This is a genomic window from Clostridium aminobutyricum, from assembly GCF_017255415.1.
Lineage (GTDB): Bacteria > Bacillota > Clostridia > Peptostreptococcales > Anaerovoracaceae > Aminipila > Aminipila aminobutyrica.
Map to the genome: position 1 here is coordinate 863444 of NZ_JAFJZZ010000001.1, position 115343 is coordinate 978786.

General features: G+C 38.7%; 97 protein-coding genes and 4 pseudogenes (2 of these 101 running past the window's edge). 15 read left to right on the forward strand and 86 right to left on the reverse strand.

Going from position 1 to position 115343, the window contains the following annotated elements; translation table 11 throughout:
• Positions 1-656, reverse strand: partial view of an FtsK/SpoIIIE family DNA translocase gene (locus tag JYB65_RS04225; RefSeq protein ID WP_245156568.1) — the 5' portion only. Its footprint begins 2083 nt before the window's first position; 656 of the gene's 2739 nt are visible here — the first part of the coding sequence; the start codon lies at positions 654-656; its stop codon lies beyond the left edge, outside the window.
• A gap of 297 nt (positions 657-953) precedes the next feature.
• Complete coding sequence (gene asd / locus JYB65_RS04230; RefSeq protein WP_206581356.1) at positions 954-2039, reverse strand: aspartate-semialdehyde dehydrogenase; 1086 nt, start codon at positions 2037-2039, stop codon at positions 954-956.
• Positions 2040-2289: 250 nt separating this feature from the next.
• On the opposite strand from asd, the gene dapA reads away from it, so the two are divergent.
• Positions 2290-3177, forward strand: a complete 888-nt coding sequence (gene dapA / locus JYB65_RS04235) for a 4-hydroxy-tetrahydrodipicolinate synthase (protein WP_206581357.1) — start codon at positions 2290-2292, stop codon at positions 3175-3177.
• Between the two features lie 108 nt (positions 3178-3285).
• Here the strand turns inward: dapA and rpmF are convergent, their stop codons facing one another.
• From rpmF to JYB65_RS04285, 10 genes are all read right to left on the reverse strand, one after another.
• Positions 3286-3468: a 50S ribosomal protein L32 gene (rpmF, locus tag JYB65_RS04240; protein WP_206581358.1), complete on the reverse strand. Its 183-nt coding sequence runs from the start codon at positions 3466-3468 to the stop codon at positions 3286-3288.
• Positions 3469-3653: 185 nt separating this feature from the next.
• On the reverse strand, positions 3654-4856 hold the full coding sequence (locus tag JYB65_RS04245) for an acetate/propionate family kinase (protein ID WP_206581359.1): 1203 nt from the start codon (positions 4854-4856) through the stop codon (positions 3654-3656).
• 391 nt (positions 4857-5247) lie between these two features.
• On the reverse strand, positions 5248-6489 hold the full coding sequence (locus JYB65_RS04250; RefSeq protein ID WP_206581360.1) for a nucleotidyltransferase: 1242 nt from the start codon (positions 6487-6489) through the stop codon (positions 5248-5250).
• A 15-nt stretch (positions 6490-6504) separates the two neighbouring features.
• Complete coding sequence (locus tag JYB65_RS04255) at positions 6505-7362, reverse strand: hypothetical protein (protein WP_206581361.1); 858 nt, start codon at positions 7360-7362, stop codon at positions 6505-6507.
• A gap of 227 nt (positions 7363-7589) precedes the next feature.
• Entirely contained in the window at positions 7590-8120 is a 531-nt protein-coding gene (locus JYB65_RS04260) for an ATP synthase subunit B family protein (RefSeq protein ID WP_206581362.1), read from the reverse strand.
• 31 nt (positions 8121-8151) lie between these two features.
• Positions 8152-8634 (reverse strand): pantetheine-phosphate adenylyltransferase, encoded by a 483-nt coding sequence (gene coaD, locus JYB65_RS04265; protein WP_206581363.1) that lies wholly within the window; start codon positions 8632-8634, stop codon positions 8152-8154.
• 122 nt (positions 8635-8756) lie between these two features.
• The gene (gene rsmD, locus JYB65_RS04270; RefSeq protein WP_206581364.1) at positions 8757-9293 is read right to left on the reverse strand and encodes a 16S rRNA (guanine(966)-N(2))-methyltransferase RsmD; all 537 of its coding nucleotides are present in this window, start codon (positions 9291-9293) and stop codon (positions 8757-8759) included.
• 170 nt (positions 9294-9463) lie between these two features.
• Positions 9464-9664, reverse strand: coding sequence for an alpha/beta-type small acid-soluble spore protein (locus tag JYB65_RS04275; RefSeq protein ID WP_206581365.1), 201 nt, complete (start codon positions 9662-9664; stop codon positions 9464-9466).
• Positions 9665-9761: 97 nt separating this feature from the next.
• On the reverse strand, positions 9762-11807 hold the full coding sequence (gene recG / locus JYB65_RS04280) for an ATP-dependent DNA helicase RecG (protein ID WP_206581366.1): 2046 nt from the start codon (positions 11805-11807) through the stop codon (positions 9762-9764).
• 1 nt (position 11808) lies between these two features.
• Positions 11809-12198 (reverse strand): Asp23/Gls24 family envelope stress response protein, encoded by a 390-nt coding sequence (locus tag JYB65_RS04285; protein ID WP_206581367.1) that lies wholly within the window; start codon positions 12196-12198, stop codon positions 11809-11811.
• Positions 12199-12358: 160 nt separating this feature from the next.
• On the opposite strand from JYB65_RS04285, the gene JYB65_RS04290 reads away from it, so the two are divergent.
• Entirely contained in the window at positions 12359-12556 is a 198-nt protein-coding gene (locus tag JYB65_RS04290) for a hypothetical protein (RefSeq protein ID WP_206581368.1), read from the forward strand.
• Between the two features lie 88 nt (positions 12557-12644).
• Here JYB65_RS04290 and rpmB read toward each other — a convergent pair whose 3' ends face one another.
• The 4 genes from rpmB to JYB65_RS04310 all read right to left on the reverse strand — a co-directional run bounded on the left by rpmB (position 12645) and on the right by JYB65_RS04310 (position 16811).
• Positions 12645-12836 carry a 50S ribosomal protein L28 gene (gene rpmB, locus JYB65_RS04295; RefSeq protein ID WP_206581369.1) on the reverse strand — a complete coding sequence of 64 codons (192 nt, stop codon included), beginning with the start codon at positions 12834-12836 and terminating at the stop codon, positions 12645-12647.
• A 191-nt stretch (positions 12837-13027) separates the two neighbouring features.
• A complete protein-coding gene (gene nrdG, locus JYB65_RS04300) occupies positions 13028-13591 on the reverse strand; it encodes an anaerobic ribonucleoside-triphosphate reductase activating protein (protein WP_206581775.1) in 564 nt (187 codons plus the stop codon).
• Positions 13563-15908 (reverse strand): anaerobic ribonucleoside triphosphate reductase, encoded by a 2346-nt coding sequence (locus JYB65_RS04305; RefSeq protein WP_206581370.1) that lies wholly within the window; start codon positions 15906-15908, stop codon positions 13563-13565. The genes nrdG and JYB65_RS04305 overlap by 29 nt, the downstream gene beginning before the upstream one ends.
• A gap of 366 nt (positions 15909-16274) precedes the next feature.
• Positions 16275-16811 (reverse strand): GNAT family N-acetyltransferase, encoded by a 537-nt coding sequence (locus JYB65_RS04310; protein WP_206581371.1) that lies wholly within the window; start codon positions 16809-16811, stop codon positions 16275-16277.
• Between the two features lie 367 nt (positions 16812-17178).
• Here JYB65_RS04310 and JYB65_RS04315 point away from each other — a divergent pair, with 367 nt between their 5' ends.
• Complete coding sequence (locus JYB65_RS04315; RefSeq protein ID WP_206581372.1) at positions 17179-18591, forward strand: zinc-binding metallopeptidase family protein; 1413 nt, start codon at positions 17179-17181, stop codon at positions 18589-18591.
• Between the two features lie 83 nt (positions 18592-18674).
• On the opposite strand, the gene JYB65_RS04320 is transcribed toward JYB65_RS04315, so the two are convergent.
• The 3 genes from JYB65_RS04320 to JYB65_RS04330 form a co-directional block, all read right to left on the reverse strand.
• Positions 18675-19565, reverse strand: coding sequence for a GGDEF domain-containing protein (locus JYB65_RS04320; protein WP_206581373.1), 891 nt, complete (start codon positions 19563-19565; stop codon positions 18675-18677).
• Between the two features lie 83 nt (positions 19566-19648).
• Positions 19649-20191 carry a nitroreductase family protein gene (locus JYB65_RS04325; RefSeq protein ID WP_206581374.1) on the reverse strand — a complete coding sequence of 181 codons (543 nt, stop codon included), beginning with the start codon at positions 20189-20191 and terminating at the stop codon, positions 19649-19651.
• Between the two features lie 87 nt (positions 20192-20278).
• Positions 20279-22828: an HD domain-containing phosphohydrolase gene (locus JYB65_RS04330; protein ID WP_342366614.1), complete on the reverse strand. Its 2550-nt coding sequence runs from the start codon at positions 22826-22828 to the stop codon at positions 20279-20281.
• 363 nt (positions 22829-23191) lie between these two features.
• Here JYB65_RS04330 and JYB65_RS04335 point away from each other — a divergent pair, with 363 nt between their 5' ends.
• Positions 23192-24391, forward strand: coding sequence for a glycoside hydrolase family 18 protein (locus JYB65_RS04335; protein ID WP_206581375.1), 1200 nt, complete (start codon positions 23192-23194; stop codon positions 24389-24391).
• A 153-nt stretch (positions 24392-24544) separates the two neighbouring features.
• Here the strand turns inward: JYB65_RS04335 and JYB65_RS04340 are convergent, their stop codons facing one another.
• The 6 genes and pseudogenes from JYB65_RS04340 to JYB65_RS04365 all read right to left on the reverse strand — a co-directional run bounded on the left by JYB65_RS04340 (position 24545) and on the right by JYB65_RS04365 (position 31977).
• Positions 24545-25933, reverse strand: a complete 1389-nt coding sequence (locus JYB65_RS04340) for a sensor histidine kinase (protein WP_206581376.1) — start codon at positions 25931-25933, stop codon at positions 24545-24547.
• 25 nt (positions 25934-25958) lie between these two features.
• Entirely contained in the window at positions 25959-26663 is a 705-nt protein-coding gene (locus JYB65_RS04345) for a response regulator transcription factor (protein ID WP_206581377.1), read from the reverse strand.
• Between the two features lie 52 nt (positions 26664-26715).
• Complete coding sequence (locus JYB65_RS04350; protein WP_206581378.1) at positions 26716-28137, reverse strand: urease accessory protein UreH domain-containing protein; 1422 nt, start codon at positions 28135-28137, stop codon at positions 26716-26718.
• A 17-nt stretch (positions 28138-28154) separates the two neighbouring features.
• Positions 28155-30638, reverse strand: a pseudogene (locus JYB65_RS04355) (heavy metal translocating P-type ATPase).
• Between the two features lie 214 nt (positions 30639-30852).
• Complete coding sequence (locus JYB65_RS04360) at positions 30853-31641, reverse strand: alpha/beta hydrolase (protein WP_206581379.1); 789 nt, start codon at positions 31639-31641, stop codon at positions 30853-30855.
• 6 nt (positions 31642-31647) lie between these two features.
• Positions 31648-31977 (reverse strand): TfoX/Sxy family protein, encoded by a 330-nt coding sequence (locus JYB65_RS04365; protein WP_206581380.1) that lies wholly within the window; start codon positions 31975-31977, stop codon positions 31648-31650.
• Between the two features lie 158 nt (positions 31978-32135).
• Here JYB65_RS04365 and JYB65_RS04370 point away from each other — a divergent pair, with 158 nt between their 5' ends.
• Positions 32136-32837: a flavodoxin family protein gene (locus tag JYB65_RS04370; protein ID WP_206581381.1), complete on the forward strand. Its 702-nt coding sequence runs from the start codon at positions 32136-32138 to the stop codon at positions 32835-32837.
• Positions 32838-32957: 120 nt separating this feature from the next.
• Here JYB65_RS04370 and JYB65_RS04375 read toward each other — a convergent pair whose 3' ends face one another.
• Both JYB65_RS04375 and JYB65_RS04380 read right to left on the reverse strand, forming a co-directional pair.
• Positions 32958-34409 (reverse strand): basic amino acid/polyamine antiporter, encoded by a 1452-nt coding sequence (locus JYB65_RS04375; RefSeq protein WP_206581382.1) that lies wholly within the window; start codon positions 34407-34409, stop codon positions 32958-32960.
• A 119-nt stretch (positions 34410-34528) separates the two neighbouring features.
• Complete coding sequence (locus JYB65_RS04380; RefSeq protein WP_206581383.1) at positions 34529-35299, reverse strand: dimethylarginine dimethylaminohydrolase family protein; 771 nt, start codon at positions 35297-35299, stop codon at positions 34529-34531.
• Positions 35300-35473: 174 nt separating this feature from the next.
• Here JYB65_RS04380 and JYB65_RS04385 point away from each other — a divergent pair, with 174 nt between their 5' ends.
• Positions 35474-36124, forward strand: coding sequence for a GntR family transcriptional regulator (locus tag JYB65_RS04385; RefSeq protein WP_206581384.1), 651 nt, complete (start codon positions 35474-35476; stop codon positions 36122-36124).
• Between the two features lie 107 nt (positions 36125-36231).
• Here the strand turns inward: JYB65_RS04385 and JYB65_RS04390 are convergent, their stop codons facing one another.
• From JYB65_RS04390 to JYB65_RS15095, 8 genes are all read right to left on the reverse strand, one after another.
• Positions 36232-37239: an ABC transporter substrate-binding protein gene (locus JYB65_RS04390; RefSeq protein WP_206581385.1), complete on the reverse strand. Its 1008-nt coding sequence runs from the start codon at positions 37237-37239 to the stop codon at positions 36232-36234.
• Between the two features lie 83 nt (positions 37240-37322).
• Positions 37323-38129, reverse strand: coding sequence for an ABC transporter permease (locus JYB65_RS04395; RefSeq protein ID WP_206581386.1), 807 nt, complete (start codon positions 38127-38129; stop codon positions 37323-37325).
• Positions 38122-38916 (reverse strand): ABC transporter ATP-binding protein, encoded by a 795-nt coding sequence (locus tag JYB65_RS04400; RefSeq protein WP_425331119.1) that lies wholly within the window; start codon positions 38914-38916, stop codon positions 38122-38124. The genes JYB65_RS04395 and JYB65_RS04400 overlap by 8 nt, the downstream gene beginning before the upstream one ends.
• A 121-nt stretch (positions 38917-39037) precedes the next feature.
• A complete protein-coding gene (locus JYB65_RS04405) occupies positions 39038-40474 on the reverse strand; it encodes an MFS transporter (protein ID WP_342366615.1) in 1437 nt (478 codons plus the stop codon).
• A gap of 169 nt (positions 40475-40643) precedes the next feature.
• Positions 40644-42653, reverse strand: coding sequence for a bifunctional diguanylate cyclase/phosphodiesterase (locus JYB65_RS04410; RefSeq protein WP_206581387.1), 2010 nt, complete (start codon positions 42651-42653; stop codon positions 40644-40646).
• A 15-nt stretch (positions 42654-42668) separates the two neighbouring features.
• Entirely contained in the window at positions 42669-42878 is a 210-nt protein-coding gene (locus JYB65_RS04415; RefSeq protein WP_206581388.1) for a FeoA family protein, read from the reverse strand.
• A 250-nt stretch (positions 42879-43128) separates the two neighbouring features.
• Positions 43129-45408, reverse strand: a complete 2280-nt coding sequence (locus JYB65_RS04420; RefSeq protein ID WP_206581389.1) for an exosporium glycoprotein BclB-related protein — start codon at positions 45406-45408, stop codon at positions 43129-43131.
• 276 nt (positions 45409-45684) lie between these two features.
• Positions 45685-47253, reverse strand: coding sequence for a BclA C-terminal domain-containing protein (locus JYB65_RS15095; RefSeq protein ID WP_206581390.1), 1569 nt, complete (start codon positions 47251-47253; stop codon positions 45685-45687).
• A gap of 229 nt (positions 47254-47482) precedes the next feature.
• Here JYB65_RS15095 and JYB65_RS04430 point away from each other — a divergent pair, with 229 nt between their 5' ends.
• Positions 47483-48565, forward strand: a complete 1083-nt coding sequence (locus JYB65_RS04430; protein ID WP_206581391.1) for a glycosyltransferase — start codon at positions 47483-47485, stop codon at positions 48563-48565.
• 216 nt (positions 48566-48781) lie between these two features.
• Entirely contained in the window at positions 48782-50053 is a 1272-nt protein-coding gene (gene uraA / locus JYB65_RS04435) for a uracil permease (protein WP_206581392.1), read from the forward strand.
• A gap of 193 nt (positions 50054-50246) precedes the next feature.
• On the opposite strand, the gene JYB65_RS04440 is transcribed toward uraA, so the two are convergent.
• From JYB65_RS04440 to JYB65_RS04540, 21 genes and pseudogenes are all read right to left on the reverse strand, one after another.
• On the reverse strand, positions 50247-50867 hold the full coding sequence (locus tag JYB65_RS04440; RefSeq protein WP_206581393.1) for a class I SAM-dependent methyltransferase: 621 nt from the start codon (positions 50865-50867) through the stop codon (positions 50247-50249).
• A gap of 138 nt (positions 50868-51005) precedes the next feature.
• Positions 51006-51605: a flagellar basal body-associated FliL family protein gene (locus tag JYB65_RS04445; protein ID WP_206581394.1), complete on the reverse strand. Its 600-nt coding sequence runs from the start codon at positions 51603-51605 to the stop codon at positions 51006-51008.
• 66 nt (positions 51606-51671) lie between these two features.
• Complete coding sequence (locus JYB65_RS04450; protein WP_206581395.1) at positions 51672-52448, reverse strand: OmpA/MotB family protein; 777 nt, start codon at positions 52446-52448, stop codon at positions 51672-51674.
• Positions 52449-52460: 12 nt separating this feature from the next.
• Entirely contained in the window at positions 52461-53246 is a 786-nt protein-coding gene (gene motA / locus JYB65_RS04455) for a flagellar motor stator protein MotA (RefSeq protein ID WP_206581396.1), read from the reverse strand.
• Between the two features lie 260 nt (positions 53247-53506).
• Entirely contained in the window at positions 53507-54367 is an 861-nt protein-coding gene (locus JYB65_RS04460) for an NYN domain-containing protein (protein ID WP_206581397.1), read from the reverse strand.
• 539 nt (positions 54368-54906) lie between these two features.
• Positions 54907-55650, reverse strand: a complete 744-nt coding sequence (locus tag JYB65_RS04465; RefSeq protein ID WP_245156571.1) for a hypothetical protein — start codon at positions 55648-55650, stop codon at positions 54907-54909.
• A gap of 150 nt (positions 55651-55800) precedes the next feature.
• Complete coding sequence (locus JYB65_RS04470) at positions 55801-56442, reverse strand: SdpI family protein (protein WP_206581398.1); 642 nt, start codon at positions 56440-56442, stop codon at positions 55801-55803.
• 33 nt (positions 56443-56475) lie between these two features.
• Positions 56476-56736, reverse strand: coding sequence for an autorepressor SdpR family transcription factor (locus JYB65_RS04475; RefSeq protein ID WP_206581399.1), 261 nt, complete (start codon positions 56734-56736; stop codon positions 56476-56478).
• A 317-nt stretch (positions 56737-57053) separates the two neighbouring features.
• Entirely contained in the window at positions 57054-58628 is a 1575-nt protein-coding gene (locus JYB65_RS04480; RefSeq protein WP_206581400.1) for an ABC transporter substrate-binding protein, read from the reverse strand.
• Positions 58609-59421, reverse strand: a complete 813-nt coding sequence (locus tag JYB65_RS04485; RefSeq protein ID WP_206581401.1) for an ABC transporter permease — start codon at positions 59419-59421, stop codon at positions 58609-58611. The genes JYB65_RS04480 and JYB65_RS04485 overlap by 20 nt, the downstream gene beginning before the upstream one ends.
• Complete coding sequence (locus tag JYB65_RS04490; RefSeq protein ID WP_206581402.1) at positions 59418-60209, reverse strand: ABC transporter permease; 792 nt, start codon at positions 60207-60209, stop codon at positions 59418-59420. Before JYB65_RS04490 ends, JYB65_RS04485 begins: the two co-directional genes overlap by 4 nt.
• A gap of 419 nt (positions 60210-60628) precedes the next feature.
• Positions 60629-61717: pseudogene (locus JYB65_RS04495) on the reverse strand (ABC transporter ATP-binding protein); the annotation flags it as partial.
• 214 nt (positions 61718-61931) lie between these two features.
• On the reverse strand, positions 61932-62324 hold the full coding sequence (gene panD / locus JYB65_RS04500; protein WP_206581404.1) for an aspartate 1-decarboxylase: 393 nt from the start codon (positions 62322-62324) through the stop codon (positions 61932-61934).
• A 499-nt stretch (positions 62325-62823) separates the two neighbouring features.
• A complete protein-coding gene (locus JYB65_RS04505; protein ID WP_206581405.1) occupies positions 62824-63375 on the reverse strand; it encodes a 2-oxoacid:acceptor oxidoreductase family protein in 552 nt (183 codons plus the stop codon).
• The gene (locus JYB65_RS04510) at positions 63372-63587 is read right to left on the reverse strand and encodes a 4Fe-4S dicluster domain-containing protein (RefSeq protein WP_206581406.1); all 216 of its coding nucleotides are present in this window, start codon (positions 63585-63587) and stop codon (positions 63372-63374) included. The genes JYB65_RS04505 and JYB65_RS04510 overlap by 4 nt, the downstream gene beginning before the upstream one ends.
• 4 nt (positions 63588-63591) lie before the next feature.
• Complete coding sequence (locus JYB65_RS04515) at positions 63592-64404, reverse strand: thiamine pyrophosphate-dependent enzyme (protein WP_342366616.1); 813 nt, start codon at positions 64402-64404, stop codon at positions 63592-63594.
• Positions 64397-65539 (reverse strand): 2-oxoacid:acceptor oxidoreductase subunit alpha, encoded by a 1143-nt coding sequence (locus JYB65_RS04520; protein WP_206581407.1) that lies wholly within the window; start codon positions 65537-65539, stop codon positions 64397-64399. The genes JYB65_RS04515 and JYB65_RS04520 overlap by 8 nt, the downstream gene beginning before the upstream one ends.
• A 306-nt stretch (positions 65540-65845) precedes the next feature.
• Positions 65846-66508 (reverse strand): FCD domain-containing protein, encoded by a 663-nt coding sequence (locus tag JYB65_RS04525; RefSeq protein ID WP_206581408.1) that lies wholly within the window; start codon positions 66506-66508, stop codon positions 65846-65848.
• An 80-nt stretch (positions 66509-66588) separates the two neighbouring features.
• Positions 66589-67971 (reverse strand): aldehyde dehydrogenase family protein, encoded by a 1383-nt coding sequence (locus JYB65_RS04530; RefSeq protein WP_206581409.1) that lies wholly within the window; start codon positions 67969-67971, stop codon positions 66589-66591.
• Between the two features lie 252 nt (positions 67972-68223).
• Complete coding sequence (locus JYB65_RS04535; protein ID WP_206581410.1) at positions 68224-69234, reverse strand: FkbM family methyltransferase; 1011 nt, start codon at positions 69232-69234, stop codon at positions 68224-68226.
• 82 nt (positions 69235-69316) lie between these two features.
• Complete coding sequence (locus JYB65_RS04540) at positions 69317-70006, reverse strand: heparan-alpha-glucosaminide N-acetyltransferase (RefSeq protein WP_342366617.1); 690 nt, start codon at positions 70004-70006, stop codon at positions 69317-69319.
• 278 nt (positions 70007-70284) lie between these two features.
• Here JYB65_RS04540 and JYB65_RS04545 point away from each other — a divergent pair, with 278 nt between their 5' ends.
• A complete protein-coding gene (locus JYB65_RS04545) occupies positions 70285-70665 on the forward strand; it encodes a hypothetical protein (RefSeq protein ID WP_206581411.1) in 381 nt (126 codons plus the stop codon).
• A 113-nt stretch (positions 70666-70778) separates the two neighbouring features.
• On the opposite strand, the gene JYB65_RS04550 is transcribed toward JYB65_RS04545, so the two are convergent.
• From JYB65_RS04550 to JYB65_RS04580, 7 genes are all read right to left on the reverse strand, one after another.
• The gene (locus JYB65_RS04550; RefSeq protein ID WP_206581412.1) at positions 70779-71318 is read right to left on the reverse strand and encodes a cysteine hydrolase family protein; all 540 of its coding nucleotides are present in this window, start codon (positions 71316-71318) and stop codon (positions 70779-70781) included.
• Between the two features lie 86 nt (positions 71319-71404).
• Entirely contained in the window at positions 71405-71764 is a 360-nt protein-coding gene (locus JYB65_RS04555) for a winged helix-turn-helix transcriptional regulator (RefSeq protein ID WP_206581413.1), read from the reverse strand.
• A gap of 114 nt (positions 71765-71878) precedes the next feature.
• Positions 71879-73543, reverse strand: a complete 1665-nt coding sequence (locus JYB65_RS04560) for a diguanylate cyclase (protein ID WP_206581414.1) — start codon at positions 73541-73543, stop codon at positions 71879-71881.
• Positions 73544-73899: 356 nt separating this feature from the next.
• Positions 73900-74628 (reverse strand): deoxyribose-phosphate aldolase, encoded by a 729-nt coding sequence (gene deoC / locus JYB65_RS04565; protein WP_206581415.1) that lies wholly within the window; start codon positions 74626-74628, stop codon positions 73900-73902.
• A gap of 50 nt (positions 74629-74678) precedes the next feature.
• Positions 74679-75923 (reverse strand): oxidoreductase, encoded by a 1245-nt coding sequence (locus JYB65_RS04570; protein ID WP_206581416.1) that lies wholly within the window; start codon positions 75921-75923, stop codon positions 74679-74681.
• A 37-nt stretch (positions 75924-75960) separates the two neighbouring features.
• The gene (locus tag JYB65_RS04575; RefSeq protein WP_206581417.1) at positions 75961-77025 is read right to left on the reverse strand and encodes a zinc-dependent alcohol dehydrogenase; all 1065 of its coding nucleotides are present in this window, start codon (positions 77023-77025) and stop codon (positions 75961-75963) included.
• A 16-nt stretch (positions 77026-77041) separates the two neighbouring features.
• The gene (locus tag JYB65_RS04580) at positions 77042-78022 is read right to left on the reverse strand and encodes a sugar phosphate isomerase/epimerase family protein (RefSeq protein WP_206581418.1); all 981 of its coding nucleotides are present in this window, start codon (positions 78020-78022) and stop codon (positions 77042-77044) included.
• Between the two features lie 267 nt (positions 78023-78289).
• On the opposite strand from JYB65_RS04580, the gene JYB65_RS04585 reads away from it, so the two are divergent.
• Both JYB65_RS04585 and JYB65_RS04590 read left to right on the forward strand, forming a co-directional pair.
• Positions 78290-79063: a DeoR/GlpR family DNA-binding transcription regulator gene (locus JYB65_RS04585; protein ID WP_206581419.1), complete on the forward strand. Its 774-nt coding sequence runs from the start codon at positions 78290-78292 to the stop codon at positions 79061-79063.
• A gap of 16 nt (positions 79064-79079) precedes the next feature.
• Complete coding sequence (locus JYB65_RS04590) at positions 79080-80600, forward strand: xylulokinase (protein ID WP_206581420.1); 1521 nt, start codon at positions 79080-79082, stop codon at positions 80598-80600.
• Between the two features lie 107 nt (positions 80601-80707).
• On the opposite strand, the gene JYB65_RS04595 is transcribed toward JYB65_RS04590, so the two are convergent.
• Both JYB65_RS04595 and JYB65_RS04600 read right to left on the reverse strand, forming a co-directional pair.
• On the reverse strand, positions 80708-81910 hold the full coding sequence (locus JYB65_RS04595) for a DUF438 domain-containing protein (protein ID WP_206581421.1): 1203 nt from the start codon (positions 81908-81910) through the stop codon (positions 80708-80710).
• Between the two features lie 43 nt (positions 81911-81953).
• Positions 81954-82307 carry a DUF2200 domain-containing protein gene (locus JYB65_RS04600; protein ID WP_206581422.1) on the reverse strand — a complete coding sequence of 118 codons (354 nt, stop codon included), beginning with the start codon at positions 82305-82307 and terminating at the stop codon, positions 81954-81956.
• Positions 82308-82565: 258 nt separating this feature from the next.
• Here JYB65_RS04600 and rsmH point away from each other — a divergent pair, with 258 nt between their 5' ends.
• Positions 82566-83615, forward strand: a complete 1050-nt coding sequence (gene rsmH, locus JYB65_RS04605) for a 16S rRNA (cytosine(1402)-N(4))-methyltransferase RsmH (RefSeq protein WP_206581423.1) — start codon at positions 82566-82568, stop codon at positions 83613-83615.
• Positions 83616-84098: 483 nt separating this feature from the next.
• On the opposite strand, the gene JYB65_RS04610 is transcribed toward rsmH, so the two are convergent.
• From JYB65_RS04610 to JYB65_RS04625, 4 genes are all read right to left on the reverse strand, one after another.
• Complete coding sequence (locus JYB65_RS04610; RefSeq protein ID WP_206581424.1) at positions 84099-86009, reverse strand: serine/threonine-protein kinase; 1911 nt, start codon at positions 86007-86009, stop codon at positions 84099-84101.
• Between the two features lie 140 nt (positions 86010-86149).
• The gene (locus tag JYB65_RS04615) at positions 86150-89023 is read right to left on the reverse strand and encodes a coiled-coil domain-containing protein (protein WP_206581425.1); all 2874 of its coding nucleotides are present in this window, start codon (positions 89021-89023) and stop codon (positions 86150-86152) included.
• Positions 89016-89645 (reverse strand): hypothetical protein, encoded by a 630-nt coding sequence (locus JYB65_RS04620; RefSeq protein ID WP_206581426.1) that lies wholly within the window; start codon positions 89643-89645, stop codon positions 89016-89018. Before JYB65_RS04620 ends, JYB65_RS04615 begins: the two co-directional genes overlap by 8 nt.
• Positions 89626-90978 (reverse strand): hypothetical protein, encoded by a 1353-nt coding sequence (locus JYB65_RS04625; RefSeq protein WP_206581427.1) that lies wholly within the window; start codon positions 90976-90978, stop codon positions 89626-89628. The genes JYB65_RS04620 and JYB65_RS04625 overlap by 20 nt, the downstream gene beginning before the upstream one ends.
• Positions 90979-91868: 890 nt before the next feature.
• Here JYB65_RS04625 and JYB65_RS04630 point away from each other — a divergent pair.
• A pseudogene (locus JYB65_RS04630) lies at positions 91869-92733 on the forward strand (AraC family transcriptional regulator).
• A 188-nt stretch (positions 92734-92921) separates the two neighbouring features.
• Here JYB65_RS04630 and JYB65_RS04635 read toward each other — a convergent pair.
• The 12 genes and pseudogenes from JYB65_RS04635 to JYB65_RS04690 all read right to left on the reverse strand — a co-directional run bounded on the left by JYB65_RS04635 (position 92922) and on the right by JYB65_RS04690 (position 103971).
• The gene (locus JYB65_RS04635) at positions 92922-94274 is read right to left on the reverse strand and encodes a copper amine oxidase N-terminal domain-containing protein (protein ID WP_206581428.1); all 1353 of its coding nucleotides are present in this window, start codon (positions 94272-94274) and stop codon (positions 92922-92924) included.
• A gap of 233 nt (positions 94275-94507) precedes the next feature.
• Positions 94508-95878 carry a stalk domain-containing protein gene (locus JYB65_RS04640; protein WP_206581429.1) on the reverse strand — a complete coding sequence of 457 codons (1371 nt, stop codon included), beginning with the start codon at positions 95876-95878 and terminating at the stop codon, positions 94508-94510.
• Positions 95875-96423, reverse strand: coding sequence for a sigma-70 family RNA polymerase sigma factor (locus JYB65_RS04645; RefSeq protein WP_206581430.1), 549 nt, complete (start codon positions 96421-96423; stop codon positions 95875-95877). Before JYB65_RS04645 ends, JYB65_RS04640 begins: the two co-directional genes overlap by 4 nt.
• Positions 96424-96731: 308 nt before the next feature.
• Complete coding sequence (locus JYB65_RS04650; protein ID WP_206581431.1) at positions 96732-97079, reverse strand: cupin domain-containing protein; 348 nt, start codon at positions 97077-97079, stop codon at positions 96732-96734.
• A gap of 73 nt (positions 97080-97152) precedes the next feature.
• Positions 97153-97572: a YolD-like family protein gene (locus tag JYB65_RS04655; protein ID WP_206581432.1), complete on the reverse strand. Its 420-nt coding sequence runs from the start codon at positions 97570-97572 to the stop codon at positions 97153-97155.
• Positions 97569-99092, reverse strand: a complete 1524-nt coding sequence (locus JYB65_RS04660; protein ID WP_206581433.1) for a Y-family DNA polymerase — start codon at positions 99090-99092, stop codon at positions 97569-97571. The genes JYB65_RS04655 and JYB65_RS04660 overlap by 4 nt, the downstream gene beginning before the upstream one ends.
• 340 nt (positions 99093-99432) lie before the next feature.
• On the reverse strand, positions 99433-100092 hold the full coding sequence (locus JYB65_RS04665; protein ID WP_206581434.1) for a TetR/AcrR family transcriptional regulator: 660 nt from the start codon (positions 100090-100092) through the stop codon (positions 99433-99435).
• Between the two features lie 342 nt (positions 100093-100434).
• Positions 100435-101235, reverse strand: coding sequence for a nitroreductase family protein (locus tag JYB65_RS04670; protein ID WP_206581435.1), 801 nt, complete (start codon positions 101233-101235; stop codon positions 100435-100437).
• Between the two features lie 103 nt (positions 101236-101338).
• Positions 101339-101665, reverse strand: coding sequence for an ArsR/SmtB family transcription factor (locus tag JYB65_RS04675; RefSeq protein ID WP_206581436.1), 327 nt, complete (start codon positions 101663-101665; stop codon positions 101339-101341).
• An 87-nt stretch (positions 101666-101752) separates the two neighbouring features.
• Positions 101753-101962, reverse strand: a pseudogene (locus tag JYB65_RS15270) (AraC family transcriptional regulator N-terminal domain-containing protein); the annotation flags it as partial.
• 48 nt (positions 101963-102010) lie between these two features.
• Positions 102011-102637: a type 1 glutamine amidotransferase family protein gene (locus tag JYB65_RS04685; protein ID WP_206581437.1), complete on the reverse strand. Its 627-nt coding sequence runs from the start codon at positions 102635-102637 to the stop codon at positions 102011-102013.
• 371 nt (positions 102638-103008) lie between these two features.
• Positions 103009-103971, reverse strand: a complete 963-nt coding sequence (locus tag JYB65_RS04690; RefSeq protein WP_206581438.1) for a helix-turn-helix transcriptional regulator — start codon at positions 103969-103971, stop codon at positions 103009-103011.
• A gap of 379 nt (positions 103972-104350) precedes the next feature.
• Here JYB65_RS04690 and JYB65_RS04695 point away from each other — a divergent pair, with 379 nt between their 5' ends.
• The gene (locus tag JYB65_RS04695) at positions 104351-104590 is read left to right on the forward strand and encodes a hypothetical protein (RefSeq protein WP_206581439.1); all 240 of its coding nucleotides are present in this window, start codon (positions 104351-104353) and stop codon (positions 104588-104590) included.
• A 540-nt stretch (positions 104591-105130) separates the two neighbouring features.
• On the opposite strand, the gene JYB65_RS04700 is transcribed toward JYB65_RS04695, so the two are convergent.
• Positions 105131-109711 (reverse strand): DEAD/DEAH box helicase, encoded by a 4581-nt coding sequence (locus JYB65_RS04700; RefSeq protein ID WP_342366618.1) that lies wholly within the window; start codon positions 109709-109711, stop codon positions 105131-105133.
• Between the two features lie 849 nt (positions 109712-110560).
• Positions 110561-111115 (reverse strand): TetR/AcrR family transcriptional regulator, encoded by a 555-nt coding sequence (locus JYB65_RS04705; RefSeq protein ID WP_206581440.1) that lies wholly within the window; start codon positions 111113-111115, stop codon positions 110561-110563.
• A 158-nt stretch (positions 111116-111273) separates the two neighbouring features.
• Between JYB65_RS04705 and JYB65_RS04710 the strand changes: the two genes are divergently transcribed.
• Entirely contained in the window at positions 111274-112206 is a 933-nt protein-coding gene (locus tag JYB65_RS04710) for a ketopantoate reductase family protein (protein WP_206581441.1), read from the forward strand.
• A 303-nt stretch (positions 112207-112509) separates the two neighbouring features.
• On the opposite strand, the gene JYB65_RS04715 is transcribed toward JYB65_RS04710, so the two are convergent.
• From JYB65_RS04715 to tgt, 3 genes are all read right to left on the reverse strand, one after another.
• Positions 112510-113541 (reverse strand): virulence RhuM family protein, encoded by a 1032-nt coding sequence (locus tag JYB65_RS04715; protein ID WP_206581442.1) that lies wholly within the window; start codon positions 113539-113541, stop codon positions 112510-112512.
• 380 nt (positions 113542-113921) lie between these two features.
• Positions 113922-115073 carry a 23S rRNA (uracil(1939)-C(5))-methyltransferase RlmD gene (gene rlmD, locus JYB65_RS04720; protein ID WP_206581443.1) on the reverse strand — a complete coding sequence of 384 codons (1152 nt, stop codon included), beginning with the start codon at positions 115071-115073 and terminating at the stop codon, positions 113922-113924.
• A 17-nt stretch (positions 115074-115090) separates the two neighbouring features.
• Positions 115091-115343, reverse strand: the end of a protein-coding gene (gene tgt / locus JYB65_RS04725) for a tRNA guanosine(34) transglycosylase Tgt (RefSeq protein ID WP_206581444.1). Its footprint extends 869 nt past the window's final position; the window shows 253 of its 1122 coding nt (coding positions 870-1122); its start codon lies off the right edge, out of view — the gene reads right to left on this strand; its stop codon occupies positions 115091-115093.

Sequence of the window (115343 nt, forward strand, 5' to 3'; positions counted from 1 at the left end):
AGCTGTCTCTTGATTTCCTTTTTTAACTTAAAATCTTCAAAGAACTGTGAAATAGGGGTATTTATAATCAGCATCAAACAAATGATGATGACCACTCCCGCGAAAATATATAGTCCTGTCTTGCCGACAGCAACCATAACAAGCAAGCTCAACAACATTCCTACGCATCCGCCGTTGGTAGCCTTTATGCCGGTTTGAAACCAGCCCGCCATGTCAATATAAGCAAATGAAATTTTTTGAACTTCTATGTAGCGCGCACTGAAAATTATAGAGATCATCAAGAATGTTATCAATAATAAAATTGCAGAACGTCCGTTTATATGAGTCGCTTTTTTTAGAAGCAGTAGCAATCCATAGGCTATCAAATAGTACGGTAACACGATTGCTACCTGACCAAAGCATCCCATAAAAAAATTTCTTATCATGATTCCAAGCTCACCTGCCGCTTTGGTTTGCATAGATATGATAAAAAATACACCAATCGCCATGATGATAATGGACCAAATTTCATCTTTTACCCTGCTGCCGGTCACATTTTTCGCTGCCTGTGATGAAGATGAAGTTGTCTTAGAAGTACTTTTTCCTCTGCTTCTAGAAGAGGTTGTCTTATTTTTTGACCCCGGAGGTCTTCCGGGTTTTCTTTTTTCTTCTGCCATAAACCCTTCCCTTTTATACATAATAATTCATTCTATATTATACCATAAGATTGGTCAAAATAACATAAAAAATGTAGCTTCGCCACTCCGCTAGGGAACCCTTTGGTTCCCTTCGGCGCTCACTTTGTTCGCTGAGCACCCTCCTTTATAGGCAAAGGGGCTTCCGCCCCTCTGCACTTCCTTTTATATTGAATAGGAAATTATTATTTCCTATTCAATATAAAACCAGTCACAGGCAGAAAAAAGGTGATCCTGAAAAGAATCACCTTTTTTCGCTATGGGTTTATTTAAAATAGATTATTTAGCCTTTATATATCCTTGAGCGGTCAATGTTTCCGCACAAAGTACCGCACCGCCCGCTGCACCGCGGACTGTATTGTGGGACAAGCCGATAAACTTAAAGTCATAGACATTGTCTTCACGAATACGTCCGATCGTAACGCCCATTCCATTTTCGTAATCAACGTCTGCTTTCACTTGAGGACGATTATCTTCTTCCATATACTTAATAAATTGTCTTGGAGCACTAGGCAAGGTCAATTCTTGCGGTAATCCTTTATAATTGTTTAGTTTTTCAATAAGCTGTTCTTTCGTCGGCTTCTTTCTGAACTTTACAAATGCGGCAGCTGTATGTCCGTTTAACACAGGTACACGCACGCATTGACAGGTGATCACAGGTTCGGCCGCCTTTTCAATAACGCCATCCACGATTTTACCCCATACACGAAGCGGTTCCTGTTCGCTCTTTTCTTCTTCGCCTCCGATATAAGGAATAATATTTTCGATCATTTCAGGCCATTCAGTAAATGTCTTGCCTGCTCCGGAAATTGCCTGATACGTAGTCGCAACGACTTCATACGGTTCAAATTCTTTCCAAGCATTTAAAGCCGGAACATAACTCTGAATCGAGCAATTCGGCTTTACTGCGATAAAGCCTCTAGTTGTGCCTAATCTCTTTTTTTGATGTTCGATCACTTCAAAATGCTCTGGGTTGATTTCAGGAATAACCATTGGAACATCCGGTGTCCATCTATGTGCACTGTTGTTCGATACAACAGGCGTTTCCGTTTGTGCATAAGCTTCTTCAATAGCCTTGATCTCTTCTTTTGTCATATCCACCGCACTGAATACAAAATCAACGGTTGCTGCTACTTTTTCTACTTCATTTACATTCATTACTACTATATTTTTAACTGCATCCGGCATAGGGGTTGTCATCTTCCATCTATTTCCTACAGCTTCCTCATAAGTTTTGCCTGCACTTCGTTCACTTGCTGCAATTGTAACAACGTCATACCATGGATGATGTTCCAATAGAGAAATAAAACGTTGCCCTACCATCCCAGTTCCGCCTAGGATTCCGACTTTCAACTTCTTTTCCATTTCTTTACTCTCCTATTCGCTTTTTATATTATATAAAACATTTTATGAAATGACACTAAATATAGCCTTTAATTTGTTATTTTATCACAATTTTTTGGGCAATTCAATTGTTTTTTTCGACGTTTTTTATAATAATACAATAGTTTTTCCTTATTCCTATAATCCCCTTATAAAAACCTTTTATTCCTTGCTGCATATCATGTAATATCGGGGATTCCAAAATACTACATAATGAAAGGATGATTACTATATGACTTTATTCTCAGGTGCCGGAGTTGCACTGGTTACACCTTTTAAGGATGGACTTGTCGATTATGACCGTTTAGGTGAGCTGATCGATTGGCAGATTGATCAAGGTATTGATGCTATCGTAAGTTGTGGAACTACTGGAGAAGCTTCTACGTTGAAAGATGAGGAGCATATTGAGACAGTCCGGTTTACTGTAGAACGTTCACAAGGCAAGGTTCCGGTCATAGCCGGTGCCGGCAGTAACGATACCGATCACGCGGTCTGGATGTCCAAAGAACTTGAAGCTGCAGGGGCAGACGGTTTGCTTCTTGTTACGCCGTATTATAATAAATGTACGCAAAAAGGGCTCATTCAACACTATATTATGATTGCAGACTCGGTCAATATTCCTTGTATTTTATATTCGGTTGCCGGCAGAACAGGGGTCAATATTACTCCTGCTACCGTAGCAGAGTTATCGAAACATCCAAATATCGTCGGAATCAAAGAAGCCAGCGGAAACATGTCGCAGGTCGTTGAAATTGCTAAATACGTTTCGGATGATTTTGCCCTTTATTCCGGAAATGATGATATCATTGTGCCTTTGCTTTCCGTCGGCAGCGTAGGCGCTATTTCCACCGTAGCCAATATCGCGCCGAAAGATACACATGATATGATTCAATCTTACTTATCCGGAGATGTAAAGAAAGCGATGAAAATGCAGCTTTCTATGAAATCTCTTATTGATGCGATGTTCATCGAAGTCAATCCGATCCCGGTTAAAGCTGCTTTGAATATAATGGGTTTCATTGAACGAGAATACCGATTACCTCTCTGTGAACCCGATAACAAAACGTTGTTTAAAATTTCAAGTGAAATAAAAAATTATGGTTTGTCAAGCATCAAATAATAGATAAAAAGTAGCTTCGCTACTCCGCGATGTTTCCTAATAGATAAAAAAAGAAAAATAACACCGACTGTTACAGCCGGTGTTAATATTTTCTTATCAGTTACTTGCTTATGCTTCAGAAGCAACTACTTCCTGTCCATCGTAGTAATTACAATTCGGGCAAACTCTATGTGGAAGCTTTGGCTCGTGGCACTGAGGACAAATTGAAAGTCCAGGTAATGCCTTCTTCATATTAGGTGATCTTCTCTTGTCTCTTCTAGCTTTAGATGTTTTCCTCTTTGGAACTGCCATTTTCTACACCTCCTTTTGCTCATGTATCTTTTATATCTCATTGAAAAATAATGATAATCCAACGATTTCTATAAAATTCAATAAATTACGAATTCTACTAATTTATCGGTATTTTTTTACAAATTAGATAAACTAATGAAATGCAACTTCTAAATTATATATTCACAAGACAAGTCTGTCAATAATTATTTTATTTTCTTAACAATATTATACGTGTCTCTTGCAATCATTAATTCTTCATTCGTTGGGATAAGAATAATCTTTACTTTTGAATCATCTCTGCTGATGATCGTTTCTTTCCCTCTTACCTTATTCTTAACAAGGTCAAGCTTGATTCCTAAGTTACCAAGATCATTACAGATAATGTCTCTCATTTCGATGTCGTTTTCACCAACACCGGCAGTAAATACGATGGCATCAACACCGTTCATTTCTGCAATATAAGCGCCGATATAGAAACGAACCTTGTGAGCGAACACCTTAAGCGCAAGCTGAGCTCTTTCGTTTCCTTCTTCCGCAGCAGCTTCAATATCTCTAAAGTCACTGGATACGCCGGAAATACCGAGTACACCGGACTTTTTATTTAGGATATCATTTGCAACACCCTGTTCAAGCTTTTCTTTCTCTCTGATGAACGTAACAATCGCCGGGTCGATATCGCCGGAACGAGTACCCATTACAAGTCCTTCAAGCGGAGTGAATCCCATGGATGTATCGATACACTTTCCTCTTTTAATAGCAGATACAGACGCTCCGTTTCCTAAGTGGCAAGTGATAATCTTTAAATCATCAAGAGCAACGTTTAAGATGTCCGCCGTTCTTTCTGCTACATACTTATGGCTTGTTCCGTGGAAACCATATCTTCTGATACCATGCTTCTGATAGTATTCATATGGAATAGCATAAATGTATGATTCAGGAGGCATAGTCTGGTGAAAAGCTGTGTCAAATACCGTAACCATCGGAGTGTTTGGCATTAATGCCTGACAAGCTGCAATACCCAAAAGGTTAGGCGGATTGTGAAGAGGAGCTAATTCGCAGCATTCTTCAAGCCCTCGAAGAACGGCTGGTGTAACCAGTACGGATTTAGAATACTTTTCTCCTGCATGTACCACTCTGTGTCCCACTGCACCGATTTCATCCATTGAAGCCACCACACCGTGATCAGCATCTTGAATAGCTTCCAGCACATGTCCGATTGCATCCTGATGATCTTTCATAGGTACTGTAAGGATAAACTTGTCCATTCCGATTTTTTCGTGCGTAATTACAGATCCGTCCATACCAATTCTTTCAACAAGACCCTTAGCTAATAAAGCTTCAGTAGTCATATCTAGAACCTGATATTTCAATGATGAACTACCACAGTTGATAACTAATACTTTCATTTTTAATCCTCCATTTTGTATATATCATTTTTTGAATATCTCTGTCACTCTTCCAGGGTACCCTTGGTTCCCAGAGACGACCTCTATCCAGCATAATCTGTCTATTTTATAGCTATCATTTTTCAGAAGTTCTCCCTCCTAAAAATGATATCTCTCATGAAATAAAACAGTCAGACCTATAACTGTTCACTATAAAAGCAACACATTACATTATAAAACAATTGCCGGATTTTTCAAGAGATTTCGCCATTTATCGTCATAATTTAATGTGATTATTTGATAGTTTTATTTTATTATGAAGGCAATATCTCTTACGATATTGACGGATTATCAAAAAAGTCCACTGATTAAATGCGACCGAATAGAGCTAAAAAATCCTCAAAGGACTTTTTTATAATTTCCTGTATGGCATCTTTACATAATCCGAATAATCATAAAGGTTTTGATTCAGAAGCAAATTGTATAAATCACTTGCAATAAAATCATAACTTAATAATTTTCGATACTGTTCGATGCCATATACTTGTTTATTGACATTTGTGATGCAAGGTAAACATGCTTTCTCCGATTTCTTCATCTGTTTTAATAGCTCCGTGCCTTTTTTGTTAAATCCTAAGACTCTTGCATACAAATCTAAATTCCGTATGATATCTTGAAAATCTTCTCTGTTTAATCCAATCAGTAAGTGTACCAAAATTCGACTGATACGCGTAGCGGTGTATCGTTTTGAGAGGATTGTTTGCTTGAAGACTTCTAAGTTTTCAGCTGTTCTGACTGCACTTTTTAATTTGTTTTCCAATCCTTCTCGAACCGAGAAAATAGTGCTGAGCTCCGTCTCTGGCATCGTCAGTATTTTGGCAACCATTAATTTATAATAATCTTGTTCTATCCGTTCAAATGAGATTCCCTCATATTGCTTGTGAAATGCTGTATTAAAAATCTCCTGTACTTCTATAGGAAGAAATTCAGTGATAGTCTCTCCCGTTTTTTTATCTTCCAGCATCTTTCGGATAGCAGATGCAGAAGCAATAGTTCCAATCGGAAGGATATCGTGGTATCCGGCTCCTTTTCGTTTTACTGTAACAGGAATTATGTCACTATTTGTCAATTTCAATTGTTTTAAATATTCTATGGCGAGAATATTATTCGGATCACGGAGCAATGCAGCAGCCTCTTGTCCCACACATTCAGAGACCGCCTCCGAACGTGCCTTTGGATAAGAAAAGCCTTTATCTAAATTCTTTTTCAGAGCTTGCTGATAAGCTTGTCCCTCATTGGTCAAAAAATCCGCAACTTTTTTTAAGCTTTCCAGGTCACCGGATTCGCTGCCGAACGAAAGATGCGTCACACATCCGAGCCCGTTCAAAATAGCAACCGCTCCTTTGGCGAAGTATTCTGCATTATTGCATGCAAAAACAAAGGGATTCTCTAGCACTAAATCGATACCGCATTCTACAGCCATCTCCGCTCTTGACCACTTGGACAAGACCGCCAGTTCTCCCCTTTGAGTAAAATTTCCGCTCATTACGGCCACGACAAAATCGGCATTCGTTTGCTCTATCGATTCCTTTAGTTGATAGAGATGCCCGTTATGAAACGGATTATATTCTGCTATTATTCCTAATACTCTCATGAATGTATTTTACCACTAAAAGAGTATTTTTACCAATAAAATTGCTAATCCTGCCGCAATGGCACCATGGCATATTTTTACTAAAAGTAAATACCAGATACTGATCTTGGTTCCGGCAAGCATGCTCATGGATTGCCCTATGATCGATAATCCGCCAAATGAGATCAGCATACTGCAGCCAACTATTTTATAGGATAACGGGATCATCATCGTACTCGTTATGCTGGCACAGCCCAACGTCATTTCCAGAATACCTTTTAGAAGTCCTTCCATGTAGATTGAATGTATCATTTTAAACATCCCCATGTATTCCATGATGTCTGTAATCATCATGAACATGACAATGTAGGCCAGAATAATACCTAATGATTTAAAGGAGGAAACAATCGCTTCCGTAAAAATATCCAAATAGTTGTTTTCTGTTTCATGTCCGCTGCCCCGTTGAGATTTAGCTTGATAGTCCTTAAATGCTTTTATTTTATGTTCCTGGCTATTCCTGTTTGGTTTAAAGTCCCGAAACTTCAGCAAAAATGTAAACAATACACCATTGAGCAAAGCTCCTCCAAAGTGAGAAACAGCTATAATACCGCCTGCCAAATTATTTCCTATCATCGCTGCTCCCACGGCGCCTACGATAAAAGCAGGACCCGAAGTACTGCAAAAACTGATCAACCGGCTGCATTCTTTCTTCGAAATATAGCCACGGCGGCCCATATCTCCGATAACCTTTGCCCCCATCGGATACCCGGATAAAGCACTCATTGCAAAAGCAAAATAACTTGGTTTCAAATACTTGGTAATCCCGATGTAATTCATAAAATTAGCACAGATAAAAAAAGGAAGCATGGCCGGAAGGACATTATTTGCCCACAAGGCGATTCCTTTTTGAGCGGAAAGCAACGAGACCGATGGGAAAAATACCATAAAAAGACACGCAAAGCTAGCTGCAGCAACAGCTAGTATATATCTGTATTTATATTGTAGGGCCCGTAAGCCAAAAAATTTAATATCCATGGTAAATAATATGAATTCACCATGGATAATATACGTTGTTATATCAATCGGTTATCGTTCTTCAGCCATCAGTCAACCGTCATGTTTTAATCTTCTTTGTCCATTTGAGTCTTGTAGGCTAAATCCTTAATTTCACTTCTGTTTGAGGAAAGCGTTGCATTCACGCTTTGGAATGTAGTCTCCAATTTATTAAACATATCCCCAAAATATGTAACATGCATCTCTTCCATCTTATCTTGAAAATTAAAAAGAATACTGTCAATATAATCGAATGTATTTAGCTTGAGCTGTTTCACATTTTCCTCCGCGATGCGCATGATTTCATCTGCTCTCATCTTGGATTTCACTACGATATCATCATTCTCAACCAATACTTCCGCTTGCCTTTTAGCATCTGTAATAATGGTTTCATACTCTTTTTTGGCTTCCTCTAAAATTCTCTGACGCTCATCTTTTATCCATTGAGCCTGTTGGATTTCATCTGGGAGTTCAACTCTAATTTCTTTTACAATCTCTAATATTTCTTCCGCATCCACCATAATCTTACCGGTTAGCGGAAAGCTTGTACTCGTATCAACAATTTCTTCTATCTCATCCAATAATTCCAATACCTTCATTGAATTAACCTCCCTGTGATCTTATTTTAAATTATCTAAATTTCTTTTTCATATAATCCAAAATCTGCGGCGGAACCAGACCCTCAATACTGCCGTTCAACATAAAAACTTCTTTTATCATGCTGGAACTTACAAAAGAAAAATCCGGGCTGGTCATCAGAAAAATGGTTTCTACCTTTTCATCATACAACCTCGCATTCATCTGTGCCATCTGCATTTCACTTTCAAAATCCGTTGTGGCTCTTAACCCTCTTACCACCACATTAAACTGCTTCTCGTTTACATATTCTGCTAACAATCCTGTAAAATCATCCACTTCCACATTTTCTAAATGGGTTGTTGCCTCTTTAATCAATGCCTTCCGCTCTTCCACCGTAAAAAGCGGATTTTTTGAAGGGTTTGCGATAACCCCTACCACCAGTTTATCATAAAGCTTGGAAGCTCTGCTTATCAAATCCAAATGACCATTTGTAATCGGATCGAAAGAGCCTGCATACAGCGCTTTTTGTTTCATCTGTTTGTTTCTCCCGTTTATCTTCTGCTCTTTATTTTATGCTTAAACAAAGCCTTTTCGAGTCAATTTGTCACTAAATATTGTATCATAGATTATATGAACCTTTCAACAAAAACAATATTTTAGCCATATATCGAAACTACAATCTTTCCGTATTTCTTTTCTTTTATTTTTTCGAAATGCCCAATTTGTTCCGGTAAATTTTCCGTTAAACTATGTTCCGCGATGATATAACCGTCTTCTTTTAAAAGATCCAGTTGATCAATTAGTTCAATGCAGCCGATCATCAGACCGTCTTTATAGGGCGGATCTAAAAAAATAATTTGAGCTTTTTCCGAAATCCTTTTTAATATCATTTCATAATCGCCCGCTATGATAACCGACTGGTCCTGAACATTGCACTTCGTAATATTTTCCTTTATTAAGACAAGGCTTTCTCTGGAGCGGTCACCAAAATAGCAGCGTTTTGCTCCCCTGCTAATCGCTTCTATACCAAGGTTCCCTGTACCGGCAAACAAATCGATCACCACCTCATCATAATAGGTATCGGCTATCATACTGAATATGGCTTCTTTCACCTTATCAGATGTCGGCCTTACTTTATCATCCTTCGGTGATATTAATTTTCTTCCTTTTAAATCTCCTGCTATAATACGCAAATAGTTTTCCTCACTTTAAATTTCTTAAATTTTCAACTTCATAGTTTATCAATATTCATTTAAATACGCTGTTTATTGTATCATTTACAAAAAGAAATATCTACTGCGATTCAGTAGATATTTCTCTTTTGTATTAAAATGTTTTCTAGATTTGCTTATAGATAATTAGCTTATCTTCCTGCTAACTGCTGTTCAGCCATATCTACAAGCTTCTTTGTCATATAGCCACCTACATAACCATTCTGTCTTGCTGTAAGGTTTCCCTTATCCATGCTATCATAGTTAGCTAATCCAAGTTCTGAAGCAACTTCTGTCTTCATGTTGTTTAATGCTGGCTTATAACTTTTGTTCATTTTGTCTTGTAATGTCATTGTAAATCACCTCCTGTTTACGTTATTAATTTAACCCAAGGAAATGATTATATTCTATGTAATAATTTCTTGTCATGGCTGGTTTTGGAAAGTCATTTTAAATGCTTAAAATCGATTCTTCCGAAAAAAGCTTTAACGTTTTTTCCCGAAGGCAAGCATGCTCTGACAATGAAATTTGAGGATCCTCTTCTAAAATCGTTTTTGCTTCTTCTCTGGCACGGTGTAATATCTTTGCATGTTTCACTAAATCAGCCAGCTTTAAATCCGGCAAACCATGCTGTTTGGTTCCGAAAAATTCTCCCGGTCCTCTCAATTCTAAATCTTTTTCTGCAATGATAAAACCATCCGAAGTAGAAACCATCGTATGAATTCGTTCTTTTGCAATCGGATTTTTACCGTTTGAAATAAGCAAACAATACGACTGATGTTTGCCTCTGCCTACTCTTCCTCTTAATTGATGCAATTGAGCTAAACCGAACCGTTCGGCATTTTCAATCAGCATAATCGTTGCATTCGGCACATTGATTCCCACCTCAATCACAACGGTAGAAACCAAGATTTTTATTTCATTATTATAAAAACGAGTCATGATCTCATCTTTTTCTGCTTGCTTCATTTCTCCGTGAAGCAAAGATACTTCTATAGTATTAAATTTCTTTTTAAGTTCCTGATACAACTCTTCAGCAGAAATAACATTCTCTAAAGATTCCGATTCACTAATCAACGGAGCAACCACATAAGCCTGCCGACCATTTTCAATTTCATTTCTGATAAATGCGTACGCTTTCTCCCGACCGCTTGATTCAGCAGCTCTAGTAATGATTTGCTGTCTTCCCGGCGGAAGTTCATCAATGACAGAAATGTCTAAATCGCCGTAGAGTATGACGGCTAACGTTCTTGGAATCGGTGTAGCGGTCATAATTAGAATATCCGGTGTCTGTCCCTTTTCGGCTAAAAGATTTCGTTGATTCACACCAAAACGATGTTGTTCATCGGTAATAACCAGACCTAAATTTTTAAATACCACATTCGGCTGGATCAATGCATGGGTTCCTACTAAAATATCAATGGAACCTTCTGCAAGCTTTTCAAGGGTTTGATGTTTTTCTTTCGCACTCATGCTTCCTGATAAAAAGCCAACGGTGATACCATGCTTGTCAAATTCATGCACAAACCCCTCAAAATGCTGCTTAGCAAGCAATTCCGTAGGAGCCATCATTACACCCTGAAAACCGCTTTTTACGGCTTTATACAGCGCAATTTCCGCAATGGCTGTTTTCCCTGAACCTACATCACCTTGCACTAAACGGTTCATTCCTTTTTCCGATTCCATATCCCGCATGATTTCAGCGATAACACGCTGCTGTGCACCGGTTAATGTATACGGCAATTGTTCCATAAAAATTTTTTCTTGTACATTTTTATCAAAACAGATTCCCGCTTGATTAGATAATACTTTGTTTTTGATGGAAAAAAGCCCTATTTGTAAAAATAAGAGCTCATCAAATATCAATCTATATTTTGCTGCCTTTAACGTGTTTTTATCCTGTGGACGATGAATGTGACGAATCGCATATTGAATATCACAGAGGTTATTTTTATCGATAATGGCCTTGGTTAAGGGCTCTTTCAGTTCTTCCAACAAACCAGCGGCTATATGTTGCCATTTTTGCATTTCCGATTGAGAAATCCCAGCTTTTAATGGATAAATAGGAATAATGCCTTGCGTGTTATTCGCTCCGCTTTTCACAAATTCCGGATGAATCATTTTAATTTTACCGAATTCAATGGAGACTCTTCCATAAAAAACATATTCTGCATCCATCTCTAAGCGATTGACAATAAATTTAGGATTGAAGAATACGACCTCCATTCCTCCGGTTTCGTCGGTGACAAGAACTTTTAATGTCTGTTTTCTGCTATAAGGAGAGCCGTTTTTCACTTTTAATACGATTTTCCCTTTTACTAAAGAAACCGAACCATCCAGCAATTCATTTACCTTTTTCAGTTCTCTTCGATCTTGATAATCCCTGGGATATACGTAAAAAAAATCTTCAATCGTTTCAATTCCCATACTTTTTAATACGTCAGCTTTTTTACTTCCTATTCCTTTAATAGAGCTGATCGGATCATTCAGATTCATTTTATCTTTTCACCTCAATATTTCTTTTTGCGATATTCTTGGAAATCATTCCCGTTACAACAACAGAAACACTATTCGGTTTCATCATCGTAAATTCGATTATTTTATTATTAATATCCGTGATTAATTTATTGGTTACCATCTTGATACTTGTACCAAATTTAACTACAATGTAAATTTTAATATCTAAGCCTTGATCTCCCATCGTAATATCCATACTATTTATTTCATCTGTTACACCGATTTTAGCATAAAAAGTTGTGGCTTTATTTTTATAATTTGAAATAAAAACCTTTCCGTTAAATTGTGAAACAACTTCCATGATAATTCTAGCGATAACCGCTTTTTCAATGATAATACTGCCTTTTTCATTTTCTTCTTTATATAGCAAATCAACACCCTCCAGTATAGCGCTTCCAAAATCAGTAAGGTTTATAGGACTATTTATGCCAGCCATTGTTTCGAATCATTCTCATTGGTAGTTTATCACAATATATAAAATTTTGCACCATTTTCTATTGCAGCGCATACTCTATATAGGGTGGGGAATTATGGGGAACAAGCAATACGGCTACTGCAAGCCGAATAGAAAAAGATGCGGTAAGAAAAGCGACATAAAAGGCTTAGCCTTTATTATGATTGTGTTTGGAACGGTTTCTATCTGCGCCTTCTTCTTTCCGGTTCGATTTTGGATTGTACTGCTCAGCTGTCTTCTCGTTTATTGCGGGTATAAGATGCACTCGTCTTAAAAATGAATTATTTTGTTAATATCATCTTTGATATTTTACATAAAAAAGACCTGCTATGACAGCAGGTCTAATTTGTTTGGTTTTGTAATTAGATGGCACGGTTAATTTTGTTTGATCGGATGCATCTTGTACATACGTTAGCTCTTCTAACAGTTCCGTTATCACTGATTCTAACTGTCTGAATATTAGCATTCCATTTTCTTTTTGTATGTCTGTTTGAGTGGGATACATTATTTCCAGAAACCTGACCCTTACCACAAATTTCACACTTTCTTGACATCTGCCGCACCTCCTTTAAATATCTTAAGCTTTTAAGCATTTTTACATTCTTCGATTCGACTCGAACAAACGATATTATATCATAACGAATATCACTTGTACAATACTTTTTTTACAAAATCCTGTAAATTTCATTAAATTATCTGTTTTACCTTTAAATGCAACACGTTGCCTTGAGCGATTATAGATTGATCACGATTGCACTAAAATTATTTTTCCATTCTGTCTAGTAGCTGCCATGTCAATATAACGTTGATTCCTGCTGCCTCTAAAGTTCAACTGTAAATCTCTTTCCGATAAAACAAATCGCCCGTCAATTAAATAATCAATCTTATCCAATAACGATTGAATAGCCGTTCTATCCTGACCCATTTTCGTCAACTCTTCAAGAGTATAACCCGAATATACCACAATATCAAGCTTTCTTTTCTTTATTTCTTCAGCCAGAGCTAAAAAAGCCTCCGGTTGACACATGGGTTCTCCTCCGCTAAAGGTAATTCCTGATAGTAACGGATTTTTATCCATTTCTGTGAGGATTTTTTCAATGGAGCAGTCATACCCGCCATCAAAATCATGTGTATTCGGATTGTGACAACCTTCACAATGGTGAGGACAACCTTGACCGAAAACCACAAACCGTATGCCGGGTCCGTCTACAATAGACTCCCTTACCACTCCGGCAATTCGAATGCTCTCCGGTTTATTCTCTTTCCACTGCTCCGCCTCATCAGATTTGTTCCATTTGTCCTGAGACATCATGTTTCACTCGATCCTTTTCTTCTGATTTTTTAGCGTTATTGAAACGATCTACCGTACCTACCAAATAGCCGGTAATTCTTCTGATTCGTTCAAAACCTTCATCGCTGTCTTCTTCTTTTCTATGGCAAAGCGGGCATTCATTATCGATGATTCCTGTATAACCGCAAACAGGATCTCGATCGACCGGATGATTGATGGAACCGTATCCGATGCCGCTTTCCTTCATACACCGTACCACTTGTTCAAAAGCGTCAAGGTTCTTGCAAGGATCGCCATCCAATTCTACATAAGAAATGTGTCCTGCATTGGTAAGGGAATGGTATGGCGCCTCTAATTTAATCTTATCAAATGCCGAAATAGTATAGTAAACAGGAATATGGAAAGAGTTTGTATAATATTCTCGGTCGGTAACGCCTTCGATAACACCATATCTTGCCCTGTCCATACGAACAAAACGTCCGGATAAGCCTTCTGCCGGGGTGGCTATCAGCGTATAATTAAAGCCTGTTTTTGCTGCCTCATCATCTGCCTTTTTTCTCATATAACCGATGATATCCAGACCTAAATTCTGAGCTTCCTTGGATTCACCATGATGTGAGCCGATTAACGCTTTTAAGCATTCGGCAAGACCGATAAATCCAATGGTTAACGTACCATGTTTTAAAATTTCTCCCACCGAATCATTTGGCTTTAATTTTTCAGAATCCAGCCAGATGCCCTGACCCATTAGAAACGGATAATTCTTTACCTTTTTATCGGCCTGAATCTTATATCGTTCCATCAATTGATCAATGACCAGCTGGAGCTTTCGATCCAAATCTTCAAAGAAAATGTCTAAATTGCCGTTTGCTTTGATGGCTATTCTTGGCAGATTAATAGACGTAAAGCTCAGATTGCCTCTGCCACCGACTACTTCTCTGGTTGGATCGTAAATATTACCGATTACTCTTGTACGGCATCCCATGTAAGCGACTTCTGTATTGACATCTCCCTGTTTGTAATATTTCAAGTTATACGGCGCATCAATAAACGAGAAATTAGGGAATAGTCTCTTTGCGGATACTTTGCAAGCCAGTTTGAACAAATCATAATTCGGCTCACCCGGATTATAGTTGATTCCTTCTTTTACCTTAAAAATGTGAATGGGGAATATCGCCGTTTCACCATTTCCAAGGCCCGCTTCCGTTGCCAATAATATATTTTCGATGACAAGCCTGCCCTCCGGAGAAGTATCCGTACCATAATTAATCGAACTGAACGGTATTTGGGCGCCTGCTCTGGAATGCATCGTATTTAAATTGTGAACAAATGCTTCCATTGCCTGATATGTTGCCCGCCTGATTTCTTTATCCGCATATTTTTTAGCCCTTTGCTGCAGTTTCTGAATGTCTTCCGGATTGATGATCTCTGCGAGGAATTCCGCCTCTTTTTCTTTATACTCACTATCGTCAAGCATATTCGGACAAAGATTAAATTCTTTTTCAATCCCTTTCCCGGTCTCTTTTGCCTTTTCCACTCCATTATCAATATCATAAAGGATATTCATCACTTTGCCTAGATTGGTCCAATACAGGTTTTTATAGGTTTTACGAACTCCATTGGACATGCCATAATCAAAATTCGGAATACTCTGTCCGCCGTGTTGATCATTTTGGTTTGACTGTATGGCAATGCAGGCCAACGCAGCATAACTCTGTATATCATTTGGTTCCCTCAAGAAACCGTGGCCTGTAGAGAATCCTCCTTTAAATAAATTTTCAATGTCAATCTGACAACAAGTTGTCGTCAGGGTTAAAAAGTCTAAATCGTGAATATGGATATCCCCTTCCATATGAGCCTTTGAATGAGCCGGATTCAACACATACATTTCATAGAACTGTTTCGCACCTTCCGAGCCATATTTCAGCATGGTACCCATGGCAGTATCACCGTCAATATTTGCATTTTCACGCTTTATATCATTTTCACTTGCTTCCTTAAAGGTTAAATCTTCATAAATTTTCATTAACCTGGTATTCATCTCTCGAATCCGCGTTCGTTCCGCACGATACAAAATAAATTCTTTAGCGGTACGGGCATGTCCATTTTCTATTAATATCTTTTCAACAGCATCTTGAATTTGTTCCACCGTCGGAGCATCATTGTGTTTTACCTCAATTAAATACAACTCCACCTGCTTTGCCAAATACCGGGCCATTTCATAATCATTTCCGCCAAGCACCTGTGCTGCTTTATAAATAGCATCTGCTATTTTATTTATATCAAAGTCTGCCGTACGGCCATCTCTTTTTTTAATCCATCTAATTTCATCCATACTAATTCCCTCCATTTTTAACCGTGCAAATGAAAAAATGTGCAAACCATTGAAATTGCAGCATTTACAATATTTATTGTTTTTTCACCCTTTATTGTGCTTTTGAATACTATATCTAGTATTTATTCCCAATAAAAATTATACCGTTATATTGATGAAAGTCAATCCTATTTTGATCTATTCGTTCTTTTTTTTATGTTTAAATTTTAATACATAATAGGTGTAACCCGCCGAATTTTACGCCGTGATATAGATTACAGCAGTTGCTAATTCATGTCAATATAAAAGACACAACATGTACCTTGTGTGCCTTAAATATCAAAAATATAAGTTTTCAGCTTAAATGAACCGTTCTGGTTCCATGATTTATCGATCGTGAATCTTCACATAATATTCTGCCCGAAGCAAGGAAAGCAAATGAAGATCATGATACTTCCCATTCTTTTTGCAGGCGTTTCGAGCTAAGCCTTCATGTTTAAATCCCAATTTTTCACATAGACCGGAGGCAACCTTATTTCCTTCAAAATAAGATAACGTGACTCTTTCTGTATGTAAATTCATGAAACAATATTCAAGTATCAATCGCAACGCTTCTTCTCCAAATCCTTTTCTTCGATTTTCACCGTCTGCAATATATATTCTCGTAATATCCAATGAATCATTATCTCGATCCACTTTGCTGATATAGATTCGACCGATGGGTAGTTCATTTTTTTCACAAATGGTAAATTGAAGTTTAGTTTTGTCCAATTCACGCCGCACAAACTCCCGAACCACATCTTCATAACATCTATCTGAATTCATGCTAAAAAATTCTGTCACTTCAGACATGATTTCCCACTCTGCAAATAGGTAACAATCTTCAAATACAGTTTTTCGTATAATGATATTTTTTGATTCCATTGGTTTCCCCCCTTTTGCAACTGATAGCCTCTTACAACCATTTACAGCCTCGTTTCTCATTAATAAAATTATGAAGATTTTCTTAAACCCCTACAATTTTATCGCACATTATGATATTATATTGAGGCATATTATCATTGTATCATAAATATAAATCTTTTAAAATACTAATTGATTGTAATATATTACACCACTTATTGTTTGTAATAATTTAATTATCGTAGACTTAAACGGTACGAACATTTGGTTTACGTTAATACGATGGAAGTCTATCAATCCACGATTGATGATGTTCCAGCCTAAATCCTGTCAGCAGTATGAAACGATCGGACAGGATGTTATCTATATTATCTTACAGGAGAAAAAAATGAAAAAAATAATTGCTTTTAGTTTAACTATTCTATTGATTATGACTTCTTTTACCGGCTGTTTCTTTAAAGATAAACAAAGCGAATTTGAAAAAGTACTTACTGCAGACACAACAGCAATCTACAACCAGCTTCTTCAAAAAGTACCTGATCCTACCGATATAAAGGCAATGAATGCCTATCTGCAGTCTTGGGCAATTGATCATAATATTCCCGTTTCCTACGATGAACATCAAAACATCATTATGTCCAAGAAAGCCACAGAAAGTTATGAAGATGCTGAATCCACAATCCTTCAATGTGCTATCGGGCAAGGAATAGCAGAAGAACAGTATCAAGCGATTGCTTCCGCATTGTATCTCATCGATAAGGTAGAAAAACATGGATTTATTCGTGTACTTTTTACAGCAAATCAAAATAATGATATGAAAGGTGCAGAAGACTTAAGCAAAAACTATTTAAATGCAGATAACCTGATTAATTTAACTCACGCAGGGAAAACCTCATTTACAATAGGAAGCGCGGGTACATCTCAATATGATTTTTCAAAACAATTGAACTGGCAAGCGCCAACCTATCCGCATGCGTATGAAATATCTATCAGAAACTTAAACGGCGGCAGCTCCGGCATACTTTTAGGAAAGCATCCGAATCCGATAAAAATTATCGGTGATTTCCTTGCTTCTTCCAAAAGCAACGGCGTTTTAATAGAATTGGGTGGATTTAATGGAGGCCAATCCGTTGAAGAATATCCGATCGAAGCAACCGCTGTGGTTTTAATCAATGATAGCGATGTAGCCAGATTTCAAAAGTACTTTGATACTGCTGCTTCCAAATTTGCAGATAAATATCAAAACAGCGAAGAAAATTATACATATACATTGACTCCGATTCCTTCCCCACCGATGGTTATTTCAAAGGATGACAGTACAAAAGTATTGAGTTTACTATATACAATGATTAACGGAATCTATTTTAAATCAGACGATGGAGAAGTCATTGCCGCTTCCAATATCGGTACGATTCGTACGACCACCGGTAATCTTGATGTGTCTATTTGTTCAAGGAGTCTAGATCAAAGTATATTGAATGAAATGGCAGCGACCTTTGGGGTCATCTGTGGATTAAATGACGTTAATAACGACGTATTAGATGGTTTCCCGATTTGGAATGTGGAGAAATCCAATCCGCTATTGACCAGATTAACCGATTTATTTGAGAAGGATTATAATAAGAAAATTGAATGTCAAAATACTTTTGAAAGAACAGAATGTGCGATCTTTAAACAAAAAAATGAAAAGCTTAATATTCTTTCTATGAGTATCAATTTTGAAAACGACCTTACCGAAATCGAAGCATTGTATCAATTCCTCGAGAATATCAAGGCAACACAAACCACAAAAGAATCCTAAATGAAAAATAACCGCTAAGAAAAACTCTTAGCGGATTTTTTATAATGTAGGAAATATCGCTTGCGATATGACAGAGGATTTTCTTATTCCTGATCTGCTTCTTTTTTAGAACCTTGCGCTGCGCGCAACCTAAAATACAGTCTGTCAATATAATCATCAGCATCTTCCGTCTGTTCTAATTCAGCAACCCCATAACTAAAGGTCATTTTAAACTCTTTTCCTTTTGCTTCAAACAAATGCTGAGAGATCATTTCATCAAGCTTTATACAAATGGTTTCTATTTCGCTCATAGACATATTTTTAAAGAACAACCCAAATTCATCGGGCCCCAGCCTTCCGGTCCAGCCTCTATACAAACCGGCCACTTGCTTTACTGCTGAAGCAATATAGTATAATACTTGATTTCCTACTCCATGTCCGTACATCATATTGACCTGTGTATAATCGTCTATATCGATCGCAATACCGATCAGCTTATCATCCGTTTTTTCCATTTGTTGAACAAAATTATCAATCTCATTTTTGATATATACCTTGTTATACATACCGGTAAACGCATCATGTATCGATAAGTCATTCAATTGTTGAATCACCTTTTCGACATCTCGTTTTTCCGTATGATAATAACTCGGTATGGATAGGCTGTCCGTAACGTTCTTTATAAGTTCTAAGGAAAACAATTTATTCTCTACGCGAACCGGACGAGATAGAAATAATAGCACTCGATCATTTACATATTCTAATTTCATATATTGGTTTTGATCATTGCAGGTACGTTTTGACGTACAATTTTCACAAGGTACAAACCGGCCGCAAGTAGTATAGCAGTATTTCTCGGTTTTGATTAAATTGTCGTTTGAATCATAGTCAAAGACCTCATGGGTCTGAGGTTCTACCAGTTGATAAGAATCAAACAACTTGTCTGCGGAGCAAAAGGTTTTAAGTAAATCATTCATCTGTTTCATTGCAAACATAATATATGCCTCCTAGAAATCCAACACCATATAAATCAAAACGAACTGCTGTTTTTGAATACTTTGCTGCTGATCTTAACCTTTTATTTAAATGAAACCAAGTCTTCTACCGACTTACGTTTTGGGATATCAGGGATAACGGAAGGATAACCGACAGCAATAATAGCAGCTAACTGTTGTCCTTCCGGAATGAATACCACTTCTTCTACCTTCGATTCATCAAAAACACCTATGATTACTGATCCGATACCTTTTTCATGAGCTGCCAAGCAGAAAGTCTGCGTTGCAATGCCGGCATCGAACATTTCCCATCGATCCTCTTTAGGAGTAGAGAAAGAACCATCTTTTTCATATCCGCAGCGGCCTTTTACCATAGTAACAAGGACTAAAGCAGCTGCATTTTTCATTGTTTTTGTATTATATTCAAAGCCCAAAACACAATCCTGAGCAATTCGTTCAATTTTTTCTTTATCTTCCAGCACGATATAGCGAACAATTTGTGTATTTTTCCAAGATGGAGCATAAGAAGCAACCTCTACAAGTTCTTCCATCACCTCATGAGGAATCTTCTTCTCTTCAAATTTTCTTACACTTCGTCTTTCTTTAATACAGGTTATTGCATCCATAATTTTTACCTCCGTAGGATTCTAATTTCCATTGCTTATTTTAATTATACTCTTTAAAAAACCATCTGACAACATAAACCAAAAAAGTTAAAGTTCGTCTTCAAGAACTTGATCAATAAACACCTCTACCAGTTCAGGATTAAATTGTAATCCTGCATTTGCTCTTAGTTCTTGGATAGCAACTTCTTTAGGTAATGCATTTCGATAGCTCCTTTCACTGATCATGGCGTCGTACGCATCAACAATACTAATGATACAAGATTGAAGCGGAATATCCGTTCCTTGCAGGCCTTTGGGGTATCCCTTTCCATCCCAACGTTCATGATGAGCCAGCACATATTCAGCCATTTCTGCTAAATCGTTCACCGTACTAAGGATTCTGTATCCGATTTCCGGATGTTTTTTAATTTCTTCCCATTCTTCCTCCGTTAGCTTGTGCTTTTTATTTAAAATATTTTCCTCTATTGCAATTTTACCGATATCATGCAGCAGGCCAACCGTTTTCAATTCCTTCACCTTGTCCTCTGGCATGTGAAGCGCATTGCCCATGCTTTCACACAATTCAGAGACTCGGCGTGAATGCTGTTCCTCCCGTTTATTTTTTTCATGAAGAGTACTGATGATGGCCTGAATGGTCTTTCCTCTCATACTCGGACTATCGTATAGCTTTTTTCGATACATATAGTTTTCTGCTTTTTTAAGGATTTCATAAATAGGCTCATCCTTATTTCTTTTTGTTTCAAATCCAAAAGAAATAGAGATATTCACCAATCCCACTTTTTCACCCATAGCAATGGATTTAATCTTCTTTATGATCAATTCCGCTTCAAAAGTGTCTGTATTCGGAGACATGATGACAAATTCATCACCGGATAATCTGCATATAATATCCTGTTCCCTGCAACCCTTTTTCAACACGCTGGTCACTTTCCGCAGCAATTCATCTCCTATCGCATGCCCGAATGAATCATTGACCAGCTTCAACCCATTGATGTCTGCCATTGTAATCGTAAAAGGCAAACTACTTTCCGTATCCAACCGCACAATTTCCTCTTCAAAAAACCTTCTGTTATATAATCCGGTCAATTGGTCATGGATGCTTAAATATTTAAGGTTGTCTTCCAATTGTTTTCGCTCGCTAATATCTCTGCATAAACAATGTGCTACTTCTTTTCCGTCATAGGAAACGTTCGTCATCATCACTTCAACCGGAAAGTGTTCGCCGTCATTTCTTCGGTGCCACCATTCAAATTTATATTTTCCGTAAATATGAGACTTACGATAAATCTCCTCAACAAGTTCTTTCGATAAGGCTCCGTTTGGCTGTTTTTCAGGTGAAAATTCGGTCGGTGATTTACTGATCAGCTCCTCTTTCGTACGATACCCCAATAATTTTATTGCCGCAGAGTTGCAGTCAATCACTTTATCCTCTCTTACCATAAGGATAGCATCCGAAGAATTTTCAAATATATTTTTGAAATTATTCTCACTGATTCTAGTCGCCTTTTCAGCTTGTCTCCTTAGCGTAATATCATTTACGATAATCGCCAGCTGTGATTCTTTTGGACGATAGGCGATGATTTCATAATATACGTCTATCTTCGGTTGATAACGTTCATAATAAGTAGGTTCTCCGGTACTAATAGTATGTTCCAATTTCTCTATATTTTCACTTTCCATGAACGGAAATATTTCACCAAAGGTTTTTCCCAGTATGTCTTCCGTCTTTAATCCGGTTAGCCTTTCATGACTGTCATTTGTCTCCACAAGCAGATACTCTTTTACCTTCTCGCATAGGGGTCCTTCATAGAGGGCTAAGCCTAGTTGCAGCTGTTTAATCAACGTCTTGTACTTCGCTTCGCTTATCTTCAGTTCAATTTGGCTTTTTCTTTCATTTGTAACGTTCCTTGACATGACCAATATTTCTGTTTGATTATAAGCCATCATTCTAAGCTCAAAGTATTGTTCTTCCTCAGACAGAAGCAAGTTACATTCAACTATTTCCATATTTCCATTTTGAAAAACCGATTCTATTTTTTCATAAGCGCTTTTTGAAATGTGACGTGGTATGATATCACTGATTTTTTTACCGATAAAACTTTTTCTTGGCATAAGTAAAAGCGTTTCATCACTTGCTATGCAGTCTACAAAAGTACCTTCTCGATCAATCAAAAATAGCAAATCCGGCATCGCTTGAATAATTGCTCTGTTTTTTGCTTCACTTTCAATTAATTTTATTTCATTTTCAGTAATTTGTTCATATTGTACCCTCAGTTCTTCTTCCGCAGCAGCCAATTGTTCTAAGGAAGCCTGAAGTTCCTCGTTCGCCTGATATAATTCTTCATTACTTCTTTTCAATTCATTTTCAGCAGTTTCTACCTTTTTTAAAAGATTTCGAATTAAACAATAAAGAATCGTTGAAGTGACAATAACGTAAAACCAACCCTTATATGTATTCATTATCAGCATTAAATGCTTATTGGCAGTCATATTGTCTACTAATCGGTCAGAAAAATAAATCCATAAAAATCCGATAACAAGATTGATACCAGCGATTTTAATGCTTTCATATTTTAAAACTTTTATTTTAGAGCCACTCATCATTGTCTGTACATATTTTTCGGTTAATTTAGACATAAAATACCTCCGCTCTACGCATACCACCTCTTTTTTCCAATATATTCAATAAAAGAAAGCCTGTCAACAATAACTTATTATAAAAAAATCTTCTGTATTTTAATTCATATACCCACTTTTTCTATTTAAAAATATCACTATTTCATTGCATTTTTTATTTTTTTCGCCATATCTTATAACCGAAAAGGATAGGATAAAAAACCTCAATACAGTCATTCCTTGATTTTGCTGAGGTCTTATCTTTCCGTACCGTTTTTCCATATATTGCATATCCATAAATTAGTTAATCTATGATATACTGGCATCATCAAAATCGATCAAGAACGGTATTTCTTACAGGTTAAGAGAAAGGCTAATTGGACTATGATAAACAAAGGTTTTATCCCTTCAACAAGTTTTACTTTATTCCTCGTCATTTTATTCTACCTAGGCTGTTCTGCAGATCATTTTGCATTTGCTGCTAAACCGGATAAAACGGTGTCCTCTGCACCGTCCGCAACCCAGCTCCCTACGAAAAAAGTAGTCGGCTACTATACGGCATGGTCCGGTTATAATGGCTATACGGCAGATAAAATTGATGCTGCCAAACTGACTCACATCCACTATGCTTTTGCGAACATTGGTTCGGATTTAAAAATCACCTTAGGGGATCCGGATATTGACCTACATAATTTCAAACAGCTGAACGCGCTAAAGCAAAGAAATCCTCATTTAAAAACACTGATTTCCGTAGGCGGCTGGACTTGGTCAGGAAGATTTTCCGATGTCGCATTAACAGACCAATCTCGTACAGCCTTTGCTGACAGTAGTGTTGACTTCATTGTTCAATACGGTTTTGACGGAGTGGATATCGATTGGGAATACCCGGTCAGCGGAGGATTAAACTCCAATGTAAAACGTGCTGAAGACAAACAAAACTTTACGCTTTTACTTCAAAAAATACGTGAAAAATTAGATGCACGCGGAGCCATCGATCAAAAACATTACTTGCTTACCATCGCAGGAGGAGCAGGCAGCGGGTATACCGGAAACACGGAACTTTCTAAGCTCCAGCAATACATAGACTACGCATCAATCATGACCTATGATCTGCACGGTACATGGGATTCCTATACCGATTTTAACGCTCCGCTATACAATAACATGGATTCCTCCCCTCAATATAAAACAAGCGTGGATTCCAGCGTTAACGCATGGTTAGATGCGTCCTTCCCTGCGGAAAAACTGGTGATGGGTATTCCTTTTTACGGATATATCTATTCTTCGGTTCATGACACAAATAACGGGCTTTATCAACCATTCTCCGGTGCAAATTCACTCAGTTATCACACCATCGTAAACGATTACTTAGATTCACCCGATTATACCCAATGTTATCATGCACAATCCATGGTCCCCTGGCTCTTCAACGGTTCTGTTTTTATAAGCTATGATAATGCACAGTCCATCGGTTTAAAAACAGACTATATTCAATCGAAAGGATTAGGCGGCGCAATGATTTGGGAACTCAGCCAAGACTGTAATCAAGAGCTTTTAAATGCTCTCTATGATCGCTTGAAATAGGAAATAGCTCTTCGAATAATCTTACTACCCTTCAGTTAAGTTTATATTGAGGCCTTTATGGTATTGCTTACTAGCATAAGTACTATTTCCTAACTCATAAAAATAGTCCTTACGTATTGAACGTAAGGACTACTGTTTTATTATTCCATTCACTTATGACGGAAGCGTAACGATAAATTGACTTCCCTTTCCGACTTGACTTTTCACTTCAATATGACCGCCATGTGCGTCAATAATCGCTTTCACAACCGATAGACCGATGCCTGAACCGCCTGAACTGCGGTCACGTGATTTGTCCGTTCGGTACAGATGTTCAAAGATATTTGGCAAATCTTCCTCTTCTATTCCTACACCGGTATCTGATACGATAAATTCCGTCTTATTTGCAAAGGTATTCGCAATAATCTGTATTTTACCGCCATTATCCGTATATTTAATGGCATTGGACAGCAGGTTTATGATTACTTGAATCATTTTATCCCGATCTGCATAAATCTCACATGGATTTGTACTTACTTCTATTCGAATCTGCTGACCTGTTAATTCCTGCTGAAAATTTGAGACTACTTGATGAATCGCCTCTAATAAATCAAATTGTGTCTTTTCCAGCTTTACACTGTCGTTTTCAATCTGAACGATTTTGTCAATGTCCGAAATCATCTTGGTGAGCCTTAAAATCTCTACCCTGCAACTTTCCAATCGTTCCGGTGTAACATCCAATACCCCGTCAATCATCGCCTCTAAATTGGATTGCAGGGCGGCAAGCGGTGTTCTAATTTCGTGTGCATAATCTCTGGCCATCCGTTTTTGCAAATTCTGCTGTCGTTGCAACGTATTCGCCAATCGATTCACACTTTGAATTAATTGATTGGTTTCCTTCGTCTTTGAAACCAAATCTAACCGTTCCGTATAATTCCCCTCTTCAATCTGCCTTGTTTGATCAATTACTTTTTTTATCGGCTTGGATATCCGATTCGCCATATAAAATCCCAACAAGGCTGCAATAATCAGAGACAATGCGCCTACGCCAATCAATACCTGATTTAAAACTCCTATAAACTCGATGTCCTCATCATTATAGAAATAGGGTCCGTAATAGCCTAACGTAACGGTTGCCACCTTGCTGCCGTTTTTTGTCACATCATAATCTTTCTCCACATATTGTCCGTTAAAATGAGGATAGACCTTAACCATATTGGAACGCATACTGTCCAACATGTTATCACACACCTGACTGTCAAGCGTACTCATACAAAAAAGTTGATTGTTCTTCCAATCATCAACCATCAAAATCAGCCCCTGAGATAAAGCCGTATTCCCGATGTTTTCCAGCATATCCATATTGGGAAATTCACCATTCTCGCCGAATTGCTCTGACACCAGGTGAACGATATTTTGATTTTTCTTTTCCTGATTATGAATCACATAGCATTGAAACTTCTTTTCCAACAAGTGATTGGAGACTACCAAAAGAGACCCTACTAAAAATAAGGAAAGCAGCACATAGGAAATGGTTAATTTAACTTTTAAGCTGACATTCATCGTGAACCTCTTTCTATTGGACCGATTACAGGTTTTCCCCAAATTTATATCCGATTCCGCGAATCGTCAAAATATATTTCGGTTCTGTGGTATCATCCTCAATTTTACTTCTTAAATTTTTGACGTGAGAGTCAATGGTGCGTTCGAAACCATCGTAATCTGATCCTAAAGCAATTTCAATCAGTTCTTCTCTGGTAAATGTTTTCTTCGGATATTTCAGCAGGGCACATAGCAATTTAAATTCGATTTTGGTCAGACTGACCTCTTTACCCGCTTTTTTTACGGTATAAGCATTTAAGTCGATTTCCAAGTCGTTATTGTTCCAACTCATGACATGAAACAGCGGAGAGACACCTTCATCTGCCCGCCGGAGTAAACTATTGATACGAGCCATTAATTCTCTCGGACTAAACGGCTTTGTCACATAATCATCCGCTCCGATATTCAATCCCGTTATCTTCTCCTCTTCACTGACCTTAGCTGTCAGCATGATAATCGGTACTCTGGAATTTTTTCGGATATGCCTGCACACGTCCTCTCCTGACACTTTCGGCAGCATCAAATCCAGAACCACCAGATCCGGGCTGACATTTTGAAATAAGGTCAGCGCTTTTTCTCCATCATACGCCACAAAGGACTCATACCCGCTCTTCTCCAGATAAGCGGCTACCGCTTCCACTATTTTAGGTTCATCATCCACAACCAATATTTTTTTCTTTCCTTCGCTCATGCCATCCTCTCCTCTATAAACAATATAACATAAAATGATCTTTATTTATAGGTTATGGGCTACAACAGCTACCGGCATTATTTGTTATACCGGCGGAATCTTCTGCAACCTTATTTGCGTCAATATTCCGGATATCATCAACCACCGTAATACTGCTTCGAATCATCCCCATCCAGCAGCTATATCCAAAGGTACCGGTTTTCGTCGGCGTAAAAGTAATCACGTTTTCACCCACCTCTAACTGTTTCTGAATATTATACTCCGGAATCGTCATCGTACGATTACAGCCATTTAAATCCTCTGCCTCTGCATAGATGGTCCACTTTACCGGGACTCCTTCTTGTACTGCGATCGGCGAGTATCTTCCCCCGTCTAACGAGGTCGTTATTTCCTGCTCTTCACCGACAATCGTGCTTACATTTACACCGGCATTATTTGTGCTGGCAGCAAAAGAAGGAAACGTCACTCCGGTGAATGCCATCCCTCGGCTTAACATGGCAAATCCCAATGCAATAACGAGAATGGCACTGCATTTCATCAGATTCTTTGTAAATTTAGAGCTCAGCATGGAACCCAGTGCTCCGAAAACGAAGAGCAGCGGAACCGTTCCTAAACTAAATAGAAACATGGACGTGGCTCCAGCTATAAAGCTGCCTGTGCCCAGTGCATATAACTGCATGGCTTGAAGAGGTCCGCAAGGCATCAAACCGTTTAGCAATCCCACCACGAACGGCCCTTTATTCGTCTTTGCGCTATATATTTTGTTTGCAAAGACTTTAGGCATATGTGGATTTAATTTTCTCAGTGCAGGAAATATGTTGAGCATGTTCAGTCCCATAATGACCATAAAAGTACCGGCCACGATGGTAATAAACGCACTGCCCATATTGGACAGGGTGAAAACAGAACCCAGTGCACCCACAAGTCCACCTATGATGGTGTACGACACGACCCTTCCTGTATTGTATAATAAACTCGGTAATACTTTTGCAAAATTACTGTTATCGGCTTGATCAAATTGATGGGATACACATACAGAAAGGTTAATACCGCCGCACATAGCCACGCAATGAATCGAAGATAACAGACCTACAACGAAGAGGATACCATACCCCATATTTTGGCTAACTTCGGGTATAAAATTAAATCCTATTGTATTCTTTATAATCAGATAAATACCAAAGATAATGATCCCCATCACAATCAGCTGGTTATCGGAACCCGCTTCGGTGTTACGGGATACTTGATTGGCTGACCGCTTCACATCATAACCCAGCTTCTCAATGATTTTAATGATATTTTCCAGTTGAATTTTCTGCGGATTATAGATCACAATAACCGTTTCCCTTGCGTAACTTGCTTCAACCCCCTGAATACCTTCCATTTTTATTAATTTATTTTCAATTTTACTTTCACAAGCCGTGCAAGTCAATCCATCTACTTTCAATATTCTCTTTATCAAATTTTTACTCATTGCTATAAGTCCCCTTTTTATTGATAGGGTTTAAAACCTTTCAATCGAAGTGCATTTGTCAGGACGGATACGGAACTCAATGACATAGCCGCCGCTGCAAAGATCGGATTTAATGTCGGTCCTCCGAATACATACAAAAGTCCTGCGGCCACCGGAATCCCAAGTACATTGTAACCGAATGCCCAAAATAAGTTTTGTTTAATATTTCTAATTGTACTTTTGCTTAGCTGAATGGCGGTCGGGACGTCCATTAAATCACTTTTCATGAGCACTATATCTGCTGATTCCATGGCTACGTCTGTTCCTGAACCGATTGCTATCCCGATATCCGCTTGTGCTAATGCCGGCGCATCGTTGATGCCGTCCCCTACCATGGATACAATTTTGCCTTCTTCCTGCAATTTTTTTACTTCATTTGATTTATCCTGCGGCAGCACTTCCGCTAATACCCGATCAATCCCTACCTGTTTGGCAATGGTCTCTGCCGTTCTTCTGTTATCCCCTGTAATCATGGCTACTTCAATGCCCATCTCATGAAGCTTTTGAATAGCCTTGGCACTGCTTTCCTTTACCACATCAGCAACTGCAATTATTCCTGCAAACTCATTATCTACGGCAATATACATAGGCGTTTTCCCCTCTGATGCCAGTCGGTCGGATTCCTCCCCTGATTGGCTTAAGGAAATCCCTCTATCCAACATCAACTTATCATTCCCTAAAAGCACTTTCATTCCATCCAAAAAAACTTCAATGCCATATCCCGGTATCGCTTCAAAGCGGTCTAGGGTAAGAAAGTCAAGATTTTCTTTTTCTGCACCGCGGACGATTGCCTCACCCAACGGGTGCTCCGATCCTTTTTCTGCGGATGCAGCAATTTGCAGCAATCTTTGCTTTCTTATTTCACCTGCCGTTACTATATCTGTTACTTCCGGCTTTCCTTCTGTTATCGTTCCTGTTTTATCAAACACAATCGTATTGATTTTATGAGTAGCCTCAAGCGCTTCTCCGCCTTTGATTAAGATTCCATACTCTGCCCCTTTTCCTGTCGCAACCATGATAGCGGTAGGGGTAGCGAGGCCGAGAGCACACGGACAAGCGATAACCAAAACGGAAATAAATATCGTTAAAGCAAATACGGGCGTTTGCCCGCTGATCAGCCAGGCGACGGATGTAACGGCCGCGATGGCAAATACAATAGGAACAAAATATCCCGAAACAATGTCAGCCATTTTTGCAATAGGAGCTTTCGAACCTTGTGCCTCTTCTACCAATTTTATAATTTGTGCTAACGCCGTATCGCTTCCGACTTTTGTCGCTTTAAATTGAATAGAGCCGTTGATATTCAAGCTGGCGGCAAAAACCGGATCCCCTCCTTTTTTCTCTATCGGTATGCTCTCACCGGTCAGCATGGATTCATCGATGGAGGTGTGACCTTGTATGACAATTCCGTCTACAGGAATTTTTTCACCGGGTTTGACCAGGATAATATCATCTGCTTGAACTTCCTCTATAGGAAGAACGACTTCTTTTCCATCCTGTATTACCAGCGCCGTTTTGGGAGCGAGCCCCATCAGCTTTTTGATAGCTTCCGAGGTTTTCCCTTTCGAAACCGCTTCAAGAGATTTGCCTAACAATATTAACGTGATAATGACTCCTGCCGTTTCGAAATATAAGTCTTCCATATACGCCATGTCACCGATCGAAATCCGATAGGTCGAATACAAGCTATATGAAACCGCTGCCGTTGTACCCATCGCAATTAAAGAATCCATATTAGGGCTTCTGCTTAAGATAGCCTTAAAGCCAACGGAATAGAACTTATTTCCGGCAATTAATATAGGCAGTAATAATACAATCTGTGTGATGGCAAAATTGAACGTATAATGCATCGGTTCTAAAAACGCAGGCATCGGAAATCCTAACATGGCACCCATGGCTAAATAAAGCAGCGGGATACAACACGCTGCTGAAATAACAAACTTTGTCCATAACGTTTTTATTTCCTTTTCTTTCCGAACTTTATCCTCATCGACGGCCGCTATTTTTTTGGGTTCAAAGGCTTCATACCCTGCCTTTGTGATAGCATTTTTAATATCTGCTAAGGTAACCTTTTGTGGATCATAATGAGCAACGAGCTTTTCCGATGCAAAATTTACAGAAGCCACAGAAACTCCGTCCAATTTGGAAACAACTTTTTCGATTCGATTCGCACAGGCTGCACACGTCATACCCACAATTTGAAGATTTTCTTTCTGCATATTGCTCTCTCCTTCTTTAGACATTTTATCAGTGTTTTACACGACATCATAACCCGCATCTTCAATAGCCGCTGTTAAACTTTTCTCTGTTACTACATCTTCATCATATTGAACAATGACCATTTTTTCATTTAAAAGGACTTCGGTGCCGGATACCCCTTCCAACTCATTCAGTGCATTTTTGACTGCTTTTTCACAATGACTGCAAGACATTCCATTTACATTTAATTTTGTTGTTACGATTGACATAATACATCTCTCCTTTTTGTTCTCTGTGCATATTCTTTTTATACACACTCTATAAAAATACTGTTCATTTATATTTTGTATCCTATCAATCTATTGTGGAGTTTTTGTGGAGATTTTGAAAAGGAGAGCGCTATCCATCCGTAGAGTCATAAAAAAACTCTTGGTGGAATGCTCCTATAACAACCAAGAGTTTTTTTACTATTTTTATTTATTCTTCAGCTTCAAATTTTTCAATGACTCTTCGGAGTGCTTCGTTAAAAAACGGAAAATCATGTTTTCCTTGCCATTCTTCATAAGTAATATTAAAATTCATCTGTTTCATTTCTTCGCTGAACCGCAAATTGTCTTTATGAAAATAGTCCTCTGTTCCGCAGGCAGTATAGATCATCGGTTGTACCCCATGATCTTGAATGCCTTTCGCCAGCTCTAAGATATCATCCTTCGGGTTCCATTCCAACTCCATGCCAAACGCCAGAAGGAAATCTTCAATAGTCTTTTCGCCGTACATTTCTACAAACCAAGGTTCGCTGCCGTTTTTCTTGTGCTCGTCTATGTCTTCTTTTATAAATAAGCATGCGGAAGAAAAAGCTCCGCATAATCCATACTGCTCCGGTTTGGCTAGCGCACATTTCAACGCACCGTAACCCCCCATGGAACCGCCAATCACAGCCGTATGTTCACGCTTGGCCGAAATATTGAACACACTTTTACAAATAGCAGGCAATTCTTCTGTTACGTAGGTAAAATATTTAAATCCATATTTCATATCCGCATAAAAACTTCTTCCCACCTCCGGCAATATATAAATGGTTTTGCCATGAGAAGCATAAAATGGAAGCATCGTATAATCCGACCAAGTTCCATTGTTTCCGCATATCCCATGCAGTAAATAGGCCACCTTATAGCCGCCTTCCGGTTTGAATTCATTCGGCGTCACGATGGTTATGCCTGTATCCATTTCCAGTGTTTTGGAAAACACATTCCCTCTTACTATCATTTTTCCCTACTCCTTATTTGCTTTCTTTTTCTTCGGTTTAGGAATCGGTATCACCGGTTCCAGTAAATCAATAATTTGCCTGCTGAAATCCGCATTATCAATATCTAAGATATAATGTTCTTTCGCCCCCTCATAGGGGTATCCCTTGTCTGCATCTTGCATTTCATCCGCAATGCATTCCAGCTGCTTTACATAAACAATATTATCGCACACTAACAAAATTGGCTTATCATTGACATAAACCATATATTCTCCAAACATCTTTCTGTATCGTACCGCGCCCACCCCTCGGATTTGTTCGCAAACATATTCCATAAAATCTACACTTGTAGCCATAAGGATCCCCTTTCTGTCCGAATTCACCAGACTGTCTTATTTTAACATATTTTGGCTTAAACGTTAAATTATTTAATGAAGGGATTTTGTGATATACTGTTTACAAAATAAAAATGAAGAATAATAAATGATGGAAATAAGGAAGGATTCATATTTATATGAAAATATGTGTTATTCATGGGAGTAATAGAAAAGGGAATACGGATAAAAGTATAGATATTATCAAGCAAACATTAAATCAATTAGATGAAATTATATATACTGATATTTATTTGCCAAGAGATTTGCCATCCTTTTGTGAGGGTTGCTTTGCCTGTCTTCGGACCGGAGAATATGCCGGCCAACATTGTCCGCACAAACAGTATACTCACCCTATCTTAAAATCATTTCTGGAGTCGGACGGAATTATTTTCGCCTCTCCCTCTTATGCTCTTGCAGAATCTGCTCAAGTAAAAGCTTTATTGGACCACTTCGCCTGCACTTATATAAACCATCGGCCTAATGAAGAAATGTTTGATAAAATAGGCTTTGCTGTATCCACTGCAGCCGGTGCCGGTACCGGAAACGTGATTCGTGTTATCAGCCGGAATATGCTATTTTGGGGAATAAAGAGAACCGTAAAATGCAGAGCAAATATGTGGGCCATGAACTGGGATGAGATGGGAGAGAAAAGGCGGTTAACTATTGAAAAACGCCTTAGGAAAAAAGCAGCGAAATTTTTTCATTTAACGAAAAACAGACATACAATAAGGGCTAGTTGTTTAAGTAAAATATTACATTTGATGTTTGCAAGATTAATAAAAAGCTATGCCGACTCTGAGCCCGATAAGATTTATTGGAAATCCAAAGGATGGATTTAAAGTTGCTTAAAGAAAGGTAACAGGACTCCTATTTCGTTTCAGTACAGGACATAAAAAGCAAACAAAAAAGGCGATTCACTAAGTGAATCGCCTTTTTTGTTAAACACCACGAAATAAAAGTTAAAACGGTTTAATGGTACCGTTTGCAAGCATTATAATTGAAAGTATAAAAGCGGCTATCATTACCACAAAAGTAATTTTATCGATTGCTTTCGGAAGAAACGCATTCCCCTGCTCTTTTCTGGTATACATATAAAGCAGCGTGCCTGGTCCATACAGCAATGCAGAGATTAAGATATAAGTAACACCGCTGGCGTAGAGCAGCCATGCGCCATAAACGGAACCGATTATAGCGAATATCCATGACGTTAATTTTTCACCGCCGCCAGACTTTCCAAGTCCTTCACCCCTTATTGTTACCTGCAAGAAGAACAGCGCGGAGAATATGTAAGGGAACATAATCGCACTGGTTGACAACGTGTAACAAACTTGATAGGAAGACTCATTAAAAAATACGATGATTAAAAATATCTGCACAATAATTGTGGTAATAAGCACCGATACATACGGTGAATTGTTTTTGTTTAGTTTTGTAAATAATTGAGGGAAGCATTTTTGTGTCGCAGGTCCATAAGCACTGTCAATGCTAAGGATGGAATAGGTAAACATTGCACCGCCCAGTGATATGATTACTGCAATATTTACAAAGGCTGCACCCCAAGGTCCAACAACCGCTTCCAGTACTCCTGCCATTGGAGGATTTCCAAGAGCAGCTAATTCCTCATGGGAGAGTACGCCCATGCTCAACACCGATATAACAACATACAATACCAATAAAGATAAAAAGGATATCGCCGTTGCACGGCCTGCAATCGCGGTGGTTTTCGCTCTTCCTGAAAGAACGACAGCACCTTCAATACCGATAAATACCCATACGGTAACATAAACGGTTGATTTTACTTGTTCAAGAAGACTCATTCCACTATCAGCGCCTCTAAAGTTTTCCATAAAAATCGCCGGATCAAAAGCTCTTGCTAAAACAATAGCAACAACCATAACAATGATCGGAAGTATTTTTGCACAAACAACGGCAACATTGATCGATACGGCTTGATTGACACCTCTTAAAATCAATAAGGTGATTGCCCATATCAGTATAGAGCCGCAAGTTATTGATAACAAACTGCTCCCTGAGCCCAAAGCCGGAACGAAATAGCTTAATGCAGAGAAAAATAAAGTTACAAAAGAAATTTGCGCTAAAATAGCACTTAACCAATATCCCCACGCCGCATTAAACCCTATATATTCGCCGAATCCACTTTTGGCATAACTATAGATACCGCTTGTCAATTCAGGTTTTAGATAACTCAGTTTAAAGAAGCACATACAAAGGCCAAACATTCCTATACCGCTGATAAGCCATCCTATTAATACAGCCAAGGTATGGGCCCCTCCGGCAGCAAAATCACCGGATAAACTGAATACTCCGCTTGCTAAGGTCGTACCTATAGCAAACATGGTTAATTTTATAGTCCCAAGATTTCTAGTCTGATCTAAAGAATTATTATCCATAGAATAATTCCCCCTTCTTGAATATAGATAAACTTATAGGAAATGTTTCCCAGATTCCCCTATAGTTTACCATACAAACTATACTACTTATAGACTTATTTTATTGCCGCAAATAAAAATTAGAATCTTAGAGACAAGCAGCTCAGTCCACCGTCAAGTTTTCTGTATTCTGAAGTATCTACCAGAATAATTTCATAACCGGCATCTTTCACAGCTTTCTCAACAGCAGGATATCCTTCAGGTACAATCACCTTTCCGTTCATCCAAATACAGTTCGCTGCATAGGCTTCTTCTTCCGGAATAATAAGTTTGTTATACTTTGCAAATTCCGGCTTATCAATAAATTCACCAGAAACAAGCATGTTGTTATTCTCAATGTAGTTAACGCCTGTTTTTAAATGAAGAACCTTTTCTAAAGGTACTTCGGAACCGGTTAAGCCATGCTTTTCTAAGATTGCAATGAACTGCTTGATTCCCTCTTCATTTGTTCTTGCGGAACGCCCAACGTAGAAATGGTCACCCACCATCATAACATCTCCGCCTTCTAAAGTTCCCGGCGTTTGTATATATTCAATCTGATCATCATTAAAGAACTTTTTGATAGCAGGTAAAATTTCAGCTTTTTCACCATTTCTCGACGCTGCACCCGGATTGGTTATAATAGCGCACTTGCTTGTAATAACCGCAGGATCTTCTACAAAACAAGAATCCGGATATTCATCCAGCGCATCCAATACAAGAACTTCAACACCACACTGTTTTAGTGCTTCGATATATGTATCATGCTGTTTTAATGCTAATTCATAATTGGGTTTACCTAACTCAGGAGCAGATGTGATACCCTCTACCATTGCTTTGCACGGTCTTCTTACGATACAATTCTTAAACATTTTTTACCTCCATAACTTCATAAGATTTTAAATTATTCACTTTATGTATATAATATATTGTATATTATATATTGTCAATAATATATTCTCTTTATCTGCCTTGATTTTGATAAGAGGGAATGATATGATTAATATTAAATTTTGTACACATTCTAGCATAAGAAAGGTTTATTTATGTATAAATTTCAATCATTAAAAGATCACGTATACGACTATATTGCCGATCAAATATTGAAAGGCAACTTACTGCCAAATGAAAAAATTAATGAAAATAAAATTTGTCAGGAATTAAATATCAGCCGTACTCCGGTCCGAGAAGCGTTGATACAGCTTTCCAGTGAAGACGTATTGGAAAACGTGCCGAGGAAAGGATTTATGCTACGTTCTCTAAATTCGAAAGAGGCTGCTGAGCTTTATGAAGTAGTTGGCGTACTTGACGGCTACGCCGCAGTTCTGGCCTGTCCTAATTTAACTGAAAAAATTTTAAAGGATATGGATTTCTATATTAATAGCATGGATTTGGCGATCACCTCTGAAAATTATGAAATGTATTATAAACAACAGGAAATTTTTCATCAGCTCTATCTTTTCGAATGCGGAAACAGCACCTTAATTGATACACTTGTAAAACTTAAAAATAAATTTATGACCAAGCACTATGATATCTCTAAAATGGAGGATGCAAAATCCGTTTTATACGAAACAAACAATGAGCACAAAGAGATACTTCGGCTTTTCCGTGAACAGAAAACCGCTGAGCTGAATACGTACATCCGTGACATTCATTGGGAAGTGGCAAAATCCAAGACGGAAGTTACTATATAAAGTGAATAGACTTAAGGAATACGGCTGCCTCAATTGAGACAGCCATTTTTGATTCTCTGTATTATCTATACATCCGTTCTTGACTTAAGTTCTTGTCTAACCGCAGCTTACTTATTCGAAACTTTCTCCGCAAACGTATTATTTACAATCTTGTCATACGGAGCCTTCTGCGTTAGTTCTCCCGCTTGTGTCATAACTTCCTGCAATAACGCAAACGATTGTTCTTTTAAAATCGGATCGGTGCCCCATGCATCAATATCTTTATATCGCTGTACGGATGCCGTCAATAATTTCACGTCAGTATCAGGGAAAGAAGGAGCGATTACTTCCGCTATTTTTTCAGCATTAGTAGCTTCCACCCATTTTTGTCCTCTATAGATCGCTCTGGTAAATCGTTCAATCAAATCTTGATTTTGCTCAATAAAACTCTTCTTAGTAAAGTATGCCGTATATGGAATTTTGCCGCTTTCTTTACCGATGGAGGCTACGATGTACCCCTTCCCCTCTTGTTCCAGCATCGATGCAGTCGGTTCAAATAATGTAACATAATCGCCTGTTCCGCTTGTAAACGCCCCTGCCATCAAGGCGAACTGAATGCTATTGTCAAGAGTTGTATCCGTTGCCGGGTTTAAGCCGTTCTGACGGATCACATATTCCAATGTCATATAAGGTACGCCACCTTTTCTTCCCGGAAGTACCGTCTTGTTTCGTATCTTTTCCCAAGTGAACTCCGGATCCGGCTCTCGTGCTACAAGGAAAGACCCATCACACTGTGTTAATTGGGCAAATACCTGCGTATAATCTTCTTTTCCTTCATTATACACGTAGATGGAAGCTTCCGGGCCTGCAAACCCGATATCTACATTATTGGAAAGTACAGCGGCCATAACCTTATCGGCTCCCTGCCCATTGGACAATTCGATTTGGATGCCCTCCTCTTCAAAAAAGCCTAAATTGATTGCTGCATACTGCGGTGCATAAAAGATGGAATGGGTAACTTCGCACACAGTAACCACATCTGTTTCCTCCTTTTCTTTTGCTCCGCATCCAGACAAGACAGGAATAACTAATAATAAACTTAAAGCAATGCAAATAAATTTTAAGTATTTTTTCATTTTTTTGTTCTCCTCCTATTTTAGATTTAGATTCATAGAAAGTATCTATAACCCTTCCCTATTAAAAAATGATTGAAACCATGTTAATGTCCATACCATTTCATGACGAACCGTTGCAGAAGCACAACTGTCTCATACATCAACGCCGCAACAATAGCTAAAATAATCACACTGGCCATAACCAAATCCAATTGAAACACTTGACCGCCATATACGATGAGATACCCCAAACCGGCTTTAGAAACAAGAAATTCTCCTGCAATCACGCCAACCAGTGAAAGACCAATGTTAATTTTCAACGAATTGAATAAAGTAGAGATATTATACGGAAACACAATCTTTTTAAAGATTTGAAATTTAGTGGCCCCAAATGTTGTTGCCATTTTTATATATTCTTGATCGGTATGTTGAAAACCGTTTAACATTTCCAGAACCGTAACAATCAGAGATATGGCTAATGCCATGAAGATAATAGCCTCCGTCCCTGCGCCAACGATAATAATAATCACAGGACCCAGCGCAATCTTCGGCAGGCTGTTTAATACAACAAGATAGGGTTCACTTACCTTTGAAATAAAACTGCTCCACCAAAGTATGATGGCTAATGCAGTTCCGGTGATAACACCCAATATAAAGCCCGCCAATGTTTCATAAACAGTCACGCCAATATGAACCAGCAATCCGTTTTGAGCCATATTAACACAAGTATTCCATATACGGGAAGGCTGACTCAAAATAAAGCTGTCAATCCATCCGAGGTCTGCCGCAATCTCCCAAATAGCCATAAACCCAAATAAGATTCCTATTTGCCAAATATGAATCATTTGTTTTCGGTGTTTTTCTTTTTTTAAATAAGTCACTCTTTCTTTGGAAAGCTGCTGATTATCCATCTGAGCCCAACTCCTTCCAAATATAATTAAAGTACATACTAAACTTAGGATTTTTTCTACAGTTTAACGGAGTTCTCTGTTCTTCCTCAAAATCAATAGACAATACTTCTTTCACGATTGCCGGTCGATGGCTTAGGATAATAATCTTATCTCCCATACTGATTCCTTCCGGAATATCATGAGTAACCATCAATGTCGTGATTTGTTCTTTCTTTAAAATTTGATACACGTCATTGGTAACCATTAATCTGGTTTGATAATCCAAAGCCGAGAAAGCCTCATCCAGCAGCAAAATATCCGGATTGATCGCTAGTGTTCTGATTAAGGCAACCCGCTGCCTCATTCCTCCTGATAGTTGTGACGGATATTTATCTTTAAAATCATAAAGATCGTAAGTCTTTAACAGCTGAATCACCCGTTCTATATTTTCAGGTGTCTTATTATTTTGTATCTCTAACCCCAATATCACATTGTTGTAGATGGTTCTCCATTCCAATAAATTATCTTTTTGCAGCATATACCCGATATGAGGTGAAATTCCTTCAATCTTTTCTCCGTTTACCAAAACCACCCCTGCGGTTGGCTTCATCACTCCCGCGATGATAGAAAGCAACGTGGACTTACCACATCCGCTCGGCCCGACAATACTAATAAATTCTCCTTTTTCTACACAAAAATTGATCTCCTTTAGGGCTATTATTTCGCCGTTCTTTGCTTGATACTTTTCTTCAATTTTATGAACCTCAAGCACTGCCAAATCGCTTCCCCCCTTTGCTTCATTTATAATCACTTCTATTGTATGCCGCCTTATCTGAATCTGTGTTTGAGCATCCTATTCAGCATGCAAGCTTAACACAAAAAAACTGTAGGAAAATCGTCACTTTTCCCTACAGAATAGTCCTTCATTTCTATTGCTTTTGGCTATTATCCGGTATACGCATGATCAGCAATACAGCCAATAAGACAAGCCCAAATCCCACTAAAAAAGTATCTCTTTGAGCGAGCAAGTAACCTGCATTTTTACTTAATCCGGGATCGATGGCGTAGTGCGTTTGACGTATAATCAGTATAACACTGGCAATCGCCGTACCAAACGTATTGCCGATATTTCTCATAGTCGCAAGCATCCCGGAAGCAACACCCGAATGCTCTTTGGGAACGGAACCAAGAATAGCGGAATTGATGGCGGATACACTCAGTCCGTTTCCGGCTCCCACCATTAGCAGTACAAGGATTATAAAGAAAATGCTCATGTTTTCCTTAAAGAATCCAACCAAGATGCAGTTCATTGCTATTAGCAACAACCCTATAACTGCCGGACGGCGTGTACCGTAACGATCGGAAAGGCTTCCTCCCAAAGGGGAGGCAATCATCATGGCAGCAGGAGAAGCCAGCAATATCAAACCGGATTTATCGGAAGGGAGAAGCAGCGTATTGATCAGGAAAAAAGGAAAAACATATATTGTCAGCTGTTGGGTCATATAGGATAAGGCGCAGGTTGCATTGGCAAGAGAAAAGGTTCTATTTTTGAATAGCTCCAGCGGCATCAACGGCACTGATATCTTTTTCTCTCTTCGTATGAAGAGGCCTAATGTTAGAAGAAATATTCCCATACAAAAAAGAAACGGAAAAGAGGTTACCCCCCAATCGTCACTAAAATTCAAACTAATAGCAAGTGTCCCGATAGATGACGCAAAAAAAAGGCCGCCTAACCAATCCAACTTTATATTGCTTGGTGTTTTTCTGTTATCTTCCGGCATCACAAGAATTGTTGCAACCAGTCCAACCAAACAAAATGGAATCGAGGAATAAAAAATAGCATGCCACGAAAAATGCGTGATCAGCATCCCCCCTATTGTAGGGCCTGATGCAAGTCCTACAGATACAAAAATAGAATTGATCCCAAGAGCTTTTCCTCGTTCATGATCGTCAAAAGTTCTGGAGATAGTCGCCTGAGTGATGGAAATTAAGATACTGTATCCCAGTCCTTGCAACGCTCTGAAAAAAATCAATGTTACTAAGTTATGGGATAAGAGGGGTGCAAACAAAGATGCAAAGGCAAAAAAACAGAAACCGACTTCGTATTGCCGTTTGTAGCCATATAAATCGGCCATTTTCCCGCAGATTAACAACATACAGCACGGAATTAAGGAATATACAAGAGCCAGCCAACTGACGTCTCCCTGAGAGACTCCAAATTCTGCGGCAAGCGTTGGAAGTGCTAGATTCAGACTGTTTATCGCAAAACAAACGCTCAAATTTGCCATACCGGTGATGGCAAAAATCCATCGTTTAATAAATTTATCATTTTTATGTAAGCTCATAGAATATAAAATAGTAATCACCTCGAATGATTTTAATATACTCTATAATCATACGCATCTTTTCCGTAAATGGTGCGTACCGTCAACGGATAAAAAAGAGTGCGCATAGAACAGCCCATGTCCGCAGGATTCATTCTGCGGACATGGGCTGCTCCATATAAATGTTGGGGAAATCCCCTCTTTTGTTTTATTAATATACTAATTCTGCCATCGGAACAGGTCTGTGATAATAGTATCCCTGCATAATATCGCAATCTGATTGTTCTAAGAAGTTAACATTCATCGCATTTTCTACGCCCTCACACACGATGACCTTATCTAAGCTCTTCACCAGACTCATCATTTGCAGCAGGATTTTCCGGCTGTTTTCGTCGGTCAATTCCAATAAAAATTCCTTATCAAATTTAATCTCATCAAAAGGCATATTTTTTAACACTTTTAAAGAAGAATATCCGCTGCCAAAATCGTCCATGGAAACCTTAAAATTTAATTTATGTAACTCATCTATAAAAAAGGCTGCGGACTGCATGTCCTGTATGTATGTGCTTTCAGTCAATTCGAAAGTGATCAAATCAGTAGGTATAGGATAAGTACCGAGCAGATTCGTTATCCTCTCAAGAAATACCAGAGGTTTTATTAGGTGAGCTCTGGATATATTGAGTGATATGGGTATAATCACCTTCTGAGCAAGCTGTCTGTCATGCAGATAAGAAAAGATCTGCTCATACACATAAAAGTCCATATCAATAATATCCCCCGTCTGCTCCAGAAATGGAATAAATTCATCAGGGTAATAAAAGGTACCATCCTTCATCTGCCAGCGAATCAAGGCCTCTGCGCTGCAAATGCTTTTATCGGAGCAGCGAACTTTAGCTTGAAGATACACTTTAAATTCTCCATTTTGCAGTGAAGTCTGAAATGAATTGATGATGCTGGCTTTCTTCTTTTCAAGCTGATCGATATCATCACGATAAACAAGAATATTCTGATAGGATGTTTTGGTATATTTCCTTGCTGTATTTGCATAATTCAACATGTTGTCAATGGTTTCATCTTTGCTCGGAACAAAGTAAATGCCGCTGCTCAAAATGAGTCTGCTTCCTTTATACTCATTGTTGATTATAGAGGAAAAGTGCGAATTAAATTTTTCAATAAGTGCAGTGACTTCATCCGTTGACATGCCCGATACATCAATAAGGCAAGAAAAATTATCGGAAAAAATTCTCGATGCACATAAGCAAAAAGATTGTTTTTTCAATTCTTGAGCAAACTGCCTTAAAATGTTATTTCCCTCTTTATGGCCAAAAGTATCATTAATATATCTGAAATTGGAAATATCGGAGCAAAGAATGGCCAGATCATGGTCTTCCAAGGAAAGATTAATGACCTTTTTTACCACTGAAAGAAAGGCTTCATAATTTAATAGTCCGGTTAAGTCATCACGCCCTATCGAATTGATCCTGTCGTCATCAAGAATTTTGCTAAGCTGTGGGTTTTCTACCATGTTTTCATATTTCATTTTTTTCTTATTCCCGTACATTTTTTTGTCAGCCTCTTTAAGAAGTTCTTCCATCAAGTAATAATGATTTCTTGTGCTAATAGCATAACCGCTGGCAAAACTAAGTAATACGGAAGCACTTTTATTATACTTATCCGCCAATTGTTTCACATCTTGAATATATTTTTCCATGATTTCCTCTGTACAATTCTGAATAATAGCAACAAACTCATCTCCGCCGAAACGGCCTAGAAAGTATTTTTTATCCGCAGCCAACTTCAGCAGATGGGCAAAGGTTTGGATCAGCTCATCCCCTTTTTCATGCCCATAAAAATCATTGACTTTTTTTAGGTTGTTTAAATCAAAGATAGCAAATCCAATATTTAACGTATTGTCATTGCATTCTAAAATACTCATTTCCTCTAAGCAAGCATGTTTATTCTTGATTCCTGTAACGTCTGTATAAGCTTTCAGCTTCAACTCCCGATTGATCCCTTCTCTTGCGAAGAGAATCGAAACCCCTGCAATGGACAGAAATAGCGTAATAGTCTGACTGAACCTGAAATGGAAGTAAACTTCACTTCCCATGTCCATATGAGATTCAAACGGATATTGTGACAAGTCATAGATTTGGATGAAACAAGTAATTAAGATCGTGCCCGCACACAAATAAAGTAAAAAAATAGTATATTTATTCTTCATCTGATCTCCTTTTATCTATATAATAATCCTCTTAGCCATGTGTCCACTGATTCCTATTCGTGCTCCTTTTATATTTACAAGAACATAACCGCTAAATTTTGATATGATTGTAACTTCGGCTCCGACAATAAAGCCAAGGCTTTCTAAATAATGCCGGTCTTTTTCATTTCCGCTAACACGCCGAACCGTATATACAGTTCCGGGTTCGCCTAATAACAAAGGCATTTTAGGCTCCTTTCTGAACATCAAATTAAGTTAGCACTGGCTAACTTATATGGCAAATTATATACCACGTTCTCTTATTTGACAAGTATAAAATTATCTATTACGTTACAATTTGTCATCATAGCGGTGTTTGCTATTTTACGTACTTTACACACTCAACAAGTTTAAAATCATCAGCAAACGAAATAGCCGAAGCAAATGCTTCGGCTATTTATTAATGGTTGTTTAGTGTGATAGTTGAATTTCAGATTTAGTCTATACTAAGACCACCACTTGCTAATCCCGTTAAAATCGTTGCAATATCAACACCGGCTGTCACGTTTGCAGAAAATACGAATAGCAATCTAGTACCAGCAGTTACTGGTATTGATAACCCCGTAGCTAAACCACTTGATGTTGTTCCGACAGTAACAAGACCTGACAGAGGCGGAGCTAGTGTTACAGTAGCACCTGGAATAGGTGAAAACGTTTCATCTGGCGCCGTAGAGCTGTATAGCTGCGCGGTAATGGTAACCGTGGATCCGATTAGAGTTGCAGCTACTGCCACACTGTAATACGCAGCCATTGAAGTGATCATGCCATCACGCGGCATGGAGAAAGCTAAGCTTGAAGATGCTGTGGTATCGATAACTCCTCCAACGATTAAGGCAATATCATTAGCACCAAATCCGATTAAGGCTTGTGTTCCGGCTAGACCACCAAGAACAGTGGTTAGCGTTGTAACTCCGCCCGATGCAAACGGAATAATGGCACTCGCACCCGTTGGACCTGTTGGACCAGTCGGACCTGTTGCTCCATCGATTCCATCGGCTCCCGTTGGACCTGTTGGACCTGTCGGGCCTGTTGCTCCATCGACTCCATCGGCTCCTGTTGGACCTGTTGGACCTGTCGGGCCTGTTGCTCCATCGACTCCATCGGCTCCTGTTGGACCTGTCGGGCCTGTCGGACCGGTTGCTCCATCGATTCCATCGGCTCCCGTTGGACCTGTTGGACCTGTCGGGCCTGTTGCTCCATCGACTCCATCGGCTCCTGTTGGACCTGTCGGGCCTGTCGGACCTGTTGCTCCATCGATTCCATCGGCTCCCGTTGGACCTGTCGGGCCTGTCGGACCTGTTGCTCCATCGATTCCATCGGCTCCCGTTGGACCTGTCGGGCCTGTCGGACCTGTTGCTCCATCGACTCCATCGGCTCCTGTTGGACCTGTTGGACCTGTCGGGCCTGTTGCTCCATCGATTCCATCGGCTCCCGTTGGACCTGTCGGGCCTGTCGGACCTGTTGCTCCATCGATTCCATCGGCTCCCGTTGGGCCTGTCGGGCCTGTCGGACCTGTTGCTCCATCGGCTCCATCGGCTCCCGTTGGACCTGTCGGGCCTGTCGGACCTGTTGCTCCATCGACTCCATCGGCTCCTGTTGGACCTGTCGGGCCTGTCGGACCTGTTGCTCCATCGACTCCATCGGCTCCTGTTGGACCTGTCGGGCCTGTCGGACCTGTCGGACCTGTTGCTCCATCGGCTCCTGTTGGACCTGTCGGACCTGTTGGGCCTGTTGCTCCATCTGAGCCGGTTGGACCTGTGGCTCCTGTGGCTCCTGTTGGGCCTGTTGCTCCATCGGCTCCTGTCGGACCTGTTGGGCCTGTTGCTCCCGTTGGCCCTGTCGGGCCGGTTGCTCCTGTTGGACCTGTTACTCCTCCAAAATCATCGATGGTTACAATAGCAGATCCTTCTGTCACTGTTATATCAAGCGTACTTGTCTGGAAGATCAAGTTTTCGCCAAAACCTACCGTAGCAGATCCTTCTGGGCCTATTACATTAAATAGCGTTCCACCAGGGGCAAATGTGCCAGTTGGACCGGTTGGGCCGGTTGGACCCGTGGCTCCATCGGCTCCGGTTGGGCCTGTCGCTCCTGTTGGACCTGTTGCTCCATCAGCTCCCGTTGGGCCTGTCGCTCCAGTTGGACCGGTGGCTCCATCGGCTCCCGTTGGACCTGTTGCACCAGTTGGACCTGTCGGACCGGTTGGGCCTGTTGGGCCGGTGGCTCCGGTTGCTCCATTTGCACCGGTTGGGCCTGTCGCTCCTGTTGGACCTGTTGCTCCTGTTGGACCTGTTGGACCGGTTGCTCCTGTTGGACCTGTTGCTCCATTTGCACCCGTCGGGCCGGTTGCTCCTGTTGGACCTGTTGCTCCATTTGCACCGGTTGGACCCGTTGGACCTATTGGTCCTGCTGCGCCAGTTGGACCGGTTGCTCCTGTTGGGCCTGTCGCTCCTGTTGGACCTGTTGCTCCGGTTGCTCCTGTTGGGCCAGTTGCTCCTACACCCGGACCCGTTGGACCTGTTGGGCCTGTCGGACCGGTCGTTCCTGAACCTGTTGCCCCCGTTGCTCCTGTCGGGCCTGTTGCTCCTGTTGCTCCTGTTGGACCTGTTGCTCCGGTTGCTCCTGTTGGGCCGTTTACGCAGCACACCTCAGATAGACAACAGCAGTTCCATTTATCCCAGTTCCAGCAATTACAGCAATTACTATTAATATATTTCATAAAATCAACTCCGCAATCTTTTTACAAATATAATTTAATACCTAACGTATTGAATTATACTCCATTACTAAAATACGCCATTATACTGCAATAGGTTCCTTGATTTGGTTTGATTATGTAATAAATTTTATTACAATTTAGCACGATAGCCTATTATTCGAAACAGGCAACGGAACATCCTATCGTACGGGCCCATTTATAACCGGCAAAAAATACGCCCGTTAAAGAAAAACCCCCGGCTAGGCCGGGGGATAATTATTGTCTGGCAAGAGAACATCATGTTAGTCGCACAACCGTCATATACGTGCTTGCACCACCAAGAAGGGTGGCTGCTCCAAGTACGCCAAACAACTGCAGCGTCAGCGTATCGCCTGCTGTTAGAGGAACAATAAAGGTCGTAGACAGATTGGTTACCGAAACGCCAGGGGTAATTACCGAAGCTGCTATTGGTGCGCCGTTCTGCAAGACCCGTGAAGAAACCAGCAAGCCTAACGTTATGGCTACGGAATAGTCGATCAGATATTGCCCCGTTACTGGTACGGTAAATTCAGTGTTCGTACCGTCTACGGTGAAGGTGTTTAGGTTCTGATTGTTTGGCAGAGGTATGTCAGTGCCACCAAGTATAACGGCGATAAGCGCCGAAGATGTGTTGGCCGCCGACATGCTGTCGCTAGTGGTCGCAGGACCTGTTGGGCCGGTTGGGCCAGTCGCTCCCGTTGGACCTGTCGGACCTATTGCTCCATCGGCTCCTGTTGGACCTGTCGGACCTATTGCTCCATCGGCTCCTGTTGGACCTGTCGGACCTATTGCTCCATCGGCTCCTGTTGGACCTGTCGGACCTATTGCTCCATCGGCTCCTGTTGGACCTGTTGCGCCTGTTGGGCCTGTTGCTCCATCGGCTCCTGTTGGACCTGTCGGACCTATTGCTCCATCGGCTCCTGTTACGCCTGTCGGACCTGTTGCGCCTGTTGGACCTGTTGCTCCATCGGCTCCCGTTGGACCTGTCGGTCCTATTGCTCCATCGGCTCCTGTTGCACCTGTCGGACCTGTTGGACCTGTTGCGCCTGTTGGACCTGTTGCTCCCGTTGGACCTGTCGGTCCTATTGCTCCGTCGGCTCCCGTTGCACCTGTCGGTCCGGTTGCTCCTGTTGCGCCTGTTGGACCTGTTGCTCCATCGGCTCCTGTTGGACCTGTCGGTCCTATTGCTCCATCAGCTCCTGTTGGGCCTGTTGCTCCCGTTGGACCTGTTGGACCTGTTGCTCCATTTGCTCCTGTTGGACCGATTGCTCCCGTTGGACCTGTTGCGCCTGTTGCTCCATCGGCTCCTGTTGCGCCTGTTGGACCCGTTGGGCCGGTTGCTCCTGTTGCTCCATTTGCTCCTGTTGCTCCATTTGCTCCTGTTGCGCCGGTTGCCCCTGTTGGACCGATGATACCTTGCGGACCCTGTGGCCCTGTTGCACCGGTTGCGCCGGTTGCCCCTGTTGCTCCTGTTGGACCTGTCGGACCGATGATACCTTGCGGGCCTTGTGGGCCTTGTGGGCCTATCGAACCTTGTGGACCTTGTGGACCTATCGGGCCTTGTGGGCCTATCGGACCCTGTGGACCCTGTGGTCCTTGTGGACCTGTCGGACCCGTTACTCCTACTCCTGTACCTGTTGGACCCGTTGGACCTGTTGGACCCGTTGGGCCGGTCGTTCCTGTGCCTGTTGCCCCCGTTGGACCCGTTGGACCTGTTGCTCCGGTTGCTCCTGTTGGGCCGTTCACACAGCACACCTCAGATAGGCAACAGCAGTTCCATTTATCCCAGTTCCAGCAGTTGCAGCAATTATTATTAATATATTTCATAAAATCAACTCCGTAATCTTTTTACAAATATAATTTTATACCTAACGTATTAGATTATATCTTATTACTAGAATACGTCATGATGTTGCAATAGGTTCCTTGATTCGGTTTGATTATGTAATAAATTATGTAATAATTTAGCGCGATAGCCTCTTATTCGAAACAGGCAACGGAACATCCCATTGTTTCAAAGCATATTATTTAAATATCAGTTTACGGAGGTGAATATATGATCACAATTAGTTTATGCATGATTGTGAAAAACGAAGAAGAAACTCTAGCAAGATGTTTAAATTCGGTACAGGAAATCGTTGATGAAATCATTATCGTTGATACAGGCTCAGTAGACCTGACAAAAAAAATTGCTTCTGAATTTACAGATAAAATTTTTGACTTTCAATGGATTGACGATTTTTCAGCAGCACGAAATGAATCTTTTAGTAAGGCGGCCAAAGAATATATCCTTTGGTTAGATGCAGACGATATCCTTTTGCCAGAAGATATCGAGAAATTTAAACATTTAAAACAGACCCTTTCCTCTGACGTTGATGTAGTAATGATGCAGTATAATACAGTTTTTGATAAGCAAGGGCGACCTACTTTCTCATATAAAAGAGAACGCCTTGTAAAAAGAATTTCCCATTTTTTGTGGAAAGAGCCTGTGCATGAATATATTCAAATGAATGGCAAGATCATAAATTCCGATATTGCTGTAACCCATGCAAAACCGGAAACGAGAGTGAGCAATCGAAATATTCAGATATATGAAAAGCAATTGGAAAATGGAAAACCACTCTCTATAAGAGGTATGTACTACTATTCAAAAGAATTAAAAGATCATGGACGACATGAAGAAGCAATCAAACAGTTCGAACAATTTTTAAACACCGGAAACGGCTGGGTAGAAGATAATATTGTAGCATGTCAAGAAATGGCAAAATGTTATAAGGCTTTAGGCGACGAGAAAAATGCCTTACTTTCCATGTTTAGAAGTTTTTATTATGATAATCCGCGTGCAGAAACCTGTTGCCAGATCGCATATTTTTTCAAATCAAAGAATGAATATGATAAGGCAATATTTTGGTTTGAACAAGCACTGAATCTGAAAAAACCGATGGATGGCTGGGGCTTTATTCAAAATGACTGTTGGGGATATATCCCTAGTATTGAATGTGCAGTCTGTTATGATAGATTGGGGAATCATGAATTAGCAGAGAAATTCAACAATAAAGCTGCAGAATTCAAACCGGATTGCCCTTCCGTGCTATCTAATAAAAACTATTTTGAAAGCCTTAAAAACAATCGACATTAAAAGCATTAAATATTGAATAAAACTTTACTCTATTGATACGATATCCAAATTCAATCTCCCTTATTCTATACAAGAGTTTTTACAGGAACTAAAAAAATTTTGTTATTAATTGTATGAAGTAATAACAAGAAATTTTTAAAACTATAAAAAATTTTGTAGAAATCTGTCTAAGGTTGTGTTATACTTTTTCAGATAATTATGTAGGAGGAAGGTCTGTTGGAAAATCAAAAAATCATTCAAGTGGAAGATAGAGTTCCACTAAGTCTATTTGCACCCCTATCCATTCAGCACATGTTTGCTATGTTTGGTGCATCTGTATTGGTACCGTTCTTATTCAATATTAACCCATCGGTCGTACTGCTTATGAACGGCATAGGCACATTATTATTTATTTTTATTACGAAAGGCAAAGCCCCCGCGTATCTCGGTTCAAGCTTTGCTTTTCTTTCGCCCACTTTTATTGTAATCGCTCAATGGGGCTATGCCGATGCACTTGGCGGCTTTATTGCGGTTGGTTTCGGATTGTGTATCCTATCGTTAATCGTTTACAAGTTCGGCATCAAATGGATTGATATAGTCCTTCCAGCAGCAGCTATGGGTCCTGTAGTTGCCCTTATCGGTCTGGAATTAGCAGGGACTGCTGCAAATACAGCAGGACTTTTATCTAGCGACACTACACCTATTGATTCAAACAACGTCATCGTATTCGTTGTAACTCTAGCCTTCGCGGTATTCGGAAACGTTCTGTTCCGTAAATTCTTTGCCGTTATTCCCGTATTGATCGCCATAATTGCCGGCTATATCACTGCAGTAATCACTGATGTGATTACACCGGAAACCCTTTCAAAGGCAGTACATACCGACTTCTTTGTGATGCCGAACTTTCAACTGCCACATTTCAATCTGCAGGCAATCATTATGATTTTACCGGTTATTTTGGTACTAGCCTCCGAACATATCGGTCACCAGATCGTGACCAGTAAAATCGTTGATCGTGACCTCTTAAAAGATCCCGGTTTACATCGTTCCATACTGGCTGACGGTATCTCCACTATGCTCTCCGGTTTTGTAGGTTCTGTACCAACGACTACTTATGGTGAAAACATCGGCGTTATGGCTATGACAAAGGTATATTCCGTACGAGTAATTGGCGGGGCAGCTATCCTTTCTATTATTTCCGCTTTTGTAGGTCCGCTTTCCGCGCTGATTCAGACGATTCCAGGTGCTGTTATCGGGGGTATCTCCTTCTTACTGTATGGTATGATCGGAGCTTCCGGTATCCGTGTTATGGTTGACGGACAGGTAGACTACAGCAAGAGCCGTAACTTAACGTTAACATCCGTTGTATTTGTAACAGGATTATCCGGTGTTGCGGTGCAAATCGGTGAAGTTACTCTTAGAGGAATGGTGCTTGCTTGCATCGTTGGTATGATCTTGTCACTGCTGTTCTTTATCTTTGATAAGCTCAACTGGACAAATGACAAATAATAGTACTTATATTTCATCTATATAAACAAAAACCCTCGCAATATCTGCGGGGGTTTTTCATATGTTTTATTTTATCTTATCTCATTCTATGTAAGAAGTTTCGGTCAAGTTCTTTCACGAATACTCGTAAAATCCAGTTTGTACATTGCATTTCACGTTTTTCGGCCGCAAAAAAATACAAGGCTTTTTCTCTTTAAAAACCTTTTGTTGCCTCCACATAGGTCAGTGGAAAGCTTGCTGTCAGTACACGTTTCTGTTCTATAATAAATCCGTTATGGACAAGGAATGCACAATATTGTTCTGTCGTCCATTTGTTATATGCCTTAAACCCCACCAGTTCCATAAGCTTTACTTTCAGCTTGCCTCTTCTATCATTGCTTGCATGAGTAAACGTCGGTGCAATCAATACCCCATCCTTTTTTAACACACGACTGATATTTTGTAATGCCAGTTCAGGATTGGGCATAATATGCAACGCGTTTGAAATAATAACGGCATCAAAGCTGCCATCTTCATAGGTTAAGTGGCAGGCATCCTGCACTGAAAAATTCACATTATTGGGACTTTTCTTCTTTTTTGCCTCTGCAATCATCTGCGGTGAAAAGTCAGTTGCCTCAATACTATTGACTTTATCGGCAATTGCGATAGAAATCAATCCGGTGCCAGTGGCCAGCTCTAAAACATGCATATTGCTAGTTACCCTTGCACGAATCAACCGGAAGATTTCAATGTAAGCGTTCTTATCTTTTCGAATAAATGCATCGTACAGACCCGCAAAGCGATCCCAAAAGCTACGGTTAGAATTTTTTTTCATATTGTTATTCCTTTGTAAATCACATTAATTGTTCAAGAATCTTCTCTCTTCATAAAATATGTCGACTTTTTCATGATAAAAAAACGTGAAAGGTATCTCTTTCACGTCTTCACTATAACTTAGCACACATCTTGTTCCCTATTCTTTCTTTTGCTCCGTTTGTTTCGAGGCCACCGGCTCTTTCTTTAGCCCTGTTTCAGTTTTATTGACCATCTGATCGTTTACAAACGCAACACTGATTTCGTTTGATTCACCCCAGTTGTATTCCTTCATGGAAAGCCCATCCACTTCGGTAGAAGAGATTTCTTTTCCTTCTTCTCCAAGTAAAGTTACAACATTCTTATAACTGTCACCAATACTAATTCTTAAATAATTTACGTAGGAAACTTCACCTATGGGGTTCTCTTCAACGGCAGAGTCCGTAGTACCTTCGGGTGATTTGGAATGAGAGCTCTCTTCCTTTTCTGAATCTGCATTCTGTTCTGTTTTCGTATGAGCGCTCTTCTTCGTATCTTCATGGCTTCCGCCCTTGAAAAAGAATGTATACGCTGCAAATCCGGTACCAAGAAGTACAATAACCAAAACAGCGATTATGATCAACTTTTTTTTGCTTTTCCCCAGTTTCCCTGTTTTTTCCTTTTTGGGTTCTTTTTCTTTTCTCGGTTTCTTTTCCTTCTTAGTCTTTTCTTTCTTTGGTTTTTTTTCTTTTTTTGGTTTTTCTTTTTTCGCCCCTCGCATACATTCCTCCAGCCGATTATGACTCTATTGAAAAGCACTGAATTTAGAAAGAGAATCATACGTCCATTATTGACTTACCACCTGATTTTCCAGATTATTATACTTATCACTTAGAACAATAATATCAATACGCCTGTTTTTCGACTTTCCTTCTGCCGTCGAATTATCCGCAATTGGCCTATATTCTCCATATCCCACCGCCATCAGTTTCCCTGGCGAAAAATTACATTTATCAACAAACAGTTTTACGACACTGGTCGCTCTTGCTGTAGATAATTCCCAATTCGAAGGATATTGCTCGGAGCTCATCGGCACATTGTCTGTATGACCTTCAATACGGATATAATGATTGATTGTAGTCATCATACTAGCTACCGCTATCAAAGCGTCCTTCTTCTCCGGTTTGATTCGTGCACTTCCCGGATCAAACAGAATAGCATTATTAAAACTAATAACCAAACCACGCATATCAATCTTTGTTTTTACAGAACTAGTCATCCCTTCACTTTCTATCTTCGCATCAATTTGAGCCTTCAATTTTTCCAGACTCTCTAGTTCTTCCTCTCCCATGAAACTCTGTATCGCCGCATCGGACACACTCGTTACGGAAGTTGTTCCCTGCGTCACTTCAGTATTGGGAAAGGAGGACATCGCTGAGCTTTTGCTCATCATCTGCTCCGTAAATTCTTCAGACATTTGCTGTGCTTTTGCTTGATCTACCTGACTAACAGCAAAAAGAACGATGAAAACGGCTAACAGTAAAGTCATTAAATCGGAATATGGAAGCAACCACGCTTCCCCACCTTCTTCTTCATGAGGTTTATGTTTCTTCTTTTTTGACATACTTTCACCTCCTTATTCCTGCTTTTCCTGCTCAGAGAGTTTCTTTTGCATCGCTGGTGACAGCGTAGCAAGCAATTTTTCCTTCAGTATAAAAGGGGAATCCCCTTTTTGTATGGATAATAAGCCCTGCACAATCATGTTTTTCTGCATAACTTCTTCTTGGCTTTTAACTTTCAATTTTTTTGCAAATGGATTCCATAAAACATAACCGGTAAATATACCGAGAATCGTTGCTATAAATGCAGCTGCAATTGCTTCAGCCATTTTTTCTGTATCATCTATATGGGACATGGCGGCTATCAAACCAAACACAGCTCCCAAAACACCTAGCGTTGGAGCATACATTCCAGCCGATGAAAATATGCTCGCATTTACCTCATGCCGCTTTTCCATTGCCTCTATTTCAGATTCAAGAATTTCTTCAATAATGTCTTCTCCCATACCGTCAACAACCATACGAATACCTTTTTTTATAAAAGGATCTGGAATATCTTCCACCTTACTCTCTAATGACAACAGTCCTTCTTGTCTGGCTGATCTCGATAAATTAACCATTAATTCAATAAGATCTGCTTCAGACATTCTCTTTTGTTGTGTAAAAAGAATTTTAAATAACTTTCCTAAGCATTTAAGATTTTTCCCAGGGTATGAATTTAAAATAGTAGCAGCTGTACCGACAAAGATTACAAAGAGAGCAGCAGGATTTAAAAAAACAGAAAAGCTAATATGTTTAAAAATCATAGCTCCAACTACAGAAACAATGCCGACGATAATGCCAAGTAGTGTAGTAAGTTCCATATTTCCTCCTTTTATTCGACAAGTTTTGACTATGTTTTTTATAATATCACATATTTATGGACTTGCACAATTATTATTTATTTAATTCTCAGCCATTTAGGTTAATATCTTAAAGAATGCTTAGTTTTCCCAGTTTTCTCGCCTTCTGAGACTAAAAAAAGACGTGAATTAATCGTTCTCACGCCCTTTGATTCATGTGTTATTTTCATCTTATTTATATCATACCAAATTGATAAATCATTCATTAATACTTGTACCATTTAGAGAACCTTTTCTTTATTCCTTATATATACATGTTCCACATTTTTATCTTCATTAGATACCCTTTTTTCGATCTCAAAAACATATAAGGATTCTATAAAAGGTACAAATTTTTTGTAGCCGAAATTTCTGACATCAAAATCTGGGAATCTTTGATTAAGCAAACTTCCTAAGAAGCCTAAAAAAAGCCACCCATCATCAGCAGACTTTTCATTAATTAATGACACAATGGCATTTTTCACCGCATCAACATTAGCACCAGAATTTTCTTTCTCACTCATTAACAATTCGACCTGAACATTTTTTTCGCTAGAATCTTGCTCAATTTCAACGTCATTATTATTTTTCTTCTTCTCTTCTTTCATCCTTTTCTCAACTGTTTCGGGAATACTCTCAACGTTATTAACTTCTTCTCTCTCATGTTCATATAACAAATCTAAATATATAAATTTATTACAAGCATTAATAAAAGCTTTCGCTGTCTTTTGCTCACCCATTCCAAATACAAATATTTCAGATTCTCTCAATCTTGTTGCTAGTCTTGTAAAGTCACTATCAGAAGTCACGAGACAAAATGAGTCTATATTCCCATTATATAATAAATCCATTGCGTCTATTATAAGTGCTGAATCGGAAGAATTTTTACCTGTAGTATTATTATATTGATGAACAGGTACCATCGCATTTTCTATAATAACACTTTTCCATGAAGATAGAACTGGTGAAGCAAAATTCCCATAAATACGCTTATACTTAATTACACCGACCGCAGAAGCTTCCCTTATAATAGTATCTATATATTTATGAGAAACATTTTCCGCATCAATTAATATCGCTACTTTGTAACTCTCATCCTGCATATCTTAGACCTCCCTTATTACCAATACCCTTACGGTTATACATATGTTCATTTAATCCAATATTAAACGATAACATTATGACTATAATTATTATGAGATTTTTTACAAAATTAAATATATAGAATTAATTAACTAAATTCAGAATACATCCAAGCGAGGACATATCAGTAAATTGAAGAATGAACACAATATATATTATTTATGTTTATACCCTGTATAAATCGTCATCATTAAAGAAAATACCATAACCCATGTCCAAAATTTGTGTTTTTTCATTCAACTTCGCCTCCTGAAGGATAATTTATCTTTTTCTACATAAATATGTCATATTATATTTAACTATAGCATTTATAGCATTTCAATTCAACTTTTTTCAATAAACCACATAACTTATATGTCTTGCTGGTGGATTTTTTCTATATTTTCATCCTGTTTTAAAGGGGGAACAAAAGGCATTTTAATGCTCATTTGTTCCCCCAAATTTAACTCTCTAAATTGAGTTTATTAAAAACTTTTTTAAAAGATAATAGCATGGACACCTATGACTCTTGCTCCAGATTTTCTGTGCAGAATAACTCAATTGCCTTGTTAACCATTGTCGCATCGGCGTTAACGGGTATCCCAGCTGCCATCCAATATGCGTAGTTACCGGCATCATACTTAGTCAATGCTTCGAGATCACTTCCATATCGGAATTCAATATGATAAGTTGTAGCCGGCGTATCCGGTGCCAGCATCATATATGTAAATTCACCGGATGCTTCATCGGCACTCTGAAATTGATAAAATCCCATATTTTCATCATAACCAATATAATGATAGCTATGAGAAAATACTTCGTTGCCATTTGCATCGATACCACTGATTTTATCACCGTCAAAAGTCACTTGCTGAACATTCTGAGTGAAGTCACAATTAAACGAAAAACGATCCGAATCTTTATATTTATCAACAGCCTCCTGACCATATACCGTTCCGGAAACACTGGCTTTCAACGTATTCACTGCATCCTGCGCTTTTTCTTTTCCGACTATTGCAGCGCAGCTATCCAGCCAATCCTGATCGTATTCCGCCGCTAAGGCTTTATCCCATAGTTGTCCATAGGTACCCGAAAGATTCTTCAGGAGCTGTTCGGCTTCTTCTTTGTCATGCTTTTGTGCACTTTCCGTTACCGATACCTTTTCTGCATCACTGTTCTGTTTATCGGTATTGCTTACACAGCCTGTAAATAGATTCAAGACCAGCATGGTTGCCATCAATAAGATCGCTAATGTTTTCTTCATATCGTAATATCCTCCTTTTTCTTAGTTAGCTTATTCTAACCAAGAAAAAGTATATCAATATTTTTTCATTCCTTCTACTCCAAAACATCCATTTATGCTCCAAAAAGGCAACAATTTCCTGAATAATGGTTTTCTAAACGATAAACTATATTATCTATTTTTATATCGCATATAAGAAAATACAACCGGTATGATCACCATCAATAGTGTTACAGTCAAAAATGCAATGAATTTCCAAAAATCAGGAAGAAATGCCGTTAATACCATTACTAAACCGCCTATTACCCAAATCTTACCGGCAAATCTATGGGTTTCATACCATACCTGTTCACTGGCTAATGTCCAACTGGTTTTGATTCCAACCATGTAATTGTGCTTGAATTTGGGCATCATGTTCCCTAGGAATACAAACAATGCCCCCATCATAACAGGCATTATGGTGGCCATATGAACATCTTTGCCAAAAGCCGCAGCAATGGTTATGACTTCGATTACAAACATAATAAGTCCGACTATAAATATGATCTGATAGTAATAGTTCTTAAAGCTCTCATAATTGTCTCTTTTAGGATCAATCCGTCGGCAGACTTCTGCAATAATCTGAAAAATGAAAATCACTGCAGGTGCTAAAAATATCGTATATTTACTGCCGTAATCATCGATCTCTCCCGCTACATTAAAGTGCATCGGTATTTGTTCCGGTAAAACAGGTAATGCGATGCATGCTACTATAGTAGCTATGGCGAACAGTACCCATGTTTTTAAATTGTATCTGCAAAATAAATATTTCATCCTAACGCCCTTCCTCTCTTTTTATTTTTTATACTATTCTTTCAGTCCTGCAACCCAAGACATTACTTCTTCTACTACAGATAAATTCAATTCATAATAGATATATTTGCCTACTTTTCTGTCTACTATTAATCCGGCATTCTTTAAAATGGTTAAATGATGAGAAATAGTAGCTCCAGTCATATTAAAGTGTTCCACTATTTCCCCAGCAGATAGGCTGCCCGATTTAAGCAATTGTAAAATTTCTCTTCTAGTAGAATCAGATAATGCTTTAAAACTTTCTTGAAATCCCACTTTAATACCTCAACTTTTTCATTTTAATTACTATAACTCTTTCCCTAATCACACCAATTATATCTTTTTATATTTAGATATTTTTCTAAACGTCTAAATAAATTATATGCATTTCTAATTATCCCGTCAAGTGTTATTTAGATATTCTTCTAAATGATTTTATTTGTTTTACACTGGAGCGTTCTGTGGCTCTTTACCAAGCTATACTTCACCCCAATTTAAAGGGGCAAAAAACGACTTTTTTACGCTCATTTCCTGCCCAAATTCATTCTCAAATCATAATTTGTTATCATTTAATACAATGGTTTATGTTTCATCTATTTCTCCTTCAAACCATTCGTTGCTCTGAGATATCCCGGTTTTATCGGTTTCCTGAATATTTTATAACGATAAATAAAAGCAAAAATCAACATTAACGCCAGACAAATCATAGCAAATGCTTTCAGCCAGGTTGCCTGTGGTACCTGATCAAAATTAAAGCATCTTACATTAATCCACATCTGATTCAGTTTCGCATTGATATCATCCGGAAAATACCCCATTACCGCGCTCCGGTCAACAATCTCTTTCGGAGGATATTGAGCAAATAGCTGTCGTTTTTCCTGATCCGCCGATGCCGTAAGTGTATATCGGGAATCCTTATTATCCCCACTAAAGAAATACCCCATCGGATATTCTATCGTATCGTTTTCATCTTCCGATTCATAGTTCCATTTGACATATTCATAAATCAACGAATCATCTCCGCCCGAGATACTGGATGTATAGCCGATATAATACATATTTCTGATTACATTATCCGGTCTGGATATAAAATTGATAAACGCTTCTGCCGCTTTCTGCTTCTCCGGATTGCCTTTTATTCCCGACTTCAGCATGACCCAACCATCCAGCCATAGGTTCGTACATTCCTCCGGAACAGAATAATTCAAGGATAAACCTTCTTCTTCCGCTTGATCCATCGCATATACGCCGTCTCCGGACCACTGTAAATTGGCCACAATTTTTCCGGTAACCATATCCGATTTTCCGCTGTCAGTTTCAAAAGCATATACATTTTGTCTGATTTCCTGCAATAAATCTTCCGCCTTTTCAATGGTTTGCGGACTCGTATCGTTCAGAACCTTCGCTAAATTTGCGGAGTAATCCGCACTGCTTCTAAATTCTTTGCTGAGCAATAAATTCTTATTTAAGATAGCCAGCGCAGGGAAATACGATTCCCTTGCACTGTCTTTTATGGTTACTCGTTTTGCATAAGTAGGATTGGCGAGAATCGACCAAGTGGAGGCATCTTCCTCGCTGACCTTTTCTGGATTATATACGATTCCAATGGTTCCCCACATGTATCCCGCCGCATAAGAACTCCATGTTTTTCCGTCAATCTTATTGCGGTTAAAAATTTCTTTAATATACGGCGATACGCCTTTTGCATAATAATTATACTGATTCGCTGTGTCAAAAAAATCCGTCGACAGTGGCTGAAGCATGTTCTCTTTCAACAATTTTGAGAACATATATTCAGACGGACAGACAAGATCATAGGTTTCTCCGAGAATAATCTTACTGTATAAATCCTCATTGGTACCAAAAGTGGAATATTCCACTTTCACCTGTTTCCCATAGGTATCATAATACCAGTCTTCAAAATCCGAAATCAGGCCATTTTTACTGGTAATCGTCTCGCTGTCGAGATCAATCGCTTCATCATCTCCCCAGTCGCCTTGATCGATATATTCCTCCCAGTTGCCGATTTTTAAAACGATGGGTTTGTCACTCGCTGCACACGCCTCAGATAGCTGAGCTGGAAGAGATAATAGTATTGCCAGGGAAATCAATCCCAGAAGCAGCAAAGGATGCTTTCTGGTTTTGGCTTTACATTTCATTTCTGCCATTCTTCGCACCTGCCTTTCTGTCGGTAGTAATGTTGCTTATCAGTACGGCAAAGAGAATGACCGCAAAAATGACTGTAGACAATGCCCAAAGTGCGGTTTTTAACTCGGTATGAGAGCCTCTTGTCGCATTGACCACATAGGTACTGATGGTATCAAAGGTTGCAGGCTTGGTATAAGTCGTAATGAAATAATCATCCAAAGAAAGTGTTACAGCCAATAAAAATCCGGCAATAATCCCCGGAATAATCTGTGGAATTACTATTTTTATTAAAGCCTGTGTTGCACTTGCACCTAAATCCAGTGCAGCTTCGTAAAGATTATGATCCATTTGTTTCAGTTTCGGTACAACAGAAAGATAAACAAATGGAGAAGCCATCACCACATGACCGATGATCAACGGGATAAAAGTGTCTTTATCCATGCCAAAAACAACAATCAGTAATACACAGATAGAAAATCCGGTTACTACATCTGCATTCACAACAGGAATCTGATTGGATGTTGCCACAAATCCTTTCATTCCTTTTTTTGAATAAAAAGTACCGATAGCCCCCATGGTTCCCAGAATGGTAGAAATGATTGCACATTTCAACGCCAGGGACAAGGTTCCCAGAATCATTTCATGTAACTCTGGTGTAGTAAAAAGCGTCACATAATTTTGAAGGGAAAAATGGCCCGATGCGCCAATCGTCGGCGTATCCAAAAAGCTATAGACCGCCAGAATCAAAATCGGGAAATAGATAAAAAGCAATACCATTCCAAGCCACGCCGAACTACATATTTTCTTCATCATAGCATTGCCTCCTTCTCTGATTCCTTTTCGGTAAAGCCTTTCGTTGCCCAGATGATGATAAATATGATCATCAGCAGCACGATGGATATCATGGAACCGCTATGCCAGTCGTAGGCATTGAAATAACTTCCGATTAAACTTCCCATAATATACGTACTGTTGTACAGCATGTCAAGAATGACATAATTGGTCATCGCCGGCAGAAATACCATCATAATACCGCTTATAATTCCGGGGATGGAAAGGGGCAGCGTAATCTTGGAAAATGCGGTCACCTTGCTTGCGCCAAGATCATAGGCCGCTTCTAAAAGCTGGTTGTCCAGCTTCATTAAAGTGGTGTATAACGGTAAAATCATAAAGGGTAAAAAGTCATATGTCATCCCTATGATTGTATTCAAAAATGGATGGAAAGCCAAATTTCCTTCCAGCATGGTGAGCACTTCCTTTAACGCTAAGATTCTCAAGGTAAAGTTAATCCACATCGGAACGATAAATATGGCCAGCAAAATTGTTTTTTTCTTCATTTTGCTTTGTGCAAGTATGTACGCTACAGGATACGAGATCAGCAAACACACGCAGGTGGTTGTCACCGCAATCAAGAGACTGTAAAACAGCGTTCCAATTGTGTTGTGACTGCTGAAAAAGCCGATTAAATTGGCTATGGTAAACCGGCCCTCTCCGTTTGTAAAGGCATAGTACAATACAACCAGAAGCGGTGCAATAACAAAACAGACCAGAAACACTGCATAGGGAATACAAAGCTGCTTCCGTGAAAAATGAATATTCATATGACCTACGCCTCCACTGCTTTCAATGACAACTCAATACTTTCTTTTGGTATAATGATACTGACATAATCATTTTCATTCCAAAGGCTCTGATCATGCAGGTGAATATCTTCTCCGCTTTTTGTACGGGCAATATAATGATAATGATCTCCTTTGTAAATAAGCGAAATGATGTTTCCGTTGGTTCCTCCCGCGTCAATGTCATCGCTCATGGAAGGAGCTGCGACAGGTACTTTAACCGCTACAGAAGCTCCAACTACATTGATCTTATCTCCATCTTTACCAAATAGAGAATTATTCTCAATCCAAGACCCCGGATATAATTGGGTGATATTGCAATCGAATTCTCCGTCTGCAAAGGCCACTTTATCGATGTCCGTAATAACCCCGTCATACATATTAATATTGGTTTCTGCATGGATAACATGAATTCCGTCCGGCTCAATATTCAGACCGAGCAAGTCTCCGATACCCGCAATTTTTGTACTTTTAATTAAAATCTCATTATCGCCTGATTCAACGGCAATTTCATAATGCATTCCCTTAAAAATAACAGATTGCACCGTTCCTTTTATCTGTCCTTTTTCGGTCGTTGTCATTTCTACGTCCTCCGGCCGGACAACCACATCCACATCGGAGCCAACCGGCAGATCATCCAGACAGGTGAATTCAACCCCGCAAAAACGAACCTTTTTATTGCCGCACATTTTTCCGTTAAAGATATTGCTTTCCCCGATAAAATCTGCAACAAATACGGTATTCGGTTCGTTATAAATCTCTTCCGGTGTTCCGATCTGCTGAATCATCCCATCGGACATGACAACAACCTTGTCCGACATGGTAAGAGCTTCTTCCTGATCATGGGTGACATAGATAAAAGTAATGCCGAGTTTTTCGTGCATGGATTTTAGTTCCAATTGCATTTCCTTACGCATCTTTAAATCCAATGCACCCAAAGGCTCATCTAACAATAAAATCTCCGGTTCGTTTACGATGGCTCTTGCAATAGCAATTCTCTGCTGCTGCCCACCGGAAAGGGTAGAAATATCGCGCTTTTCAAACCCTTCTAAGTCCACTATTTCTAAAGCATGCTTCACTTTTTCCCGAATTTCTGTCCGAGATAATTTTTCTTTTCGTACAAGCGTTTCTCCGTCTTTATTTTTATAAGTTACATCTATGGTTTTCATTTTTAACCCAAAGGCAATATTGTCAAAAATATTCAGATGCGGAAACAAGGCATATCGTTGAAATACCGTATTAATCGGTCTTTTATTGGGAGGAAGAACACTGATATCCTTTCCATTCAGCAATATATGACCTTCCGTAGGGAGTTCAAATCCCGCTATCATTCGTAACGTTGTTGTCTTTCCACACCCCGATGGACCCAAAAATGTTACAAACTCTCCTTTTTTCACTTCAAGGTTGAAATCTTCAACAGCAGCAAATCCGTCATAGCTTTTTTTGATACCTTTTATTTCAATAATATTTTCTGAAGTATTATTATTCATGGCGATCCTTTCTAAGATGGGCGACTAATCCTATTACGATAAAAAGCAACAAAGTCAAGTCACTCTCATGCCTTGGCTTCATTGCCTTGGTGGTTGTTTCTGTTTGCTATTATATCAAATTGTTTTATCAATTTAAACTAGTCTTTTTTAAAAATTTTTAGAGAGCAAAAACCATCCTTTTTTCGTCCGATTTTTACCCGAAAATTTACGTTTTTTATTTTAAATCCTCCAGCAATCCGTGCTTTTCATAATTGGTTTTTCGAATAATGTGGTTATGGTCATCTACAAATACAACACTTGGCCGATGTTCTTTGGCTTCTTCCGGTGTAAGCTGAGCATAGGCCATTATAATAATCAGATCATTCACCTGTACACATCTTGCCGCTGCGCCATTCAGGCAGATTAAACCGGAACCCCGCTCTCCGGCAATGGTATAGGTTTCAAAACGTTGGCCATTATTAATATCCACAATAGATACCATTTCATATTCTAAAATGCCCGCAGCATCCAACAGATCTTCATCTACCGTAATACTTCCGACATAATCCAGTTCTGCCTGTACTACTCTTGCACGATGTATTTTCCCTTTTAACATAGTAAGATTCATAATTGATTCAACTTCCTTTCATCTCTCTTAGTCTCGGCTCGTTATCTGCACAAAAATAGAGCACCGTTTACGAATAGAACCATCTATTGTATTGCAAACAAGCGCTCCATATTAAACTAAATTAAACCTTTATCCAATTCTCTACTCTATAAAAAGTAAAACGGAATAATTTTTAGTTCCTGCCGCTTCTGTTCACATGGTCAAGACTATATATTTTTATCTTCTTATTAGCATAACTTCTTCCGAAGCCCATTCAATATACATCAAGCCGACACTCTTCCTTTTCATCTCCTATCTGTAAATTGAATACAGTATAGGGATGTCTGATAAAGTACAGCTATTACATTTACTTTCGTAGTATAGCGTATCTGGTTTCGTTAATCAAGGGGTATATTACATTCTTGAGAAAACACGCACTTCCTTCCTTTATCTCAAAAAATGCCCCCTTGTTATTAAGGAAGCATTTTTAAAATTTCAAAGTCATACTTACTTATTGGCATTATGCAGATTTTGTCAAACGTTCTGCAACTTGATTAGCCATGTAATGATAGGCCTTGTCGTACGCCTCTAAGTTCACGCCGGCGATACTTGCCGGAAAGTTTGACAGGATTTCAGCCTCAACGGTTGGATAGAACAACTTAGGAAGTAATTTTGTCAAGGCTCCGAGCATCACCATATTGACTACAAATGGTTTACCCATTTCCTCTGCAATTTCTGTTGCAGGAATTCGATAATGTCTATCTGATTCTGTTTCCACCAACGTACTATTTACAAGGATGATTGCATCTTCCTTAACTGTCTTGCAATATTTATCATAACCGACCTGATTGAATGCAATAAATACATCTGCCGTTTCCACCTTCATATAGTCGATGGGTTCGTCGGATATTACCACCTCTGCCTTGCAGGCACCGCCTCTTGCTTCCGGTCCGTAGCTCTGAGTCTGAGAGATATAGTAGTCTTCTCCTAGACCATACGCTTTGGCTAACATGACCGCAGACAATATAACCCCCTGCCCGCCTGCTCCTGCAAATCTTACATTTAATCTCATAATGATTCCTCCACTATTACATCAATAGCCCCATCCGGGCACATTCTTTCACACATACCGCAATGACCACATAGCTCCTCATTAACAGCCTCCGGCATGTTCGTTCCATAGTTGTTTCTATTTTTGGAATGAATAAATATATCTTTAGGACAGGCCGCAATGCATATATTACAGCCCTTACAACATGCCTTGTCAATTGTAACTTTTGCCATTGTCTTAACCTCTCTTTACACCTTGCCGCGCAAGTGCTTCTTCGATTCTTTCAATATATTCTTTCGCATTTTTATCATGCTTTAACAGTCCAATTCTGGTTTTATCCTCCGGAACATCCATTCCTTCTTTATAAATATAAGTTTTTTCCTTATACATCTTCATGATGGCTGATGGATCTTTTTCTCCGTATACATTTTTACCAGCCTGGACCGGACATTGTGTAAGTACTTCAATGAATGAAAATCCATTATGTTCCAATCCTTCTTTTATCGCTTTTTCAAGCTGCACCGGATGGGCTGTAGTCCAGCGTGCCACATAACTTGCTCCCATAGCGATGGCCATTTTGCAGCCATCCATTGGTTCATCAATAGCGCCGAAAGGAGAAGTTTTCGTAACAGATCCCGTAGGCGTAGCCGGCGACTTCTGTCCCCCTGTCATACCATAGATGTAGTTGTTGACCATGATTACCGTTAGATCAATATTTCTCTTCGCGGCATGTATAAAGTGATTCCCTCCGATGGCAAGGCAGTCACCGTCACCGGTGAAAACCATGATTTTCTTGTCAGGCCGGGCGAGTTTTAATCCTTCTGCACAAGCTATTGCTCTGCCATGCATCGTATGCATCACATCTAACTTCAAGTAACATGGAATCCAAGAAGAACATCCGATGCCGCTTACACAGGCAACATCCTCTTTTATTCCTAATGAATCGATTGCCCGAATGGCCGCCATTTGCACGATGCCATTTCCACAACCCGGGCAAAACAAAGTTGGCAGCAAATCCGTTTTTATATATTCTTCATATAGCCTATTCACTTACGCCCACCTCCTTTAGGATCTGTTCTACAAGCTCGGTTGGCGTATGTATATCTCCGCCGCACTTCGGCATAGGTACCACTCTTTTATCTTTAAGAGCTCTTTCTATTTCTCTTGAATATTTGCCTACATTCATTTCCGGAACAATGACTAAATCAACATTTTCAGTTAATCGCTGCAACTCCTGCTCAGGAAATGGCCACACGGTATTTATTTTAACCAAACCAACCTTAAGCTTAGCACCTGTTCCGGTTTGATCTTCGTTTAGGTCTCTTGCAAGTTTGATGGCATTCATAGCCGGTCTGGCAACGGATCCATAGGCCACAATAGCGATGTCTGCATCCTCCATATTAAATGTATCTATATCTGTAATTTCATCGATATTATCTTTGATTTTTTTGCTAATGTCATAAATAAATTTTCCGCTTTTATCAGCGATATGTCCGATTCTTTTTCCGCTCTCATCATGAAGCTGACCTTCTACTAATGAATGCTCTCCCATAAAGAAATCGGATTGAGGGGATGCTACATAGGATTTCTTGCCCCCCTTAATATTTTTGGAACCGCCTTCTACGATGATCTTTTCTCTCATATGGCCTACAACCTCGTCAGCCAGTAATATAACCGGTGTTCTAAATTGTTCCGACAGTTCAAAGGCTCTTACTGTAAAGTCGTACATTTCCTGTACGGAGGATGGGGCTAACGCTATAATTTCATAATCTCCATGGCTTCCATAGCGCGCCTGATAGATGTCTTGCTGGGAGGAAAGCGTTGGCTGTCCTGTGGAAGGACCTCCCCGTTGAACATTTACGATAACCACTGGCGTTTCCGTTACTGCCGCAAATCCTATCGCTTCCTGCATCAAGGTGTAACCAGGACCTGACGTCGCCGTCATCGCCTTTTTCCCGCCCCAACGTGCTCCCATAATCGCACATGCGGAACCGATTTCATCTTCCATTTGGATAAATGCTCCGCCAACTTCTAGCATCTCGCTCGAAAGTAATTCTATAATTTCGGTTGATGGTGTGATTGGGTATCCGGCAAAGAATCTGCATCCGGCATATATAGCACCTTTAGCACAGGCTTCATTGCCTTGCAGCACCATCTTACGAGTTTCTTTTTCATTTACTTCCATGATAATACTAACCCTCATTTCGTAATAATTAACTAGGTTCCTTTGGGTAATAGTACCATTAATATATGATGAACAGCAAGCATTCTGCGATTGTTTTTATGCACTTAATAGGTGTTTAGTATTATTGTATACAATGTTTGGATTCATTGTAATATAACGCTTCGATGCGACACTCACAATTCATCATATTTACTGTATACAATTAAAAAACGCAATATACAGCAAAGTATCATACACTAATTTGCTGTATATCGCGCCTTTTAATAAGTACTAATGGAGAGGTATCATTATACCTTTTTGCAAGCTCTATTTAATATGCCACTTGATTGTGGCACGATTCTTTGAGTTATCTAAATGTATCCCAATCCTGTTTCTTGCTTCCTCAACGTCTTTAAGCATGATTGCTTGCAATATGTCTTTATGCTCAGCAGCTATCACCGGTAAGTTCTCTTCATCGGAAACCGTTGCCCTTCTTGCCTGTTGCACATAATCCTGATAGGATTTCAATATCTGTGCAAGGAATCGGCTTCTCGCCGCACTATAGATAATTTCGTGAAAAGCAACATTGATATCCATCACCTTCTCGCAGTCTTTTCTTTTTGTATAGAACTCCATCAGCTCCATTTGCTCCTGCAGTTTTTCTATCTCTGCATCGTCAATTCGTTCAATCGCCCACTCAACAGCGAGCTGTTCCAATGCTTTACGCACAGAATAAATGTCTTCCATATCCTGTCTCGTAAAACCTTTAGCGAAACTGCCTCTGTGCGGTATGTAATCAATAAGGCCTTCATACTCTAGCTGCCTAAAGGCATCTCGAATCGGCGTTCTGCTTACACAAAGCTCTGCCGCGATTTGGTTCTCAATTATTTTTTCACCGATCACGTACTCTCCCTTTAAAATACGGTCTCGCAAAATGTCTACGATGTCGTCCGTCAAAGAAGTAGTATTTGAAAATTTGATATCTGTCACAATTCACCTCATAAATAACCATTTGGAACATTCCTATTATATTGGAATGGGAAGAAAAACTTGCCTGACAAATATATTTATTATAATGACCAAAGTTCTTCATCTGAAGGAATGTGATTATCCGGCATAAAGTATGCAATTCTTGATATGTTGATTAAGTGCTTGTAATCCAGATTTTCAGAGATGCTGTTGTGTCCCCAGGTTCCGCAGCCTAAGGTGTTCGTTGGTGCAAGGCCATTATAGAAGCTTCCGCCTGCACTGCTTGCACAAACCTGATTAATCACAAATCTGGAAACGCATAGTTCTTCTCCGGCATATTCAATATTTTCTTTGTTATTCGAATGGAGGGATACGCTATGTCCCTTTCCTTCTCTTTCCAGATTCTCTCTGGCGATTTCAACACCTTCCTTGAAATCGTCATATTTATAGGCTGCGATTATCGGACACATTTTTTCCTTCGCCAGTATATCTGACTCACCAGCTCCATCCGCTTCCACAACAATTACCTTGATTTCTTTAGGAATTTCAATCTTCGCAAGCTTTGCAACAGCTTGCACATCCTGACCAATGGCATGCCTGTTCATTACACCATCGACAAAAATAGCATTTCTTAAAGCTTCCTTCGTAGGAGCATCCCTCACAACAAAGCCGCCATTTGCTTCGAATTCTTTCATAATCACATCGAAGTCTTCCGAAGGGCAGATAACCGACTGCTCACCGGAGCAAATAATGCCGTTATCAAAGGCTCTTCCCGTAATAATTTTAGGAACGGCTTCCTTATAGTCTACACCTCTGTCAATGATACACTGAACATTGCCTGCGCCTACCCCTAAAGCAGGTCTTCCGGAGCTGTATGCGGCATGAACCATTCCCATGCCACCGGTTGCAATTACAACATCAACAGCTGAAATCAAGTTTCTCGTGTTTTCTCTTGACTGTTCTCCTAAGATCTGAATCAAGTTTTCAGGCATCCCGATTTTAGCAAGTTCTGCGTTGATCATTTCAACCGTCTTCGTACTGCATCGAATGGCTTTATGATGAGGAGTGATGATGATCGCATTGCCGCCTTTGAGGGCGAACATCGCATTGCTCATCGGTGTTACGATAGGGTTTGTGCAAGGGGTAATAGCACCAACTATTCCAACTGGCTTAGCAATCTTTGTAATGCCTGTCACTTCATCTCTTTCGATGATTCCCTTGGACTTCTTTCCTTTCAGGCTGTTCCAAATAATCTTCGCCTTCATTTGATTCTTTATAACCTTATCTTGATAATTCCCCATACCTGTTTCTTCCACTGCAATTTCGGCTAAGTATGCCGCATTATCAAAAACAACCTTCCCAATAGTTCTTACTGCTTGGTCAAGCTGTTCTTGAGTCATCTTTTCAAATTCAGCCTGGGCCTTCTTCGCCCTGTCGATATACTCTGCGATATAAGCCTTGCTCGGATCCAGTGTCTGAGTCATTTCACTTTTCCTCCTTAACATTCTATGTGCTATAATTAAAATATATTGAACCATTTTTAAATACTATACCTATACTATCACCGATTATTGTTTCTTCATAGTGGTAAGCGTACAATATACAATTTTAGAACAAAGGATAAGCTGAATCTAGCAGCGCGTTGCATGTAGGGAATACAAAAAGGTGCCGCCAGAGGCCTATACACCCTTGGCTGCACCTTAAATTCATACTGCTGATTGTCCGAAGAAGCACTCCTAGACCGCGTACAGAATATATTCGGTAGGAAAAACCGGCAATCCATAATAACGTATATAAAAATTATAGGAAGGGTCCGCTTCATAAATAATGCGGGCCAGTTTCCACAGATCTTTATGGTTATGATATACGCTTAACGCAAGCTTTGGATGATTTTTCTTTATTTTTTCTAAACAGCCTAAAAGAGCTTCCTCTTCTCCGCCTTCTATATCCATTTTTATAAAGGTTACGTCTTCCTCTATATCATCATCTACTTTTACTATAGGAATAGCAATAGCTCCGCTTTCAGAAAGTTGACTTACGGACGATAAAGCGTCAGAAGAAAGATACATCGTGCCATTTCTATCACTTGCACCCTTTTTTCTTATAATTACATTGTCAAGATGAAAGAGTTCGATATTTTTTTCTATATATTCTATATTTGCAGATACTATTTCATAGCAATACATCTTTTTATAGCAGTTTCTTCCGAAAGACTTATGATAATAGACAAGGCTATCTCCTATATATCCACCGATATCCACAAAAACCTCATTTTTGTTGCATTTTACAATATCAAGATCAAAATATTGGTTAAAGGTTTTGTCACATATTTGCTCTATTTTTTTTGGTTCCGACATAAGCCAGTAAGAAAGTATATTAACGAGTATTCTTTTTGAACGATAATCTTTGAGAATTTTGTAGAGCCATTCAAAGTCTTCCCTGTGTTCCACAAGGGCATGGGCTCTATTATCTGCAAGTTCATAATCTTCCTTCTCCGGATAATAAGTCCCCCAGAGCTTATATTGATTGATGAATCTTATAGTGTTATTATATTGCCGGTTGTTTGTTGTGCTGAAATATTTTAAATTTCGCTTAACAGCCTCCGTTATTTGAGAAACATCTCTTTCTTTAATAAATTGCATGAGACGTTCAAAATCCATATCCAATTGGTTTGGTGTGCTTAATAAGGAAAAGCTACTTGTATCGCTGGAACTACTAATTGTTGAAAGTTCTGATTGAGAGAACATCCCCTATTCTCCTCCTTTAAATTTTGTATTCCTGTTAGCATATGTAACTTCGCGCTAAATGGTGTAATTCAGTCAAAAACGATTATTTATTTGACAGAAAATTAAACAAAAAAATCCCTCCAACAAGAATCGGCTGATGAATCAGATAAATTCCAAGTGAATTTTTACTTATCGCGGATATATATTCATTTTTATAATTGAATTTAAAAAGACTCTCCCTTTTATAGTAGTACATTTTGTAAGCCAGAACACCTATTATAAATACTGAGAGATACGGACTTATAGGGTAGTAATCAAGAGATACAAATCCTTTATATGAAATACCGAAGGGAAGCAGTAGGCTTGTATCTGCCAAAGTGCCTTTTGTTAGTACTGCTGTAAACGCTATAACTGCCGCACTTATAAGAAGAAGTACATTATTCATTCTTTTGAGTAATGGGAAAAGAATCATACTTACTCCCAGCAAATGTAAGATACCGAACCGGATATACTGTTCTCTAAAAAATATGTATGTAACAAAAGTTATTGTTACTGCAAATAGGAGAATCTTAATTCCCCTTTTTACATTATTCTTACTAAAGCCGCTGCTTATTCCCGCAACAAATAGGAACATCAGCGCAGAAATTTTACCTATCCAATACCAAAATCCACTTTGATAATTGATATCAATACCTGCAAACTCTTTTAAATCAAATATTACATGAAAGGTAACCATCAGTATTACTGCAATTGCTCTTAAAAAATCTATTTCCCAAATTCGTCTGCTGCCCACTTTTTACACAAACCTTTCTTATTTCGCCGTCGGAAGGCTGATTAAGTTTATGTCATTATATTATCTGCATGTGGAGATTCTATGGAGGCGGCCAAACGCAATTTTCGAAGATAGTAATATTGAGCTTCAGCTACATTCTGCTGACGCCATTGTTTAATGCTCAGTATATTTGAATATATTGGTATGGTAAGAGATGTTCATTTTTATACAGAAATATCGTGTATTTTGCAGTAATTTGTTGTAAAATACATATAAAACTTATAAAAGGAGTATACAACATGCACATACCGACATGGGTTATCATTTTAGGGATCTTTATCTTAGCTAATATAGGTCTTATAGTCTATTCACGTATCCGAACAAAACAACTATATAAAATGTTTGAGCAAGTTTTTGAATCATCCAAACAAGTGCCGAAACAAAAGAAACATAGCTTTCTTCTTTTTATGTTTAAAGAAAGTGTCGTTGCATCAAAAAATAAGAAAGTCGATCCTCAAAGCCGAATGAATAACTTAAAATTTGTAGAATCACAACTTTTACAAATGGGAAGCATTCTAAAAGATCCATCAAAAGTAACAGACAAAAAGATGAAGCAAGCACTTAAAATGTATGATGCATACATTAAATGGGAGAAATCAAAGTTTCAAACAGCTAAATAAACCGAAAAAAGTTAATATTTATAAAGGCTGCCAATATCAAATCGGCAGCCTTTTATCGTATGGTCTCAATACTAATATAAAGAATAAACTCAAAAGGGTATGGAAATATCCTATTATTCTAATATATTTTCACTTGTAATGACATTTGCAAACTTTGAATTTATAGAAGCCATATATACATCTTGAACGATATTAGCAGGAATAGTTAAACCATTCCACTCTAAATCTTTTGTGGCACAGGCATCTGATACAAGCGTAATATTATATCCATAGTCTTTTGCAGCTCTAACAGTTGTATCAACACACATGTGTGTCATCATACCGCAAATAACTATATCTGAAATACGCTCCTTTGAAAGTTCAGCTTGTAAATCAGTTTCAAAAAAGCTATTTGGATAATGCTTTATAATGATTTTTTCAGAATCTAGCGGCATAATATCTTTATGGATATTCACTCCATCTGTATTTGGAACAAAGAAAGCTGCGTTTTTTTCTGATAAATGCTTGATATGGTAAACAGGAAGTTTATTATCACGAAAATATCTTAATAGTTTTTTTATCGAGCTTAATGCCAGCTCAGGTTGATGTAGTTCACATTTTCCGTTTGGAAAATAGTCATTTTGAACATCAATAATTAATAATGCTTTATTCATTTTTCATACCTTCTTTCTATATAAAAAAAATGATATAGCATAATTATTGCCAAGTAAATTACTTACTTTTTTGTGTGTATGAAATGTTAGTAACAAATTCCTTTCTTGTCTAAGAAATTTGTCATACCTTGTTCAACCATATATTCAATCCCTATTTCCTGCATAATCTTAATAGATGCCAGCATTTTCTCTCCTCGTGGAGTTAAGAAGTATTCTACTTTAAGCGGAAACCCCTCATATGATTTTTTATCAATCAATTCAAATTCTTTTAGCTCACTCAACTGCTCTATCAGCATTTTTTGACTAATTCCATCAATGTTTCGTTGAAGTTCTGAGAGAGAGCATTTTCCATTTCTGAGTTGGAAAATAAGAATAGTCTTCCACTTCCCTTTCACAATATCATGCACTAATTCTAGTGGACACGTATAATTTTTTCTTAGTTTCACTTCATCAGCTCCTTTGCTCTTTAAATTTTTATATCATGGTCCTGTGCCATGTTTGTTAATGCGATATTCTCATCAATTTCTTCATTTTATATTTTCATTAACAAATCACCAATATTAATTGCTTAGGCTTTTATTGGTCATCATCTTAATAAAGATTGGAACTAAAGTAGGATCCAGCTGGGTTCCTGCCTTGAGATAAAGTTCATGTAGCGCTTCGTTTATAGTCTTTGCAGGTTTATAAGGTTGCCAGGTCATGACATCAAAGGAATCCAAAATGGATATGATACGTGACAAAAGAGGAATCTCTTCTCCTTTAAGTCCCTGGGGATAGCCTTGGCCGTCCCACCATTCATGGTGATATAAAATGATATCGGCGAGATGGGCAAATTCTCCGGACGCGTGAGCAATTCGATACCCAATTTCAACATGCTTTCTCATAATAAACCATTCTGATTCATTAAGAGGGGTCTCCTTCAGAACAATATCTTCAGGGATACCGATTTTACCGATGTCATGTAACTTTGTAGCCTGCACAAGGTTATTAAGGTTTTCCTTGGAAAAATTAAGAATTTGTGCAAACTCTTTAGCGAGAGATTCCAATCTTTCAACATGTTCTTTGGTTTCATAATTTTTTTCCTGCAGCAATTTATCTAAGGTTTCAGCGATGGCGCACCTGGCTTTCTTGCCTTCGATAAGCTTAATTTCATACATTAATTCTTCAGCTTCTTTTAAGACCTTGGACAAATCTGCTTCACTGTCACTTTTAGTTGCTGCACCCAAGGAGATACTTAAAAGAATACCTGCCTCTTGATTTCTTTTACAGGCTTCGCTAATTTTATGTACAATATCGAGAGCTGTTTCTTTGTCTGTGTTTGGTAGAATAATAGCGAATTCATCACCGCCCCATCTTGCTATAATATCGTTTTGACGACAAGATTGTTGAATAATGAGGGCAATCCTTTTAAGCCAATTATCCCCCTCCTGATGACCAAAAACATCATTAACGAATTTCAGCCCGTTCATATCGCCAATGAGCAAGGAAATGGGCAGACAGTCATTGGTTTTTTCCAGTTCTTGCATTTTTTTATCAAAATAAGCCTTATTATACAATCCGGTCAATTCATCGTAGAAAGTGAGGTAAGTTATGTGAGCCATTCCTCGCTCAATCTCATCCTTTTGCGCTTTAAAAAAAAGCTGAATAAGTCCAATTGCGTTGAAGAGTAAGAGTATTTGCGAAACAATATAGGGAGCCATCTGAGGTATTTTTAGAATATAAGAAAAAATAACGGTATTGCCGACCCAAGCTATATTCAATAAACCTAAAAAAAGAGCAAGATTTCCGTACCTTTTGGCCGACATGATCATAGCCGCGCCGATCCAGAAGGATAGAGCAAATATCGCTAAATAGGTGTATTTAATTATCTGCAAATCCGACCCATTCTGGTTTGAGAAAAAGACAAAAAACAATAGCCAGATTATTCCTATGCTTAAAAATAGAGATATTCCAGATTTGATTTTCAGGAATATTAAAGTACCCCATGATATTAAAAGATTTGCATAGAAATATGAACTTAGACTAAGAAGTAAAATCAGGTGGTTTTGCCTCAATAAGTCAGGGAAAAAAGCATCCAAACTATAATTAATCGCAATGATACTCCAGCCAATAAACCACAGGCCAAGAAAAAGCCTGCGTTCAAACATAAAGATGTAGACATACAACATCAATAAAACAGAAATAGCCCCGATTGAGGCAATTAATAGTATGGCAGAAGTTTGCATAGTCGCTCCCATCAAAGTAGGCTTTTAGCCAATTTTACTAAATAATTTTGCAGACAGCCAGATTATTCCCCCTCACCTCATCGATAAGATTATAATCAAAATGGCCCGTATACATTATAATGCATTAATATGCATACTGCAATAACCCTCCTCACTAAGTACATCTTTTTTTGTACTTAATAGTTACTAACAACAGTATAGCCAACTTGCGCACGAATTGTAAACTGAGTATAGCAAGCTCTCTGCGTCCGCCTTATTTAAAACATGAAACAAAAATAACTAAAAGGAACGCATTCCCAAAATACAGGAGTGTGTTCCTTTTATGTATGTAATAAAATAATTTGATTAGAGAAGCCTTAATCCACTTGAATCGTGTCCATATCGATATCATGCCCGATTGCAATAGCCTCTTCAATGATGCTGACTGCCGAAATTAAGCCAATGCCAAAGCGGTCTGCCCCTGCTTTGTACATCTTCAATAAAGTATCCAGTGATCGTACGCCCCCTGCAACCTTTAGCTTCGCCCTTCCTGCGATTGCCTTATGCATAACCTGAACATGATGAACGGTTGTAGGATCGCTCGAAAATCCCGTACCGGACTTTACATAATCCGCCCCAGCCTCGATTGATAATTCGCAGGCTTTCTCTATTTCTTCGTCTGTTAAGACCATCGCTTCAATAATAACCTTTAAGGATGCACCCTTTGTGGCTTCGCGTACGGCTTTGATATCCGCCAGAACTTCGTCATACCGTTTGGATTTTAGCCATCCCACATTCATGACCATATCGACCTCCACCGGATCCATCGTCATAAACCATTCTGCCTGCTGAACCTTGGTATGCGTCGCCTCCTGGCCCGAAGGGAAACTCAGGGAAGTGCCGAAAGAAGTATTGGTATCCTTCAAAAGGCTGCTCAATAATGGGTAGTACCCCGGCCATGCGAAGCAGGACCCAAAATCATATTTTTTACATGCGTCTACCAATGCATATACATCTTCATAGGAAGTATCCAGCTTCAAAACGCTGGGATCCATCATATAAGCAATATCTTTTACCGTCAATACCTGTTTTCTGTACTCTTTCATTTATCGTCACCTTTCTTTCCTTTCATGATAGGTTCTAAACATTATTTGTTTTAAGTGTGTAATTCCTCCAGTTTCCCGAAGGTCTTTCTTACTTCCTTGAACAGCTCTATATAATGCTTATTAAACGCAACACAACCGACCGGCTGCTGGCGAATCATCAATTCTTCACAGTTCATGCACTGGAAGCAGTATTTGATTTCATCTTCCCTACCCTCTTTTAGTTTGAGGGGAGTCAACGGATCCGCAAAGGATTGTCTTCCCAGACCGATCATATCCATCATGCCATCCTCGATGCAGCGGCTGCCCATGGCAAATAGGGAGGATTTCTCAGGTGCCACGGAAAGGAGCTTATTCTTCTTCCCTCTGAAAGAGGAGAAATGAGAACCGATCACCACCGTTTTCTTTTTCAAATTCTGTTTCATTAGGTTTGCAAAATAGAAATGCAGATAAGATAAATAGGGCTCATCCTGAATGGCTTCCATATAGGCCATACTGGAATGAACATTTCCCAAAGATTCAATAAAGTATTGGGCTCCACGTTCTTCCAAACCCTTTATCAGATCGATGGATTCGGTCATATCCATCAGGGGCGAGTCAGGTCCCGCTGATCCACAGCCACCAGGGAACCCTTCCCACATGGACACCTTTGAGCCGATCAGGAAGTTCTTATCATAACCAGTAGCTTTCTGAATCCGTTCCATTAGATCATAAGCAAATCGGGAACGATTTTCCCATGAACCACCATACTTCCATTTACGGTCATTATAGGGTCTTAATATCTGGGAACCCAGATAGCCATGGCAGAATTTCAGGTCTATTCCATCTGCACCGACATTTTGTGTGATCTTTGCAGCCAGCTCGAACTGATCCATGATATGTTCCACTTCTTCTTCTGTCAGCAAATCTCCTTCCAGCCCGTGCATCTGTTTTACGGTAACTCTCCTTGAAAATTCAGGCTCACTAATTTCTCCGGAATGCGTTAATTGAAATACGATTAAGACATTCGGATTGACTTCTTTTAATCTTCTGATGAATTTCTCAAGGGCTTTTTCATTTCTGGGCATAATCTCTAGTTGAGTTTTTCTGGCACGGCTCTCATTGGTAACCGTAATGGCTTCTAAATCAACAAATCCAAAATTACCTTTGTAAAGATTCTCGTATCTTCTGTATGTAAGTTCTGTTGGATTGCCCTCCAAGTCGGCATCCACGCATTCCATCGGCTGTGCAAAAAAACGGTTTTCACATTTTCTGTTGCCAATCATAATTGGTTGTAATAGTGTTTCCTTGTAATCCATGCTAAACCTCCACGAATTCAGTCTCTTGAATTCCGTTTTATCGGTATAATACAACTCTTTCTTTGACTTCAGGGCTGACCAATACCTTAATCAACTTTGGATTCTCTCTGATTTCATTCAACGCCTGCTCCAGTTCTTCCAGCGGAACAATCATGGAAATCAAAGGGGTAGGATCAACACGATTATATTTCAGTAACTGGATTGCATCTGCCCAATCGTAACCGATCCCGGCACAACTGCCGCTGACCTTCTTTTCCTCCAGTACAAACTGGACTGGTGCAATCGTTGCGAAATCATCATCCGCGCAGATACCGAATGCTTCCACCTTGCCGCCTTTTCGAACCATTTTAAAGGCCTGTTCATACGTCTTGGAGTTGCCAACCGCTTCCAGAACATAATCTGCTCCTACACCATCGGTCAGTCTCATTACTTCTTCCACGGGATCGACTTCCTTTATGTTAATGGTATAATCCGCCACCATTTCCTTCGCCATCGCCAATCTGTCGGGGTTGGCATCAATGACAATAACCGGCACTGCTCCCCGGGCTTTTGCCAAAGCTGCGTGAATAATCCCAAGTCCGGCTCCGATGACAACAACGCTTCTTGCAATTTTACAGTCCATTTTCTTGGATGCATTCAGGCAAGCTGTCAACGGTTCAATAAAGGCCGCCTTTTCATCCGATACTTCATCCGGTACCAGGTAAACATTTTTCCAGGGTACTTTTACATACTCTGCAAATCCGCCATCCAGATGAATGCCAATTTGTTTGAAATCACTGCAAAGTAGAGGTTCCCCAATCCGGCAATGATAACAGATACCACAAGGTTTGCAAATATCTGCCGCAACACGGTCCCCTATTTTTAATCCAAGTGAATTTGCCCCCAACTTTTCGATGGTTCCAAAGAACTCATGCCCGGTGGTTAAAGGAATACAAGCTACCTCTTCTGCATATTTCCCGGTATAGGATCCCCAGTCCGAGCCGCAAATTCCGCAGTACTTAATCTTAATCAATACCTCGTCATCAGAAATTTCCGGAATCGGAACTTCCTTTAGTTCAAAATGATATGGTTCGGTTAACACTTGTGCTCTCATCGTCTTCATAGAATCTCCCCTCTCCCTATTTTGTAAACAATTTATCGGAACGACCTTCATACGGAGCCTCAATCATCAGCGGACGTAAGAATTCGATGGTCTTCTTGACACCGTCGCCACGACTCATGATGACGTCTTCATGCTCATAATTCAATACATAATCGTAACCCGTAATAAAAAGCTCACTGATCAACCGCTTCCATTCCACATCCCCCCAACCGGGGATTCTGAACCGGAAAGAGCGATCCAACCGCCCCCAGCCATCCTGCATATACATATTCAGTCCACCCTTTGCCATATTATGATGGACGAATTCACAGTCTTTTGCATGGACTACCGCAATACGGCCTTGCAATTCATCCACAAAGGTTTGAATATTAACCCCAGAAAATAAAATATTTGCTGGATCCAGATTGATTGCATACGCCGGATGATGATCTACGATCTCCAGGCATCTAAGCGCAGACTGGGTATCATAGATGATATTGTTCGGATGCGGCTCAAACGCCAGTTTCACGCCGTATTCCCTGTATTTGTCAAGGATAGGCGTATATTTTTCTACAAATTGTTCCTCTTCATATTTCCAGCCGTTGGGTTCCGGCCAATCGTTAATGTGACCGTAATTCTCTATTCCGGAGAAAGCCACCACAGCGGGCACTTCCAGCTCACTGGCAAGCTGGGCGGAGCGAATCAAGCTCTCCGTTCCGAATTTAATCTTCTCTTCCTTGGTGCCCGGACAGATGGAATCTGTTCCAGCGCCGTAAGGCCCCATTACCAATAGGGAATCCGCATGATTACTGAGTGATGAAATAAACAGTCCATGATCTTCAACCATTTTTTTCAACTTTTTCGCATTCCCGTTTTTGAGCATTTCCTTTGCATCTATTTGCCCATTGTCTTCGTATGTAGGCAGTTCAACACAGTCATAGCCATGTTCCGCCGCTATTTTTACAACCTCTTCTACCGGCTTTTCTGAATAGTTTACTACGCAAAAACCTATTTTCATCCTTTACCTCTCCCATCATGAAATAATTACACAAAATGTCTAGTCGTCTCCGTCAGGAATCAAGTGCTTTTTTGTATTTTAAATATATCATCGTGTTTTTTGTTTGTCAACGTTTGGTTTTCTTATTTTTTCATTTATATTCACTTTAATCTTTCGTTTCGTTTTGTTTTTTCGTTTTTTTCTCTTTATTTTTGTTAAATTGCTTTTACTTTTGTTTTTTCGTAGTATAATAATTCAAGATAAAAAACCTAGAAGAGGATGAAATATATGTTTAAAGCAGAGAGAAAACGAAGAATTAAAGAGATTATTTTTGAACGAAAGCAGATTGAGGTCGCCGTGCTAAGCAAGCTGCTGAATGTGACAGAAGCAACGATAAGAAAGGATTTTGATGAATTGGAGCAAGAGGGATTCATCACCAGATATCATGGCGGAGCATCGTTGAATTCCGCAATCAGTCTGGAGGAAGATGTGAATTCCGCTCTTATTGGTAATATCGTAAAATACGATAAAGCCAAGGAAGAACTTGGTATGATTGCCTCTCATTTAATCTCCGATGAAGAATGGGTTTTTTTAGGTCCCGGTTCCACGTCCTATTATATTGCGAAGGCTTTGGTATCCCGGAATAACCTGAAGATCTTTACCAATAATCTTCTGGTTTCGAATGTATTAAGCAACAATTCGACCATACAGATTTATTTTCTGGGCGGAAGAATCGATAACAAAGGCTTATATACGATACCGAATGATATTAATAAAGATCTGAATAATATCTATATCAGCAAATGCTTCTTTTCTATAGACGGTGCAGATATTGATGCCGGCTACACCTTGTCGGACACGAATGTTTTAGAAATTATTAAGGCTGTTTCCTCTAGATGTCAGCAGCCATTCTTTGCTGTGGATCATTCAAAATTCGGTTTTCGGGCATTTATGAAGGTAGGCAATTTAGACTCGGTACCGAATATCATTATGAATGATACTGTACCTGCTTTATATAAAGAATATTATCTGGATCATGGTATTCGGATTTACACTACCTAAAAGAGGGGGATTTTGCATGAAGAATTTCATCGCTTACGATTTAGGCACCGGAGGCATCAAGGCGTCTCTTTTCAATGAGAACGGCTATTCTTTATCCGACCTATTTATCGAATATGAAACGTTTTTCCCCGCTGATCAATTCATTGAGCAAAGACCAATGGACTGGTGGGATAGTGTCTGCAAGGCAACGAAAATGCTGTTGAATAAAACTGGCATCGACCCAAGCTCCATCGCCTGTGTAGCACTTTCCGGCCATAGTCTGGTAGCTGTCCCCCTCGATATAAACGGGAATCTTCTGGCCGATCAGGTTCCGATCTGGTGCGACATGAGAGCCGAGGATCAAGTCAGCCGCTTCTTTGAAAAGCTTTCTTACGAAAACTGGTATGAGACGACTGGAAATGGCGACCCTGCGGAGTGTTATACGATTTTAAAACTGATGTGGCTTAAGGAACATCAACCCGTTCTTTTCAGCAAAATACATAAAATCCTTGGTTCCAAAGATTTTGTAAACTATAAATTCACCGGGACTATGTGCACCGATCCTTCCTACGCATCCGGTTTTGGGGTGTTCAATCTGGAAAAATGGGATTATGAGGATCGCTTCTTCGAAGCTGCGGACATTGACCGCAACCTATTTCCCGACATCAAGCCTAGCGATTCCATTATCGGGTATGTCACTGAGGCCGCTTCAGTAGAATCAGGTCTTATTCAAGGTACTCCGGTTGCATGCGGTGCTGTAGACAATACCTGCATGTCCTTAGGTGCCACCGGTTTATCCCAAGGGACTCTCTACACCTCATTGGGTTCTTCCAGTTGGATTGCCGTCACCTCTCAGAAGCCTATCATTGATGTGAAAACCAGACCCTTTGTTTTTGCACATGTAAAAAAGGGCTTCTATACTTCTGCCGTTTCTATTTTTTCCGCCGGTAATTCCAACCGTTGGGTCAGGGATCATCTCTGCCGGGATTTAGGGAGCGATACCGATGCTTATGAGCTCATGAATAAAATGGCAGAGTCCGTCCCAATTGGGAGCAATGGCGTCCTTTTTAATCCAAGTCTTGCCGGAGGTAGTGCCCAAGAGTCCAGCCCTTACCTCGCAGGAAGCTTCGCAGGCCTCACCTTGCGCAACACCAGAGAGGATATGGTTCGAGCGACCATGGAAGGGATTGCAATGGCTTTAAGAAAGACACTGGACATTTTGCTGAACAGCGTTGCAGCAAATGGTAATATGCTGATTTGTGGCGGCGGAAGCAAAAGTCCTGTATGGCTGAGAATGTTTGCAGATATCTATAACTTACCGATCCTTAAAACCAATATTGATCAGAATGCCGCATCCTTAGGCGCTGCCGCTATTGCAGCAAATGCATGTGGCGTTTGGAACGGTTATGACAGGATACCGAGTATTCACAAGTCGCAAAGTCTAATCCATCCAAACAAGGAAGCAAACGAGAAATATGAAAAGCTTCTGGAAATTTTCGGCGTTTGGACAGAAGACCTTGCCAAGCTGGGGGAAATGATGAATAGTATCAAAAAGTAAAGAGAGGCAAGAAATATTCTCTTGCCTCTCTTTCAACTTTTTTACCTACGTCAATTTAATATAGGTAAAAAACTTAACAATTTTACCTATATATAATTTATGTGACTCTATTCTTCCCATCCAAGCAATCTTTTTTCACCTTCTAGATTTTTTATTTCTGTTATATCCTGACTAGCTTCCAGGACACCTTTATATTCACCTTGTGCATTTCTTAAAGCAAAATATTGTATTAGGATTATTTTCCCCTTAATATTTATCCAGAATGTGGCTGTATCCTTCTTTCCAGATCGAAATGAATCCATTATTTTATGAACAACATGAACACTTTCAGGGGGATGACACTTATCAACATCCCTTCCGATAATCGCCGGCGATCTAGGGAAAATTCGATCTTTCGGTCTTGTAAAATATCTTACTCTGTTATTTTCATCAACAAAGGTCAGGTCAACAGGCAATGCATTAAACAGCAGCACTATTTGTTCGAAATCCAATTCACCGGTTTCCGTTTTAAATTTATACCTTCCATTAATGTCTGCGTTCATATTATCATTACTTCTGGATTCTTGGAGACTTTCAGCTTGCTGTTTCGGCCGTGGTATGAACGGAAACTCATACTCAAAACTTTGCTTCTGCATTTCACGCCACTCGTTTTTCTCTATGACTTCACTCGCAGCCGGAAAAAGAATGAGCTCTTCTTTTTTTACAATTCCATGCAGGATAAAAAACAAACTCCCTATCTGTTCATTAATCTCTGCCTCTTTACAGGTTTCAGATTCCAGATACTCCATTACTTTTTTAATTTGCGTTCTTGCCATATCATGCAGTGACCACATAATCGTCAGCCCGTTGAACTTCTCCATCTTTTTCTCAAGATATGGGAAAAGGATATTTTCCTTTTTTAAATAATGTTGGTTAAATTGAACAAGCTCATTTATTCTCGGAATTAATTTCTTTTTCTTTGCTAATAAATCTTTTTCGTTCAGTATTTCTTTAATTGCTTCAAGTTTCTCTAGTAGTGCGCAGTTCTCCATCATAAGGAAATCCAAAAAGCTACCTTTCTCTGGTCTATTCCATTGATACGAAATCAAGCCCTTATAAAATACATTGATGACTTTATCCAGAATAACAAGTATTTCTTTCGGTTCGATTCCTTTTTGAAGTATCATGTAAAAGACCTCAAAGATCTCCTGAGGTGTAACTTTCTCAAAGTCACTCTTATATCTTTCATACAGCTGTTTGCTATCTTCCTGATTCATAAGTCTCTGAATGTATTTATACAATCTATTAACTCTTTCTAGATCTTCTTTCATATAAAATCCTTTCTGGATTATATTTATAATAGTGCATACAAGCCTATTGCTCCCGAAGTATTTTATCCATCGATTTGCCTTTTGCCAATTCATCAATCAGTTTGTCCAAATATCTTATTTCCTGCATGGTAGGCTCTTCTATATCTTCTACCCTAACGCCGCAAACTACTCCCTTTATTAGTTTTCTTGCTGGATTGAGGAATGGAGCCTCGTTAAAGAATGTCTCATAATCTGTTTGTTTTATTAATTGCTCCTCTATTTCATCCTGAGTATATCCAGTTAACCACCGAATGATTTCATCCACTTCTGATTTAGTACGCCCTTTTTTCTCCGCCTTTGCAATAAGAAGGGGATATACACTGGCAAAGCTCATTGTATAGATACGATGTTTAGTCATTGCGTTTCCTCCCAATAATATTGTTTTTTCTCCTACTATTAAGTAATTCCCCAATTTTTCTTTCTAACTCAGAAAGTCCACTACCTTTCTTTGCTACTATTATTGTATTAAATTTTGCGATGAATTCAACATAAAATTCCTCAGCACCCAGTTCCGCCCCATTTTGGATTCACCCAAGTTTGCTTTTTTGATTGGCATTTGTTATGATATGATTTAAAAGATCAGTGCAAAATAAGATAAAATGAGCCGGAGGATGCAATGGATAATCACGAAGAAAAACACCAGCGAAGAGTTCGATATAAGGGCACTCACCCTAAAGCTTATCAAGATAAGTATAAAGAACTTCAACCCGAAAAATATGCCGATACAGTTGAAAAAGTTATGCAAAAGGGAAGTACCCCAGCCGGTATGCATCGTTCTATTTGCGTTGATGAAATATTAGAATTCTTGCAAATCACTCCCGGACAAATCGGACTAGATGCAACGCTGGGTTACGGCGGACATACGCGGGAAATGCTCAAGTGTTTGGACTTCAAAGGGCATCTGTATGCGGTTGATGTGGACCCTATTGAATTGCCACGTACACAGGCCCGTTTAGAAAGTTTAGGATACGGCCCGGAAATTTTGACGATACGGCAAATGAACTTCTCCAGTATCAATCAAATTGTTGCTGAATCAGGGCCTTTGAATTTCATTCTGGCTGATTTGGGTGTCTCTTCTATGCAAATAGACAATCCGGAAAGAGGCTTCACCTTTAAAGCCGAAGGGCCTTTGGATTTAAGACTGAATCCCAAAAAAGGTAAATCCGCCGCAGATCGTTTGAAAACCATTTCGCAAGACGAATTGGAATGTATATTAAGAGAAAACTCAGACGAACCGAATGCCAAAGCAATCGCCCGAGCAATTGTTTCTGGAATCAGAAAGGGAACCGCTGTCGATACTACAACACAGCTCCAGCAGATAATCAAGAATACGTTAAAGTCGATACCTGGCAGCAACAGCAATGAAGAGATCAAAAAAGCCTGTCAGCGGTGCTTCCAAGCCTTGCGAATTGATGTCAACAATGAATTTGGAGTATTGCGTAAATTTTTAGATAATCTTCCGTCCGCACTTGCCGAAGGCGGACGGGTTGCCATTCTCACCTTCCATTCAGGGGAAGATCGTCTCGTTAAAAAATCTTTTCAGAGCCTGTTTCGAGACGGGGTTTATCGTGAAATTGCAGAGGAACCGATCCGTGCATCAGCAGAAGAACGGAGTAACAACGGGCGGGCGCGTTCTGCCAAATTGCGCTGGGCTATCAAAGCATAATTTATCTAAAAGGAGAATCGCGTCTATGCCCTCTTGAGTCTTATCGGTTTTCAGATGGCATTTATGCGGTCAATACGGCAAGAGAAGATGAAGTTCTGCGATATAAAAAGATTACGCATATTGATGGAATGGACATAGAGACGGTCATTGAAAAAATGAGTACGATGATATCTCATGAAAATCACTCCTATTTGAAATCTCTGCTCCCAAAATATCTGCCCGCCACCGAATACCTTTACGGATTGCAGATTGCCCGAACAGTAAGCGGTTTAACTTTTACTTATGAAAATGAAAGCGGTAATGGGAGTGAATGGTTTGTATCTTCCTGTCCATTGTCCACATATCAGAACCTCGTACTCCGTATGTCGTGAAAATACAAAAAAGATGTCGGATGAAACCAATAATCCCTTGGCGAGAGTATGATACCTTAAATGCAATATTAAAAATGAAGTATTCTATGTGCCTGAACCGAAGTAAAATACTTCAGGCTCTCCATACAAAGAGAAGATTTAATATAATCAGAGGAACGTAAAGCTTAGTCTTTTTAACCAATTCCATACATCCTTTCAAATCATTCTCAAAATCATGTACCGTTTGATAGCGTTTACTCCGTATATCCATAGCTTTCATAACTACACTTTGACATACAACCGAAACATAAAATCTTTTTTTTGGCAATTTGCCACTTAACAAATAGTACAGTAATGCCCCAAGTGAATAAATATCAGATAAATGCGTGGACCTTGCTAGACTATTTAGCTGTTCAGGATCAGTAAAATTCACTTGTCCATAGCCTTTCTTTGATAAACCTGTAAAAAATGATAATGATTGGGGGTCCTTTGCCAATCCAAAATCAGCAATTTTCACTTCCAGCTGGTTATTTATTTCATATAATAAAATATTCTTTGGAGATAAATCTCGATGATATTTATCTTGCTCATGCAAGTACTTAACACCCGATATAATTTGATTAAAAATCTCCATTCGCTGTTCTTCAGAGGCTTGGCGATTATCCTTTATCCATTTTTCTAAAGAAAAACTCGCTAAAGGCATAGTAAACCAAAAAGGAGATCCCTCAAGTTGAATCTTCTCTACATCAATAATGTTTCTGTGGTGTAGTTCTTTGGTCAGTAACCTGACCTCACGCTTAAAACGCAGGATATATTCATCCCCATCATTTCCATAAACTTGTTTAAAATAACTTCGTGGAAAAAGGACTTTACAGGCTACGATTTTTTTTGATTCGGAATCAAATACTTTATAAACTCTAGAAAAAGAGCCGCTTCCTATTTCTTCTAAAATGATCATTTCAAACTGATATCTAATTTGCCCTGTTTTTAAAATTTCTTTTTTTAATGCATTAATAGAATTATTGAAATTATTTAAGGCAGATAATTGGGATCCCTTGTCATTGTCCTCAGAAAATATTTTATTAAGAGTGTAATAATCTTTCAAAAAAGCATTTAAACTCTCATTTTGAGAATTTCCAATGATTTCAATAATTTTTTGAACATACGAATTCATTTCATTGACTGAAAATAATAAGATATCTTGGGAATTTTCCGGTTCAAAAAATTTAGAAGTCAAATTTTTTAATTCTTCTACTGGAGAAATTAATATCAGTGGTGTATATAAAGTAGCATTGATGTCTGGAAGGAGCACTTCATCAAGTTCATCTAATGTTATATCTGCAGAAAGAATAATTTCATTTTTATAAGTGCTTAGCAATCCGGGCTGACCCCAAATTTGATTTGACAAATAACGCAAGGGTAATTTTTCCCCATACTCTTTTAAATTGATGTAGTGGGCAACTATAAGAACGATTGACTTATATTTTCGAAAAGATGTATAATCGGCAATTACAATCCCTGATTGCTCTACTATTGCTTTTTCTTCAAGCCATCTAAGTACATACCTTTTCAGCGGACTTTCAGTATCAATTATCAAATTGGCTACTGAATTCTTTAATTCTTCAAATTCGCAATCAATGCTCGGCTTTTCCTCTAAAAAGGATCCCGCCGCATTAGAATCAAGCTGAACTATTTTGGGTAACCAATCAATTGCCTTTCTTGGGTTTTTATTTTTGAAAGTAATTTGTATTATACCGTCTAATAAAAGAATTTCTAATGAGTCATTTAAATCAGTCCAAGAAAATTGCTGAAGCCCTTGGTTAACCAGTGTGTTATATTGTTTGGGGCCTTTTTTAAGCAGTTTAAGGATAGACTCCATAATCAACCTCTTACCATGAGGCTTATTTAAAGTAACCTCTACATCATTAAACTTTTCTCCAGTTACTAGCATTTCAACAGGGAATCGGTACTCAGGCTTATATATTTTGTTAACCTTTATTCCAACAAGACGTTCATCAATCGTAAAAATATGTTCTAGAATCATTGTTTTCTCACTCCATTAATGGTTTCTTCACTAATCTGATAGACACTAACTGCAAATAAACGAGAGACTGATTTATTGTATTTTTCAATACAGGATATTAATCTCCTGGTTATACCTTATGTCCACAATAATACCGGATATTACAGGTTTCTCCTTGCTCGTTTAAAAATGAGCGGATTGGCAAATTGTTTATCTCGTTCCCTAGCGCTACAGGAGTAAGCGTGGTCAATCCAATCAATGCTTTTCAGTGATTCGCCCTGTTGGTGAGTAATGAAATATTGAATATCGGTTACTTGCAGTAATTGACCGATTTCATTACCACGGTCATCATCTACTCTGGCCTTGGGTTCATCCAGAAACATGATAGGAGACACATTTCCCTCTTTCTGACTGTTGAGCGCAGCCAGTAAAATCATTAAGCTGGTACAGGCTTTCTGACCGGAACTTAAATCTGGCCCGTCGATGGGACTGGGTTTTTTATCATCAAAGCCAATAGCTAAATGAAGCTGCCAGGTTTCTGGTTCCGGTGTGATTTCTTCCAGCTTCCCCTTGGCATTAGCTTTTAGCAAATCGGCCAAAGTCTGAAATTCTGCGATATACTCTCTCATAATTGTTTTAATATGAGATTTCAGCTGCTCCAACAGGTCCCGACATTCCCGGTCCCACTCTGCCCTTTCCTCTTCTAGACGATTAAGGCGTTCTCTCAGTTTGTCAACCTGACCTTCCTGGGCCTTAACCACCATCACAATATTTTCATTGACGCTGGGGTTATGAAGGTCCGTTTGCTCTTTCTGCAAAGCAAGGAGCTTATCGCTGAGGTATTTAGCAGTAAAACGATTCCCCTTAGCATCAGCGAAAGAAGAGGTCTGAACATCGCAGGAGATAAATTCAATTTCTTCAGCACTTATTTGCAGTTCTCTCAGCTTGTTGCATGCATCTTCAAGCGTAGTCTGCAAAGACCACAAGCCATTCTGCAGGTTGGTATAATGGGTTGTTAATTTATTGATTTCATTTTCTGCATTATTTTTTGTATTAGTAGCGTTGGTTTTTTCGATTTCGAGAGCCGTATAACTCTCATTCAGCCCTACTTTCCTATTTATAGCTTCCTCACGCTGTTCTTTAGCAGAAGTAATTTTATTCAAAATTTCCCGCCAGGCCAAGGTCTTGGTACTAAAATCTTCTTTAAGCTCAGGCAGTTTTGCCAATTTTATTTGCTCGTTAATTTCCTTTTCCAAACTATTCAGGTCGGAGGTTAGCTTGGTAAGGTCGTTAAAGAGCTTCTGGACAGACTTTGATACTTCTTCATACTGTTTCTGGGTTCTTGTGTACTCTTCTTCAATGGCCATTTTTCCACAGCATAAGTTATGGTATTTGAGATGGATAGATCCGTCATTATCCTGAAGCAAACCGCGGGCTGTGATGCTGGTAAAGCCTTTCTTTTGCAGTTGATCTCCTTCTTCCACCGTATCGACCAAGTAGATATGGTTCAAATGATTCAGGTATCCTTCTATTTTTTCGGGATGGGAGACATTGAGGACAGAACGTACCGTAGGATAGTTGGTTTTAGGTTCATTAAATATCTTCATTCCCTTTTTGGGAAGACATAATCTTGCACCATATTTATATTGTTCCTGCAGCTTTTTAGCCGGTAAGTAATATTTTTCGTCCACGACAATCCGATAGCGGTTATTCCCTAAAATCGCTTCCACCGCTTCCTGCCACTTTTTCATTTCTGGTTTAATACTGATGGCATCGGCTAGCATAAGATATTGAATAGCGTTCTGTTGCAAAACATTTCTGAATTCTTTCACATCTGTTTTGTAAGGAATATTGTTTTTACTCAGTTCTACAAGTCTTTCCTGAATCTCTTTTTGCTCTTTGGCTCTAACTAAATGCGCTAGTTTAGCCTCGTCAACGTCCAAAACTAGTACCTTTTGAAGTTGAATCAATTCGTTGATATCTTGCGGCCGAATTTTTTCCAGCTGTTCAATTTCTACTCTCAAACTTTCTAAAGTGGTCGTCATTTCCCCTTTTTGGACATTGAAGGTATCCATTTCTGAATTTATTTTTCTTTCCAATTCATCGTATCTTCCCAATTCTTCTTTGGCTAAGGTGCTTTTTTCATCTAGGATTGTCAACTCAGCGGTTTGTTTGGCTACTTTTTCATTTTCGATTTGTATTTGTGCCTTGATTTGTCTTATTTCTTGATTGTTCTTTTCAATTTGAGATTCTGTTTCGTAATATTCCAGTTTTCTTAATTTTAATTCGGTCTGTCCCACTTCTTTGGTTTTGCTTTGATATTTCGCAAATCGTTCCGCCTTGACTTGCGCTTCCTGATATTTTTGCTCTGCTTCCGTCAATTCTTCTTGCGCTCTTTGAAGATTGATGCTTTCCTGAGCCAACCGGGCTTTGCTTTGGTCATAACGTTCTTTATATACTTTGGTTCCTTTCAGGTCAAATATTAAATTAAACAGCATATTAGAACTGGAATTGACCACATCTCTAACTGTGTCGGGACTCATGGACATCAAGTTGCGGAACTCTTTGGTGATACCCAAACAGTTTTTTAGTTTAGCTAAGTAATTGGTTTCCGTAAGCTGCGCCTGGCTATAAGCTTTAGGATTTTTATGCAAGTCAGACAAGTCATTAAACTCTCCGTCGAACAGATAATAGTCCTTGGTCCAAGAATCCTGTTTTGTTTTGTAGATTTGGCAGCAAGCTGTCACTTCGTCCTGTCGATAACCTTCCACCTCAAAAGGCCTCTGCTGATTAACCGGCAAATTCCAAAAATCAACTCTTAATATAGCCCAATTGCTGTCCGGGTGCACATAAAACCAAAAGGGTCTCTTACTTTCAAAAGAAGTCGCACCGAGCATTAGACGCAATCCATCCCAAGCCGTTGTTTTCCCATGACCCGAAGGACCGATAAAGGCATTTACTTTGTTATGAGCCGGATAGGGTTCTTTAGTCGGTGGCAGATAGCCCCAAAAAATGCTAGAAAAATTTTTAATCATTTACTTCATCCTCTTTAACGATTTCTTCTTCTTTGATTTGGGATAGAGCTTTCAAATTGTCGGTTATTCCCTGAATTATAAACTCACAAAGCTCGACCAGCAAATCATTATGGAGCATGTAGAGAGCAGGCCCAGGGAAAATTTTGTCTTTGTCCACCATAATATAATAATATTTTTTTAATGGACGGAGCAGATGTTGGATAGCTGTCTGAGGGTGCTGCTTGGCATTGCGGAATTTTTCACCGTAGTTAAAGACGATTTGATCAATTGTTAAGTGAATTACCGCATCTTCTTCCACATGTCCTAATTTTTTTGGCATAATGAGTTTGGCATATATAATGGTTAAAAGGGCTAAATGCCTTCGATCCAGGACTTTGTTGCGCTTTTGAAAATAGTCGAAAGCATTGTTGTCAAATTCTTTTTTAAGTCTGATTATATACCATTCAGTCCCTGGTGGATTTAGCAATTCATAACCCATCAGAGAAAAATAAAGTTGTACATCCCGGTAAAGATGAATATCAGTTTCTAGGTTGCCAACTTCTTTCTTGGAAACCCAACCGTAATGAAACAAGGAACAGATTCGCTGTGCTTCAGGATTTGGTTTAAACTCCGAGAGATTCATTTTCCAACCTCCTTACATAACACTCACTGACAGTTTCTACTGGGCCATATTCTAATTCTTTAAAGTTTTCTCTTACTTCCAGTATCATGGCCTCTTTATGGAGCTCCTCTTCCAGCTCCTTTAGTTCTCTGGTAAGTTTAATCAACTGACCCGTCTTATACATGGCAACTCCATAATTTTGGGCAGGTTCAAATATAACTTCTTCCATAGGCACCTGAAGTCTTTCTTCCATTTTCAATAAAACCTCTTGGTAGAAAATCTCCAAAGGGTTTTGTTTATTTTCGACGATAAGTTCTTCCTCAACAATGTCTACCGGTTCCGGAGCAGGCGTATCAATTATGAGTTCTTTTTGATTATTAAAAAAGGCAATGGTTCGTGATTGCAGCGTTTCTTCCCTAAGCTGTAAAACTTGTTTGGATGCAGAAAAATTCTTAAAGGTAAAACTTGCCAATCCTTCCAAAGATGCTTCGTGCAATGTCTCCTCGATCATTTCCATGGATATATATTTTCCCATGGCTTTTCCATCTTCCCTGGAATACTGAATAGCCATTTGAAGGATTTGGGTAAAGTGATCCGTCAATAAACTAGTTACATTAAAAAAGTCATCATAGCCTGTCTGGGCAAAGACATTTTTCTTCTTACTGACTTCTTCTTTAATCAAACGAATAGCATCTCGTATGTCTTTTGACTCTTCAGCAATCTTAGCGACTTCCCTACGGGATCTTTTCTGTATAATATGTTCCAACACCTGATCCCAATAGGATAACTGGCGAAACGCCATGGTTATATTGGATGCAGCTTGTTCTTCATCGAGACCATAGTTCTCAGCCATTTCCGCTTCAAAAGTGATAAGCTTAATCTCTTCAGCTGTTGTTAATTCCCCTCGGGCCAAAGAGGCAAAAATATGTATAAGTAAAGACCTCACTCTTCCTGGCATCCGATAATGAAAGCCATCAGAAACGATCCAACCGCTCTTAGAAAGTTCTCGGATTACTTTATCGCGATTACTTTTCTTCATATAACCAAGAATATTATTGGCTTCTTCCATGGTAAAGTGTCCGAGGGTGGTAGCAATAGATTTTGCTCCGGCAAAAATAAGCGTTATCATCTGAGGATTACGCCCCCGGAAAATGTCAAATAGTTTAAAATACTCCTCTAGTCTTTTTGCTTCATTAATATCCGGATGATTCAGGTGGTAATCATCTGGCTGATTAAGGGGCATTTCTTGGGATGGATCTTGTAATGATTCACTACCTGTTTGTGTTTCCTCAGATACGCTTTCCAATATCTCTTCGTTTGGATTGAACGATCGAGATCGGATGGTTTCTTGCATGATATAATTTACCTCTCGTTATAAATTTTTAGAGCGTTAAAATGTACGTTATCATTTATCTCTCAATCACTGTTTTCTTCAATTTTTCAATTGCCTCCAACCAGAATCTTTGTACAGTATAGCTGCGATTAGAAAGTTGTCAATTTCATTACTGTCTTTCCTATAAATTACAAATAAAGTAACAATTTTGTCCATATTCATTCGCTTTTGCATTATTTCTTTCAATAATATAAGAATGATACATTTAAGCCTCCATTAGGTTAAAATGAAGGTTTATTTATTTAATTTCAAAACTAAAATTCATGGGGTAAAGTATTCATCCTTAAAAGATTAAAAAAGAGGTGCGATAGAATTGTATTCTATCAAAATGAGGGATACAATGATATAGTTACTATAATTGTATATCCTTTCCTATAACTTTTCAACGCGTATTTATGTTTTTAGACAATAAATTTGATAAAATTTAAATATGAAATTCGGAGTTACCTGAACCTGGTCAAATGGCAACATAGACCGATTCTTGCAATCATTTTTGCTGCCGTCTTAATCAAAATCTGGAATTCACGGTTGTATTACAATTCCAGATTTGAACTCTATTTCAAGTACTTCATAATAAAGAAAGCCTGACCATAAAAATGTAAAGGCTGTAGATCTTTTGCTCCCATTTAAGGGCACTTTTCATCTGGTTTTGCCTCAAATTCTCTCTCAAATCACATGTCCTCTGATTCATCTATTAAATTATTTCTTATCCATACATATTCTAAAAGCATGCATGTTTGTAAGGTGATGTAATATGGGAAATTATATAACGATTCGATATTTTTTGTGTTAAAAAAGTCGAGATCGTAAAATTAGCTTTGGTATTATGTAGATATGAAAAGAGGGAGATCATGTTAAACGAATTAAATCATGTGATTAACTATATTGAAGAACATTTAACCGATGATGACCTATCTCTTAAAATAATTTCTGACTATGCTGGGTTTTCTGACTATCACTTTAGAAAGATTTTTTTATCTTTCAGGATTGACCCTTAGTGAATATATCAAGAACAGAAAATTGTCGGAAGCAAATAAAGATTTATTGCATGGAGAAAAAGTAACAGATGTTGCTTTGAAATATGGTTATCAGTTAATGAACGGCTTTACTAGAGCATTTAAAAAATGGAGTGGGGTTTTGCCCTCAGATGTAATAAAAAAAAGGTATAAGTCAATCATTTCCCAAACTATCATTTATAATAACCGTTAAGGGAGGAATTTCTATGGAATTTAGAATTGAAGACAAACCAGCATTTAATTTAGTCGGTGTAAGCAAACGTGTCCCTATGCAATTTGAAGGGTAAATAACGAGATTGTAAAGCTTGCACAAAGCATAACGGAGCAACAAAAGGAAGAAATGCATTCTCTTCAAAATATTGAGCCTTATGAAATTATCAATGCTTCTTACGAGGCTGACGCAAATTTCTTAAAAGAAGAAGGAGATTTAACTCATCTGATAGGTATTTTAACGACTGAAAATAAAGTAAGTAATCTGTTAGAAAAAGTGCCAGTCAAAGCCTACACTTGGGCAGTATTTCCAAACAAAGGATCATTTCCTTCTACATTTCAAGAAACAATGGCAAAAATTTATTCAGAATGGCTTCCTTCTTCCGATTACAAAGTAATCAATGCCCCTACTTTTTCTTTTACTAAAATGGATGAGCATAAAAAAGATTATGCCTATAGTGAAATTTGGATTCCTGTTGAGAAGAAATAAACACTAAAAAACACAAATCATTGTGTTGGCGCCATTGGACATGTTAGCATAAGATAACGGCGTATAGGCCCAGCGCCGATAACCTACGAGAGTGTATCCTGTGGTTATCGGCTCCTTCTATTAGGTTATTGTTTTGCCTACAGATATTTCCTGCAATTCGACTTCCTAACACTATAAATTATTTATTTTCACTGGTATATCCATGAAATATTGATAAACTCCTTACTAATGGACAAAAAAGGTAATCCACTACACTCACTATAAATTTCTCCCGTATACTTATTAAAATAAATGTTGAAATCCGGGAATGCCTCTAGCCGATAAACATAATACCTCCCAACTATCTGATTGGTATAAACAATATCTTGAGCAGCATAATCCTTACAAATGTCATCAAAAGTGCGGTTACTTTCCTTTAAAAAAATAAGTAGATCATTGTACTCTTCTACGGAAGTTTCTTTCACTTTCATAAGTCCTTCCTCTATGGAATACACCTTATCCTTCTTATTCGGTTTCTCAATTGCGACTACAGAAACATGATTTACAGTTTTTTTCTTCCTATCTTCATACTTACTAAACTCAGAAATGTATTCAACATCCGCAGAAAGAGCTTCAGCCACAAATCGTACTGGTACATAAATCTTCCCGTCCAGTATGACAGGTGTTGCCTCAATCGTTTTAATATTATTGTTTATACTTGCCTTGTGATTATTTATAGTAAGTCTAATTTTAGTTTTTTCTTCCGTTATATTAATCGTCTGATTCTCTTCATCCCAGTCAACTTTTGCTCCCATCTGTTCAGAAAAGACCTTTAAAGGTACTAACATACGGTTGTTTATAACCTTCATATCCGGGTACGGTACAAACCCCCCATTTATCATAAGTAACCGAATAGAGTCTTCTTCCGACACCAGTTCCGCTTCGTTATTAAGATATTCAACATGATAAAAGCCGTCGTCAGAAACATACGGATCATATATGGCTACATTCATATCATTTTCAGACCAGAAGTTTTTTCCTAGTTCAAAATACTCATTATTAAGATAAATAAGTAACCTTTCAGTATTTACAACAATCAGCATCAGTTGGATATTTGTATCATTTTTATCTTCGGATACTACCTGTATCACTTCTATTTGGTCGTCATCCTTTATCTTTATTATCTCTTCAGAAACTTTATATTTAGATGTAAATTCGTTTCCTGTAAGACTATCTTTAACTTTGTATTGAACATTACTTATATTTACTACACAATTTTCATATTCTGGAGCAAAATCACTGGTTGAAAAAAGATTGGGAGCAATTTCAACAACTTTTCCCAATATCTTGTCTCCTTCATGATACTCAATAGGATCCTTTGCATTCATTTGAGACCCTAAAATAGATTTGGCCTTCCAATCGCCATATAAAAACTGTTCCGTTTTACTGTTAATTTGACTGCTTTCATTTTTTAAATCCGTAGACGTACTTGCAAAAACCACATCCACCATAAAAAGCGTAATGACTATACTCATACATAAAGAAATTATTCTTTTTTTCATTTTTGTCCTCCTAATTTTGAAACAGGAATAAAGATATTTTTTTCTTTATCAATAAAGTTTCATAAAAATTCTGTTACGAGTACCATTGATATAATTGTATGTCTTAAGTTAATAATTTTCAACATCCATATCCAAATTATCCTATTTTTTACAATATTTATTATCTAAGAGTATCAAAAAAGCAAGTACCTTGAAAAAAGGATACTTGCTTTGGTAATGTATTACATATTATGTCAAGGTGTAACAACCCATACTGTATTCTTCATATCATATGTGCCTACACGACGTTCGCTACTCTCCCAAGGTTCTTCTTTTGGTTTCACCTTAAAATGCATACCAAAAGCTAAGTATTCTGGCGCAATCAGTTGCCCTTCAAGTATACATACGGTATTAAATAGCTCAAATTCCTCACCATTTTTCAAAAGAATACTGCTCCCATCTTTAAGAATATATATTTCATCATGGTAGTTGATTTTCGCCGAACGGGTCTTTTCATTCCATTGATATTTTGCTCCTAATTTACTGCAAAGTGCTTCAACTGGTATCCAAGTTGTTTCATCTTTGATTACTGGTTTCAACTCAAAAGGACGCAATGTTTCATCAATGGTAATAGGTTTAGTTTTAGTGGTATTCTTAATGTCATACTCTATATTACCAACAATGATACTTTTAAAGGCAGATAGCTCTGTTATTTCATAAAAAAGCCCTGTGCTACCATAACGCCAAAGTTTAAGCTGTTCATCAAATACGTCATAAGAATTCATCCTTCCCCCAGGCAATACATCGGCTAAATCATTACAAGTTTTGATTTTACCGTTTTTCATGCGAAAATACAATTCCGTATCCATCTCATTTTGTGTTTTATAATTTCTCTCAAAATAAATTCCAAGAGGACTATATCTTAAGATTGCATTGCCATAAGGCTGTCCTTCCAAAATAAATTCCTTTGATTCCACATTACACTTCATCGGAACAGCTATCTGCTTCCCTTCTTCCATGCAAGCAAATCTTAGAATAAAATCTACTTCGTCCTCATTGAGAAAACTGCTGCTGTATAATTGAAATGTCCGCGATGTTTTCGTTTTTAACTCTATTATTTCGTTCTGGGTAAGATTCGAAATGGTTGCACGGTCACGATATTTTGGCTCAAAGGAGATCTCCGTTAATCCTATTCCAAAATAATCCTCTTTCATGAGCTTTGCAATCGCTTCATCGGTCAGGCCCTCCACCGTATAAACCACAAATACCTGATATTTCGAAACTAATGTCTGTTCCAACGTCAGCCTATATTGTCCATCCGTCACGCTCTGCTTTTTCGTATCTATAAAATTAGTAAAGGGAGCCGTATCCCCCGTAAAATTCAACTTCAGAATATCTGCTTTAACTGCTGCAAATACTGTTGTTGTCGCTAAAATCAGAAGTGCAGTGATAATAACTATTGTTTTTATTAATTTCTGCCTTCTATAAACTTTCCTTTCATTCATATCTGTATTCAATGTACCATTTACTCTATCAATAATGTCTTTTATATTGACTTTTTCTTCTATGTCTATGCTGTCTATCTTCAACTCACAGCACAATTTGGAAAGTCGTTTATTCATCATAGTCTCCTCCCCTCATTATCCATCATCTCCTTAAGCTTCTTTCTACCACGCGCTAATCTTGTTTTGATAGTGGAAGCATTCATTCCTGTAATCTTAGCAATTTTAGAGATTTTTTCATCATAATAATAATACCGCATAAAAAGTTCACTGTCCGTCTCGCCCAGTGTAGAAATCAGATGAACCAATTGTTTTTTCTTCTCCTTCTGTTCAAGATAAACGACAGGTTCAGAATTTTCAGTAGTCATCCGTTCATCTAATTCTTGATGAACGGAAACTTGACGCAACTTGTTTTTTGCACAGTTTCGTGCTGCCGCTCCTAGATAAGATTTGACCGTCCCCTTTTCGCTATCAAGGGAATCAGCATGCTTCCAAAGGCCCACAAATACATCTGCCGTCACCTCCTCCACATCTTCCTTTGTCATCATATTTCCAATGATATTATAAACAATCACACTGACATAGGGTGTATACTCCTTCATTACTTTATCTAATGCATCACGCTTTCTCTTTTTCAAATTAAGCAAAAGCTTTTTATCCTCCGTCAAATCAGCCTTCCCCCTCTCTGGTAATAATCAATATAACTTTTTTTATAGCTTGCTAAAGATATATACACGAAAAATTTGAAAAGGTTTCAATATGCATAAAATTTTCTTATTTCAAAATTGTCCCAATATAATATCACATATTTTTAAATAGTGATAAACAAAAAGTAGCCAAGGTGGTTATATTCCTTGGCTACTTTGATTTTACAACTTTATAAAGCGGATAATGCTGATTTTTACTGCCAACAATAAAACCCTCAGCGTACTGAGGATTTTAGCCTTAGCAATTTTTCAGCAGAAATCGATATCTCTTAAACATTTGCATCTGTTGCAAAAGCCTCTGAACCCATTGGTGAAATTGTGACGTAAAGGCGCAAGACATCTTCACCGATGTTTATAACTTGCAAGCTTTCCTGCCCATCAATCTGCATTAACTCACCCACCTGCAACGAGGTTTCATTGCCATCTGTGACAACCTTGGCATTACCCTCCATGACCTGCAGCAAAAGAGTTGACTCTAGATGAGTATGTCCCGGTAGTATTTCCCCTTTTGCAATGTTTAGAACAAAGGCAATTACATTATCACTTTTATAAATCATACGCTTGGCGATTTTTCCCTGTGGTTCATGAAAATAATCATTGAAAATAAACTTGTTCATAGATAACTCCTCCTTTAATTTAAGCTTAACTTTAATATACCCCAATTCAAGCATAACATAACTAATTCCATTGCTACAAAATTTCAAATATATACCCATCTATGCTGCTTATCTCATCAATGGGGATCTCTATATCCCCGTTCATAACGACAATCCTTTCATATTCATCTATCTTTTTAACCGTACCAGTAGCGGTAACATAGGAGCCGCCATTCTTCTTCTCATCTGGCTGAAAGTAGGTGATTGTGATTTGTGGATGCTCTTTAATTCGAGCTAATATGATCCGTAACTTATCGCTCAAAACCTCTTTCATAGTTTCGTCCATCTCTACTCTCCCATCAGTCAGTCTGGCCGTTTCTTTGATTGCGGCACCATAGCCAGTCAAGGCGGCGAAGGGAGAAAATTGAGCTGCTCGGTCACTAACCGCCATATGCGGATGTTTGGCAGAGACATGGTGCGGCAGATGGATCATATCGTCATAAGTATTTGTCATGCCTTGTGCCCTCCGATCTGCTTGTTCCGATCTAATGTAGTAGCGCCTTCCTCCAAATTCATACCTTTTAAAATGGCGCTCTTGCCGTATTTCTTCTTTATTTCCAGCAAAGCTTTTTGCATCTTTTTTTCTCGTCCAAGCTCGGCTTCTTCTTCCTCTTTTTTCGCTTGTACAGCGGCATAATCGGTAAAGAAGTCAAGCTGTTCAACGCCGTTCCTCTTTTGAACAGTTCTCTCATCAACAACATGATTCGCTGCGATATTCACTCTCCTGACCAGAAGATTTTTATCAACGATGCGCTCAAACAGCTCCATGACGGCATCCATAATTAGCTTGGTCGAGGAGGTCTGTCTGCCAAGATTTATCGTGCCATGGGCAGCTTTCGGAACAGAACGTCCGTAATGGTCTATCGTAATTGGTCCACTATATAATTTCTTTATCTTCTGGTCGGTCAGATTTTCAATATCATATCCGACCGTTAAAACGAACTGATCGGTTACAAGCCTTTTATCCACCAAATCAAGTACCAGCATATCGGTCATTTCCCGTACAATCAGCTTCGCTTTGTCAAAGGTATAGGCGCATTGAAGTACCTGCCCCGATCCAATGCTGTTCGTACTTGGCTTATACGCTTTAATATCGACAATTGTGCATGGCTCCCAACCCCATGCATGGTCAATTAACAGCTCCGCATTGATGCCGAATAGCTTGTATAGTAAATCCTCGTTGTAATAATCGTTAGGATTACCGAGAGAACATCTTGCAATATCTCCCATAGTAAAGAGACCTTGTTCCTCCAGCTTTTTGGCATACCCTTTACCAACACGCCAAAATTCGGTTAAAGGCCGATGTGACCACAGCAAGCGACGATAGCTCATTTCGTCCAATTCAGCAATCTGCACACCGTTTTGATCCACCGGAATATGCTTTGCCTGAATATCCATAGCGATCTTGCAAAGGTACAAGTTTGTGCCGATTCCCGCTGACCCTGTAATGCCGGTTGTTTTAAGAACATCCAGAATCATTTTTGTGGCAAGTTCACGAGCTGAAAGATTGTAGGTGTTCAGATAATCGGTAGCATCAATGAATACCTCGTCAATGGAGTAGACATGGATATCTTCGGGCGCAATGTATTTCAAATAGATATCGTAAATCCGGGTGCTGTACGCTACATAAAACGCCATTCTCGGCGAAGCAATAATATAGTCCAGCGCAATACCCGACGAGGATTTCAATTCAGTATCGCTGAATGAAACGCTGGTAAAGACTCGTCCTGGTGCCTTGTATAGCCGTGTTGCATTTACTTCTTTGACCTTCTGCACGACCTCAAACAGCCTCGGTCTACCGGAAATGCCGTATGCTTTGAGAGAGGGAGAGACGGCGAGACAAATGGTTTTTTCGGTACGGCTTGCATCAGCAACAACAAGGTTTGTGGTCAGCGGATCAAGCCCTCGTTCTATACACTCGACCGAGGCATAGAAGGATTTTAAATCGATTGCGAAATAGATTCTGTTCTTCATGTTTGTTCTCTGGTCGCCTCCTAAAAAATTTATTTGTTAAAAATTAGTTCTCCATGTTAAAGCATTAGAATCTGCTTGCCTTCTAACTAGTAGATTATATCAAATATCCGAACCAAGAACAAGCGTTCTATTGGTTGTAAAAGGTGGAAAACTAATATTAATGCAACAGGTACTATGGAGTTATTATGAAGACTAGGATACGACCTTAGATAATAAACTCTCACATCATTTATATCTTTATAGAAAGGACGTAAAAGATTTAACTTTTACGTCCTTAATACTTGGTAATACTATTTGTTATTGACTCCGACGATCCTGCTGCAAGCGCAGTCTAACAGTTTTATATAACAGACGATATTCCCGAAGTAAATAGCCTATCTATCAAGTTATATAATTCATCTGGTGGCAAATCCTTTTGCCTGCGCTGCCAAAGACGAAGCAGTGAAAATGCAGTTGAGACTTGAAACTCTAATAAATATGGTGTTAGTGAACTATCTTTAGGGAAACAAGATTTCTGCGCATCAGAAAAAAATTCACCTTTCAATTTTTCTATAAAACGGATATTACCGTAATCACCTAATAAAGCATTTAGGCATGATCCTTTTTCTTCGAAAAGTAAAAGTATATCCCGTGGATCAGCTTGCTCTTTGTTTTTCATCTTATCCCGGATATAATCCAATATATCGTTTTCCACGAAGCTAAGCAAATCGTAAACATCGGTAAAATACTGATAAAAGGTACTGCGGTTATATCCAGACTTGTTTGCAATTTCTTGTACTGTGATTTTCTCAATCGGTTTTTGGCAATAAAGTTCACAAAAAACTCCGATAAGTGATTGTCTTGATGCGGCAACAGTCAAAGTCGTGGCTGCTTTTTCCACTGCCGGAGCTATGATGGAGCAATAAAAATAGCATCTATCCTTAAGGAGAAAGGGGTACCTGTACATGGCGAAACTCTGCCTATGACACTCGGTGTGCGCAATCATGGTTATTTTGTCCATAAAGGTTTTATCAAATTAACCAACAAACAGCTTGCCGCTGTTACTGACTTCGTAAAAAAGGTGATTGGATAACGGTTTTGCATAGTAACGAAAAAAATAACCTCATGGTTGTTTGCCCGATGGCAGATTTATTAAATTATCCCATGTCATCTGTATTTCTGCTCATTATAAGGGGCAAAAACCGTCTTATTTTAGTCCGATTTTTGCCCCATTTTCTCTTAAAATCCACAACATATTGTGTTTCATATTTCGTTGTTATCTTTTATCCGAACCACTCTTTTCCAACAAACAAACACACTCCGTATGCCTTAATTATAATTTCATAAACTTGAATTCTTAATATTAAACAATGAATGTTGCATCTAGTGGGTTTCTGTCGACCAGTCGCTTATAATTATACTTAGGATACCCAACCATTACCGCACCGACAATCTTTTTCCTTTTTGGAATATTAAATAAATTGGGCAGCGGTGAATTATCAACAGATGCACAATGTTCAAAAATACCAGCCCAACATGATCCAAGGCCTAATGAAGGTGCATATAATTCCAGGTAGGTTAAACAAGAAATAGCGTTCTCTCTACCATTTGGAAAATCATCATCAGAAATAGCTATGATTAAGTTTGGGGCACCACGGAATATTGTATCGACTCTATCTTCTCGGTAACGTTTAACAGCTTCTTCAACGAGATATCTTAATGGTGAATTTTCTATCATCTGAATAGAAATCTCAATAGCTTGTTCAAGCAATTGTCTATTTTGAACTACTACAAAGGAGATTCCCTGACCATTGCTTGCAGTTGGCGCAAGTCTTGCAATGTCAACTAATTCTGTTAACTTTTCTCTTGATACTGACTCATCTTTGTAATTTCTTATGGAACGACGAGATCTTAAGAAGTACTCCGCCTGCTGTGCATTTAACTTAGGTATATCTTTCATTTCAATTTGTTTTGCAAGCTGTGTTCTATTATTATCTATTGCAGCATTAGGGCATATAGCGACGCAGTGTCCACAAGCGATACAAGTAGTGTTTGCTACTTCTTCCGGTCCGTCTTCTCCCATACATAAAACAGATACCGGACATTCTTTTATGCATTGTTCACATTTAATACACTTCTCTTTGCTTACTGTTATTAGATTCATTTAATCAATTCCTTTCAAATAATTCTATTATTGTTCTTATGTGTGCATATATGCATATTTATACTGAAAGAAAAAGACATCGCTGCCTGTTTTCCTTTGTATATTATTCTTGTATAAACTTCTTTAATTCGATTGAGGTTGTTTCAAATTTTTCGATGATGAGTTCCTTGTTAACTTCATAAAAAACGGATCTATTTTGTTTTTCTTTGCTTAATATTCCATATCGATTCATTAATTCCAAGTGTCTTGAAATGACTGACCTATCTTGCGAAAAGTTTTCTGCAATTTCTGTAATATTCTTTTTACCTTGTACTGCAAGAAACTTTAGGATTTCACTTCTCACAGGATCAAACAGAGTTTTATAAAATTCAAAATCAATGCTCTGTTCAAGGTTTCTCCCGCATTCTGTTATATTGTTTTCTTTTTTCATATTAATCACCAATTAGATTATACGTGTGCACTCATGCACATGTCAAGAACTTTTTAATTTACTTGATACAGCAATCAATCCCTGTTACTATGATCCCCTATTATCACGTAAGCCATTCGTTAGCTGAAGTTCACCTTGAGCTCGTTCCAACATCTGACTTTGATTAAACTCGATTCTGCATGAGTTTGGGACTTCAGTCGATGCCTCAAGTACTTCGGCAACTATCGGTAAATCCATAGAAGCGACAAGGTAACTCGGCGGACCATATCGAAATCGCTCTTCATCAAATATTACATCCTTTAATCCTTTAAATGATCATACCCTATCAATTTTATGCTTATACCTTCATTGGATTGAATTCATCAACTCATAGAAATATTTGGATTCATGAGTCTTATTAAGACTATACCAGGCATCTAATGTTTTTGAAGAAAACACACCCAGAGATTTCAAGACGTGTACAGAAAATTCCAACGGAGCTATTCCAGATGCGGTGATCAATTTTCCATCAGTTACAGCAGACTCCATTTTGTAATACTTTTCGCCCGTGTAAGTGGGACAGATCATTTTAAGGTATTCCAGATCATTGCTTGTATGCCAATGTGAATTCAACAATCCTGTCTGAGCAAGTCCCATTGTAGCACCACAAATCGCTGCAACCAATAACCCTTCCTTTAAACACCTCTGGGCGATTTTTAAGATGGGTTGGTGCATTGTTTCTGTCCATGTATCTCCACCAGGTAATATCAATGCATCTGTGCTTTCAATACTGCACTCATCCAGTTTGATGTCAGGCAGTATTTTCAATCCACCCATTGTTGTTACAGGCGTCTTTTCAATTCCAACAGTCACTATTTTTGATGGGGCCAGCCCCTTTTTATAATATCTTCCCGAGTTCAGCTCGGCAGTTAAGTAACCTATTTCCCAGTCTGACATTGTGTCAAACACATAAAGATATACTGTATTATTCATTTTGCAATTTCTCCTTATTTTATTCATCAAGGAATACCGGCCATCGGTAATCAGTGACTATCCTCATTATAAAAAAGTCCTCTTCGAGGAGCTCAACGGCTCCGCCTCCGACTCGCTTCGCTCCCTGCTGTCCGTTTTGCCTAGCCAAGCAAGCTTGGGACAAAAAGGCTTAGCTCCAATTCGGTCACATTTTAGCAGTAGAATTCTACAAATCATAGATTTGTGAATTCCTTGCATAAGTCTGTCAACAATCTCCTTCTGAGATTGGACAGGCTAATATCAGTGGACTTTTTTGATATTACGTCAATATCGCAAACGATATTTCCTACATAATAAAACAACTTCACTGACATCCGCTGTCAGTGAAGCTATTAAAGCTGATAATATTCCATTAACTCCGATGCAATAGCAACAAGTCTTTCTTTCAAACTCAGTGGTTCGATTATTTGAATAGATTTACCATAGGATAGGAGAAAATAAGGGACATAAAGATGAATTGATTTTTCCTCAAATAAAAAGATGGCTTGACTAGATGTTCGCTCTTTCAGATGATGCCCTAAAAACCAATGCATGCATAGTTCATTAAGCGCCTCTGACCTGCCTTCGATAATTAAAGAAATTAACCCCTCCTTACCCACTAAATCAGGTAACAGGTTTTTCATAAAAAATTCACGGGTTGAAAAAGCTTCGGGACGCTTAAATATTATTTGAGTACGCTTGATTAGTAAAACCCGATCTACCCGAAAGCTTCGTATTTCATTCCTTAGGTGGCAAAATGCAACAGTATACCATTTGTTGTTCCAGTAAACCATTCCATAGGGGTCTATCATCCTATTCTTTGGTTGCTCTTCACGGCTTGTGAGATAATCAATTTCTACAGAGAATTCCTTTTCTACAGCCTGCTCCAATTCCGCCAATGTCGGCTGAATGGAAGGGTTTACCATGCGGTTCATAACTTCAAATCCGGCTAAATGATGGTTAAGTATACTTTCCTGTTCCTGATTCGAATACATTTTCAACTTTGATGTCGCATTGCCTAATGCCTCACTCAAAGGGTATCCAGCTTCTTTTGCAAAAACAGCAGCATGAAGGAGTGCCTTTTTTTCTTCCATATCAAATAGCAGAGGTGCTCTGATAAAATTATTCAGCAAGCTATACCCGCCATTATGACCTGTGTCGGATATTATAGGCACTCCACTGGCGCATAGTGCATCAATATACCGATAAACTGTCCTTATATTTATTTCTAATTTTTCGGATATTTGTTTTGCAGTCATTTTTACGCCTGAATTCAGCATCCACAGAATTGCCAGCATATTATCGTTTTTAGCCATAACGTGACCCCCCTTCTTTTATGAAGCTCCATATTTTAAATATCTTTATTACTCACTAAAGAACACTCATCTCCCACAAGAATAACAATCTAAAACAACATTTTAATTTTACTCCTTCGAGAAGACTTTTACAACAAACTCCAAATTACATTCTAGGTTCATGTCTAATACAATCTGAATAAAATTCTTTCATCAGCAAATAATAACTCTATTAATATTAAGGAATAATTGATCAAAAACCCCATTCGCAAGAGAAAAACAATCGATGCTCTACCATGGCTGAGAGCTAAATAGATGTAAAAATATTAAGAAGAAGTTCAGCAGTCACCATAAACCTACCAACGACAAAATAAACTTTTTATGAAAAGGAGTAAATTATATGAACCGTGATAAACTCATAGACCAAATAAAAGACGAGTATGCACGAATAGCCTCTACTGAATCCCAAGAGGATTTTATCCAATCCACAACCGATTTAACACCTGAAGGATATTACGAAAAACTTTTAAATAAAGCCATCAACGAAATTAACAAAGGAACCTTTGACGATTTCAAATCTGGGGAGGAAGTAGTATCTGCTATTGCAAATGACAAAAGTTTGCTATCAGGTTGGAAGTAACTTTAACCATAAATTTTATAACCTATACTATACAAAACCGTAATCCTTTTCAATATTGGATTGCGATTTTTTTATTGCGATTTAATAAATATCGAAAACAGATGAATATCATCATGGCTTTGTTGCTTGTACTTCTATACTGAAAAGTGGCAGGGTTTGTAGATCATTTAAGTTGACTGTAAACTCTGCCTTTTATTTATTCACTGATTCAATATTCAATTGTGCCTTCAGCGCTAGTGTAAAACCATTCTTTTTTCTTTCTCTGAAGCACATTTTGTCATCTTTTTATCTGCTCAAGGGTATCCGAAATCTCGGTTACGCCAATATCCTACCAAGTCCTTTATTTTTCAATGCTTTTGCTACATTCCAACAAACAAACTACCTCCGTATGCCTTGGGTAGTCAAAAATGATGTGGTTTGAGCCTAGTGGGGCCTTGGCGGCAGGATATTCTTTTGAATAGTATTTCTAAACCGTGAAAATTTGTTAGGTAGTTTAACTTTTCTGCAGGTGCTATTCAACAGCCATTCTTTATCATACATCTAATTTTTCTTCCACGGTTTCTCCTTGCTTCCGTCACCAGATATACAGAGAGCAGATTTCAGCTTTTCCCCAATTTGACTTTCAAACATCAAACCCGCTATTTTAGGCGAATTCCCACTTTCCATGAACATATCTGACAGTAACTGAGATAAATGCTTCCACTCGAACAAACCATCGTGGCAGCATTTGTTCCTCTTGTCTGTGCATGATGACAGTTTTTTATAAAACTCGCTCCACCACTTCTCATCATATATAGAGGCCTCCAGCATTTTCATTTTCCGGCTAAGTGCAGGAATGTTTTTGTTAATAACATACTGAAACGTACCCAATGTCAGCTCATTTGGTTGTGCGTCCTTGAGTTTAACTCGTTCTCTGCCTTTTCCTTTTCCTTTAATCTCGTAATCCGGCAATGCATGTTGTATTCCCTCTTTAAAACACCCTTTCATTTGAAGTTCCATCGCCTTACAGAAAAGAATTGCACAGCATGATGCATCAAAGTCCTTGTTAATCTCATATATTGGTTGGAAGAAATAAAACAATCTCATTCCCAGTTCTAGGTTCTTCCTAACCTTAGGATTTAGCTTTGAGATCTCATCCTGGCTTGAAAAACCAAATTTAATTAACTGCTCTGGTGTAAAAGGCTCCTTCATAAAACTGTGTGTCTCCAAGCCAACCATTAAGCCATCTGTGTTTACACTGTATTCGGTTATCCCATTCTCGCCTTGCGTCTCTTCCGCTGGAAATGCTGAAACCGATGGCAGTCCTTTAATTGCGTGATTTAATGCATTCTCCCTGGATGCGTCATCCATCTCTTCATCAGTCATGATGGAGTGTATTTCCTTAATGGCAAATGTATCCATGATATTCTTTGCCGTACGAAGATTGTCATTACCAGACCATATTATAGCATCTCCAATAATATAAAGTCTGAATTTTGCCCTTGTTGCAGCCACATTTACTATATTATTATTTACCCACCCAATGGCACCCTCGGCGTCCTTGCTTCCATCACAACCCAACAAGAAAATCACTTCATTGGCTTCTTTGCCCTGGAATGTATGTACTGTTCCGATATTTTTTAAGAGCCATTCATCAAACATCTGGCTTTTCGCTAGCTTAGATGTTGGATGACTCTTTCTATACGTCCGTATGTAAAAACGAATTCCAGAAACCACGGTTGTAAATGGTGAAATAATATACAAGCTTGGAAACTCCTTCTTTTCAAAGGCTATCTCCAGCATTTCACAAACCTTGTCTGCTTGTGCTACTACAAAATGGTTCTTGTCTCCCTTTTCTTTTCCATCAATCTGGATCCACTGTGACTTCTCGTATATAAAGGATTCCATTAATTCAGCATTGGGTTGACCAGTCTTCTGTTTCATAATTCCGTTATATGAGATAGTGTTTGAAATCTCATACATTGGCGAAATGCACCTTCTATGAACAAGAAGTGGACACCCTACCCAATCAGGAAAATCAGGATGTTCCGGATTATCCAAGTAAGTTCCAAATACATTCATTTCATCCGCACAGCTTTGAACAGAAATAGTTTTACTTGATGTATACGGTTTCAAATCGGCATCGTCAAAAACCTTTTTCAAAAGTTTAAGGTCATCCGTCACAACAGGCTCCACCTGCTTAGGATCCCCAACAATGACTGCCTTTCTACTCCTATATAACGCTCCTACAGCCATCTGTGGCTGCGCCTGTCCGGCCTCATCCACAATCAATGTACCTATTACCTTACTGCCCTTCACATCTCTTAAGAATGTTCCGACAGATGCAAATGTTGTAGAAATCACTGGCACAAGAAGGAAAAGTGTCTGATATAACGCACCTACACATGCCTCTCGATCCTCTTTGTGGAACACAATCTTCTCCTTTTCATCGCCCATCTGTAATCCCCAATAGTGGGCCAATGAAGTGAAATTATCTCGGCACTTCTTGGATGACAGAATGAATTCCTTATTCGTTTTCATTGCATAGTAAAATAACTTTTCTCTTTCGCGATTATACCTTTGTGTAAACCAAGGATTAGTGATCTGCGCATCTGTTGAAGTATTAATGTCTTCAGATAACAACTCTCTGACAAAATCTTTATTCAATTCCTTTCCATCATTTAAACCTTTAAGTGCTGCACTGTATTCTGAGATAGTTTTTTCAAATGCTTCTTTTGTACCTTCTAATACCTGTTGTTTATATTCCAATGTTGTATCTATTTCAGCTGACTCAGAATCCAGCTTTTGGATATCTGTTTTTAGACCGGTCAGTGCCTCTATAACTGTAATTAATTTAGATGTGGTAGCTTTCCATTCAACTACTATTCTCTGGAGATCAGCGGATATTTCCGCGTTTTTTGAGGCCTGTTTTTCCGCTTGTTTATCATAATCTGCTGCTACCTTCTGTGCGTACTGAAGCTTCTGATCATACTCAGCTTTACGAAATAGTAATGGTCTTTTCCCGATAGAGTTGAGAACTTTAAAAGCCTCCAGCCTTAGAGCAGTAACCTTCTTCTCTCCTTCCTGCTTCTGATGTTCCAACTCCACTTTCTTTTCTTCTAGTATTTTCTTTTCAGCCGAAATACCGTTGCTTTCTTCTGCTTTTTCTGTTAATTTAGTCTGTACTTTTTCAACTTCTCTTTTGATATCATCTTTCCTTGTCCTACTTACCGACAAATACAGACTGTAATCATTTTCGGCCTGTGCTATTTCTTGTTTTAGTTTAGATTGATCTATCGACAGATTGCAGATATGACCTATCTGCTCCTGAATCTCATGTACCAGTTTTTCTTGGGCAATAAATTTCTCTTTAGCCGCTTTGTATTTTGGAAGCCTTTTTGCCGCCGAGTCCTTTTTGGGATAGAAATCCCATCTTAAAGGAGATAAAACTGACCTGTAAAAGTCACGTATATTTTTCTTCTTCCCAAGCGATGCTGCTACAAGTCCCCAAACATCATTTTCATCTAGTAGCTTTTGCGCATAATATGTAAAATAAACCTCTGGATACTCAACTGAATTCTTTTCATAAGACTCGGTTTCAAATGATTTGGAAAAATCGAACAAATCACTTACTTCGCTAAGAACTGCTTTCACTTCATCAGAATCATCATCAGTTGCTTTCAAATCCTTCAGGATCCCACTTCCTAATGGAAGTTCTTTTGATATATTTTCTACAGCAGCATTATTGCATGAAGTCACCAATACACTGAAATCGTTAATTCTATCATCCTTTAATGAATACCAATGTTGTGTATATTGCGAATAGGCTCTATTTTGTTTTGATCCATGTGTAAATGTATGCTCAATAAAAGCATCCTCTGGATTATCAAATTTAGACATAAGAAGTGCCCGTTCAATTATGTTGCTTACTACAATTTCTTTCAGCAGTGTAGTTTTTCCAGTCCCTGGGGGGCCATTTACAGAAAAAATTTCACCATTTTCTTGGAAAAGTTCTGAAGTACCTTTTTTTATTGCAAGGTTTATCGCTATCTGCTGCATAAATGCAGGCATAAACTTAGATGGCCACTTGCCTATTGGCGCATTCTTAACATTCAATATTTCCTGCACTTGTCTCTCAAATAAAGCTTCATCAGAAGGATGTACAAGATCTATCCGTTTCTTTTCCTTAGGGTTTTTCACTGCATCATGAGTACTAGAAATGTAATCAAGCAAATATTTTGGTATGCTCCTATCGCCACCTCTAATTTTATTTAGAATCATCTTTAAATCATCTGAAAAATAGTCATGGCTCAGTCCTAAGTAGTTGTCTTCATCCTCTTTATTTTTCGTATCCTCATCGACAAACATTTGAAAAGAAATTCCGATGATCAACTCATATGGATCTGCTCCGTCAATCTGCTCGACAGTCTCATTGAAATATGTTTTCTCAATATGCTTATAGATTTCCTCCAAAACAGTAATCTGTACTGCGTCAGCATCAAACTCTTGCATTGATTTCTTAGAGTCAATCTCAGGAGCTTCTTCCGTTTCTTCGTCAGAAATGGTAGCACTCCCCTTAAGTTTTTGTGTATTTTTCTCAGAGAAGAATTTCTTTTCCATTTCTTCAATCACTGATGAATACTCAGATTCACCTAGGCAATCTGAGATCTTTCCAGTGCATTTTTTCATCTGTTTCATTGCCCAAACAATTGTAGACAACGACAGCGAATGTTCAATATACTTGCCTTCAGGTGTAAGTTGCAGACTGACACAAGCAATTTCATCAAAACTTTTTTCTGGTCTATCATCCTTTCCGTTTTCAAAAGGCATTTTTTTTGCAATACATTCTATGCACGACTCACGCTTCACTTTTCCAATGTAAATTGTGACATTACCCCATTTTTTCATGTGGCATTGTTCTGCCTCTTGCCGCATAGCTTTGTAAATATTATCTTGTGGACAAAGTTCAAAGAAATCAAACGTTGATTTATATCCTTTTTCACCTTTTGAAAGCTTTGTCTTAAGGCTTTTTACTCCATTTAACGCATCTGTTAATTCCTTTTGAGGGTATTTGTCTTGACCCAGGAATTCTAATGTAAACCAGTAATCTAAAACTTTTTCCTCAAGACTATTCTTACCCACTTTTATGTTCCTCCCAATTTGATTTAGTATTCATCTCATCCATATTCAAACTTTACCATTCGACATAAAACATAGAAAAAGAGATGCCTATTATTCACTTCACGTGGCACGATAGGCTCATCTTTATGTCTGATTCGTTTCCTCATATAAAAAACCTTCATGTACATATAGGTAAAGTTTCTCTATGTTTTAAATAAGTATCCAAAATTCTGTCTAATGCCTCTTGAAAAGCTTTATTATGTTTATAATTAATAGCACCAGCTCCAAATCGTTCGTAATTTGATGAGGTAATTATATTGGTACTGGAATACCTCCCAATCGAGATAACGATATAAATAACATTGTGATTTTAATTGTATAACTTTTCCTGCCAATTTACCACATAAAACCTCCATTTTACACATATATTTACAGAATATATTTCGATTATTATAATGCAACTGCAATAGTAAAACCTTCAGCATACTATGAGCTTTAATATTTATTTAGCTTTAGTTAAAGAATCTCATTCTTTATTTTATTTCTTTAATAATCCCTTTCATGAAAATAGCCTCCTCATTATTAAGATTTTTTAGTTACTCTAAGAAAAAAGAGTGTAAAAGCGAAATTGCTCTTACGCTCCAAGGTTTATTACTCATTTTCAACCATTAACAATTTTAACGTTGCAACAGGGCTACAACTTCTGTATGCCTTGAGGATATAAAAAAGATGCCGTACACGTCTGGTATCCCCTTGGCGGAAGCCTATATTTTGGATAGAGTCGCCTGGATAGGTCTTTTTTAGTCGATTTGATGCCTACTTTTGCATTACAATTCAAGTTAATAGTAAAAATATTATCAGCAAATTAGTTTAGCGTGCTACAAGGTGCTTGGTGTATGGTTCCAGCAAAAACAGGAGCTGCGTAGTAATTTGCTGCACATTACAGGGCATAGAATTATTGATCCACCATTCCAATACACCAATAAACCCGGACGTCAAAAAATGAGTGGTAACATCATTTAAAAACGCGTTGTTTTCTGACTTTATACCGATCACCTCGGTGACTGTCTGCGCAAGGACGGCATATAAACGGCTGCTGAAAAGTCCGAAGCACTCATTGCTCAGAAGCAGCTTGTATATCGTAAAATTTTTCTCCAAATATTCAAAGATGCTTTGAAAGGCGCTTGTGTTTAGAGTGGTATCAGCAGTATCGGCACAGTGATTCAGCAGCAGCTCGACATACGTTTCTATGCATTTGTCAAGCAAGTCGAATTTATCCACATAATGTAGATAAAAAGTCCCTCGGTTTATGTTGGCGCGTTCGGCAATGTCATTGATGGTTATTTTCTCAAATCCTTTTTCAGCCAAAAGGCCGATGAAGGTATTCATAATCAACTGCCTTGTTTTTTGTATTCTTCTATCCATAAAGTTTTCCTCCAGATATTCAACAAATTAGCACAATGTGTTGAGTTCTCAACAGTTGGGGCAACTATAACTATTGAAACTCTCTCCACAAATCAGTATGATAAGGATATTAAACACGTGTTGAAAAGTCAACACGTGTTTATTTAGGAGGATGCTTTATGAAAATACTTTTCTTTGGGCGCGGTGTCATAGGAACACAGTACGCCTGGGCGTTTGAAAATGCTGGCCATACCGTTGAGTTTTATGTTCGTGAAGGCAGGAAGGCACAATACGGCTCCTATATAAATTTAGAACTATGGGATGCAAGGCAAAGCAAAAAAGACCGGATGGTCAAAGAAAAATGGCCTATTGTTATGCAGGAAGAGATAAAGGAAAATCACGACTATGACCTCATTTTTATGAGCGTCAACCCCGAACAGGTATCAAGTGCGGTGAAGTACCTAGCACCGCGAGTTGGAAATGCAACAGTCCTTTTTTTCAATAACTTCTGGCAAGACCCGCGATTGGCTGTTCAGCCGATTCCGCGTAGCCAAATTGTTTATGGCTTCCCCGGTGCCGGCGGCGGGTTTGAAGGAAACACTCTTTACGGTGGGCTTTACAAGACAGTTCAGTTTGGAACATTTGAACCCGAGCCAACCAAAAGAGATTTAGAGGTCCGCAAGCTTTTTGTTGGGGCAGGCTTTAAGATAATGGTTCAAAAGGATGTTAAAAGTTGGCTCTGGAATCACTTCGCGTTCAACGCTGCAATGGAAGTAGAAGTATTAAAAAGCGGCAGTTTTGAAAAAGTAATTTCTTCACGCGAAGCGCTCGATGGATTAGGCCGGAACTTGAAAGAAATGATCCCTGCTTTGAAAGCAAAGGGCTCAAAACTTGATTTTTTGACAAAAGTGTTGTGCGGCCTGCCGCCGAAAGTCGTTAGTTTTCTTATGAGTCACGTTGTTTTTTCTCCGAAAAGCATGTCCTATGCGCTTGTGGCGCATAACCACTTTAAAGTTGGCTATGCCGTACAGGAAGTTATTACAGATGCCAGAAAGTACGGAATAAAGGCACCACGGCTTTACGATGTAGAAAGCTTAATTACGGAACAATGAACAGATCCAAGAAAAAAGGACAATGACGAAAAGACCTCCTATCGTAGAATAGTAATTACGACAGGAGGTCCTGTTTTGTTGTGGGATAATGCAACTATTTATTCGATTATCAAGGGTCTCAATACTTATGGCTATTGCTAATGTGCTTAAGCCCCTTTATTTTCAACGCTTGACGTACATTCAAGCAAGCAGCAACACTCCGTATGCTGTGAAGTTTCAATATTGATGCTAGCAGATCCTATTGATTCCTTGGCGGTAAATAATTCTTACCTCTAAAAAGCTTTGCTTACATAAACAATGCAACTATTCTTTATCATTTTTCTGATTTATTAGCCTATCAAAATCGGATTCAAACAGCCTATCTTGAATAATACGATATTTCTCAAATTCACTTTCCGCATGGGCTTTGGCAATTTCAGCTGTCACCTTTCCAGCATCTTGTAAGACCTCCCTATCAGTTGCTTCTATGAATCGATTCAATCTAATTTCCCAATCTTCCATTGTCATTGGAATATGTCTAAGTGCCATATCCTCTGCAATATCCAAATATGCAGAAACTAGCCTTTGAAGTTGTGACATTTCAAATTCTGTTAAATAATTTTTAGCAATAGACACATCAAATTTTTGAATTTTACCATTTGGTGCATCTTTCCAAGAAGTTAGACCCATATGTGTTTTTTCAGCGCCTGCTCGTATATATATAATTTCTGATGCGGTTTGACCGTGAATCGCCCAATGAAGCTTATTTTGAACGGTTGCAAAAAAACGCTTTGTAGCATTTGAGCTTACATCGTAATCAACAGCGGTCGCATATATATCAGTAATCTTTTGATAGAATTTTCGTTCGCTAAGTCGTATTTCACGAACTCGCTGAAGCTGTTCTTCAAAATACTGTTCGGTTAAAATAGACCCGCCATTTCTCAAACGTTCATCGTCCATTACAAAGCCTTTTATGGTGTAATCCTTTACGATTTGGTTTGACCATTTACGGAACTGTATGGCTCTCTCATTATTCACTTTAAATCCCACCGCAATAATCATTTGCAGACTATAATGCATTAACTCTCTAGTTACATTTCTATTTCCTTCAATTTGAACTATCCGGAAATTCCGGATAGTTGAGCTTTCATCTAGCTCATTGTCTAAATATACCTTTTTAATATGCTCATTAATTGTACGGATATTTACATTATATAATTCGGCCATCATCTTCTGAGTAACCCATATATTCTCATCTTCATAACGCATTTCAAAACTTTGAGGATCATCTCCTGTTGCTGCAATATATGTTAGATATTCTGCTGCACTTGATCGAATTGTAATTTCATTTTTCATTTTCACAATCTCAATCCCTTCTATTTTATAATTCATCATCAAACCAATTCAATTTAATATTCACAATAATTTTAGCATACAATAGTCAAACGAACAAGTGTTCATTTGGTTTTATTCTGAAATTCTTCATAATTTAAATTAAAATTTCACAAGTAAACACTCTACCTAATACTTCGGCATATACAATCCCAATATTTTTGCCTATTTTAAAAGGGCAGAACCATATTTACTTTTATCGGTTTTGCCCTATTTTTACTAACCAAAATATCCAGTAGTCAATATTTATTATTTATTATCAAACACAATTCGTCATCTGTTTCGTATACTCAAGGGTATCAACTGTTACTTTTATTACAAAATATCCTCAGAACCTTAATTTTTCAACGTTCCAACAAGCAAACACATTCCGTATGCTTCGTCATCGGAAAATTATCATACGCCTTCAATGATTTAACTTCATATCCGTAAAACTGCAAATATTCCAAGTTCATTGCCAGCGTTTTCGGATTGCAAGATACATAGACAATCTGTTTCACACCGTAGGCGATGATTTTATCCAGTGCCTTGTTTTGGATTCCCACTCTTGGCGGGTCAACCACAATCACATCCGGTTTTTCTTCAATATTATCCAGTACCGCAAATACATCACCTGCGATAAACTTGCAATTGTCCAATCCGTTTAGCTGTGCATTGACTTTCGCCGCTTCTACTGCTTCTTCTACCAGCTCCACACCAATAGCCAGCTTTGCTCGCAGTGCAAGAGCCTGCGTAATAGTTCCGGTTCCGCAGAACAGGTCGAACACCGTCTTACCTTCCACATCCTCAATCAGACTAAGAGCATCCGTATACAACCGTTCTACCGCCTCGATGTTGGTCTGAAAGAAAGAAAATGCGCTGACTTTGAAATCCAGCCCCATAATCTTTTCCATATAGGAGTCTCTGCCCCAAAGTGTCTTCAGTTCATCACAGTATACAGCATCGGACAGTCCGTCGTTGAGGGTTCGAAGTATCCCCACCAGTTCGTTGGAAAGTTCCAGACTTTGCATACGCTCTACGAACGCTTCTTCAGCAAACTCTTCCTGGGAAGAGGTCACGATGTTAATTAACAGTTCATTTGTTCTCTCTCCCTTTCGAATGATGAGATTCCTCATCAGCCCTTCATGGGATTTCTTATGGTAAAAGCGATAACCCTTTTCATTGCAAAAATCTAGGGTTTCTCTTAAGATTAGATTAAAATCCGGATCAACCAGCTGACATTCATCTACTGTAACGATGGACATAAACCGCCCCTTTTGGTGCATGCCCAGGGTCATTTCGCCGTCTTTAACCATGTCCCCAAAGGTGTATTCCATCTTATTTCGATAGGCATATTGCTTCGGGCTGCCGACGATTCCCAAATTGTTTTTACAGACTATTTTCTTATCTGTGAGCAATTTTAAGACTTCTCTGCCCTTCATCTCCACCTGTTTTTCATAAGGAATACCCTGATGAATACAGCCTCCGCAATAATCATTATGCTTACATATTTCCATGAATCCCTCTTTCCCCTCTAAAATCTGCCGTACTTATCGTAGAATTCTTTTTTGTATTCCAAGAATCGGTCTTCTTCAATTGCCTTACGAATATTACCCATCATGTTTACAAGGAAATGCAAATTGTGGTTGGACAAAAGCATGGAAGATAAAATTTCATCTGCTTTATATAGATGTCTCAAATAGGCTCTGGAATAATTTCTGCAAGTGTAACAATCACATTCCGAATCAAGGGTTGTAAAGTCCTTTTCAAATTTTGCATTTTTAATA

Excerpts from the sequence above, each read along its gene's own strand:
- asd (WP_206581356.1), bottom strand. The coding sequence starts at position 2,039 with ATGGAAAAGAAGTTGAAAGTCGGAATCCTAGGCGGAACTGGGATGGTA.
- dapA (WP_206581357.1), top strand. The coding sequence starts at position 2,290 with ATGACTTTATTCTCAGGTGCCGGAGTTGCACTGGTTACACCTTTTAAG.
- rpmF (WP_206581358.1), bottom strand. The coding sequence starts at position 3,468 with ATGGCAGTTCCAAAGAGGAAAACATCTAAAGCTAGAAGAGACAAGAGA.
- JYB65_RS04245 (WP_206581359.1), bottom strand. The coding sequence starts at position 4,856 with ATGAAAGTATTAGTTATCAACTGTGGTAGTTCATCATTGAAATATCAG.
- JYB65_RS04250 (WP_206581360.1), bottom strand. The coding sequence starts at position 6,489 with ATGAGAGTATTAGGAATAATAGCAGAATATAATCCGTTTCATAACGGG.
- JYB65_RS04260 (WP_206581362.1), bottom strand. The coding sequence starts at position 8,120 with ATGAAGGTATTGGAATTATTGGATGAGATAGAAGAAATTGTTGATACG.
- coaD (WP_206581363.1), bottom strand. The coding sequence starts at position 8,634 with ATGAAACAAAAAGCGCTGTATGCAGGCTCTTTCGATCCGATTACAAAT.
- JYB65_RS04275 (WP_206581365.1), bottom strand. The coding sequence starts at position 9,664 with ATGACATTACAAGACAAAATGAACAAAAGTTATAAGCCAGCATTAAAC.
- recG (WP_206581366.1), bottom strand. The coding sequence starts at position 11,807 with ATGAATCTGAATGATCCGATCAGCTCTATTAAAGGAATAGGAAGTAAA.
- JYB65_RS04290 (WP_206581368.1), top strand. The coding sequence starts at position 12,359 with ATGGGGAACAAGCAATACGGCTACTGCAAGCCGAATAGAAAAAGATGC.
- rpmB (WP_206581369.1), bottom strand. The coding sequence starts at position 12,836 with ATGTCAAGAAAGTGTGAAATTTGTGGTAAGGGTCAGGTTTCTGGAAAT.
- nrdG (WP_206581775.1), bottom strand. The coding sequence starts at position 13,591 with ATGTCTCAGGACAAATGGAACAAATCTGATGAGGCGGAGCAGTGGAAA.
- JYB65_RS04305 (WP_206581370.1), bottom strand. The coding sequence starts at position 15,908 with ATGGATGAAATTAGATGGATTAAAAAAAGAGATGGCCGTACGGCAGAC.
- JYB65_RS04310 (WP_206581371.1), bottom strand. The coding sequence starts at position 16,811 with ATGGAATCAAAAAATATCATTATACGAAAAACTGTATTTGAAGATTGT.
- JYB65_RS04315 (WP_206581372.1), top strand. The coding sequence starts at position 17,179 with ATGAAAAAAATAATTGCTTTTAGTTTAACTATTCTATTGATTATGACT.
- JYB65_RS04320 (WP_206581373.1), bottom strand. The coding sequence starts at position 19,565 with ATGTTTGCAATGAAACAGATGAATGATTTACTTAAAACCTTTTGCTCC.
- JYB65_RS04325 (WP_206581374.1), bottom strand. The coding sequence starts at position 20,191 with ATGGATGCAATAACCTGTATTAAAGAAAGACGAAGTGTAAGAAAATTT.
- JYB65_RS04330 (WP_342366614.1), bottom strand. The coding sequence starts at position 22,828 with ATGTCTAAATTAACCGAAAAATATGTACAGACAATGATGAGTGGCTCT.
- JYB65_RS04335 (WP_206581375.1), top strand. The coding sequence starts at position 23,192 with ATGATAAACAAAGGTTTTATCCCTTCAACAAGTTTTACTTTATTCCTC.
- JYB65_RS04340 (WP_206581376.1), bottom strand. The coding sequence starts at position 25,933 with ATGAATGTCAGCTTAAAAGTTAAATTAACCATTTCCTATGTGCTGCTT.
- JYB65_RS04345 (WP_206581377.1), bottom strand. The coding sequence starts at position 26,663 with ATGAGCGAAGGAAAGAAAAAAATATTGGTTGTGGATGATGAACCTAAA.
- JYB65_RS04350 (WP_206581378.1), bottom strand. The coding sequence starts at position 28,137 with ATGAGTAAAAATTTGATAAAGAGAATATTGAAAGTAGATGGATTGACT.
- JYB65_RS04360 (WP_206581379.1), bottom strand. The coding sequence starts at position 31,641 with ATGATAGTAAGAGGGAATGTGTTTTCCAAAACACTGGAAATGGATACA.
- JYB65_RS04365 (WP_206581380.1), bottom strand. The coding sequence starts at position 31,977 with ATGGCTACAAGTGTAGATTTTATGGAATATGTTTGCGAACAAATCCGA.
- JYB65_RS04370 (WP_206581381.1), top strand. The coding sequence starts at position 32,136 with ATGAAAATATGTGTTATTCATGGGAGTAATAGAAAAGGGAATACGGAT.
- JYB65_RS04375 (WP_206581382.1), bottom strand. The coding sequence starts at position 34,409 with ATGGATAATAATTCTTTAGATCAGACTAGAAATCTTGGGACTATAAAA.
- JYB65_RS04380 (WP_206581383.1), bottom strand. The coding sequence starts at position 35,299 with ATGTTTAAGAATTGTATCGTAAGAAGACCGTGCAAAGCAATGGTAGAG.
- JYB65_RS04385 (WP_206581384.1), top strand. The coding sequence starts at position 35,474 with ATGTATAAATTTCAATCATTAAAAGATCACGTATACGACTATATTGCC.
- JYB65_RS04390 (WP_206581385.1), bottom strand. The coding sequence starts at position 37,239 with ATGAAAAAATACTTAAAATTTATTTGCATTGCTTTAAGTTTATTATTA.
- JYB65_RS04395 (WP_206581386.1), bottom strand. The coding sequence starts at position 38,129 with ATGGATAATCAGCAGCTTTCCAAAGAAAGAGTGACTTATTTAAAAAAA.
- JYB65_RS04410 (WP_206581387.1), bottom strand. The coding sequence starts at position 42,653 with ATGAAGAATAAATATACTATTTTTTTACTTTATTTGTGTGCGGGCACG.
- JYB65_RS04415 (WP_206581388.1), bottom strand. The coding sequence starts at position 42,878 with ATGCCTTTGTTATTAGGCGAACCCGGAACTGTATATACGGTTCGGCGT.
- JYB65_RS04420 (WP_206581389.1), bottom strand. The coding sequence starts at position 45,408 with ATGAAATATATTAATAGTAATTGCTGTAATTGCTGGAACTGGGATAAA.
- JYB65_RS15095 (WP_206581390.1), bottom strand. The coding sequence starts at position 47,253 with ATGAAATATATTAATAATAATTGCTGCAACTGCTGGAACTGGGATAAA.
- JYB65_RS04430 (WP_206581391.1), top strand. The coding sequence starts at position 47,483 with ATGATCACAATTAGTTTATGCATGATTGTGAAAAACGAAGAAGAAACT.
- JYB65_RS04440 (WP_206581393.1), bottom strand. The coding sequence starts at position 50,867 with ATGAAAAAAAATTCTAACCGTAGCTTTTGGGATCGCTTTGCGGGTCTG.
- JYB65_RS04445 (WP_206581394.1), bottom strand. The coding sequence starts at position 51,605 with ATGCGAGGGGCGAAAAAAGAAAAACCAAAAAAAGAAAAAAAACCAAAG.
- JYB65_RS04450 (WP_206581395.1), bottom strand. The coding sequence starts at position 52,448 with ATGTCAAAAAAGAAGAAACATAAACCTCATGAAGAAGAAGGTGGGGAA.
- motA (WP_206581396.1), bottom strand. The coding sequence starts at position 53,246 with ATGGAACTTACTACACTACTTGGCATTATCGTCGGCATTGTTTCTGTA.
- JYB65_RS04460 (WP_206581397.1), bottom strand. The coding sequence starts at position 54,367 with ATGCAGGATGAGAGTTACAAAGTAGCGATATTAATTGATGCGGAAAAT.
- JYB65_RS04465 (WP_245156571.1), bottom strand. The coding sequence starts at position 55,650 with ATGAAGAAAACATTAGCGATCTTATTGATGGCAACCATGCTGGTCTTG.
- JYB65_RS04470 (WP_206581398.1), bottom strand. The coding sequence starts at position 56,442 with ATGAAATATTTATTTTGCAGATACAATTTAAAAACATGGGTACTGTTC.
- JYB65_RS04480 (WP_206581400.1), bottom strand. The coding sequence starts at position 58,628 with ATGGCAGAAATGAAATGTAAAGCCAAAACCAGAAAGCATCCTTTGCTG.
- JYB65_RS04485 (WP_206581401.1), bottom strand. The coding sequence starts at position 59,421 with ATGATGAAGAAAATATGTAGTTCGGCGTGGCTTGGAATGGTATTGCTT.
- JYB65_RS04490 (WP_206581402.1), bottom strand. The coding sequence starts at position 60,209 with ATGAATATTCATTTTTCACGGAAGCAGCTTTGTATTCCCTATGCAGTG.
- panD (WP_206581404.1), bottom strand. The coding sequence starts at position 62,324 with ATGAATCTTACTATGTTAAAAGGGAAAATACATCGTGCAAGAGTAGTA.
- JYB65_RS04505 (WP_206581405.1), bottom strand. The coding sequence starts at position 63,375 with ATGAGATTAAATGTAAGATTTGCAGGAGCAGGCGGGCAGGGGGTTATA.
- JYB65_RS04510 (WP_206581406.1), bottom strand. The coding sequence starts at position 63,587 with ATGGCAAAAGTTACAATTGACAAGGCATGTTGTAAGGGCTGTAATATA.
- JYB65_RS04520 (WP_206581407.1), bottom strand. The coding sequence starts at position 65,539 with ATGGAAGTAAATGAAAAAGAAACTCGTAAGATGGTGCTGCAAGGCAAT.
- JYB65_RS04530 (WP_206581409.1), bottom strand. The coding sequence starts at position 67,971 with ATGACTCAGACACTGGATCCGAGCAAGGCTTATATCGCAGAGTATATC.
- JYB65_RS04535 (WP_206581410.1), bottom strand. The coding sequence starts at position 69,234 with ATGTTCTCTCAATCAGAACTTTCAACAATTAGTAGTTCCAGCGATACA.
- JYB65_RS04545 (WP_206581411.1), top strand. The coding sequence starts at position 70,285 with ATGCACATACCGACATGGGTTATCATTTTAGGGATCTTTATCTTAGCT.
- JYB65_RS04550 (WP_206581412.1), bottom strand. The coding sequence starts at position 71,318 with ATGAATAAAGCATTATTAATTATTGATGTTCAAAATGACTATTTTCCA.
- JYB65_RS04560 (WP_206581414.1), bottom strand. The coding sequence starts at position 73,543 with ATGCAAACTTCTGCCATACTATTAATTGCCTCAATCGGGGCTATTTCT.
- deoC (WP_206581415.1), bottom strand. The coding sequence starts at position 74,628 with ATGAAAGAGTACAGAAAACAGGTATTGACGGTAAAAGATATTGCTTAT.
- JYB65_RS04570 (WP_206581416.1), bottom strand. The coding sequence starts at position 75,923 with ATGGATTACAAGGAAACACTATTACAACCAATTATGATTGGCAACAGA.
- JYB65_RS04575 (WP_206581417.1), bottom strand. The coding sequence starts at position 77,025 with ATGAAGACGATGAGAGCACAAGTGTTAACCGAACCATATCATTTTGAA.
- JYB65_RS04580 (WP_206581418.1), bottom strand. The coding sequence starts at position 78,022 with ATGAAAATAGGTTTTTGCGTAGTAAACTATTCAGAAAAGCCGGTAGAA.
- JYB65_RS04585 (WP_206581419.1), top strand. The coding sequence starts at position 78,290 with ATGTTTAAAGCAGAGAGAAAACGAAGAATTAAAGAGATTATTTTTGAA.
- JYB65_RS04590 (WP_206581420.1), top strand. The coding sequence starts at position 79,080 with ATGAAGAATTTCATCGCTTACGATTTAGGCACCGGAGGCATCAAGGCG.
- JYB65_RS04595 (WP_206581421.1), bottom strand. The coding sequence starts at position 81,910 with ATGAAAGAAGATCTAGAAAGAGTTAATAGATTGTATAAATACATTCAG.
- JYB65_RS04600 (WP_206581422.1), bottom strand. The coding sequence starts at position 82,307 with ATGACTAAACATCGTATCTATACAATGAGCTTTGCCAGTGTATATCCC.
- rsmH (WP_206581423.1), top strand. The coding sequence starts at position 82,566 with ATGGATAATCACGAAGAAAAACACCAGCGAAGAGTTCGATATAAGGGC.
- JYB65_RS04610 (WP_206581424.1), bottom strand. The coding sequence starts at position 86,009 with ATGATTCTAGAACATATTTTTACGATTGATGAACGTCTTGTTGGAATA.
- JYB65_RS04615 (WP_206581425.1), bottom strand. The coding sequence starts at position 89,023 with ATGATTAAAAATTTTTCTAGCATTTTTTGGGGCTATCTGCCACCGACT.
- JYB65_RS04620 (WP_206581426.1), bottom strand. The coding sequence starts at position 89,645 with ATGAATCTCTCGGAGTTTAAACCAAATCCTGAAGCACAGCGAATCTGT.
- JYB65_RS04625 (WP_206581427.1), bottom strand. The coding sequence starts at position 90,978 with ATGCAAGAAACCATCCGATCTCGATCGTTCAATCCAAACGAAGAGATA.
- JYB65_RS04635 (WP_206581428.1), bottom strand. The coding sequence starts at position 94,274 with ATGAAAAAAAGAATAATTTCTTTATGTATGAGTATAGTCATTACGCTT.
- JYB65_RS04640 (WP_206581429.1), bottom strand. The coding sequence starts at position 95,878 with ATGATGAATAAACGACTTTCCAAATTGTGCTGTGAGTTGAAGATAGAC.
- JYB65_RS04650 (WP_206581431.1), bottom strand. The coding sequence starts at position 97,079 with ATGAACAAGTTTATTTTCAATGATTATTTTCATGAACCACAGGGAAAA.
- JYB65_RS04655 (WP_206581432.1), bottom strand. The coding sequence starts at position 97,572 with ATGACAAATACTTATGACGATATGATCCATCTGCCGCACCATGTCTCT.
- JYB65_RS04660 (WP_206581433.1), bottom strand. The coding sequence starts at position 99,092 with ATGAAGAACAGAATCTATTTCGCAATCGATTTAAAATCCTTCTATGCC.
- JYB65_RS04665 (WP_206581434.1), bottom strand. The coding sequence starts at position 100,092 with ATGGACAAAATAACCATGATTGCGCACACCGAGTGTCATAGGCAGAGT.
- JYB65_RS04670 (WP_206581435.1), bottom strand. The coding sequence starts at position 101,235 with ATGAATCTAATAACAGTAAGCAAAGAGAAGTGTATTAAATGTGAACAA.
- JYB65_RS04675 (WP_206581436.1), bottom strand. The coding sequence starts at position 101,665 with ATGAAAAAAGAAAACAATATAACAGAATGCGGGAGAAACCTTGAACAG.
- JYB65_RS04685 (WP_206581437.1), bottom strand. The coding sequence starts at position 102,637 with ATGAATAATACAGTATATCTTTATGTGTTTGACACAATGTCAGACTGG.
- JYB65_RS04690 (WP_206581438.1), bottom strand. The coding sequence starts at position 103,971 with ATGGCTAAAAACGATAATATGCTGGCAATTCTGTGGATGCTGAATTCA.
- JYB65_RS04695 (WP_206581439.1), top strand. The coding sequence starts at position 104,351 with ATGAACCGTGATAAACTCATAGACCAAATAAAAGACGAGTATGCACGA.
- JYB65_RS04705 (WP_206581440.1), bottom strand. The coding sequence starts at position 111,115 with ATGGATAGAAGAATACAAAAAACAAGGCAGTTGATTATGAATACCTTC.
- JYB65_RS04710 (WP_206581441.1), top strand. The coding sequence starts at position 111,274 with ATGAAAATACTTTTCTTTGGGCGCGGTGTCATAGGAACACAGTACGCC.
- JYB65_RS04715 (WP_206581442.1), bottom strand. The coding sequence starts at position 113,541 with ATGAAAAATGAAATTACAATTCGATCAAGTGCAGCAGAATATCTAACA.
- rlmD (WP_206581443.1), bottom strand. The coding sequence starts at position 115,073 with ATGGAAATATGTAAGCATAATGATTATTGCGGAGGCTGTATTCATCAG.